The organism is Paenibacillus glufosinatiresistens (assembly GCF_031470375.1).
GTDB lineage: Bacteria > Bacillota > Bacilli > Paenibacillales > Paenibacillaceae > Paenibacillus_AQ > Paenibacillus_AQ glufosinatiresistens.
Map to the genome: position 1 here is coordinate 113452 of NZ_JAVFHT010000002.1, position 114188 is coordinate 227639.

At 57.7% G+C, this 114188-nt stretch carries 113 protein-coding genes and 1 riboswitch (2 of these 114 only partly in view); of the genes, 25 read left to right on the plus strand and 88 right to left on the minus strand.

The annotated features are described in order from the left end of the window. From RBI05_RS03550 to RBI05_RS03565, 4 genes are all read right to left on the minus strand, one after another. Positions 1 to 648, minus strand: the 5' portion of a protein-coding gene (locus RBI05_RS03550) for a DMT family transporter (protein ID WP_310550143.1). Its footprint begins 324 nt before the window's first position; the window shows 648 of its 972 coding nt (coding positions 1–648); the start codon lies at positions 646 to 648; the stop codon falls past the left edge of the window. 153 nt (positions 649 to 801) lie between these two features. Continuing rightward, positions 802 to 957: riboswitch (FMN riboswitch) on the minus strand. Between the two features lie 120 nt (positions 958 to 1077). Further along, positions 1078 to 2574 carry a carboxylesterase/lipase family protein gene (locus tag RBI05_RS03555; protein ID WP_310550144.1) on the minus strand — a complete coding sequence of 499 codons (1497 nt, stop codon included), beginning with the start codon at positions 2572 to 2574 and terminating at the stop codon, positions 1078 to 1080. A 25-nt stretch (positions 2575 to 2599) separates the two neighbouring features. Continuing rightward, positions 2600 to 3751 (minus strand): AI-2E family transporter, encoded by a 1152-nt coding sequence (locus RBI05_RS03560; RefSeq protein WP_150456712.1) that lies wholly within the window; start codon positions 3749 to 3751, stop codon positions 2600 to 2602. A 158-nt stretch (positions 3752 to 3909) separates the two neighbouring features. Further along, positions 3910 to 4311, minus strand: a complete 402-nt coding sequence (locus tag RBI05_RS03565) for a (2Fe-2S) ferredoxin domain-containing protein (RefSeq protein WP_310550145.1) — start codon at positions 4309 to 4311, stop codon at positions 3910 to 3912. 115 nt (positions 4312 to 4426) lie between these two features. Here RBI05_RS03565 and pyk point away from each other — a divergent pair, with 115 nt between their 5' ends. After that, a complete protein-coding gene (gene pyk / locus RBI05_RS03570; protein WP_310550297.1) occupies positions 4427 to 5866 on the plus strand; it encodes a pyruvate kinase in 1440 nt (479 codons plus the stop codon). A gap of 144 nt (positions 5867 to 6010) precedes the next feature. Continuing rightward, positions 6011 to 7126: an aspartate-semialdehyde dehydrogenase gene (asd, locus tag RBI05_RS03575; protein WP_310550146.1), complete on the plus strand. Its 1116-nt coding sequence runs from the start codon at positions 6011 to 6013 to the stop codon at positions 7124 to 7126. A gap of 157 nt (positions 7127 to 7283) precedes the next feature. On the opposite strand, the gene RBI05_RS03580 is transcribed toward asd, so the two are convergent. After that, positions 7284 to 13316 carry an alpha-amylase family glycosyl hydrolase gene (locus RBI05_RS03580; protein ID WP_310550147.1) on the minus strand — a complete coding sequence of 2011 codons (6033 nt, stop codon included), beginning with the start codon at positions 13314 to 13316 and terminating at the stop codon, positions 7284 to 7286. Positions 13317 to 13660: 344 nt separating this feature from the next. Here RBI05_RS03580 and RBI05_RS19280 point away from each other — a divergent pair, with 344 nt between their 5' ends. Beyond that, positions 13661 to 13756, plus strand: a complete 96-nt coding sequence (locus tag RBI05_RS19280) for an IS3 family transposase (protein WP_223879773.1) — start codon at positions 13661 to 13663, stop codon at positions 13754 to 13756. Between the two features lie 70 nt (positions 13757 to 13826). Here the strand turns inward: RBI05_RS19280 and RBI05_RS03585 are convergent, their stop codons facing one another. From RBI05_RS03585 to RBI05_RS03655, 15 genes are all read right to left on the minus strand, one after another. Beyond that, positions 13827 to 17507: a WD40 repeat domain-containing protein gene (locus RBI05_RS03585; RefSeq protein ID WP_150456718.1), complete on the minus strand. Its 3681-nt coding sequence runs from the start codon at positions 17505 to 17507 to the stop codon at positions 13827 to 13829. 293 nt (positions 17508 to 17800) lie between these two features. Beyond that, entirely contained in the window at positions 17801 to 18553 is a 753-nt protein-coding gene (sigF, locus tag RBI05_RS03590; protein WP_150456719.1) for an RNA polymerase sporulation sigma factor SigF, read from the minus strand. A 13-nt stretch (positions 18554 to 18566) separates the two neighbouring features. Further along, the gene (spoIIAB, locus tag RBI05_RS03595) at positions 18567 to 19022 is read right to left on the minus strand and encodes an anti-sigma F factor (protein WP_150456720.1); all 456 of its coding nucleotides are present in this window, start codon (positions 19020 to 19022) and stop codon (positions 18567 to 18569) included. Continuing rightward, a complete protein-coding gene (spoIIAA, locus tag RBI05_RS03600) occupies positions 19019 to 19372 on the minus strand; it encodes an anti-sigma F factor antagonist (RefSeq protein WP_150456721.1) in 354 nt (117 codons plus the stop codon). Before spoIIAA ends, spoIIAB begins: the two co-directional genes overlap by 4 nt. Positions 19373 to 19501: 129 nt before the next feature. Then, positions 19502 to 20683: a D-alanyl-D-alanine carboxypeptidase family protein gene (locus tag RBI05_RS03605; RefSeq protein WP_408638301.1), complete on the minus strand. Its 1182-nt coding sequence runs from the start codon at positions 20681 to 20683 to the stop codon at positions 19502 to 19504. Between the two features lie 212 nt (positions 20684 to 20895). Beyond that, positions 20896 to 22227, minus strand: coding sequence for a pyrimidine-nucleoside phosphorylase (locus RBI05_RS03610; RefSeq protein ID WP_310550149.1), 1332 nt, complete (start codon positions 22225 to 22227; stop codon positions 20896 to 20898). A gap of 4 nt (positions 22228 to 22231) precedes the next feature. Next, positions 22232 to 23110, minus strand: a complete 879-nt coding sequence (locus tag RBI05_RS03615) for a purine-nucleoside phosphorylase (protein WP_310550150.1) — start codon at positions 23108 to 23110, stop codon at positions 22232 to 22234. A gap of 33 nt (positions 23111 to 23143) precedes the next feature. After that, on the minus strand, positions 23144 to 23971 hold the full coding sequence (locus RBI05_RS03620; protein WP_310550151.1) for a purine-nucleoside phosphorylase: 828 nt from the start codon (positions 23969 to 23971) through the stop codon (positions 23144 to 23146). A gap of 71 nt (positions 23972 to 24042) precedes the next feature. Beyond that, a complete protein-coding gene (deoB, locus tag RBI05_RS03625) occupies positions 24043 to 25215 on the minus strand; it encodes a phosphopentomutase (protein WP_310550152.1) in 1173 nt (390 codons plus the stop codon). A gap of 433 nt (positions 25216 to 25648) precedes the next feature. Beyond that, positions 25649 to 26542 carry a site-specific tyrosine recombinase XerD gene (gene xerD, locus RBI05_RS03630; RefSeq protein ID WP_310550153.1) on the minus strand — a complete coding sequence of 298 codons (894 nt, stop codon included), beginning with the start codon at positions 26540 to 26542 and terminating at the stop codon, positions 25649 to 25651. Between the two features lie 103 nt (positions 26543 to 26645). Beyond that, complete coding sequence (locus RBI05_RS03635) at positions 26646 to 26879, minus strand: DUF4227 family protein (RefSeq protein ID WP_150456728.1); 234 nt, start codon at positions 26877 to 26879, stop codon at positions 26646 to 26648. Positions 26880 to 27021: 142 nt separating this feature from the next. Then, positions 27022 to 27492, minus strand: a complete 471-nt coding sequence (gene fur, locus RBI05_RS03640) for a ferric iron uptake transcriptional regulator (RefSeq protein ID WP_150456729.1) — start codon at positions 27490 to 27492, stop codon at positions 27022 to 27024. A gap of 102 nt (positions 27493 to 27594) precedes the next feature. Beyond that, a complete protein-coding gene (gene spoIIM / locus RBI05_RS03645) occupies positions 27595 to 28227 on the minus strand; it encodes a stage II sporulation protein M (RefSeq protein ID WP_310550154.1) in 633 nt (210 codons plus the stop codon). Positions 28228 to 28343: 116 nt separating this feature from the next. Further along, the gene (locus tag RBI05_RS03650; protein ID WP_310550155.1) at positions 28344 to 29567 is read right to left on the minus strand and encodes an endonuclease Q family protein; all 1224 of its coding nucleotides are present in this window, start codon (positions 29565 to 29567) and stop codon (positions 28344 to 28346) included. After that, complete coding sequence (locus RBI05_RS03655) at positions 29558 to 30148, minus strand: NUDIX hydrolase (RefSeq protein WP_310550156.1); 591 nt, start codon at positions 30146 to 30148, stop codon at positions 29558 to 29560. The genes RBI05_RS03650 and RBI05_RS03655 overlap by 10 nt, the downstream gene beginning before the upstream one ends. A gap of 108 nt (positions 30149 to 30256) precedes the next feature. Between RBI05_RS03655 and RBI05_RS03660 the strand changes: the two genes are divergently transcribed. Further along, positions 30257 to 30460, plus strand: a complete 204-nt coding sequence (locus tag RBI05_RS03660; RefSeq protein WP_310550157.1) for a hypothetical protein — start codon at positions 30257 to 30259, stop codon at positions 30458 to 30460. 3 nt (positions 30461 to 30463) lie between these two features. On the opposite strand, the gene RBI05_RS03665 is transcribed toward RBI05_RS03660, so the two are convergent. Beyond that, complete coding sequence (locus RBI05_RS03665; protein WP_310550158.1) at positions 30464 to 31624, minus strand: M20/M25/M40 family metallo-hydrolase; 1161 nt, start codon at positions 31622 to 31624, stop codon at positions 30464 to 30466. Positions 31625 to 31718: 94 nt separating this feature from the next. Between RBI05_RS03665 and prli42 the strand changes: the two genes are divergently transcribed. Then, positions 31719 to 31820: a stressosome-associated protein Prli42 gene (prli42, locus tag RBI05_RS03670; RefSeq protein WP_150456735.1), complete on the plus strand. Its 102-nt coding sequence runs from the start codon at positions 31719 to 31721 to the stop codon at positions 31818 to 31820. 139 nt (positions 31821 to 31959) lie between these two features. Here prli42 and lipB read toward each other — a convergent pair whose 3' ends face one another. The 9 genes from lipB to RBI05_RS03715 all read right to left on the minus strand — a co-directional run bounded on the left by lipB (position 31960) and on the right by RBI05_RS03715 (position 42849). After that, positions 31960 to 32676, minus strand: a complete 717-nt coding sequence (gene lipB / locus RBI05_RS03675; RefSeq protein ID WP_310550159.1) for a lipoyl(octanoyl) transferase LipB — start codon at positions 32674 to 32676, stop codon at positions 31960 to 31962. Positions 32677 to 32711: 35 nt separating this feature from the next. Continuing rightward, on the minus strand, positions 32712 to 34178 hold the full coding sequence (locus RBI05_RS03680; RefSeq protein WP_310550160.1) for a dihydrolipoamide acetyltransferase family protein: 1467 nt from the start codon (positions 34176 to 34178) through the stop codon (positions 32712 to 32714). Between the two features lie 662 nt (positions 34179 to 34840). After that, positions 34841 to 35827, minus strand: coding sequence for an alpha-ketoacid dehydrogenase subunit beta (locus RBI05_RS03685; protein WP_310550161.1), 987 nt, complete (start codon positions 35825 to 35827; stop codon positions 34841 to 34843). Positions 35828 to 35830: 3 nt separating this feature from the next. Continuing rightward, complete coding sequence (locus RBI05_RS03690) at positions 35831 to 36856, minus strand: thiamine pyrophosphate-dependent dehydrogenase E1 component subunit alpha (protein WP_310550162.1); 1026 nt, start codon at positions 36854 to 36856, stop codon at positions 35831 to 35833. A 147-nt stretch (positions 36857 to 37003) separates the two neighbouring features. Next, positions 37004 to 38425: a dihydrolipoyl dehydrogenase gene (gene lpdA / locus RBI05_RS03695; RefSeq protein WP_310550163.1), complete on the minus strand. Its 1422-nt coding sequence runs from the start codon at positions 38423 to 38425 to the stop codon at positions 37004 to 37006. A gap of 142 nt (positions 38426 to 38567) precedes the next feature. Further along, positions 38568 to 38975, minus strand: coding sequence for a DUF5071 domain-containing protein (locus RBI05_RS03700; protein WP_310550164.1), 408 nt, complete (start codon positions 38973 to 38975; stop codon positions 38568 to 38570). 16 nt (positions 38976 to 38991) lie between these two features. Next, positions 38992 to 40845, minus strand: a complete 1854-nt coding sequence (locus RBI05_RS03705; RefSeq protein ID WP_310550165.1) for an ABC transporter ATP-binding protein — start codon at positions 40843 to 40845, stop codon at positions 38992 to 38994. After that, entirely contained in the window at positions 40826 to 42625 is a 1800-nt protein-coding gene (locus RBI05_RS03710) for an ABC transporter ATP-binding protein (RefSeq protein WP_310550166.1), read from the minus strand. Before RBI05_RS03710 ends, RBI05_RS03705 begins: the two co-directional genes overlap by 20 nt. 17 nt (positions 42626 to 42642) lie before the next feature. Then, positions 42643 to 42849: a Ni2+-binding GTPase gene (locus RBI05_RS03715; protein ID WP_310550167.1), complete on the minus strand. Its 207-nt coding sequence runs from the start codon at positions 42847 to 42849 to the stop codon at positions 42643 to 42645. A 153-nt stretch (positions 42850 to 43002) separates the two neighbouring features. Here RBI05_RS03715 and RBI05_RS03720 point away from each other — a divergent pair, with 153 nt between their 5' ends. After that, the gene (locus RBI05_RS03720) at positions 43003 to 43572 is read left to right on the plus strand and encodes a thymidine kinase (protein WP_150456745.1); all 570 of its coding nucleotides are present in this window, start codon (positions 43003 to 43005) and stop codon (positions 43570 to 43572) included. Between the two features lie 9 nt (positions 43573 to 43581). Here RBI05_RS03720 and RBI05_RS03725 read toward each other — a convergent pair whose 3' ends face one another. Together RBI05_RS03725 and RBI05_RS03730 are read right to left on the minus strand one after the other, a co-directional pair. Continuing rightward, a complete protein-coding gene (locus RBI05_RS03725) occupies positions 43582 to 43848 on the minus strand; it encodes a hypothetical protein (RefSeq protein ID WP_150456746.1) in 267 nt (88 codons plus the stop codon). A gap of 18 nt (positions 43849 to 43866) precedes the next feature. After that, the gene (locus RBI05_RS03730; RefSeq protein WP_310550168.1) at positions 43867 to 44385 is read right to left on the minus strand and encodes a DinB family protein; all 519 of its coding nucleotides are present in this window, start codon (positions 44383 to 44385) and stop codon (positions 43867 to 43869) included. Positions 44386 to 44530: 145 nt separating this feature from the next. On the opposite strand from RBI05_RS03730, the gene RBI05_RS03735 reads away from it, so the two are divergent. The 9 genes from RBI05_RS03735 (at position 44531) to sda (ending at position 48397) form a co-directional block, all read left to right on the plus strand. Then, positions 44531 to 45199 carry a hypothetical protein gene (locus tag RBI05_RS03735; RefSeq protein WP_150456748.1) on the plus strand — a complete coding sequence of 223 codons (669 nt, stop codon included), beginning with the start codon at positions 44531 to 44533 and terminating at the stop codon, positions 45197 to 45199. After that, positions 45180 to 45704, plus strand: a complete 525-nt coding sequence (locus RBI05_RS03740) for an accessory gene regulator ArgB-like protein (protein WP_310550169.1) — start codon at positions 45180 to 45182, stop codon at positions 45702 to 45704. Before RBI05_RS03735 ends, RBI05_RS03740 begins: the two co-directional genes overlap by 20 nt. Then, the gene (locus RBI05_RS03745) at positions 45701 to 45820 is read left to right on the plus strand and encodes a cyclic lactone autoinducer peptide (protein ID WP_150456750.1); all 120 of its coding nucleotides are present in this window, start codon (positions 45701 to 45703) and stop codon (positions 45818 to 45820) included. The genes RBI05_RS03740 and RBI05_RS03745 overlap by 4 nt, the downstream gene beginning before the upstream one ends. A 21-nt stretch (positions 45821 to 45841) precedes the next feature. Beyond that, positions 45842 to 46192 (plus strand): LytTR family DNA-binding domain-containing protein, encoded by a 351-nt coding sequence (locus RBI05_RS03750; protein WP_150456751.1) that lies wholly within the window; start codon positions 45842 to 45844, stop codon positions 46190 to 46192. A 187-nt stretch (positions 46193 to 46379) separates the two neighbouring features. Then, the gene (locus RBI05_RS03755; RefSeq protein WP_310550170.1) at positions 46380 to 47048 is read left to right on the plus strand and encodes a hypothetical protein; all 669 of its coding nucleotides are present in this window, start codon (positions 46380 to 46382) and stop codon (positions 47046 to 47048) included. Then, positions 47029 to 47571, plus strand: coding sequence for an accessory gene regulator B family protein (locus tag RBI05_RS03760; protein WP_310550171.1), 543 nt, complete (start codon positions 47029 to 47031; stop codon positions 47569 to 47571). The genes RBI05_RS03755 and RBI05_RS03760 overlap by 20 nt, the downstream gene beginning before the upstream one ends. Beyond that, positions 47552 to 47671 carry a cyclic lactone autoinducer peptide gene (locus RBI05_RS03765; RefSeq protein WP_310550172.1) on the plus strand — a complete coding sequence of 40 codons (120 nt, stop codon included), beginning with the start codon at positions 47552 to 47554 and terminating at the stop codon, positions 47669 to 47671. Before RBI05_RS03760 ends, RBI05_RS03765 begins: the two co-directional genes overlap by 20 nt. Positions 47672 to 47693: 22 nt before the next feature. Then, positions 47694 to 48059, plus strand: coding sequence for a LytTR family DNA-binding domain-containing protein (locus RBI05_RS03770; RefSeq protein ID WP_310550173.1), 366 nt, complete (start codon positions 47694 to 47696; stop codon positions 48057 to 48059). 161 nt (positions 48060 to 48220) lie between these two features. Continuing rightward, complete coding sequence (sda, locus tag RBI05_RS03775) at positions 48221 to 48397, plus strand: sporulation histidine kinase inhibitor Sda (RefSeq protein WP_223879753.1); 177 nt, start codon at positions 48221 to 48223, stop codon at positions 48395 to 48397. 240 nt (positions 48398 to 48637) lie between these two features. On the opposite strand, the gene spo0A is transcribed toward sda, so the two are convergent. The 26 genes from spo0A to RBI05_RS03905 form a co-directional block, all read right to left on the minus strand. Then, complete coding sequence (gene spo0A, locus RBI05_RS03780; protein ID WP_150456756.1) at positions 48638 to 49462, minus strand: sporulation transcription factor Spo0A; 825 nt, start codon at positions 49460 to 49462, stop codon at positions 48638 to 48640. A gap of 248 nt (positions 49463 to 49710) precedes the next feature. Then, on the minus strand, positions 49711 to 50820 hold the full coding sequence (spoIVB, locus tag RBI05_RS03785) for a SpoIVB peptidase (protein ID WP_310550174.1): 1110 nt from the start codon (positions 50818 to 50820) through the stop codon (positions 49711 to 49713). Between the two features lie 125 nt (positions 50821 to 50945). Beyond that, on the minus strand, positions 50946 to 52685 hold the full coding sequence (gene recN / locus RBI05_RS03790) for a DNA repair protein RecN (protein WP_310550175.1): 1740 nt from the start codon (positions 52683 to 52685) through the stop codon (positions 50946 to 50948). Between the two features lie 35 nt (positions 52686 to 52720). Next, a complete protein-coding gene (gene ahrC, locus RBI05_RS03795; protein ID WP_150456759.1) occupies positions 52721 to 53167 on the minus strand; it encodes a transcriptional regulator AhrC/ArgR in 447 nt (148 codons plus the stop codon). Between the two features lie 22 nt (positions 53168 to 53189). Beyond that, positions 53190 to 53657: a hypothetical protein gene (locus RBI05_RS03800; protein ID WP_310550176.1), complete on the minus strand. Its 468-nt coding sequence runs from the start codon at positions 53655 to 53657 to the stop codon at positions 53190 to 53192. An 80-nt stretch (positions 53658 to 53737) separates the two neighbouring features. Then, entirely contained in the window at positions 53738 to 54601 is an 864-nt protein-coding gene (locus RBI05_RS03805) for a TlyA family RNA methyltransferase (protein ID WP_310550177.1), read from the minus strand. A gap of 108 nt (positions 54602 to 54709) precedes the next feature. Next, positions 54710 to 56617, minus strand: a complete 1908-nt coding sequence (gene dxs, locus RBI05_RS03810; protein ID WP_310550178.1) for a 1-deoxy-D-xylulose-5-phosphate synthase — start codon at positions 56615 to 56617, stop codon at positions 54710 to 54712. Between the two features lie 101 nt (positions 56618 to 56718). Next, on the minus strand, positions 56719 to 57621 hold the full coding sequence (locus RBI05_RS03815) for a polyprenyl synthetase family protein (protein WP_310550179.1): 903 nt from the start codon (positions 57619 to 57621) through the stop codon (positions 56719 to 56721). Continuing rightward, positions 57608 to 57862, minus strand: coding sequence for an exodeoxyribonuclease VII small subunit (xseB, locus tag RBI05_RS03820; RefSeq protein WP_150456764.1), 255 nt, complete (start codon positions 57860 to 57862; stop codon positions 57608 to 57610). Before xseB ends, RBI05_RS03815 begins: the two co-directional genes overlap by 14 nt. After that, entirely contained in the window at positions 57834 to 59216 is a 1383-nt protein-coding gene (gene xseA, locus RBI05_RS03825; RefSeq protein ID WP_310550180.1) for an exodeoxyribonuclease VII large subunit, read from the minus strand. The genes xseB and xseA overlap by 29 nt, the downstream gene beginning before the upstream one ends. A 9-nt stretch (positions 59217 to 59225) precedes the next feature. Next, positions 59226 to 60083 carry a bifunctional methylenetetrahydrofolate dehydrogenase/methenyltetrahydrofolate cyclohydrolase FolD gene (folD, locus tag RBI05_RS03830; protein WP_310550181.1) on the minus strand — a complete coding sequence of 286 codons (858 nt, stop codon included), beginning with the start codon at positions 60081 to 60083 and terminating at the stop codon, positions 59226 to 59228. 38 nt (positions 60084 to 60121) lie between these two features. Then, complete coding sequence (gene nusB, locus RBI05_RS03835; protein ID WP_310550182.1) at positions 60122 to 60583, minus strand: transcription antitermination factor NusB; 462 nt, start codon at positions 60581 to 60583, stop codon at positions 60122 to 60124. 175 nt (positions 60584 to 60758) lie between these two features. Next, positions 60759 to 60992, minus strand: a complete 234-nt coding sequence (locus RBI05_RS03840; RefSeq protein ID WP_150456768.1) for a DUF2273 domain-containing protein — start codon at positions 60990 to 60992, stop codon at positions 60759 to 60761. 15 nt (positions 60993 to 61007) lie between these two features. Then, complete coding sequence (amaP, locus tag RBI05_RS03845) at positions 61008 to 61547, minus strand: alkaline shock response membrane anchor protein AmaP (protein WP_310550183.1); 540 nt, start codon at positions 61545 to 61547, stop codon at positions 61008 to 61010. A 105-nt stretch (positions 61548 to 61652) separates the two neighbouring features. Then, on the minus strand, positions 61653 to 62060 hold the full coding sequence (locus tag RBI05_RS03850) for an Asp23/Gls24 family envelope stress response protein (protein ID WP_310550184.1): 408 nt from the start codon (positions 62058 to 62060) through the stop codon (positions 61653 to 61655). Between the two features lie 93 nt (positions 62061 to 62153). Then, positions 62154 to 63497, minus strand: coding sequence for an acetyl-CoA carboxylase biotin carboxylase subunit (gene accC, locus RBI05_RS03855; RefSeq protein WP_150456771.1), 1344 nt, complete (start codon positions 63495 to 63497; stop codon positions 62154 to 62156). A gap of 22 nt (positions 63498 to 63519) precedes the next feature. Further along, positions 63520 to 64029, minus strand: a complete 510-nt coding sequence (gene accB, locus RBI05_RS03860; protein ID WP_150456772.1) for an acetyl-CoA carboxylase biotin carboxyl carrier protein — start codon at positions 64027 to 64029, stop codon at positions 63520 to 63522. A gap of 217 nt (positions 64030 to 64246) precedes the next feature. After that, positions 64247 to 65131 carry a SpoIIIAH-like family protein gene (locus tag RBI05_RS03865; RefSeq protein ID WP_310550185.1) on the minus strand — a complete coding sequence of 295 codons (885 nt, stop codon included), beginning with the start codon at positions 65129 to 65131 and terminating at the stop codon, positions 64247 to 64249. 29 nt (positions 65132 to 65160) lie between these two features. After that, entirely contained in the window at positions 65161 to 65796 is a 636-nt protein-coding gene (gene spoIIIAG / locus RBI05_RS03870; RefSeq protein ID WP_150456774.1) for a stage III sporulation protein AG, read from the minus strand. Positions 65797 to 65827: 31 nt separating this feature from the next. After that, positions 65828 to 66586, minus strand: coding sequence for a stage III sporulation protein AF (gene spoIIIAF, locus RBI05_RS03875; protein WP_310550186.1), 759 nt, complete (start codon positions 66584 to 66586; stop codon positions 65828 to 65830). A gap of 59 nt (positions 66587 to 66645) precedes the next feature. Next, a complete protein-coding gene (spoIIIAE, locus tag RBI05_RS03880; RefSeq protein ID WP_310550187.1) occupies positions 66646 to 68124 on the minus strand; it encodes a stage III sporulation protein AE in 1479 nt (492 codons plus the stop codon). 59 nt (positions 68125 to 68183) lie between these two features. Continuing rightward, on the minus strand, positions 68184 to 68573 hold the full coding sequence (gene spoIIIAD / locus RBI05_RS03885; RefSeq protein ID WP_150456776.1) for a stage III sporulation protein AD: 390 nt from the start codon (positions 68571 to 68573) through the stop codon (positions 68184 to 68186). Positions 68574 to 68580: 7 nt separating this feature from the next. Then, a complete protein-coding gene (gene spoIIIAC, locus RBI05_RS03890; protein WP_150456777.1) occupies positions 68581 to 68784 on the minus strand; it encodes a stage III sporulation protein AC in 204 nt (67 codons plus the stop codon). A gap of 13 nt (positions 68785 to 68797) precedes the next feature. Further along, the gene (gene spoIIIAB / locus RBI05_RS03895; RefSeq protein ID WP_150456778.1) at positions 68798 to 69316 is read right to left on the minus strand and encodes a stage III sporulation protein SpoIIIAB; all 519 of its coding nucleotides are present in this window, start codon (positions 69314 to 69316) and stop codon (positions 68798 to 68800) included. Further along, on the minus strand, positions 69309 to 70313 hold the full coding sequence (gene spoIIIAA, locus RBI05_RS03900; RefSeq protein ID WP_310550188.1) for a stage III sporulation protein AA: 1005 nt from the start codon (positions 70311 to 70313) through the stop codon (positions 69309 to 69311). Before spoIIIAA ends, spoIIIAB begins: the two co-directional genes overlap by 8 nt. A gap of 83 nt (positions 70314 to 70396) precedes the next feature. After that, positions 70397 to 70711 (minus strand): YqhV family protein, encoded by a 315-nt coding sequence (locus RBI05_RS03905; RefSeq protein ID WP_408638290.1) that lies wholly within the window; start codon positions 70709 to 70711, stop codon positions 70397 to 70399. A gap of 159 nt (positions 70712 to 70870) precedes the next feature. Here RBI05_RS03905 and RBI05_RS03910 point away from each other — a divergent pair, with 159 nt between their 5' ends. After that, a complete protein-coding gene (locus tag RBI05_RS03910; protein WP_150456781.1) occupies positions 70871 to 71737 on the plus strand; it encodes a YitT family protein in 867 nt (288 codons plus the stop codon). Positions 71738 to 71823: 86 nt separating this feature from the next. On the opposite strand, the gene RBI05_RS03915 is transcribed toward RBI05_RS03910, so the two are convergent. From RBI05_RS03915 to RBI05_RS03930, 4 genes are all read right to left on the minus strand, one after another. Then, positions 71824 to 73077 carry an aspartate kinase gene (locus tag RBI05_RS03915; RefSeq protein WP_150456782.1) on the minus strand — a complete coding sequence of 418 codons (1254 nt, stop codon included), beginning with the start codon at positions 73075 to 73077 and terminating at the stop codon, positions 71824 to 71826. A gap of 174 nt (positions 73078 to 73251) precedes the next feature. Further along, on the minus strand, positions 73252 to 73809 hold the full coding sequence (gene efp, locus RBI05_RS03920) for an elongation factor P (RefSeq protein ID WP_150456783.1): 558 nt from the start codon (positions 73807 to 73809) through the stop codon (positions 73252 to 73254). 27 nt (positions 73810 to 73836) lie between these two features. After that, on the minus strand, positions 73837 to 74910 hold the full coding sequence (locus RBI05_RS03925; protein ID WP_310550189.1) for a M24 family metallopeptidase: 1074 nt from the start codon (positions 74908 to 74910) through the stop codon (positions 73837 to 73839). Between the two features lie 74 nt (positions 74911 to 74984). Continuing rightward, complete coding sequence (locus tag RBI05_RS03930) at positions 74985 to 75473, minus strand: YqhR family membrane protein (RefSeq protein WP_150456785.1); 489 nt, start codon at positions 75471 to 75473, stop codon at positions 74985 to 74987. A 216-nt stretch (positions 75474 to 75689) separates the two neighbouring features. Between RBI05_RS03930 and RBI05_RS03935 the strand changes: the two genes are divergently transcribed. Continuing rightward, positions 75690 to 76664 (plus strand): DUF1385 domain-containing protein, encoded by a 975-nt coding sequence (locus tag RBI05_RS03935; RefSeq protein ID WP_408638302.1) that lies wholly within the window; start codon positions 75690 to 75692, stop codon positions 76662 to 76664. Between the two features lie 7 nt (positions 76665 to 76671). Then, the gene (locus tag RBI05_RS03940) at positions 76672 to 77004 is read left to right on the plus strand and encodes an SA1362 family protein (RefSeq protein WP_150456787.1); all 333 of its coding nucleotides are present in this window, start codon (positions 76672 to 76674) and stop codon (positions 77002 to 77004) included. A 73-nt stretch (positions 77005 to 77077) separates the two neighbouring features. Here the strand turns inward: RBI05_RS03940 and RBI05_RS03945 are convergent, their stop codons facing one another. From RBI05_RS03945 to mntR, 5 genes are all read right to left on the minus strand, one after another. Continuing rightward, complete coding sequence (locus RBI05_RS03945; protein WP_310550190.1) at positions 77078 to 77998, minus strand: patatin-like phospholipase family protein; 921 nt, start codon at positions 77996 to 77998, stop codon at positions 77078 to 77080. Between the two features lie 86 nt (positions 77999 to 78084). After that, entirely contained in the window at positions 78085 to 79743 is a 1659-nt protein-coding gene (locus RBI05_RS03950; protein WP_310550191.1) for a family 10 glycosylhydrolase, read from the minus strand. Between the two features lie 90 nt (positions 79744 to 79833). Continuing rightward, positions 79834 to 81036 (minus strand): MFS transporter, encoded by a 1203-nt coding sequence (locus RBI05_RS03955; protein WP_310550192.1) that lies wholly within the window; start codon positions 81034 to 81036, stop codon positions 79834 to 79836. Between the two features lie 110 nt (positions 81037 to 81146). Further along, a complete protein-coding gene (locus RBI05_RS03960) occupies positions 81147 to 81611 on the minus strand; it encodes a MarR family transcriptional regulator (protein ID WP_310550193.1) in 465 nt (154 codons plus the stop codon). A gap of 76 nt (positions 81612 to 81687) precedes the next feature. Then, entirely contained in the window at positions 81688 to 82113 is a 426-nt protein-coding gene (gene mntR, locus RBI05_RS03965) for a transcriptional regulator MntR (protein ID WP_310550194.1), read from the minus strand. Between the two features lie 194 nt (positions 82114 to 82307). Here mntR and splB point away from each other — a divergent pair, with 194 nt between their 5' ends. After that, on the plus strand, positions 82308 to 83378 hold the full coding sequence (gene splB / locus RBI05_RS03970; RefSeq protein ID WP_408638303.1) for a spore photoproduct lyase: 1071 nt from the start codon (positions 82308 to 82310) through the stop codon (positions 83376 to 83378). 21 nt (positions 83379 to 83399) lie between these two features. Here the strand turns inward: splB and RBI05_RS03975 are convergent, their stop codons facing one another. The 11 genes from RBI05_RS03975 to adhE all read right to left on the minus strand — a co-directional run bounded on the left by RBI05_RS03975 (position 83400) and on the right by adhE (position 98762). Beyond that, positions 83400 to 84113, minus strand: a complete 714-nt coding sequence (locus RBI05_RS03975) for a cytochrome c biogenesis CcdA family protein (protein WP_310550195.1) — start codon at positions 84111 to 84113, stop codon at positions 83400 to 83402. A gap of 24 nt (positions 84114 to 84137) precedes the next feature. Beyond that, positions 84138 to 84938 (minus strand): metal ABC transporter permease, encoded by an 801-nt coding sequence (locus RBI05_RS03980; RefSeq protein ID WP_310550299.1) that lies wholly within the window; start codon positions 84936 to 84938, stop codon positions 84138 to 84140. A gap of 28 nt (positions 84939 to 84966) precedes the next feature. Then, entirely contained in the window at positions 84967 to 85716 is a 750-nt protein-coding gene (locus RBI05_RS03985; protein WP_150456796.1) for a metal ABC transporter ATP-binding protein, read from the minus strand. Positions 85717 to 85747: 31 nt separating this feature from the next. After that, positions 85748 to 86731 (minus strand): metal ABC transporter substrate-binding protein, encoded by a 984-nt coding sequence (locus RBI05_RS03990; protein ID WP_310550196.1) that lies wholly within the window; start codon positions 86729 to 86731, stop codon positions 85748 to 85750. A gap of 151 nt (positions 86732 to 86882) precedes the next feature. After that, positions 86883 to 88949: a methionine--tRNA ligase gene (metG, locus tag RBI05_RS03995; RefSeq protein WP_310550300.1), complete on the minus strand. Its 2067-nt coding sequence runs from the start codon at positions 88947 to 88949 to the stop codon at positions 86883 to 86885. Between the two features lie 334 nt (positions 88950 to 89283). Then, a complete protein-coding gene (yidD, locus tag RBI05_RS04000; protein WP_310550197.1) occupies positions 89284 to 89556 on the minus strand; it encodes a membrane protein insertion efficiency factor YidD in 273 nt (90 codons plus the stop codon). Then, positions 89553 to 90020 (minus strand): Fur family transcriptional regulator, encoded by a 468-nt coding sequence (locus RBI05_RS04005; protein ID WP_150457039.1) that lies wholly within the window; start codon positions 90018 to 90020, stop codon positions 89553 to 89555. Before RBI05_RS04005 ends, yidD begins: the two co-directional genes overlap by 4 nt. A gap of 183 nt (positions 90021 to 90203) precedes the next feature. Further along, complete coding sequence (locus RBI05_RS04010; RefSeq protein WP_310550198.1) at positions 90204 to 92429, minus strand: copper amine oxidase N-terminal domain-containing protein; 2226 nt, start codon at positions 92427 to 92429, stop codon at positions 90204 to 90206. Positions 92430 to 92756: 327 nt separating this feature from the next. Further along, positions 92757 to 93494, minus strand: coding sequence for a pyruvate formate-lyase-activating protein (gene pflA, locus RBI05_RS04015; protein ID WP_310550199.1), 738 nt, complete (start codon positions 93492 to 93494; stop codon positions 92757 to 92759). A gap of 131 nt (positions 93495 to 93625) precedes the next feature. Then, positions 93626 to 95887 (minus strand): formate C-acetyltransferase, encoded by a 2262-nt coding sequence (pflB, locus tag RBI05_RS04020; RefSeq protein ID WP_150456802.1) that lies wholly within the window; start codon positions 95885 to 95887, stop codon positions 93626 to 93628. A gap of 253 nt (positions 95888 to 96140) precedes the next feature. Further along, positions 96141 to 98762 carry a bifunctional acetaldehyde-CoA/alcohol dehydrogenase gene (gene adhE / locus RBI05_RS04025; RefSeq protein ID WP_150456803.1) on the minus strand — a complete coding sequence of 874 codons (2622 nt, stop codon included), beginning with the start codon at positions 98760 to 98762 and terminating at the stop codon, positions 96141 to 96143. Positions 98763 to 99278: 516 nt separating this feature from the next. On the opposite strand from adhE, the gene RBI05_RS04030 reads away from it, so the two are divergent. From RBI05_RS04030 to RBI05_RS04040, 3 genes are all read left to right on the plus strand, one after another. Further along, the gene (locus RBI05_RS04030; RefSeq protein WP_150456804.1) at positions 99279 to 99995 is read left to right on the plus strand and encodes a Crp/Fnr family transcriptional regulator; all 717 of its coding nucleotides are present in this window, start codon (positions 99279 to 99281) and stop codon (positions 99993 to 99995) included. A gap of 215 nt (positions 99996 to 100210) precedes the next feature. Next, entirely contained in the window at positions 100211 to 102151 is a 1941-nt protein-coding gene (locus tag RBI05_RS04035; protein ID WP_310550200.1) for an NAD(+) synthase, read from the plus strand. A 156-nt stretch (positions 102152 to 102307) separates the two neighbouring features. Beyond that, positions 102308 to 102721 carry a hypothetical protein gene (locus RBI05_RS04040; protein ID WP_310550201.1) on the plus strand — a complete coding sequence of 138 codons (414 nt, stop codon included), beginning with the start codon at positions 102308 to 102310 and terminating at the stop codon, positions 102719 to 102721. Here the strand turns inward: RBI05_RS04040 and RBI05_RS04045 are convergent. The 5 genes from RBI05_RS04045 to RBI05_RS04065 all read right to left on the minus strand — a co-directional run bounded on the left by RBI05_RS04045 (position 102718) and on the right by RBI05_RS04065 (position 106041). Further along, on the minus strand, positions 102718 to 103431 hold the full coding sequence (locus RBI05_RS04045; protein WP_310550202.1) for a hypothetical protein: 714 nt from the start codon (positions 103429 to 103431) through the stop codon (positions 102718 to 102720). The genes RBI05_RS04040 and RBI05_RS04045 overlap by 4 nt on opposite strands. Positions 103432 to 103437: 6 nt before the next feature. Continuing rightward, entirely contained in the window at positions 103438 to 104160 is a 723-nt protein-coding gene (locus RBI05_RS04050) for a hypothetical protein (protein WP_150456808.1), read from the minus strand. A 172-nt stretch (positions 104161 to 104332) separates the two neighbouring features. Beyond that, complete coding sequence (locus RBI05_RS04055; RefSeq protein WP_150456809.1) at positions 104333 to 104653, minus strand: winged helix-turn-helix transcriptional regulator; 321 nt, start codon at positions 104651 to 104653, stop codon at positions 104333 to 104335. A 111-nt stretch (positions 104654 to 104764) separates the two neighbouring features. Beyond that, positions 104765 to 105082, minus strand: a complete 318-nt coding sequence (locus RBI05_RS04060) for a hypothetical protein (protein ID WP_150456810.1) — start codon at positions 105080 to 105082, stop codon at positions 104765 to 104767. A 23-nt stretch (positions 105083 to 105105) separates the two neighbouring features. After that, complete coding sequence (locus RBI05_RS04065; RefSeq protein ID WP_310550203.1) at positions 105106 to 106041, minus strand: Gfo/Idh/MocA family protein; 936 nt, start codon at positions 106039 to 106041, stop codon at positions 105106 to 105108. Positions 106042 to 106180: 139 nt separating this feature from the next. Here RBI05_RS04065 and RBI05_RS04070 point away from each other — a divergent pair, with 139 nt between their 5' ends. Then, positions 106181 to 106777, plus strand: coding sequence for a TVP38/TMEM64 family protein (locus RBI05_RS04070; protein ID WP_191089457.1), 597 nt, complete (start codon positions 106181 to 106183; stop codon positions 106775 to 106777). Between the two features lie 87 nt (positions 106778 to 106864). Beyond that, positions 106865 to 107815 (plus strand): peptide-methionine (R)-S-oxide reductase MsrB, encoded by a 951-nt coding sequence (gene msrB / locus RBI05_RS04075; RefSeq protein ID WP_150456813.1) that lies wholly within the window; start codon positions 106865 to 106867, stop codon positions 107813 to 107815. Positions 107816 to 107967: 152 nt separating this feature from the next. On the opposite strand, the gene RBI05_RS04080 is transcribed toward msrB, so the two are convergent. Then, positions 107968 to 109068 carry a DUF4349 domain-containing protein gene (locus tag RBI05_RS04080; RefSeq protein ID WP_310550204.1) on the minus strand — a complete coding sequence of 367 codons (1101 nt, stop codon included), beginning with the start codon at positions 109066 to 109068 and terminating at the stop codon, positions 107968 to 107970. 323 nt (positions 109069 to 109391) lie between these two features. Here RBI05_RS04080 and RBI05_RS04085 point away from each other — a divergent pair, with 323 nt between their 5' ends. Continuing rightward, entirely contained in the window at positions 109392 to 109547 is a 156-nt protein-coding gene (locus RBI05_RS04085; protein WP_150456815.1) for a DUF1540 domain-containing protein, read from the plus strand. A gap of 66 nt (positions 109548 to 109613) precedes the next feature. Here the strand turns inward: RBI05_RS04085 and metE are convergent, their stop codons facing one another. The 4 genes from metE to RBI05_RS04105 form a co-directional block, all read right to left on the minus strand. After that, positions 109614 to 111935 carry a 5-methyltetrahydropteroyltriglutamate--homocysteine S-methyltransferase gene (metE, locus tag RBI05_RS04090; protein WP_310550205.1) on the minus strand — a complete coding sequence of 774 codons (2322 nt, stop codon included), beginning with the start codon at positions 111933 to 111935 and terminating at the stop codon, positions 109614 to 109616. A 229-nt stretch (positions 111936 to 112164) separates the two neighbouring features. After that, positions 112165 to 113025: an undecaprenyl-diphosphate phosphatase gene (locus RBI05_RS04095; protein WP_310550206.1), complete on the minus strand. Its 861-nt coding sequence runs from the start codon at positions 113023 to 113025 to the stop codon at positions 112165 to 112167. 57 nt (positions 113026 to 113082) lie between these two features. Beyond that, the gene (locus RBI05_RS04100) at positions 113083 to 113700 is read right to left on the minus strand and encodes a DedA family protein (RefSeq protein WP_310550207.1); all 618 of its coding nucleotides are present in this window, start codon (positions 113698 to 113700) and stop codon (positions 113083 to 113085) included. A gap of 158 nt (positions 113701 to 113858) precedes the next feature. Then, positions 113859 to 114188, minus strand: partial view of a YitT family protein gene (locus tag RBI05_RS04105; RefSeq protein ID WP_150456819.1) — the end only. Its footprint extends 357 nt past the window's final position; 330 of the gene's 687 nt are visible here — the last part of the coding sequence; its start codon lies off the right edge, out of view — the gene reads right to left on this strand; it ends in the stop codon at positions 113859 to 113861.

The following is a 114188-nucleotide window of genomic DNA, read 5'->3' on the forward strand; positions in this document are numbered from 1 at the left end:
CACCTGGGTGATGACGAACAGCAGCGGCAGCGCCATCATGAACCGGAGTGAAGTGACCGTCTCGTATTCCAGCGTGCCGAGCAGATAACGGCCCATGACGGTGGAGCCGCCCCACAGGGCAGCCGCTCCCAGCGCCAGCATGCTGCCGACGCCGATGAAGCTGCCCGCATGGCCGAACGGCAGCGTCCAGCCGAAGGTCAGCAGATAAGTTCCGATTAGCGCGATCAGCAGCAGCGGTCCGAAGTTGCGGGGAAGCCGTTCCTTCAGAATGAGGGCCGCCAGCCCAATCGCGAACAGCGGCTGCAGCTTCTGCAGCAGCAATACGGAGTTGAAATCGCCGGAGGACAGCGCCTTGGTGAACAGAATGGTCGCCGCAGCCGAGCCGCCCCAGGAGACGAACAGCAGCGCGCCGAGCTGGCGAAGCCGGATACGCTTCAATTCGAAGCGGTGCCGCCACAGCACCGGAGCGGCCGCCAGGAACAGGACCACATGCTCCAGAAGCACAATTTGCGAAGAGGTCATTGATTTCAGCAGAATAATCCGGAACAGGGGATCTACTCCCCACAGCGCCGCTCCCAGTACGACGAGCCAGAACCCTCCGTGGGAACGTCTGGCCGCTGCTGCCGGGTTAGCCGTTAAGTCACTCATATCTTTCTTCTCCTTCGTCATACAAAACCCCGCAAGAGATCAAAAAGCCCCCGATTTCACGCCTGAAGGCGGCAGTCGGGGGCAGGCAAGAATCGCGCAAAAAACAGGGGCTCCGTCCCAAAAGGAACGCGCCGCCCTGCGGCGTGGCTCTTCCATGATCCTCTCCCATCCGGACTTTACCGTCGGCCCTGGATTTCCACCAGATCAGTCCCGTTCATCCGCCAGGCGGACAACCGGGAGTCGCGGGCTGCGCTTCGCGTGCGAAGCTTCACCGCCGGTCAGGAATTTCACCTTACCCCGAGAATCTTGTATTCTGTTATTTTTTTCACAGCCTCAGATTACACCCGTTTTTATGAAACGTCCAGTGTTTTTTATGAAAAAGCTGCCGCTTTTCTTCGTTGTTTCATCTTTGTTCAACTTTATTCGCCTTTATTCGTCACCTTTCGCCGTTTGTTCCCGGTTCCCCTCCATTTCGGGCAGCACCATTCTCCGTCTTGCCGCATCCGGGTCCCGTTCCAGCCGGACCGGTGAACCAAAGATCAGGGTGGCGCGGTCTCCGGGTTCATACGCCGGCCATTCCAGACCGGCCGCAGAAGGATCGCCGGAATGCGCAAAGGCCGCCCAGGCCATCATCATCGCGGCGGAGACGGAACGGTGCTCCTCGCCGACCGTTCCTCCCAGCCGCTCAAGTTCGCCCAGCGTTCCGAAGACGAAAGAAATTTCGGCGCTGTGCACCGCTCGTTCAAAGTGGGGATGCCCCGGCACACCGGCGTCGAACCGGTACATCCACACCGGCGCGTGGCTGATGCTGCGTTCGCTTAATTCCAGCGCGCCGCGCCAGAAGATCATGTCGGTCAGAATTTCGGGAGCGCCTTCGCCGCGGGAACCGTAAAATTCCGCCTGCTCCGGAGAGTACGGCGTCCCCAGCATGGAGCCGACCAGCTTCAGCGCGTCCGGGACCGGCGGCTGCGGATCGCCCGGCCGGAAGAAGTAGCCGCCCTCCTCGCGGTTCGTGCCGACCATCAGCGGCACTCCCCGCGAGGAGCCGGCCGCCACTGCGGCCAGCGGTTCTTCCGGCAGAACCGACCCGTCCACGACGGGCTGGAACAGCATGCCGAACGGACCGCCGATCCGGCGGTTCAGCGCATGGGCGGCGGCCATGATGGCATCCGCCGGGAGTTCCCGCAGCCGCTCCGCTTCTTCGGGCGCAAGACCCAGTTCGGCAAGCATTTCCCGCGCGGCGGCTTCGCCCTGGCTTGCAGGCATCGTCTGGGCCGCCCCGCTCTGCAGAATCGCCCGGGCGAACAGCCCCTGGGCCGCCGGGCAGGCCAGAAGCGCGGCGATGCTCATGCCTCCGGCCGATTCGCCGAACAGGGTGACCCGGGCCGGATCACCGCCGAAGGCTTCAATGCTTCCCTGTACCCATTCCAGCGCTGCAATCATATCCAGGAGTCCCAGATTGGAATCGAATGAATCGCCGAGGGCCGCCCAGTGGAGAAATCCGAAGGGACCCAGCCGGTAGTTGAGGGTTACAACGACGGCTCTGCCCCGTTCCGCCAACAGCGCGCCGTCGAACTGGGGCTGGCTTCCCGATCCGGTGACGAAGGTGCCCCCGTGAATCCAGACCATGACCGGGAGGGGCTCCCGCTCTTCCTCCGGAGCCCATATATTGAGATACAGACAGTCTTCGGAATGTTCCGGCGATTCGCCGCCGAACCGGGTGCCCCGCCGGTCTGGCGGCTGATGCGAGACCGGGCCGAATCCCCCCGCATCCCGGATGCCCTCCCAAGGCTGCGGCGGCTGCGGAGCCCGCAGACGCCGTTCGCCGACCGGCGGCGACGCATAGGGAATTCCTTTCCAGACCCGAACCGGGCCCTCCTTCCGTCCCTCCAGCATCCCGTAACGGGTCTTGATGACAGTCGGCATGATCTTTCATCCTTCTTTCTGTAATTTAAGCTTGCGGCCCTTCAGGCGTCTCGGGCTCATAGAGGCCCGAACGGAACCGGAACCATTGATAGAGATGGGTAATGAACACTTTCAGGACGGCATACCCGGGAACGGCGAGAATAATGCCGAACACCCCGAACATTTTGCCTGCGAATACAATCACGAAGATAATGGTGACCGGATGAATCCGGAGCGTCTTGCCCATGATCTGCGGCGAAATGAACTTGCCCTCCACCAGCTGAACCACCGTCCAGACAATGACCATCTTGAGCAGCATGAACGGCGAGGTGACGGCGGCGACGATCAGGGCAGGCGTAATGGCGATGGCCGGGCCGAGATACGGCACGACGGCCGTGCAGGCCGCGATAATGGCAAGCACCAGCGAGTATTGCAAGCCGATGATCAGGTAGCCGATGTACAGAAGGGCTCCGATGCAGCAGCTGACGATAATCTGCCCCCGAATGTAGGAAGAGATCTGACTGTTCATTTCCGACATCACCATGCGGGTCTGCGGCTGAAGCGCCGTCGGCACAAAGCGGATCAGATAGTCCGGCAGCCGGTGTCCGTCGCGCAGCAGATAGAAGAGAATGAACGGGGTCGTGACAATCGCAAGCACCGCTTCCGTCAAAGCTCCGACAAAATTGCCGACGCCGTTCACCGCATTGTTAAGGAACGACGTTCCCCAAGCGGTCACACGGCCGGTCACTTCGTTGAGATCAATATTCTCCTGCATCGGCAAGGAATCGAGGAGATTCCCCCGCTTGAGCGCCGGGAATTTATCCTGTATATCCTGGCTGTACTTCGGGAAATTGTCGATCAGATCCAGAAGCTGCGCGCGGATGATCGGGATGACCGTCAGCAGAATGATGGAGATAATGCCGGCGATGAACAGGTACAGGACTACAATCCCGTACGCCCGCTTCACCCGGCTCTTCCGTTCCAGCCGATTCACCAGCGGGTTCAGCAGGTAATAGGCCACCCCCGAGAGAATCAGCGGTCCTGCCACCGTATGCAAGAGAACGCTCAGCGGCTTGAAGATAAAGGGCAGCTTGTGAAAGACCAGAATATTGAGGCCAATCAGCAGCAAAATAAGCAGAACGACCACAAACTTGTTGTTCAGAAATAACTTCCGGAATCGATCCGGCCTGTTGGGCATAAAGTCAGTCACACCGTCCTTTGGTCGCGATGATGTAGAATTCTCGCGTAGAGATTCACTTCCTCTAAGCATAGTAGCCGCAGCGGACACAAGTCAAATGGTCAAATGGCCAAGTCTTGTACCAAAGACAGCCCGTGAACCGGTCTCGAAATCCGGATTCACGGCACCGGAGGATATGAATCGGGTGAATCCTTCTTTCCGGGCTTGCGCTTGCCCCTGCCGCCCTTCTTGACCGCTGCCTTCATGCTTCCCGCTTCAAAATTATATACGGCATATTCCTCCAGACCGCCGCCCTCCAGCGTGCGGCGGACCAGCTCCTTCCCGGCCTTCGGCGTCAGGCCTCCATACCAGACCCCCTCGGGATACGCAATGGCTACCGGGGCGTCGGAGCAGCGGCCGTTGCAGCGCGTCTCGGTCACATGAATCCGCGCATCGGCACCCTGCTTGCCGATTTCTTTCTCGACCGCCTTCAGCACTTCCTCTCCCCTGCGCTTGCGGCAGCTGCTGCCGCCGCAGACGAGCAGATGGCAGACCGTGCCTTCCAGATTCCAAGTCGTCACAGGCTTCTCCTCCTTTCATACCAACGTTTATACCTGAATGACAGGGGTAAATCAATGAATAACGGCATGTGATTTTGCGGGATTCTATAAATAGTAAGAAAGAGGAGGATTTTAACTGATGAGAACCAAAATTATTTGCACGATCGGCCCGGCCTCGGAATCGGTCGGCACGCTGAAAGACATGATCGCCGCCGGCATGACGGTGGCACGGCTCAACATGGCGCACGGCGAACTGGAGGAGCATTCCGCCCGAATCCGCAATGTGCGCCAGGCAGCGGCCGAGATGGGCACCTTTATTCCGATCATGATGGACATCAAGGGGCCGGAAGTGCGAATCGGCAAGCTGAAGACAGACTATGTCGTTCTGAAGCCGGGGGACTCGCTGACGCTGACAACCGAAGAGCTGCTTGGGGATGAGACCCGCATTTCCGTCAACTATCCGGATATGCCCTCGGTGGTCAAGCCCGGCGACCGGATTCTGATCGACGACGGCCTGATTGACCTTACCGTGACCGACGTTCAGGGCGGTGATATGGTCTGCCGCATTGTCAGCGGCGGCACGCTCAAGCCGCGCAAGGGCGTCAACCTTCCCGGCATCCATACGACCCTGCCCGGCGTAACCGAGCGGGATATCCGGCATATACAATTCGGCCTCGGCGAGAAAATCGAGATGATCGCCGCCTCTTTTGTACGTCAGGGCGACGACATTCGGGAAATCCGGTCCATTCTGGAACGCAGCGGAGCCGGGCATGTCCAGATCATCTCCAAGATCGAGAATCATGAGGGCATGACGAACCTGGATGATATTATTGAAGCCTCCGACGGCATCATGGCCGCGCGCGGAGATCTCGGCGTCGAAGTTCCCGTCGAGAAGGTTCCGCGTCTCCAGAAGGAAATGATCGACAAGTGCAACCGGGCCGGCAAGCCCGTAATCGTCGCCACGCATATGCTGGAATCCATGCAGATGAATCCGAGACCGACCCGTTCGGAGGTCAGCGACGTGGCGAATGCCGTTCTCCAGGGCGCCGACGTAGTGATGCTGTCGGGGGAATCCGCCGCCGGGAAGTACCCGGTTCAGTCGGTCCGCACCATGGCGGCCGCCGCAGCCGAAGCCGAGACGATGATCAGCTACAAGGAACGGTTCATCGCGTCGTTCGACTGGAAGGAGAGCAGCACGACGGAAGTGATCAGCCGCAGTGCAGTCAGCTCGTCCCTTATGCTCGGCGCCAAGGCGATTATTGCCGCCACCGAGAGCGGCTATACGGCCCGGATGATCTCCAAGCATCGTCCGGAGGCGCCCATTATCGCCGTCACTCCGAACCGGGAGACGCTCGCCAAAATCTGTCTCTGCTCCGGCGTCGTCCCGGTGCTGGGCAATCCCGTCTCCTCGACCGATGAAATGTTCGAGTCCTCGGTCGCCAGCGCCGTCCGCACCGGCACCGTAGCCGAAGGCGACACGGTGGTCCTCTGCGCCGGCGTGCCGATCTGGAAAGCCGGCACGACGAACCTGATCAAGATCGAACAGGTCCGAACCCGGCAGAACGCGGAGGGCTAACCCCGGACCCAAGCCGACATGGCCTGCAATCTTTTTGCCGCCGGAGCCTATTCCTGTATTGAACGTTGCCTGCAATTCCTTTATAATTCAGTACAATCTAAGCGGCTGAACGTCAGCCTTCGCGAAAGGAATGGAAGACAAGTCATGACAGAGAAGCTCAGAGCCGGCATTGTCGGCGGCACCGGCATGGTGGGCCAGCGTTTTATCGCTCTACTCGAGAATCATCCGTGGTTTGAAGTGACGGCAATCGCCGCCAGCGCCAATTCGGCAGGCAAGCCGTATGAGGAGTCGGTCAAAGGCCGCTGGAAGCTGTCCACTCCGATTCCCGAAGCCGTGAAATCCATTCCGGTTCAGGACGCCTCCAAGGTGGAGGAATTCGCGCCGCAGGTCGATCTGATCTTCTGCGCCGTGGATATGAAGAAGAACGAAATCCAGGCATTGGAAGAAGCCTACGCCAAGGCGGGCGTGCCTGTCATCTCCAATAACTCCGCGCACCGCTGGACGCCCGACGTGCCGATGGTGGTGCCGGAGATCAACCCGGGGCATCTGGACGTTATCCGCCATCAGCGCGAGCGTCTCGGCACCGCTACGGGCTTCATCGCCGTCAAGCCGAACTGCTCCATTCAGAGCTATGTGCCGCTTCTGAACGCGCTCAAGGAATTCAAGCCGAAGGAAGTCGTGGCAAGCACGTATCAGGCCATTTCCGGCGCGGGCAAGAACTTCACCGACTGGCCGGACATGATCGACAACGTGATTCCGTATATCGGCGGCGAGGAAGAGAAGAGCGAGCAGGAACCGCTGCGCATCTGGGGAACCGTCGAGAACGGCGAGATCGTCAAGGCCTCCGAGCCGCAGATTACGACCCAGTGCATCCGCGTTCCGGTGACGGACGGCCATCTGGCGACGGTCTTCGTCTCCTTCGAGAACAAGCCTTCCAAGGAAGAAATTCTGAACTGCTGGAGCCGCTTTGCCGGCCGCCCGCAGGAGCTGGATCTCCCGAGCGCGCCGAAGCAGTTCATTACTTATTTCGAAGAAGACAACCGTCCGCAGACGAAGCTTGACCGCGAGATTGAGAACGGCATGGGCATCTCCGCCGGCCGTCTTCGCGAAGATTCGCTCTATGACTACAAGTTCGTCGGTCTCTCCCACAACACGCTGCGCGGCGCTGCCGGCGGCGCGGTGCTGATCGCCGAGCTGCTCAAGGCCGAAGGCTACATTCAGCCGCTCCGCAGCGGCGAAACGGCTGCGAAGCCGGTATAAAATCAGGCTTCAGCGTCCAGACAAATACGGCCTCCCTTGTCGGGGAGGCCGTATTTGTGCATTCCGGTTATTCCGGATTATCGCGGACGAGTTCCGCTGCAAAAACCAAGACCCCGGGAAAGTCCCGGGGTCTTGCTGCTTTCTGTCCGCCAAGCGGTTATTTCTTGCCCAGCAGGTTGTAGAGCACCTGCGCCGATTCGGCGCGGGTTGCATGGGCCTTCGGCGCGAAGACATTGCCGGACTGCCCTTGCAGGAGACCGAGCGAGGAGGCCGCAGCTACGTCGCTCTTGGCCCAAGCGCTGACCGAAGCCAGATCGCCATAGGCAGGGTTGCCGGATGCCGGCGCATTCTTGCCGGTCTTCAAGGCATAGGCGCGGACGATCATGGCCGCCATTTCCTCGCGGGTGATCATCTGCGACGGATGGAAGGTTCCCGTGCCGCTGCCTTTGACAAGGCCGCTCTCGTACGCGGCCGCTACCGAATCCGCATACCAGGCTGTGGAAGCCACATCGGAGAAGGAAGCTTTGTTCTTCGCCGTAAGCCCCAGTGTGCGGGTCAGCATGGCTGCAAATTCTGCACGGGTTACGTTCCGGGCAGGCGCAAAGCCTGTGCCGCTGCCTTCCACAATATGCTTCGCGCTCAATACCGACACGGCCTTATGGGCCCAGTGCGCGGCAGGCATATCGCTGTAATTCTTGTTAAACTCGAGTGCCGCATAGCGGCTGAAGTGGGTAACCTTGCCTTTCAGCACGCCGTTCTCTACGGAACCGCCGACATATTCGGCCTTTCCGGCGTCATTCAGATAGTAGACGCCGGTCAAGTCGCTGTCGGCCGAGGCCTTCAGCTTGAAGCTGAGTTCAATTGGTTCCGGGAAGGAAGACAGCGTGACCGCTTTGCCGTCCTTCGCTACGGCTTTCAGTCCGAAATCATACACATCGCCGGCAAGCTCATACACTTCGCTTGCCGATTGGTTCAGCTTCTGGGCGGCAGCCGTCTGGGCGGCCGTATCCAGCTTGCTCACGTTCAGCGAGATCTGGGCGCCTGCAGTCTGTGCAGCGCCAAGCTGCGCTTTCAGGGCGTTCAGCACGCTTATCGGAATGTTCAGCGATACCTGCTCGCCGCTGATGGCGATCCGGTTCAGTCCGGTTGCCGAAGCCAGCGCTTCAAGCGGGATCAGCACCTGTTGAGCCGAACCGCTGAGTGCAATCGTTGCCGTTCCGCCGGCCGCAGGCTTGAGCTGATCCGCGGTAACCGTTACGGTTGTCGCAGCGGCTGTCGGCTGTGGCGCAGCGGTTGCAGAACCCGGCGATGCCGGAGTCGGCGTAGCTGGTGCAGGCGATGCCGGAGTCGTGTCGCCGCCCGTCCGGGTTACCGTCAGGGTAATCGTCTTGGTTGCCTTGGCGGCACGGGCCTTGTCTTCATACCAAGGCAGATTCAGCGTCTCGGCAGTCGGTTCGATATGCAGCTTGAACGTATTCACACCGTAGGCAAGCGGAATATCATTGAGCTGCACATTGCCGTAAGCATCCATTGCCGAAGCCGGAATCGGCTGGCCGTTGATCGTGAAGCCGACGCCGAACGGCACGTTGGCTTTCAGATTCATTTTGCTGTCGTCCGTGGTGTAGGCAATATCCTCACCATAGGAAGTACGCGGCAGCGTAATGATCATCGGCATATCTACCCACCGGAGAACGTAATCGTTCACCATCATTTTGTTGCCGCCTTCGTTCTTGATCGTCAGCTGCATATTCGTATTCGTGGAGCTGTACGCCCAGTTACCGGCATCCGTCGTATCGTTGGAGGAACGAATATGGCTGGTAAAAGCCTCCTTGTCCCAGACACCACGGGTGTACTTATACTGAATGCTCTTGCCGGCCATCATTTTGAAGCTGTATTCCACAATGCTGCGGTCGGTCGCGCCGCTCGGCACCTTCAGTTCATTGCCCGAAGCGTTCCAGCCGTTGAAGTCGCCGGCAATATAGATGCCGTCGGTGCTCGGCGTGTAATTCGGCAGGTGCAGCCGAAGCGTGACATCGACCATGACGATCTTCGGCGTTACGGATTTCTCGCCGGATTCCGAGCGGTTGTACGCCGCGTCGAAGCTGACAATTTTATACGTATACTTCGTATCGTTGCTGACGGTGTAATCGATATACGTGCGCGCTGTCTTGATCAGCGTTGCGATCGGCTTGTATTTCCCGTCGCCTTCCTTGCGCATCACTTCAAATCCTTTGACATCGCTGGTATCCGTTATCGTCCAGGCCAGATTCACCATGTTGGATTCCTGGAGAATATCGGACAGTTCAGCCGCCGCCGGCGCCTGGGTATCCGTGGTATCGGCATTGACTACTACCTGCTTCGTAGCGGAGAACTTCTGCGTCTCTCCGTTATTCGTCGAGGCCGAAGCGGTATATTCATAGACGCCTGCCAGAGTCGGCTCAAAGGTTGCGCTGTAGATCTTGCCCAGCTTGTCGTCGCTGTCCGTCTTGTATTTCAGCTTGATCTCCTTGACCAGTTCTTCCGAACCGACCGGGTAGTATTTCAGTTTGACCTGAAGACCCGCCGGTTCCTTGTAGACCAGATCGGTAACGTCGGTCAGTTCCGGAACGCGGACATCGACCAGAATTTCATAGGTGGCCTTGCCGACGCCGACGGTCATTTCCTTCGCTTCCTGGACAATGCTGACCGACTGAACCGGGAGGAACGGAGTTGCCGAGACGTATTCGCTCGGAAGGCTTACGCCTCCATCCTTCACCGCAACCAGTGTGTAGTAATACTTCATTCCGTTCACGACGCTCTTATCCGTGTAGGTAGCCGTCGTTACGGTCGCCACCTCCGTCGTCGCCATGCCTTCAAGCGGTGTCCGGTATACCTTATACTCGCTTGCGTCAGCCGCAGGGCTCCAGTTCAGCGTGACGCTGCCCTTGCCTGCCTGTGCTGTCAGTCCGGTTACCTGCGGCACCGTCACCAGCGAGCCGTCCGACAGCATCATGACGCCGGTCATGGCCGGCAGCGTCAGGCTGATAACGCCGTTCGTTACGGTGCCGCTGATCTGGCCTCCAAGCTGGTCAACCAGCTTCATGCCTTCCGGCAGGAATCCGGCTACATCAGCGTCGATCTTGGTCTCGGCGGAGCCGCGGTTGACGGCCACAAGGCCGCCGGCATTCTCGTTCTTGCGGGCATAGGCAATTACATCGCCCTCTGCGTAAGCCACATGAAGATCGCCTGTGCTGAAGACGCTGTTGTCGTGGCGCACATCGGCGGCTTTCTGGTACGTACTGAACAGTTCACTGTAGCGTCCGGTGGCAGAGAAGCTGCCGTCACCATTGTCCTTTACACGTTCCCAAGGGAACGTACGCCGGGAATCCGGGTCCTTCGTTCCGGTTACTCCGACTTCGTCGCCGTAATAGATCGTCGGCGCGCCAGGGTAGCCCATCTGCATGATCGCCGTCAGCGCCTGAAGCTTGATCGCGTTATCCGTGGCCGGATCAGCGACCTTCAGGTTCTCTTCTTCCCAGTCGGGATGATCGTATTTCGTAATCGAACGGGTTGTATCATGCGAATCCACCAGGTTCAGCATCACCTTCCAGGCTTCTTCCGGATAATCCTCGCGGATCGATTCCAGTGCCTGATTCAGGTTCGCCGCATTGCCGGAGATCATGAAGCTCTGGACGGCCGAACGGAACCGGTAGTTCATGACCGAGTCGAACTGGTCTCCAAGCAGATATTTCGTCGCTACGCCCCATTCTTCGCCCAGAATAATGGGGTCTTCAATCGTTTTGCCGTTGACGTCCTTGCGGCCTTCTACAGATTTGACGGCTTCCCGGAATTTCTCCCAGGTTCCGTTCGATACGTCCGGCGCTACGTCGAGACGCCAGCCGCTGGAACCCATCCACAGCCAGCGCTGGGAGTTCGTAGACTGCATTTGGGCCGAGGCTTCCGTCTCGCTAAGTCCCGTCAGGTCATGGCCGATGACTTCATCCCGGTAAGCCACGTTGTTCCATTCATGCTTGCCGTCGAGCGCCTGGGTATCGGCCTTGTAGAATGGCGTATCTTCCGTCTGCGGTTCTTTCGCATCCATCACAGGCAGGGAATCATAGCCCCACCAGGCATCGTATTTATAATGCTCCATACCGTTGTCGGTTACTTTCGACTTCTCGATAGTGAACCAGGTGGTATATTCAAAGTCTTCTGGATAAGCGTAATTCTTGCCTGTCAGCGGATTGATCTGGCTTGTAAAAGATTTCCGCACTGCAAGTTCCGCATCCGCCTCGCTGATCTTCTTGGCATCCATCATGTCGTAGACTTTTGCCCAGTATTCATAGGCCCCGATTTCGGGGTATTTGGCATAGCGGTCAAAGTAAATGGAATCATCGCCGACGTGGTTGAACACGCCGTCGTTGATCAGGCGCAGACCCTTCTCACGCGCGGCTTTGGCGAAAGCCTGGTACACGCGGTCGGATTCTGCCCGAGATGCCGTATAGTCCAACCCCGACTTCGGATCGCCCGGCGTGTTGTACACCGGCTTGCCGAACATCGGATCCAGATGCTCGTAATCCGTCGCATCATACTTGTGGTTCGACGAAGCCCAGGATACCGGATTCAGGTACAAGGTCGTAACCCCGAGATTCTTCAGGTAATCCAGCTTCTCCTGAATCCCCTTGATATCGCCTCCGTAGAAGTCATTCGAGTAAACGCCGTCACTCTTCGCATCCGGGAAGTACGGCTTGTTCTCTTCCGTTACCCGGTTCGGGTTCTCGGGAACATCGCTCCACTCGCCCCATACCTGGTCAGGCGTCGGATCGTTATCTACACCGCCGTCATAATACTGCAGCTTGTATCCGCCCTTGCTGGTCGTATAGTAATCGTAGATCGTTCCCCGGGAGCCGTCCGCTGTCTTGGCGCGGTTATTGGTCGGATCGCCGTCATAGAAACGGTCCGGGAAGATCTGATAGACCACGGAGGTCTTCATCCAGTCCGGCGTTTTGAAATCCGGGTCATACACGGTCAGGTCAAAAGAAAGCGCTCCCGATTCGCTGACCGCGCCGCTCCCGCCGCGGCTGGAATCGTCGCCGTATTCGACCTTGGTCGTTCCGTCGAGCAGAATAAATTTGTAACCCCATACACCGATCTTATTGAAATCCTTCTTCGGAACGGTGGCTTCAAAATAATCCTTGCCGTCTACAGTAGTCGCCAAATGCATGGTATAGGCATTGGAGATGCCTTCCGGACTGCTCAATTCCACCTTGGCCAGCTCCACGTCGCCCTGTTTGGCGGCTACGCGGAGCGTCACATCCTCCTGGCCCATCTTGATCGCGCCGAAAGGCTTCTTGAAGGTCAGCGACCGGCTGTCGAACGCAATTGCGTTCTTGTTGATAATGCCGTCGAACTCCGAATCGCTCGGAGCGGCCGGCGCGATTGCGCTGGTGTAGCTCAGAACGCGGGAATTTTTGGGCTGGGAATAGTCAATACTGAAGGTAACATAAGATTTGTCCTCCAGATTGATGTTAAGGTCTCCTCCAGCGCCGCCGTAATCATCTCCCCAATCCTTGCCAAAAACAACCTTGGCTTTAAACTCGCCGGCAGGCAGCGTCCGCTGCAGCTTATAGACGGAGCCGTCGAAGTTGTAGTCGACGAAGAACTGTCCCGCTGTTGGCGGCGACCATTCGCTCTCCCCGAATACCGGCTGGACGCTTCCGACCAGTCTCGGCCATTGGTCCGAATTGAGCTTGGCCTCATACTGAGGCATTTCGTCAACCCCCGGCAGACTGATTCGGGCCTGGTTGCTCTTCTCGTTTATGTAGAAATTCACCTTGGTAGTCCGATCCAGGTCGAAAGAGAAATTGCCGTCTTTGCCCTTGGAGCTGGAGAAGCCCTCCCAGGTTCCTCCCTTAACGATTTTGAATTCATAATGACCTTGATTCAGAACCGTAGACAACTCATAGAATCCGTCGACCAGGTGCTTCATCCGCATACTCTGGTCCGCATTCTCCCAGTTCTTGATTCCGACGACAATCCAGCCCTCGGCCCGGCCGCCCGGCTGGTCAATCAGCGTATCCGCAACCGGAGCCGCTTCATCGGCCTTGGCTACCGAAGCCGGGAACAGCCCGGCAACGAGCTGAAGCACCATGATGACAGCGGTTGCAAGAGAAAGCCAGCGCCGCCGTTCCTTGTTGAACAATGTGGACATGTTCAGTTCATTCCCCCTCAGTGTTGTGTGCGAAGTTGCGCTAACGTTTGCACAAATCCCATGAAAAAAGGCTGTCCGCCCCAGCGGTCCATCAACCCATACCACTCTCTTGAGTCAACTTCCCCAACGACCAGCACCCCTGCAAACGTTTTCCCAACTTTCTGAGTTAGATGATAGCACGGCACCGAAATTTTGTAAACGCTTAACTTACGAATGGAAGAATTCGGCGTCAAGGGCAAACTCTCGCAAAGCTACCTGCCTAGATAACGCCTACATCAAATCCCTCTCAAACAGAGAAGTTATAGCTTAACCAGCTTGTGTCAGAAAGCGATATTCATAAATTGGTGGAGGAGTATATCTACTTCTACAACTATCAGCGATTTCAGGCCAAATTAAAACAACGCGCGCCTGTTGACTGCAGGCACGCGTTGGCTGCTTAGCTTTTTTACTTTTCTACTTGACAGGGATATGACCAAGTTTGCTTGTCTTTGTAGCCGAATCAATTAATAATTAGAATGAAGAAACTTTGGTGATTTTTTGGAGGTTCCCGTTATTGTCGTAGTTGTACTCATATTTTTCCCCTGAATCAAGTTCGATAAATTTTAAACGGCCTTTTTCATAGAAATATGTTGCTGAAGAGTTTTCTTTACCAAACTCCCAGACGAATCCTACGTTTCCTGCTTCGTCTGTAGCGTAAACGTATAGCTTTTTATTAGCGGGAAGCTCAACTGGGGTTTTATAATCCAGCCATAGCCCTGTAGTACTTCCAATTTGATATTTCATTGTAACCTTCTCTGCTTCATTTGAGTATGCCACACTCACATGGCGGGCTACATAATATTTAGGATTGTCCGCATTAAAAAGTATTGAGCCTGATGGTGGCGTTTTGTCAATATTGGTTACTGTATATGAAATAATATCTGAAGCAATTCCTGATTCTTTAACGGATCTAATTTCCAGCTTACCATTCTCCTCAAAATCGAAGTACTCAATATCGCCTTTGTTAGTCTTAGTTTTCCAAGATCCATTATTTATACGATATTGCTTTGAATAAGTATCCGCTGGGTAGGCCACGCTGATAATAACGTACTTGTTAGTAAGCTTGTTATCACTGATTGATATAATACTTGGCGTTTGCGGAGCTACCCGATCTATGTTATTGACTGTAAAGCTCGACACGGGTGAGTAATTGCCTGCAGCATCCTTCGCCCTCGCTTCTACTGTCCCATTATCGGAGAAAATTATATTATTTGTATAAGTAGTCCATCTCCCTGAATTTTTTCTATATTCTTTAGTCTCTGCATCCTGCGGATAATCTATTGAGACTACAACATTATTAATTGTGGGAACATGAGGGGAAGCTGAAATTACAGGCTTGATTGGAGGGACTTTATCAATATTATCTATTCTATAGCTGGACACCGACCAGTACCCCATATTGTCCGTTGAACGAGCTTCTATTGTCCCATTGAAGGTAAGTTCTATAGAACCGGTATATATATTCCAATCTTCTTTGTTGATACGGTACTCTTTCTTTACACTAGACTCAGCATATCTGACTGTTATTAAGATATTTTGATTGGTTTGTTGCATATTATTTGAATTAATAATAGCTTTATCAGGACCTACCGCCACATCTATAGAAGAAGGAGATGAAATATTACCAAGTGTGTCAACAGCTCGGGCTTCCAAAGTTCCATTCTCAGAAAAAATAACTGCTGAATTATAGTTAAGCCAATCTCCACCATTTACGCGGTACTCTTTCTTCTCACTATCATTCGAGTAATTAATGACGACCATTTTTTTATTCTCGCTGATTTTGGAGAGGTCAATACTGAAAGTTGGTAAAGTTGGTGGTGTTTTATCAATATTGGTTATTTGAACTGACTTTATTTCAGAGTAGTTTCCAGCTGCATCCCTACTTCGCGCATACACCTCAGTATTCGAATCAACTATCACTGGATTTGTATATGACTTCCAATCATAATTAAGTTTAGTGGTAGTATATTCTCGTATAATTGAATCTTCCGAATATTCGATAGTCGCTTTCACATCCTTGTTGGTAGGCATCATATAGTCTAGACTTATTGTTGGCGTAGTTGGAGGAATTTTATCGATATAATTAATCTCAAAGTTGGACTCCGAAGTATTACCTGCTTGATCTCTTGTTCTCGCATAAATAATAGTATTTGAATCCAGTTCGATATGGGTGTAGAAATCATAAGTATGCCAATCTCCCGAACCTATTTTATATTCGTTAAAGCTCCCCCCGTCTTCCGGATAAATCACACTTAATTTAACTGAGTTGTTTGTAGTAATGGTAGTATTAGGGACAAAAACTGGTCTTTCAGGAGCGATCCGATCAATGTTTTCTACATCCATTCTTTCTGTACTTGAGTTCCCTACTTTATCGGTCGCTTTCGCCTCGAGCTTTACGTTGTTTGTTAAAACAACTGGCCCCATGTAAGTAATCCAAGCTCCTCCGTCAATTCTATATTCTTTTTTAGTATCTCTTGGATAGCTTATCGTTACCGTAACGTTTCCATTTGTCGGAGCTGTAATATCTGCTATTATAGTTGGAATAGAAGGCGGAATTTTATCAATATTATTGATATCGAAACTATACTCTTTGGATTGTACACCCTTAGAATTCATAAATCGTGCCCATAGTAATGTATTTTCACTAATGCGTACAGACGTTAAATAGGTCTGCCATACCCCATCGGATCCTAATTTGTACTGTTTAACATTTGCTTCAAGAGGATATTTTATTGTTACTTCAACGTCTTTATTCGTCAGTTCGGGATTGTCTACACTGAACTCCGGGATGGCCTCACTTCGAGCGTTTAAATCATAAACCTGAATCACAGCGTCTGTTTTCTTTTTTAGGTAAGTTCCATCCAAACGGTACTGTGTATCTCCCACAGCAATATATTTTGTACCTGAGAATAGTAAGGCTCCTGCATAAAAATAATCGTGACCTTGGCTCCCAATAAGATCGAGTCTCAATAACTGCCCCTGAGCATCAAACTCAGCCATCATTCCATCGTTATTTCCTTTATTCAACCCCAGAAAAGGTCCCTCGTTCGAATCACTGCGTCCGGCAGTAGCGTATTTGCCATCAGGAGTTTGTACAATAGAATAAAACTCATCACTATGTCCTACGCCTCCTAATAAGCGGACCCACTCTCTATTCCCATAAATATTATACTTCACCAAAAGTGCTCCATTAAATGAATTTAAAGGATAACCCGATAAATCACCATCAGATGAAGAAGATCTTCCGGCAGCTATAAATCCTCCATCCATTGTTCCAGATATAGTATTAAATGTCTCATAACTTGTTCCGCCAAATGTATTTTTACTTAATAAAATACCACTTTTACTGTATTTAACAGCAATTGCATTGGAATGACCGGTGTCATGAACAAGACCGACAGGCAGATCTCCGTTAACAGAGAAGGAATTTCCAACAACCATTATGTTTCCATCTCTAAGAAATGTAACATCTAAAAAAGAATCCTGAACGGAGCCACCAAAAGTTCGAGCCCACATCAGATTCCCGCTGCTAGAAATCTGGACAATCCAAGCATCGGCCTCACCTTTGTTCATCCCTGCTAGATCATTATCTTTTGATGAAGAATTACCTACGGCAATAATACTTCCATCTTCACCTAAAGCGACTGCGTTAAGGGAGTCGCTCATTGTTCCTCCCATTTCTTTTTTCCATTGTATTTCTCCGCTGCTGTTTAATTTTAAAATAACTCCGTCTTGTTTTAGATAATTATCTCCAACTGCTATAAATCCATCAGGTAAGACAGCAAGATCTCTTATGTAGTAAGTATCATATAGCTTTCTCCATAAGACCTTGTTAGAGCTGTCATATTTAATCACTACACTTCCAACAGATGACAAGGTCCCCAGGCCACCAGCATCTCCATCAATAGAAGTAGTTAGCGCCGAAACTAAAAACCCGCCATCTGAAGTTCCTACGACGGCTCTAGCAGAATCTTCTCCAGACCCCGCAAATCGAATTTGTTCAGATTGTAAAGTATCATTCAAAGCTGAAGCGTTTGTACTCAATAAAAATAGTCCGGCCCAAAGCAAACAGACAGGAAGAATCACACTTCTTTTTTTTTCAGAGTTAATAATAAACCTAGTACCAGGCCATCTTTGTTTACGAAACATCATTTATTTCGACTCCTCGTTTTTACTTTATTTAATAAACCACAAATGGGTTACATAGGTTTTTTCACTCTATTCTAAATTTACACCTCCCTTTTCTACTTAAATTATTAAAACAACATCTATTGTTAAATCCCCTCTTCCATTAAAGTGTTTTATTAGTTTAAATACTAATTATTTTTATCATGAATAGAAAGATTTGTAACGTGAAAGAAATGTGAAAAGACATGCGTCCTTAGAATCACCTCTAAGACCACATGTCTTTATTGTTAAGCGAAATATGAAATCTATACACTTCACTACTGCGCAATCTGTTCCCGAATATTCGCCAGAATCTTCTTCTCCAGCCGCGATACCTGCACCTGGGAGATTCCCAGCCGGCTGGCGACCTCCGATTGGGTCTGGTCCCGGTAATAGCGGAGGTAGACGATCAGCCGCTCCCGCTCGCTGAGCGATTCGATCGCTTCGCTTAGAGCCAGCTTGTCGAACCAGCGTTCCTGGCTCTCGTCAGCGATCTGGTCGATCAGCGTAATGGGATCGCCGTCATTCTCGAATACGGTCTCGTGGATCGACGTCGGCGGCTTGTTCGCCTCCTGGGCGAAGACGATGTCTTCCGGCGTCACCCCGAGCACCTCCGCGACCTCGCCGATGGTCGGGAGGCGGTCCAGCGTTTTGGACAGCTCGTCCCGGGTCTTGCGCACCTTGTTCGCCATTTCCTTCAGCGACCGGCTGACCTTCAGCGTCCCGTCGTCCCGCAGGAACCGCTGAATTTCGCCGATAATCATCGGCACCGCATAGGTGGAGAACTTGACGTCATAGCTGAGGTCGAATTTATCGACGGATTTGAGGAGGCCGATGCAGCCGATCTGGAACAGATCGTCGGGCTCGTACCCCCGGTTCATAAAGCGCTGGACCACCGACCATACCAGCCGGATATTGCAGCCCACCAGCGTATCGCGGGCGGTCGTGTCTCCGGCCTGGCTGAGCGCGATCAGCCGCTTGACCTCCGCATCGTCCAAATAGGTCGGCGGAGCTTTCTTCTCGGCATCCATATGGCTCCATCCCCTAATTGTATAACGCTTTTTTGGATACAATCGTCTTCTTCATACGGACCTGCGTCCCCTGATCCGGAACGGAGACCACCTCGAATTCATCCATGAAGTTCTCCATAATCGTGAAGCCCATCCCCGAACGTTCCAGCTCCGGCTTCGACGTGTAGAGCGGCTGCTGCGCCAGTTCCAGATCCTCAATGCCCCGGCCTTTGTCTTCGATGACGAGCGACACGGTCTCGCCTTCAATCGCAGCGTGGATATGCACCACTCCCGACGGATCGCTGTCATAGCCGTGAATGATGCAGTTCGTGACCGCTTCGGATACAACCGTCTTCAGATCGTTCAGCTCGTCGAGCGTCGGGTCCAGCCGGGAGACAAAGGCGGCCACGGCGACCCGGGCGAACGATTCGTTCTCGGACAAGGCCGCGAACCGGATATCCATGAAATTGCCGGATTGATCGTTTGTCATAACGCAACCTCCAAATCCGAGAGCGCGGCATCCTCATCTTCGTAGACCGGCATAATCTTCAGCAGGCCCGACATATCCATCAGCCGGTGTACGGCCGGGTTCACGCCGGATACCACCATTTTGCCGCCCTTGCCCCGAACCAGCTTGTAACGGCCCAGCAGAACCCCGAGCCCCGAACTGTCCATGAACTGCAACTCCTTGAGATCCAAAACCACGTGCTCGACCTGCCCCCGCAGAATCGCTTCGTCCAGATCCATCCGGACCGCATCGGCCGCATGGTGATCCAGCTCCCCGTACAGGCGGACGACCAGTACACTGCGGCGATGCTCCAATTTGACATGAGAATTCAATCCCGTCACTCCTCTCGCTGCTCTGGAATTACCAACTTCCTACAGCAACGATTCTACGCCTCCGAACGGGAATCCTGCCCTCCGACAAAACTAGAAGAAAACCCCCAATCCTCTACAAAGTACGAGGCCTCAGTCTCTGGAGAACAGCGAGCCCGTCGTCCGTTTGAACAGCTTCCACCAGCCCGCCTTGGCCACCGGTTCGCTGGCCTTCAGCTCGTACTCCTTCACCTTGGAGTCCCCCTGGTAGACCACCAGCTTGCCGACCGTCTGCCCTTTGGCCACCGGCGCTTTTACATTGTCCAACAGCACTTCTTCATGGCGAACGCCGTTCTGGGCAATGCCCTTGCGCAGCAGCAGACTGTAATTCTCCTGCGCGACGAGCGGAATTTCCTTCTTCTCGCCTTTGCGGATCTTGAGCGTAGCCAGAGTATCGCCTTTCTCATGAATCGTGTGGACCTTGTACTGGGCGAACATGTAGTCGAACATACTGGCCACCTCGCTGTTGCGGGTCTTCGTATTCGGTTCCCCGAGCACCACTGCCACTGTGCGCAGACCGTCCCGGGAAGCGGTTGCCGAGAGGCAGAACTTGGCTTCGGAGGTATAGCCGGTCTTCAGGCCGTCGGCGCCGGTGTAGAAGCGCACCAGCTTGTTCGTATTGACCAGCCAGAACGGCTTCTGGCTGTCCTTGCGCAGGTAGTCCTGATAAGAGCCGGTGTATTTGATAATGCGCTCATGCTTCAGCAGCTCCCGGCTCATGACGGCGATGTCGTGGGCCGAGGAATAATGATTGGCGGCCGGCAGCCCGTTGCAGTTGGCAAAGTGCGTATCCTTCATCCCCAGCTCTTCCGCCCGCTTGTTCATCATCTCGACAAAAGCGCTCTCCGAGCCCGCCAGCTTCTCGGCCATCGCCACCGAGGCATCGTTGCCGGAGGCCATTGCGATGCCTTTGAGCATCTCATCGACGCTCATCTCTTCGCCCGGCTCGAGGAAAATCTGCGATCCGCCCATCGAAGCGGCATACTCGCTCGCCCGGACCTTGTCCGTAAGCTGCAGCCGTCCTTCGTCCAGCGCTTCCACCGTCAGCAGCATCGTCATAATCTTGGTAATGCTGGCCGGTGGCAGCTTGTCATGGCTGTTCTTCTCATAGACGACCGTTCCGGTGGCTGCATCCATCAGAATGGCGGAACGGGCCTGAGGAGCCAGGTCCGGAGCCGCCTGCCCTGCGCTGGAGCCGCTGCGGCTCTCCTTCCCGGCCGGCGCCGGACTCTTCTCGTCGGCGTACGCTGCCGGGATGCAGACGGTTGCCAGCATCGCACCGAGCACCAGCACAGCGAATGGTTTGCGAATATTGATCATTGAAGTTCCCCTCCTGAACGTTGGCCTGCGGACGCATACGGCGCAGGTTCTTTGTTCCAGTTTCGTCCAGGAAGGGAAGATTTATTCGCTCCGAGCCGTCATTAACGGTACAAAAAAAGACGGCGCATCTCCCGGTTGGAAGATGCGTCGTCTCTTCTTCTGCTTCCTTAGAACCGCGTTACGCCGTCCTTCGTTACAATCGCATACACGAGCGGAGGAGCGGCCACCGGTTCGGCGGCCAGGCGATAGGCTTCCAGCACCTTCGCTTCGGCTTCCTCCACCTGGCTTGCGGAAGCGTCATTGATATGCAGCACCGCGAGCGTATCGCCGGCTTCGACCCGGTCGCCTACCTTGCGGGCCAATACGATGCCGACGCCGAGGTCGATCACCGACTCCTTCGTCTCCCGGCCCGCGCCAAGCAGCATCGCGGCCACGCCGATCTCTTCGGCTTGAATCGCTTCGATGTAACCCCCGGCAGCAGCCTTCACTTCCCGGTGGAGACGCGCGGACGGCAGAAGAGCGGGCTCGTCGATCATCGAGGCGTCGCCGCCCTGGGCCGCGACCATCTCCCGGAACTTCGCCAGCGCGCTGCCGTCCCCGATATGGCCCGACAGGATGGAGCGGGCTTCCGCTTCATCCTTCGCCTTACCGCCGAGCAGCAGCATCTGGCTGCCGAGAATCAGGCAGACCTCTTCCAGATCCTTCGGGCCCCGGCCGTTCAACGTCTCGATGCCTTCTTTGATCTCAAGCGCGTTGCCGATTCCATAGCCGAGCGGCTGGTCCATGTCGCTGATAACCGCCACGGTATGGCGGCCAAGCTGCGTACCGATGTCCACCATTGCCTGCGCAAGCGCAATGGAGTCTTCCAGCGTCTTCATGAATGCGCCGCTGCCCGTCTTCACGTCGAGCACGATGGCATCCGCACCCGCCGCGATCTTCTTGCTCATCACGGAGCTGGCGATCAGCGGGATGGAATCCACGGTTGCGGTTACGTCGCGCAGCGCGTACAGCTTCTTGTCCGCCGGCGTGATGTTGCCGGACTGGCCGATGACGGCAGCGCCGAGGCGTCCCACCTGCGCGAAGAAGTCCTCCCGGTCCATCTCGACCGAGAAGCCGGCGATGGATTCCAGCTTGTCCAGCGTCCCCCCGGTATGGCCGAGGCCGCGCCCGGACATCTTGGCTACCGGGACGCCGGCAGCCGCCACCAGCGGAGCCAGAACAACAGTGGTTTTGTCTCCAACGCCGCCGGTCGAATGCTTGTCCACCTTGATGCCGGCGATCGGGCTCAGGTCGATCTGGTCGCCCGATTTAGCCATCTCCAGGGTCAGATCGCCGGTCTCCCGGGCATTCATCCCCTGGAAATAGACGGCCATCGCCCAGGCCGACATCTGGTAATCCGGGATTTCTCCCCGGGTGTATCCCTGGATCAGATAGGCGATCTCGGCCGAAGACAGCTCGCCGCCGTCTCTTTTCTTCTGAATGATATCGACCGCTCTCATGCCTTTATACCTGCACTTCGCGAACGAATGCCCGAACCAGACCGATGAACTTCGGCTTGGTCTCGTTGGCAACCTTCACGACCTGCTCATGGGTCAGCGGCTCCAACTCGTCGCCGATGGCCATATCGGTAATGCAGGTCATGCCGAGCACGCGCAGACGGCTGTGGCTGGCGGCAATGACTTCCGGCACCGTGGACATGCCGACGGCATCTCCGCCGAGGAGCGCGAGCATCTTCAGCTCAGCCGGAGTCTCATAGGTCGGACCCGTGATACCGGCGTATACGCCCTGCTTGAGCACCAGGGATTCCCCGGCGTTGCCCTTGATTTCGGGAGCCAGCTTCTGGGCGAGCTGGATATACTCGGCGTCATAGGCCTGCGACATGTCCGGGAAGCGGACGCCCAGCTCGGGATCATTCGGTCCGATCAGCGGGTTGTCGCCGGTCATGTTGAGATGATCCGTAATCAGCATCAGATCGCCGGCCTTAAACGCACGGTTCATGCCGCCGCCCGCATTCGTAATGACCAGCGTACCTACGCCGAGCTTGGCCATTACGTAGACCGGAAGCACAACCTTCTTCATCTCATAGCCTTCGTAGTAGTGAAAACGGCCCTGCATAATGATAACGTCCTTGCCCTCCAGCTTGCCGATGACGAACCGGCCGGCATGGCCTTCGACGGTCGAACGCGGAAAATGCGGAATCTCTTCGTAGGGCAGATAGACGGCATTCTCAATCTGGTCGCCGAGATCGCCAAGGCCCGAACCCAGAATAAGGCCGATAACCGGCGAATAGCCGCCGAGACGGGACTGAATGTATTCGGCGGCTTCCTTGACCTGTGCGCCGTAGACGGCGGTTGCCGCCGGAGTATTTCCTGTTGGTGTCATATGAAATGTTCCTCCGTTCTAAATAGTGGGATGCTACATCTTCGGAATCAGCGCCAGCACCAGACCGAGGAAGCGCTCCCGCACCCGCTCGGCCGTCTCCATGACCTCGCCGTGGCTGAGCGGCTGGTCGAGAATGCCTGCGGCCATATTCGTAATGCACGAAATGCCGAGCACTTCAATGCCTGCATGACGGGCGACAATCGTCTCCGAGACGGTGGACATGCCAACGGCGTCGGCGCCCAGCGTGCGCAGCATCCGCACTTCCGCAGGCGTCTCGTAGCAAGGGCCCAGCAGGCCGGCATAGACGCCCTCCCGGAAGCTGAAGTCCTGCTCGGCCGCCGTTTCGCGCGCTGCCTGCAGCAGACGGCGGCTGTACGGCTCGGACATATCCGGGAACCGCACGCCGAGCGCGGCATCATTCGGCCCGATCAGCGGATTGCGGCCGGTCAGATTGAGATGGTCGGTCAGCAGCATCAGATCGCCGGCGGAGAAGCCGGTATTCACGCCTCCGGCCGCATTGGTGACGAGCAGGCTGGCTACGCCGAGCTCCTTCATTACCCGGACCGGGAACGCAGTCGTCTCGGGACCGTAGCCTTCGTACATATGGAACCGGCCCTTCATCATGACGACGCGGCGGCCGCGGATCGTTCCGATCAGCAGCTCTCCTTCGTGTCCCTCTACGGTCGATACCGGAAAATGGGGAATCTCCTGATACGGAATGCTGACCTCGTTCTCGATCAGGTCGGCCAGAATGCCGAGACCCGATCCGAGAATCAGGCCGATCTCCGGCGCTACCGTACAGCGGTCCTTGATAAAGACCGCCGCTTCCTGGATGGCGCCTTGGCTGATGATTTCTGTCATGGAAGAATACCTCCGTAAATATGGAATAGGACTTGCAGATACCGGGAATCCGGCCCAGGGCCGGCCGCCTTTTACTTCAGCTCGGACAGGAAGCTCGTTCCGTACTTCGGCGCCCGGGCTCCGAAATTATCGGCGATGGTCGCCGCCAAATCCGAGAACGTGGCACGAACCCCAAGGTCCGACGGCGTCCGGAAGGCCGGGCTGTAGACCAGCAGCGGCACGTATTCGCGCGTATGATCGGTTCCGGCGTGGATCGGGTCATTCCCGTGGTCCGCCGAAATAATCAGCAGGTCTTCCCCGGTCAGCGTGCCCACCAGCTCCGGCAGCGCCCGGTCGAACACTTCCAGCGCCCGTCCGTAGCCTTCCGGGTCCCGGCGGTGGCCGTAGAGCGAATCGAAATCGACCAGGTTCGTGAAGAGCAGTCCGTTGAACGGCTTGCGCATCTCTTGGATCGTCAGCTCGATTCCGTGTTCATTGCTCTTCGTCGGATAGGCGGCCGTTACACCTTCGCCGGTAAAGATATCATTGATTTTGCCGACGGCAATCACATCCTTGCCGATATCCGCCAGCGCGTTCATGACGGTCGGCTCCGGCGGCTTCACCGCATAGTCATGGCGGTTCGGCGTGCGGGTGAAATTCCCCGGCTGGCCGACATAAGGGCGGGCAATGACGCGGCCGACCGAGAATTCGGGCGCCATCGTCAGCTCGCGGGCAATATGGCAAGCCCGGTACAGCTCGTCCAGCGGGATGATGTCTTCATGGGCGGCGAGCTGGAAGACGCTGTCGGCCGACGTGTAGACGATCCAGGCTCCGGTCTTCATCTGTTCTTCCCCGTATTCCACCAGAATCTCCGTACCCGATGCGGGCTTGTTGCCGATTACCTTGCGCCCGGTCAGCTCTTCGAACTTCGAGATCAGCTCCTGCGGAAAGCCGTCCGGGTAGACGTTAAAAGGAGTCTCGATCTTCAGGCCCATCAGCTCCCAATGTCCGGTCATCGTATCCTTGCCGACGGACACTTCCTGCATCTTGCCGTAATACGCGGTTGGCTTCGCCACCGGCTGCAGCGGAGGCAGCGGCGCAATATTCGCCAGTCCCATCGCCTGCAGGTTCGGCAGCTTGAGCTGCGGACTGCGCTCCAGAATATGGCCGAGCGTATGCGAGCCGGCGTCCCCGAACTGAGCCGCATCCGGCGCTTCGCCGATCCCAACGCTGTCAAGCACAATAAAACAAACCCGTTTGAACATGATCGTCAACTCCTAAAAGTTTACTAGCATCATCTGCTGTGAGAATCTTCGGTAAACTGGCTTCGGAAGCATTCGCTTAGTTTACTAGCATCATCTGCTGTGAGAATCTTCGGTAAACTGGCTTCGAAAGCATTCGCTTAGTTTACTAGCATCATCTGCTGTGAGAATCTTCGGTAAACTGGCTTCGGAAGCATTCGCTTAGTTTACTAGCATCATCTGCTGTGAGAATCTTCGGTAAACTGGCTTCGAAAGCATTCGCTTAGTTTACTAGCATCATCTGCTGTGAGAATCTTCGGTAAACTGGCTTCGGAAGCATTCGCTTAGTTTACTAGCATCATCTGCTGTGAGAATCTTCGGTAAACTGGCTTCGAAAGCCTATGCTTAGTTTACTAGCATTATCTGCCGTGAGCGTCTGCCCCCACCCCGGCTTCGCCTATCTGGCGCGGGGATGATGGTTCTCGTAATCTTCCTTCATGCTCCGCCGGGCGATGCCGCTGTACATCTGCGTCGTCGAGATGTCGGCATGGCCCAGCATCTGCTGGACGGAACGAAGATCGGCACCGTGCTCCAGCAGATGCGCCGCGAAGGAATGGCGAAGGGTGTGGGGGGTGATCTCCTCCCGAATCCCCGCTTCCCTGGCATACTTCTTGATGATCTTCCAAAAGCCCTGCCGGGTCAGCCTCCCTCCGAGGCTGTTCAGAAACAGCGCCGGCTCGTCCTCCCGGGCGCGGAGCAGACGCTCCCGCGCTTCCTCCAGGTAAGCTTCGGCCCATCTGGCGGCGACGCCGCCGAGCGGAAGCACGCGCTCCCGGCCCGAGGCGCCGGCGCAGCGCACGAATTTCAGCTTCGTATCGACGTCGCCGACATTCAGCATGATCAGCTCCGAGACCCGGATTCCGGCGCCGTAGATCAGCTCGAGCATGGCTTTGTCCCGAAGGCCCTGCGGCGACAACGGGTCGGGCGCCTCCAGCAGCCGCTCGACCTCCGCTTCCGACAGGATCACCGGCGGCTTCTTCACCGGCTTGACCGACTCCATCTCCAGCGTCGGGTCCTGAATGATGATTCCTTGACGGATCAGAAAATGAAAAAAAGCGCGGAGCGATACCAAATTCCGGTTCACTGTCGCCGCCGCCCTGCCGGACTGCTTCAGTCCGGATAGATAAAGCAGAATATGCGATTTGCGTATTTCACGGGCCTCCGCCGCTTCCCTTGCGGCGGCAAAGTCAAGAAATTGCGACACGTCACGGCCGTAGGAGTCCAGCGTATTCGCGGACAGTCCTTTCTCCTGCGACAAATAATCCAGAAAGGGCTGCAACTCTTTCTCCATTCCACCACGCTCCTGTCCCGGAAAGCGCCGCCAGGGCGCTCCGTACGTTGACGGTCCTGCATTAATTCGACACGGTTTGTTCAAATTCCTGCCTTTGATCCGGCTATTCCCCGCTGCGATAGAACAGCAGCAGCCGATCCGCCGGACGCATGGCGTCTTCCCGGCTCCCCAGCTCGCGGAACGCCTTCACCGCGTTGGTCTCGGACGGTTCCGGCCGCCCGGGTCCCGGAAGCCAGCCGCCCATCAGGCCAAGCAGCTCGTGGAACACGCCGCACAGCACCATGAACAGAGCGATGAGCAGAAGCCGTCGTACACTTTTGGACACTACAATCACCATGGACAGTCCCTCCCGTACCACTGTATGATTCCAAGTCTCTCTCTATGTATACAGCGAACCGGAAGCAAGTTCTCCTAAGAGCTTAAAAAGCTCCCCCCGGCATGCCGGTGAGAGCTTGTGCAGCTTGCTTGCGCAATCATCGCTATTCGTTGGACGGAGCATCTCCGGGCGTGTTCTTGTCGCGGCAGCGGTGACAGATGCCGTGAAAATCCAGCCGATGGTCCAGAACCGTAAAGTTGTATTCCAGGTCCAGCTTCTCTTCCAGCGGAAGGAGCCAGTCCTCGCGAATCTCGTCCATGCTTCCGCACTGTACGCAGATCAGATGATGGTGATGATGCTTCGCCGTATCCGTACGCAGATCGTACCGGGCGACGCCGTCGCCGAAATTGATCTTCTCCACGACGTGAAGCTCGCTGAGCAGTTCCAGCGTGCGGTATACCGTCGCAAGGCCAATCTCGGGGGCTTTCTCCTTGACCAGCATGAAGACATCCTCCGCGCTGAGGTGATCCTCTTCATTCTCCAGCAGAACGCGTACGGTGGCTTCCCGTTGGGGGGTCAGCTTGTAACCCTGGGATTGAAGCTGCTGCTTGATTTTGTCGATCCGGGCCTCCATAGTCTACCTCCCCTTGAACGAAAACGCACAACCGATCTTCAGGCCGCTCCTATTATTATATGAGGAGATCATTTGAGAAGTCAAACGTTATTAGGCCGCCTCTCAGGCGCCCGGGATCAGCGAAGGGGCGACCCAGCCCATCATGACGGGCGTGACCCAAGTCTCCAGCAGAGCGGCTCCGAGAATCGCTGCCGCAAGGGTCAGCGTAAGCGCCGAATACAGCACGAACGGCCGTTTGACCGCGAGTCCCGAACGTCCCGTCACCCGGCTTCGGATCATCAGCAGCGAGAACGCGATAGCCGATGCACTGGCCACCAGCAGCACCGGAATCAGAATCAGGTTATGCGGAGCAACCGAGACCAGAGCGAAGAGCAAGCCATGCCAGGAGTACTGGCTGATCAGGCAGCCGACCGTGAAGCCGACCAGGACGCCCTTCAGGAAGTCCAGAATCAGAATGCCCGGCAAGCCGATAACGGACAGGCCGAGAATCCAGATCAGACCGATCCATTTCAGCTGAAGGCCCGCAATGCTCCAGAAGGCTTCCGGCGAGGTGTCCAGGCCATGCTGATCGACCATAATAAAAAAATTGCCCAGATAGTCGGACAGCTCCTGGACCTGGTCCAGCGTCAGCGCGCCGACAATCAGCGCGCCGAATACGACTCCCACCAGAAAGAGTACGGCTACAAATAGATACAGCGGCGTCTGTTCCCGGATCATTCCCCGGAGGCTGTGCATAGAACCTTGCTCCCTTCTCTTCATCTTCTACAGCCTATGAGAGAAAAGAGAAAGGTATACCCTGTCCATCACGGGGTACAGCCAGGCGGCCGCCGGGAACGCGGGGCGATTCCCGATCAATTCAAGGGATTCTCTCCGAATGGCGCCCCGACTTCGGGCGAGACAACCTTCCCGTAGGTGCCGCCGCCTCCGGCGGACAGCTGCAGCGTGCCGCTTCGCGCCGCGGCAATCGCGGATGCGAGCTTGGGACCGACCACGGCGGCAAGCTCCTCCCCGGAAGCCCGGTGGAGGATATTCATCTCCGTACCGAAAGCGTCCAGCAGAAGCTGCATCTTCGCCCGGCCCAGTCCCGGTATGAATTCCATCGGCACCTGATAGTGATAGGGAGGCCGGTATGCCGGGATGCGTGGCTGCTCCCGGTCCGCAATCGCCAGAATGCGGTCCAGCACGCCCTGGACCAGCTTCAGGCTGCCGCAGTACGGACACCGCTGCCCGGCAGCCGTGAAGCCGGCTTCGTCCAGAATGCTGCCGCAGCCGCCGCAGTAGGTCCGGTGGTATTTGCCCAGACGCGGATTGAGGCCGTAATTGGCCGAGATCCGCCGGCCGTCCCTGCGCGCGAGTGCGAGCGCGAATTCTTCGAAGCTGGAAGCTGCGAGTTCCAGGCGGTTGTACTCGCGGCCGATTTTGCCGAGGGAATGCGCGTCGGAGTTGGTCAGGAACGTGTACCGGTCCAGCTCGGACAAATAACCCGCCATCTCCGAATCGGCGCTTAAGCCCAGCTCCACCGCCGCAATTCCTTCAGGATCGAACAGATCGTCCATATGCTCGGCCGAGGCTCCGTAGAGGCCTTTGTGCGGCGTGAAGATATGGGCCGGGATCAGCAGCCCGCCCCGGTCCAGCACCTCGCGCTGAAGCTCCCGGGACGGGACATACAGCCGCTGCGAACTGAGATTGACATTCTTCATGTGCCGGGACAGCCAGGAACTGAAACTCTTCATGGCTTCAAGGTTCGGCATATAGGCCAGCACATGGCATTCCTTCCGCCCCGGCTCGCGGAGTTCAATCTCCGCGCCGAGCAGAATGGTGGTATCCCGGTAACCGATGCCGCCTCCCGCAACCTCGGCCATCTCGCCCTCTTCCAGACATTGGTCAATGTCCCGAAGCACCGCCGGCGAATGGCAGTCGATAATGCCGATCAGCCCGATTCCTTTGCGCTGCGCCGCTTCCCGGGCAATTCCGGCGAAGGTCAGATCACGGCTTCCGCTGATCTTGACCGCTTGTCCCCCGTTCGTTCTCCCGATGTGGATGTGCAGATCGCCGTATACGCTGTTCAGTTCCATTGGCCTGTCAGCGTGAACAGATGCCAGGCGTATACCGCCATAATGGTCTTGGCGTCGGCGATTCGGCCGTCCCGGATGCAGGCGTAAGCTTCCTCCAGCGTCAGCTCCGATACCTGGAGGAACTCATCCTCGTCCAGCTTCATCGTTCCGGGCTTCGCATCCGTCGTAACGTAGAGATGAATGACTTCGTCCGCGAACCCCGGAGAGGTATAGAACGAATGGAGCCGGATCAATTCGCCGCCGTGGAAGCCCGTCTCCTCCTCCAGCTCGCGCTTCGCCGCTTCCAGCGGGTCTTCTCCCGGATCCAGCTTGCCCGCCGGAATCTCGATCTCCGTCCGGCCCATCGGCTGACGGTACTGCTCGACGGCGAGCATCTTGCCCGCGTTCAGCGCAAGCACCGCGACCGCTCCCGGATGGCGCACGACCTCCCGCAGCGCTTCCTTGCCGTCGGGCAGCGTTACGGTGTCCACCTGAACCTTAATGATTTTGCCGTCAAAAATCGGTTTCGTCGAAACCGTCTTCTCATCCAACTGCGGGTTGGCCGGCCATGCCCGGCCCGGTCCTTCGTTAAAAGCATTCATAATTCCGGTTCTCCTTTGAGTGGGATAAGCATACGTTGAATTACCGGCGGAAGTTCGTTCCGGCCGGTCTTGTCCGCTGTGCCAATAACCTGGGAAAGAAGGAATTCCATGAACCGCTCCCATCCGCACGCCGCCGATTCGCTCATTCTCCGGCTGTCCGGCTCGCCGGAACAGATCCGGGAGCGTCTGGCCGGCATGATCCGCCGCTTCGGAGGCGATATGCCGCTGGCCTATGTGCTGTCTCTGCCTCCCGGTCTGCCGGGAGCGGATGCGCCGGGCAGCGCAGAATCTACGGAGCCCGGCCCGAAATAACGGTCACTGAGAAAGTCGGCCATCCCCCTTCAGGACCTGGCCTCTGGCCGCTTCCTGAACGAGCGCGACCACCAGTTCTGCCGTCTTGACAATATCGGCTGCCCGGACCCGTTCCTTCGTCGTATGGATGTTCTCATAGCCGACGGCAAGGTTCAGCGTGGGAACGCCCAGCCCGTTGAAGATATTGGCGTCGCTGCCGCCCCCTGAATGGAAGGTCCGCGGCGTCAGGCCAAGCGACCTGATGGCCCGGGAAGCCAGCTGAACGATGTCGTCCCGGTCATTGAAGCAGAACGCCGGATACAGCAATTCTCCCCGGAACTTGCCTTCCGCCCCGTATTCGCGCGCCGTCGTCTCCAGCGCCTCGCGCATCGATGCGACCTGCGCATCCACCTTCTCCTGCACAATGCTGCGCGCCTCTGCCACCAGTTCGACATGGTCGCAGACGATGTTCGTCGGCCCGCCGCCCGCGAAGCTGCCGATGTTGGCCGTCGTCTCCTTGTCGATCCGGCCGAGCTTCATCCGGGCAATCGCCTTGCCCGCCACCTGGATAGCGCTGATCCCGTCTTCCGGATTGACCCCTGCATGGGCCGAACGGCCGGTAATCTCCATATGAATCTTCACCTGCGTCGGGGCCGCTACGGCAATGGCGCCGAGCTCGCCGTTGGAATCGAGCGCAAAGCCGAAGTCGGCATCCAGCAGATCGCCGCTGAGCGCCCGCGCCCCCATCAGTCCCGATTCCTCTCCCGCCGTAATCACGAACTGAATCTGACCGTGCGGAATGCCGTTCTCCCGGATCACACGGATGCCTTCGAACAGCGCGGCCAATCCGGCCTTGTCGTCGGCGCCCAGTATCGTCGTGCCGTCGCTCGTAATCCAGCCGTCCTCATGAAGCGTCGGCTGAATGCCCCGGCCCGGAACGACGGTATCCATGTGCGAAGTGAACAGCAGCTTCGGCGCATTCTCCGCGCCCTCGGCCGCCCAGGTCACAATCAGATTGCCTGCGCCGTGTCCTGTGCGTTCCGCCGAATCGTCCTCCTTCGCCGTCAGTCCCAACTCTGCGAATTTCGCTGCCAGCGTATCGGCAATCTGCCGTTCATATCGGGTCTCGCTGTCGATCCGGACAAGCTCCATGAACTCGCGGATGACTCTCTCTTCTTGAATCACCGGACTTCCCTCTCTTTCTCGTATGCGCTACAATAATAAATCATATGTACCCATTGTACACCCAATTCAATAATTCATCCCTAAGGAGTCTCATATGCAGAACAAAAAGTGGTTTCGCATCTTCATCTATGTCATGCTGATCGCCATGGTGGCTTCCATGCTGCTGGTGGTGATTGAACCGTTCCTCGCGGGCTAGGCACCCGTCCCGGCCGGACGGAATCGGAAGACTTCCCGCCACAAAAGCAAAAGGCGGGCTCTTCGCCCGCCTTGCCGGATTCCCGCAAGCCCTTGAAGCGGCTCCCTTCCCGGAGCCGCTTGTTTGGCGTGCCCCGGATTCACGCCGACGGAATCTTCTCCAGATCCCAGGCGGCCAGGTTCCCCTGATACGGGAACCGTTCCAGGAAGTACGGCACGAGCTCCCTCGCCACGTCTTCCACTTCCGGCCGCCGGCCGAGCACTTCCTCCAGCGACGTAACGCCGTATTCGGCGATGCCGCAGGGCACGATGCCGCCGAACCCCTGCTCGGAGACGCCGGCATGGATGTTGAACGCGAAGCCGTGGCTGGTAATGAACCCGCGGCGATGCTTGCTGCGGTTGAACTTCACGCCGATTGCGCAGATCTTCACATCCCCGACCCAGACTCCGGTATACTCCGGCTTCCGTCCGCCTTCAATGCCGCAGCCGGCCAGATAGTCGATGATGACCTGCTCCAGCGTCCGCAGGTAGCCGTGCAGATCGACTCTGCCCGCCTCGCCGATGGCGAGCAGCGGGTAGCCGACAAGCTGACCGGGACCGTGGTAGGTAATGTCTCCGCCGCGGTCGATCTGGAACAGCGCGATTCCGCGCTCCCGAAGCTGATCTTCGTTCAGCAGCAGATGCTCGGGATGATTCTGCGAGCCGATTGTGTAGGTCGGCGGATGCTCCAGCAGCAGCAGCCGCTCCGGCCGCAGTCCGGCGTCGATGGCGGCCACCGACTCTTTTTGCAGGTCCCAGGCTGCGCCGTACTCGATTCGGGGAATGTATGAAATATCAAGCTGCCGCAAATCCGTCATGCTTCATCTTCTCCCTTCATGCCGACCTTCTTCGGTCAGTAGAGCTTCGTATCCGGCGTGTAGCCTTCGATATTGTCTTTGACGCGCTGCAGGAAACGGCCGCAGATGACGCCGTCAAGAATGCGGTGATCCAGCGACAGGCACAGGTTCGCCATCGAACGGACGGCGATCATGTCATTGATGACGACCGGTTTCTTGACGATGGATTCAAAGGTCAGGATCGCCGCCTGCGGATAGTTGATAATCGGATAGGACAGGATGGAGCCGAAGGAACCGGTATTGTTGACGGTGAAGGTGCCGCCCGTCATATCGTCGGGACGCAGCTTGCCTTCGCGCGTCTTGCGCGCCAGCTCGTCGATCTCGCGGGCGAGACCGGCAATGTTCTTCTGGTCCGCCTTCTTGATAACCGGCGTCAGCACGGAATCCTCGGTACCTACCGCAAGCGAAATGTTAATGTCGCGTTTGACGATGATTTTGTCCACCGCCCAGACCGAATTCATAATCGGATAGTCCTTGATCGCGCTGACAACCGCCTTCATCAGAAAAGCAAGATAGGTCAGGTTGATGCCTTCCTTGCTCTTGAATTCGTCCTTCAGCTTGTTGCGGAGCAGAACCAGGTTGGTCACATCCACCTCGATCATGGTCCAGGCGTGCGGAATTTCCGACACGCTCTGGCGCATCCGGGTGGCAATTGTATTGCGGATCGGCGTAACGTCGATCAGATACTCGGAACGTCCGATTTCCACTTCAATCTCCGGAATCTTCGGCGACTCCGACAGGTGCAGTCCGGAGTGCCGGACCGGCGGCAGCGGCGGCTGGGCGCCGGAAGGCGCCGCCGTGTCAGCCGCATATCCGGCGGACGCAAGCTGGCCCTGCGCCGCCGGAACCGCAGCCGGCGCCATGGTATGTACCGCCGGTGCGGCCTGCGGCTGCGCCGGAGAGGCGGCCTGCGGCTGCCCCGCCGCAGGCGACGGGCCTTCCGCAAGGTACGCCAGGACGTCCTTGCGGGTCACCCGGCCGCCCAGCCCGGTGCCCGGCACGGCGGCCAGGTCGATGCCGTGCTGCGCCGCAAGGCTCTGCACGGCCGGGGAGTAGCGCGCCCGCATCGGCGCGCTCGGGTCCGGGGCCGGGGCATACGCGGCCCCGGCCGGACGTCCCGCCGGGCGCGCAGCGCCGGCGGGGGCGTTCTGCGCCGGGGTCACCGGCGCAGAGGCGGCACCGGCGGGCGCAGCCGCCGGGCCGGACGCTGCCGGAACCGGGACGGCGATCCGGCAGATGATGTCGCCGACGGCTACCGTCTGGCCCTCGGCGGCGAGGATCTCGCCCATCACGCCGTCCACGGTGGACGGCAGTTCGGCGTTCACCTTGTCCGTCAGCACCTCGCACAGAGGCTCGTACTGTTCCACCGGGTCGCCCGGCTGCTTCAGCCATTTGGCGATGGTGGCGGAGACGAGCGATTCCGCAAGCTGCGGCATCGCCACATCGGTCATTGGGTTGGACATGATTTTTCAACTCCTAAACGTTATCCTGACAGTTAAGTCCGAAGCAGGTTCCATCCGGGTCAGGCACACGGCAGCTTCGGCCAATCTGATTTCCGGTTTCTCCGCTGTTGCCGCCGCCTCGGGCAAGAAGGCAGCAGCCGATAGGCGCGGCTTAGCCGTCTCCCTCTTGTGAGGCGGATCGGACCCAGGAGACCTTATTTGACGATTAACCTGCCCTTTTGCGCCTAAGCGGACATCAGAGACCTTATTGGTTCCGGCAGCTGTATAATACGAGCCTTATAGGACCCATAAGGTCATTCAGGTCCGGTAAATCCCAAAAAAGCGGCGAATTTCACATCATAGCGTCTGTACGGTCCGCTTCCGCCAACCGGGCGGGGTGCCGGTGTGGCAACAACTGCGGTTATCGCTGAGGAACGGCTGTATCTGCAACCGCAGCGGCAGCCGCAGCCACATAGGGCATCACGAAACAACAGCCCGCCGGGCGGGCTGTTGTCCGCTCCGTCCTTAGTCCGTGTGTTGTCCTGCCTTAGCCCGCGCTTAGCGCCTTAGTTCTTCCTTAGCCCGTCCTTAGCGTCTTAACTCGTCCCTAAACCTTAGCCGGTCCTTAGCACATTGGCTCATCCTAGCCCGTCCTCAGCCCGCCTCAGCGCCTTGCTTCGTCCTTAGAACTGCGCCAGCCGCAGCATTTCCGCCTTGAGCTTATCCTTGCTCAGCATGAAGAACTTCTCCATCGGCGGGCTGATCGGCATTGCCGGCACGTCCGGGCCGCACAGGCGGGCAATCGGCGCGTCCAGCTCGAAGAGGCACTCCTCGGCGATGATTGCCGCCACCTCGGCGCCCACGCCGCCGGTCTTGTTGTCCTCATGAACGATCAGCACCTTGCCGGTCCGGCGGACTGCGGCAAGAATCGCTTCCTTATCGAGCGGCTGAAGGGTGCGCAGATCAAGAATATGGGCCGTGATGCCCTGCTCTCGCTCCAGCTCCTCCGCGGCGGCCATCGCAAAATGCAGCGGCAGGCTGTACCCGATTACCGTGATGTCGTCGCCTTCGCGCAGCACATTCGCTTTGCCGATCTCGGTCACATAATCGCCTTCCGGCACGTCTTCCTTGATCAGCTTGTAGCATTTCTTGTTCTCGAAGAACAGCACCGGATCGGGATCGCGGACCGCGGCTTTCAGCAGCCCTTTGGCGTCCGCCGCCGAATACGGGGCGACAATCTTGAGCCCCGGCGTTCCGAAGAAGATCGACTCCGGGCACTGGGAGTGGTATAGCCCGCCGAAGATGCCGCCGCCGATCGGGGCGCGGATGACGACCGGACAGCTCCAGTCGTTGTTGGAGCGGTAGCGGATTTTGGCCGCCTCGCTGATAATCTGGTTCGTCGCCGGCAGCATGAAGTCGGAGTACTGCATCTCCGCAATCGGCCTCATGCCGTACATGGCCGCGCCGATCGCCACCCCGGCAATCGCGGATTCCGCAAGCGGGGTATCCAGCACGCGCTCTGCGCCGAACTGTTCCTGCAGCCCCTTGGTCGTTGTGAACACGCCGCCTTTGACGCCGACGTCCTCGCCGAGCACGAACACCGAATCGTCGCGCTCCATCTCTTCCTTCATCGCCAGCCGGATGGCATCAATATATTCCATAACCGCCATGACTTACGCCCCTCCTTCGGTATCCGCATAGACGTGCAGCAGCGTATCCTCGGGCTTCGGGAACGGCGCGCGGTCCGCATATTCCGTCGCTTCCTTGATCTCCAGATTGCACTGGGCGACCAGATCGCGCTCCTTGTCTTCATCCCACAGGCCCAGATCGGTCAGGTACTTGCGGTAATGCGCGAGTCCGTCCTTCTCCCAATTCGCGTCCACTTCCTCCTTCGTGCGGTAAGCCAGATCATTGTCGGAGGTGGAGTGCGGCGACAAACGGTACATCATCGCCTCAATCAGCGTCGGCCCTTCGCCGGCCAGGGCGCGCTCGCGCGCTTCCTTCACCACGCGGTAGACCTCCAGCACATCGTTGCCGTCCACACGGACGCCCGGAAAGCCGTAGCCGAGCGCGCGGTCGCTGACTTTGCCGCCGAGCTGGCGGTGCGCCGGAATCGAGATGGCGTATTGGTTGTTCTCGCACATGATGATGACGGGCAGCTTGTTGACCCCTGCGAAATTGCACGCTTCGTGAAAATCGCCCTGATTGCTCGAGCCCTCGCCGAACGTGACGAACGAGACCGCCTTCTCCCGCCGCATCTTGGCGGCGAGCGCAAAACCTACCGCATGCGGCACCTGCGTCGTTACCGGGCTGGACCCGGTCACAATGCGCAGCCGCTTGCAGCCGAAGTGGCCCGGCATCTGCCGGCCGCCGCTGTTCGGGTCCTCCGCCTTGGCGAATACGGACAGCATCAGCTCCCGGGGCGTCATTCCAACGGACAGCACAAAGGCATAATCGCGGTAATACGGCAGAAAATAATCGGTCTCGCGGTCCAGCGCGAATGCCGCTCCCACCTGCGCCGCCTCCTGGCCGATGCCCGAGACGTGAAAATTGATCTTGCCCGCGCGCTGCAGCAGCAGACTGCGCTCATCGTACTTGCGCGCAAGCGTCATATATCGATACATGTCAAGCGCCTGGCCGTCGCTGAGGCCAAGCGGCGCATGCCGGTTGACCGTCTGAACCGTACTCTGACTTTCCATAGCGGAGAACCTCCCAAGTCCTGATCTGATCTTAAAACCAGGTACTAAAACCTGATCAGCTCCATTATACCGCCATTGCCCGAGAAAAGAAACGAGAACGAAGGCTCCTATCTTTCCTTGGAGACCCTGGTTCCCGTCGCTGCTCTCTTATATGCCGATAGCCCGGCCGTCCACGGCCAGCATCGCCTCGCCCAGAATCTCCGACAGGGTCGGATGGGCATGTACCATCTCTCCGACCTCCCACGGCGTCGCGTCCAGGAACTGGGCCAGCGCCGCCTCTCCGATGAGGTCCGTCACATGGGGACCGATCATCTGAACGCCGAGAATATCGCCGCTGGCCTTGTCGGCGACCACTTTGACGAAGCCTTCCTTGGCCCCGTGCACCAGCGCTTTCCCGATCGCCGAGAACGGGAATTTGCCGACCGCCGTCTCCCGGCCCTGCGCCTTCGCTTCCTCTTCGGTAATGCCGACGCTCGCCACCTCCGGCCGGGTATAGACGCAGCGCGGCACCAGATGCGCCTTATACGGATGCGCCGGCTCTCCGGCCAGGTGATTGGCGGCGATGATCCCCTCATGGCTCGCCGCATGGGCCAGCTGAAGGCCGCCGATGCAGTCGCCGATGGCGTAGATATGCGGCTCCGCTGTCTGCATCATTTCGTTCACTTCAATGACTCCGCTCCCGAAGCGGACATCTGTATTCTCCAGTCCGATGCCCTCGACATTCGCCGTCCGGCCGACCGACACCAGCACCATCTCTGCGGCGAGCATCTCGGTCTTTCCGCCCCGCCGCACCTCAAGCTCAATGCCGGTACCGACCTTGCGGCAAGCATCCGCTCCGACTTCTACTCCCGTAAGCACCCGGACGCCGCGCTTCTTGAGAAGCCGCTCCAGCTCCTTCGCCACCTCGGCATCCTCCCGGGGCAGGAGCTGCGGCCCGGCTTCCGCGATTATGACCTCAACGCCAAAATCGGCCAGCATCGACGCCCACTCGGCGCCGATCACCCCGCCGCCGACGATGAGCATCGACGCGGGAAGCTCGTCCAGCAGCAGCGCTTCCTCGCTGCTCAGAATCCGCTCGCCGTCCGGCTCCAGGCCCGGCAGCACCCGGGGCTTCGAGCCGGTCGCCAGGATGAGATGGGACGGGACAACCGTCTCCATCTCTCCGTCTTCCAGCTCGACCGCCACCGCTCCGCTGCGGGGCGAGAAGATGGACGGCCCGATCACGCGGCCCTGCCCGCGCAGGACCTGAATTTTATTTTTGCGCATCAAGTACTGCACGCCCTGATGAAGCTGCTCCACAATCGTCTCCTTGCGCCGCTGAACGCCGGGAAAGACGAGCCGCACGCCGGACGTTTCGATGCCGTACTGTTCGCTCTCCTTCATCTCCGCATACAGCTCCGCGCTGCGCAGCAGCGCCTTGCTCGGAATGCAGCCCCGGTGCAGACAGGTGCCGCCGAGCTTGTCCCGTTCGATCACAACGACCGATTTGCCGAGCTGGGCGGCGCGGATCGCCGCCACATACCCGCCGGTTCCCCCGCCGAGCACGGCCACATCGCATGTAATGGTCATAGCTTGATTATCCTCCAATCCTATGTATCCAGACTCTATCCTCTTTCGCTCTATTATTGTACTCGGTTTTGACGGCGCCACCAAGCGGCGGGTATTCCGGTTTCTTCGGACATGCAAAAGGGCGCCTCCGGCGCCCTTCCTTCTAAAGTTCAAACTTGTCGTACTTCTCCATATGCGCCAGAATTTCTGCCGCCTCTTCCGCCGCCAATTCATCCCTTTCGCCCCGGGTAGGATGGAAAGCCAGCCTTCTTAAATCCGGCTCCATCTCCGCCAACACTGCCATCGGTAATTTCTTGACCAGTTCGACAAGGATGGCATATTTCCAACAGTCATCATCAGAGGCAAAGATTTCTCTAAGATAAGGGATTAGTTCATGGCCTAAAGGCAGCAATAATTCTCCGATGTCCCGAGCTACCGGCCAATTGCAATCCTGGGTCCATTCCAACAAATCGGGTACAAGGTCACGAAGCAGACGAACATCCAGGTTCTTCAACTTGTTCACCGAGTCAGTATCCATCTTATCCTTCGGAATAAGTTCTCTTACATCCACTAACGTTCCCACTTTCTTAATGGTGGTCTTCTCCCTGCTCTTCCTCTTCTCCCCCGCTCACCAGCTCCGCATACAGTCCGGGCACTCCCGCCAGCTCTTCATGGGTGCCCTGCTGGACAATCCGGCCGCCCTGCATGACCAGAATCCGGTCCGCGCGGCGGATCGTGCCGAGCCGGTGGGCAATGACGAAGCTCGTCCGTCCCTTCATAAGCGCCAGCAGCCCTTCCTGGATCTTCACTTCCGTTACGGTGTCAATGCTGCTCGTCGCCTCGTCCAGCACGAGAATCGCCGGGTCCGCCAGAATGGCGCGCGCGATGGCCAGCAGCTGACGCTGGCCCTGGCTGATGCCGCTTCCGCCCGTCTCGAGCAGGTGGGCATAGCCGCCCGGCAGCCTCATGATGAAGGAGTGGGCGTTGGCCGCCATCGCGGCGCGCTCCACCTCTTCATCCGAAGCGTCCAGCCGGCCGTAGCGGATATTGTCCCGGATCGTTCCTTTGAACAGGAACGTATCCTGCAGCACGAACGCCATCTGGCTCCGCAGGCTCTCCCGCGTCACTCCCGACAGGTCCCTGCCGTCTACGGCAATTTGTCCTTTAGCCGGTTCATAGAACCGGCAGAGCAGGCCGATCAGCGTTGTTTTGCCGGCTCCGGTCGGACCGACCAGCGCCACCGTCTCGCCCGGCTTGGCCTTGAACGTAATGTCCGACAGGTTCTCCCGCTCTCCGTCGTACGAGAACGATACCCCCTGGAAGGAGACCGCTCCCTGAACAGCCGGCAGAGCCGACGCTCCCTTCTCCCAAGCGGCCTCCGTCTCCTCGGCCAGCACTTCAAAGACCCGCTCGGCCCCGGCTATCGCCGACAGCAGCGTGTTCCATTGGTTGGCCAGGTCATTGAGCGGCCGGGTGAACTGGCGGGTGTACTCCACAAAGACGAGAATCGTTCCCACCGTCACCGAGCCGTGAACCGCCAGGATGCCGCCGACGCCGGCAACGATGGCGAAGCTGAGGTTGTTCAGACTGTTCATCAGCTTCGGAATAAAGCCCGAAATCACCTGCGCCCAGTAGCCCGACAGCATGATCCGCCGGTTGCGCTCTGCGAAATCCTCAATCACCCGTTCCTCCTGGGAAAAAGCCTTGATGAGCCGCTGCCCCGACAGCGTCTCCTCAATAAATCCGTTCAGCTCGCCCATGCTGCGCTGGCGCTCCTTGAAGAGCGGCCCGGTGCGGCGGGTGATCCACCGCATCCCGAGCGCCATCAGCGGGACCACGATGAACGTCAGCAGCGTCAGAAGCGGGCTTAACCACAGCATGACCGAGACCGTGCCTACCAGCGTTAAGACGCTGGAGAAAATCTGGATGGCCGAGCTGTTCAGCGTCGAGCTGACGCTCTCGATATCATTCGTCAGCCGGCTCATAATTTCGCCCTGCTGCCGCCGGTTGAAGAACGGAATCGGCAACCGGTGCAGATGGCGGAACAGGTCTGTCCGCATCCGGTAGACCGTCTCCTGGGCGATGTCGATCATCCAGATGTTCTGGAGCCAGGAACTGACGGCATACCCGACGTAGACCGCCGTCAGCGCTCCGAGGAACCGGGGCCAATGCTCCCCGCCGCCCCCGAGATAGGTATCCACCGCCCGCCCGATCATATACGGGGCCAGCAGAGAGAGGCCCGAGCTTAGAACGACCATGAACAGAACCAGCCCCAGCTTCGCTCTGCGCTTCGCCAGATAGCTCCATATGCGGGCCAGCGTGCCGTTATAGTCCTTGGCCTTGGCTGCCTTCGGTCCTCTCCCCGAAGACAGCCCCCGGCTTTCGCCAAGCGTGAAGGCCGGCCTCGGATGCCTGAACGGTTCAATCAGTTCCTTGAGCATGGCGCGCCTCCTCTCCCGCCGCTGGTGCCGGAGCTTGGGATTCCCAGATGGTCCGGTACAGGGCGGACTGCTTCATCAAGTCGTCATGCGTGCCTTCGGCTTCAAGCCTGCCGTCCTCCAGCAGAAGAATCCGGTCGCAGGAACGGGTGGAGCTGATTTTCTGGGTAATCAAAAAAGTCGTGCAGGACAGGCTCTCCAGCGCCTTCAGCAGCCTTCCTTCCGTCACCGCGTCGAGCGCGCTCGTGCTGTCGTCCAGAATCAGAATCGCCGGACGGCGCACCAGCGCCCGGGCAATGCCAAGACGCTGCTTCTGCCCGCCCGAGAGGTTCACTCCGCGCTGGCCAAGCCGCGTCTCACAGCCTTCGGGCAGGCCCCGGATCGTCTCCGCGATCTGGGCCGCTTCCGCGGCGCGCCCGATCTCCTCCTGCGAAGCGTCCGGCTTGCCCCAGGCGATATTGTCCCGGATCGTGCCGGAAAACAGCAGCGCCTCCTGCGGCGCATAGCCGATCATGCCCCGCAGCCGGGACTCATCCATGCTCCGAACATCCTCGCCGTCCACGAGCACCCGCCCGGCGGACGGCTCATAAAGCCTCGGGATGAGGGCGACAAGCGACGATTTGCCCGAGCCGGTCGCCCCCATGACTGCAACCCGTTCGCCGGGACGCACCCGGAACGAAATGTCGCTAAGGATTGGAATGTCGCTCCCGGGGTAGTGAAAATCGACATGCTCAAACACAACGGCGCCCCGCCCCGCTCCCGCCTCGGACAGACGCTGTCCTGCGGTGAGCAAGGAAGCCGCAGACAGGCCGGAGAGATCAGCACGGTTCTCGCCGCTTCCCTCTTCGGCTTCCATGACCTCGCGGATGCGCTGCACGGAAGCCCGGGCCTTGGAATAGGTCACCACAATGCCCGACAGCGCCGACAAGGCGCCGATGGTCCGCAGGCAGTAGTTCACGACCGCCACGGTCTCGCCGAGCGTTGCGCTTCCGACCTCAATCTGCACCCGTCCGAACCAGAGGACGAGAATGACAGCTCCGTTCATCATCAGCATCAGAATCGGCGCGCTTGTCTCCGTCAGCTTCAGCGCCCGGACACTGCTGCGCATCAGCCCGAGGCTGGCTTCGCCGAAACGGGCGATCTCATGCCCGGTGCGGACAAAAGCGCGGATCAGTGCGATGCCGGTCAGGTTCTCCTGAATCACGCCGTTCACGCTGTCCAGCCGCTCCTGCACCGCCTTGAAGCGGCGCGCGGCCATCCGCATGGAGAGATAGAGAAATCCAAGCAGCAGCGGCACCGTCAGGGCCAGCCAGACGCCGAGTCCCGCGTGGACCACCAGCGCCATGACCACGCTTCCGATTACGACCAGCGGAATCCGGGTCATGAACCGGAGACTCATGAAGAGGGTATCCTGAAGCTGGCCGACATCCCCCGTCAGCCGTGTTATCAGCGAGGAGGCCGCGAACCGGCTGAACGTCTCGTAGCTGAACCGCTGAATCCGCGAGTAGAGCTTGTCCCGAAGATCGAACGCGAACCCCTGGCTTGTGTGCGCAGCGAAGAAGGAGCTCAGAATGCCCGCGGCAAAAGCGACCGCAGCGCTTGCCAGCAGCACTCCGCCCCACATCCAGACCGTTCCGGCGTCCCGCTGCCGGATGCCTTCATCTATAATCTTTGAAATCAGCAGCGGCTGGGACAATTCCACCGCCAGCTCAATCAGCATCATGGCCAGCGAGGCGGCCGCCGCGACTTTATATTTTCGGATAAAAGGAATGATGACCGACATAGATGCATCTCCCGCAGTTATTCGTACAGCGCGTCCTTCAGACGGGTGGACATGCCGCCCGTCCCCGCCGCCTTCAGCGCGGCCCGCCGCAGCGCCCGGTTGCTTCGTTCGCTCTCGGCTAGGGCCTCCAGCAGCTCGTCCAGCAATTCTTGCGTCTCTTGGCCGAGTGTTTCTCTTTCCTTGATGGAAGCCGCTTTGTTTCTCAAACCTTCCGTTTTGTCCATGGTTCTGTCCTGTCCTTCTTTCTTACCTCTGGAATACCCATAATCTTAGCAGATTGCGGAAGCCGGAACCAACTGCCGCTTATGGGCTGGCCTCCTTGCCGCCAAATATGGTAGGCTGGATTGACTGCATTTTTCTGAAGGGACCGATGTACAGTGGCTCAGTTGTTTTTTAAATACGGATCGATGAACAGCGGTAAATCCATCGAGATTTTGAAGGTGGCGCACAACTACGAGGAACAGGGCAAGTCCGTGCTGATCTTCACCTCTTCCATCGACAACCGCGATGAAGTCGGTTATGTCTCCTCCCGGATCGGCCTGCGCCGGCAGGCCATCGCCGTTGACGAGAAGACGAATATGTATGAACTTGTGGCCGCCCACCAGCCGAAGCCGCATTGCGTGCTCGTGGACGAGTGCCAATTCTTAAGCAAGCACAGCATTCTGGAGCTGGTCCGGATCGTGGACGAGCTGAATATACCCGTCATGGCCTTCGGCCTGAAGAATGACTTCCAGAACAACCTGTTCGAGGGCAGCCAATATATGCTCATCTACGCGGACAAAATCGAGGAAATGAAGACCATCTGCTGGTTCTGCGAACGCAAAGCCATCATGACGCTCCGCGTCGAGAACGGCAAGCCCGTCTACAGCGGCCGGCAGATCCAGATCGGCGGCAATGAAGCCTACTATCCGGTCTGCCGCAAATGCCATAAGAATCCGCCGCTGTAAGGCGCGCTTCTAATCGTTCCTTCCCCGGCTCGAGCGAAGAGCAGCAAGCGCCCGCTCTTCGTCTTCGGGCCGGACCCGGATCTCGTATTTCTGCTTGATTCCGCTGCCGCCTGTACCGGCGCGCTGGCCGAGCTCGCGCGCAGAAGCTTTCATCAGGGAACGGTGGCCGATGCCGGAAGCAGCCAGCGTATTTTTGGCAGACATATATTGGTCGAGGCTGAATGTGATCAGGACAGTACATCTCTCGGGCGGGATAATGAGGCCAGCCAGCTTCATGAAGAGATTCTTCACCGCTTACACCCCGTAGCGTTCTTCCAGAATACGGATATGATGACGTTCATGTCCGATCAGCATCAGCCACTGCGCTCTTGCCGACAGCGGATTGCCGTTGACAATGCCTTTGTGCATCATCGCTTCTTCCGGCAGACTCTCCGCCAACGCCAGCGCCGCATCCCGCATCGCGCGGTAGCGGGCCAGAAGCGTATCCAGTCCGGCTGCGTCGAAACGGCCTTCCCGTACATAAAGGTTCTCCTCGAACCCCGGAAGCGGCTGCGATTCTCCCCGGGCCAGGCACAGGAGCCGGTAACTGAAGATCTGGACGCTGTCCGTCAGATGCCCCAGCACTTCCTTCACGCTCCATTTGCCTTCGGCATACCGGTATCCGGCCTGCTCTTCGGTCAGTCTCCCGAAACGAGCTATTAAATCGTCTGATTGGCTTCGGTAGATATCCGATAATTCTCCTTCTTCGGTTATTTGTTCCAGATAATGAGCGACAAAAATAGAATATTCATCTTTATCCAGCGCATCTCTCATTCTGCACTTTCCTTTCCGGCCGTTTCCGCCTATGATCTAATGAGAACACCTGATTTCTTGCCTGTTTGTATTGTTGAATTATATGAGATTCTGTATAATGGTGGCAAGATTTCAATTGTTTAATCGGTTCGCGGGAGTGTATCCATTGACTCAGTTTGTCCTGTTCATCCTGTTCTCGATCATTGAAGCATTCGCCCTGTTCTATCTGGCGTTCAAAATCTTCAAGATAGATTTGTACCCGAAGGAAATGGTCTTCGCCACCTTTATCATGGGATTCTTTTCGTATTTTTTGCGTCACGATTACAATTTGATCTATGTAGATATTACGCTTCAGTACACGCTTGCATTCTGTTTTCTCTGGATGCTCTTCCGGATTCATCCGTTCTTCGCCTCCATCATGGTCAGCATGGCTTACCTGGCTTACATGTTCCTTCAGTCGCTGCTGTATCTGGTCATGACTTGGGTAGGCGCTTTCTCGATTGAAGGTCTGGACCCGATGATTCCTTCGTATGTTCTTCAGGTGCTGTCGGCAATTACGGGTGTAGCCTTGGGATTGTTTATCGAGAAGAAGCGCAAGGGCTTCGACTTCGTGCCCGACAAGCCGGATGTTAGGGTTCAGTTTAGCCGGAGGGATCGTATCCTCTTCGCTCTAAGCCTGCCCTCGCTGCTGTTTGTTCTGGCCATTCAATATTTCGCTTCAGATTTGGCCGAGTTCTTCTTCCTGATGCCTTTCTCTTATGCCGCTTTATTGTACGGATATATGTATTTATCTTACAAGAAGGATCGTGGGGACGATGAATACTTTGGCGCATAAGATTGCACTGTCCATCAAACGCTCGAATGCGGAACAGACCGCTTCGGTAGAGGTCATGCAATACGCCCTGGGCATCATCCTGAATACGCTTTTGGTCATAGCCGGCTCCGCCCTTCTGGGCTGGATGTTCGGCTTCATGGCTCAGTCTCTGCTCTGTCTGGCAGCCTTCGTACTGCTCCGCTTCTTCTCGGGAGGCTTCCACCTGCGAACTGCGGCAGCCTGCAATGTCTCTTCGATCTTCATCTGCGTGGGTCTTCCACTGCTTGTCCCATACGCAGAATCCGTACTCTTCATTCTGAACGCGGCGGCGCTTATCCTCATGCTGGTCTTTTCACCGAATCCGGATATCAACACCCAGATCCCGGCCCGCCTCTACCCGGCAATGAAGGGAATATCGGTGGTATTGGTGCTCATCAACTTCTTCGTCCAGTCGTCTGTGATCGGGCTCGCTTTTCTGGCGCAGTCCTTAACAGTAATCCCCTGGGAAAGGAGGAACACCCGATGATGAAATTAATCGCCAGACAGGCTTCCAGCGTACTCGCCGGCTCGGCGCGTCTGTTCGCTTCGGTCTGCAAGCTGACGCTGCACAGTCCGGAAATTCCGCAAGAACTCCGTAAGTAACCGTATAAGGATGGGGAAAGCATGCGTGTTCTGCTAAACGATGGTTCTTCCCGGGAGATCCGGGAGGAGGAAATATTGTATTTCTCTAACTACAAAAATACAATATTCGTTCATACCAAGGATGGCGAATATGTACTGCCCACGACCCTGTCCGATTTGTATGCCGCATACGGAGGCCATGGTTTTGAACGCCTGGATCGCAGCAACGTCGTTAACCTTGGCAACGTCGAGAATTATGACGCCGAACGCAAGGTCGTGAACTTCCGGAATGCTCCGAAGTTCGCCGTTGTCTCCGAATCCAACGAATCCCGACTGAAAAAATACCTGCTTGCCAGAAGGAAGCCCGATGAACCCCATACCGACACCGACTAGGCATGCCGCCGCCGGCATGTCTTTTGTTTTGCCCTTCCGCTCTCTTTCCCGGTTCTGCTTCCTTTTTATTAAAATTTTCTTTCATATTGTTCCAATTTTTCAATTTGGTTATTGTTGAATTATATGGATTTATGTATAATGATGGCAGGATTTCAATTGTTTACTCGGCTCTTGGGAGTGTGTGGAAGTGACGGAGTTTGTTCTGTTCATGGTGTTCTCGATTTTAGAGATTTACGCAATGTTCGCTTTAGCCTTCAGTGTTTTTAAAATTGATCTTTACCCGTTTGAAATGATATTTGCCGGATTTATTATGGGGTTCTTTTCTTATATTCTTCGATACGATCATGGTTGGGTTCAAGTTGATATTATAGTTCAGTATGTTCTGGTTTTTGCTTTTTTATGGATGCTTTTTAAGATTCATATTTTCTACGCGGCAGTTATGACAGGCTTTGCTTATCAGGCTTATACCTCAATACAAACCGTCTTTTACTTTCTCATGAGCAAATTAGGCTTGCTTTCTGTTAAATTCCCTTCTGTCTCCGATCTTAATACTTATATCCTGCAAGTTTCCACTGCCACCGTAGCTCTTCTTATTGCTTGGTATATCCGAAAGAAACGAATTGGTTTTGATTTTATCCCAGATAAACAAACCGGAAAAGTTGAGATGGAAACCAGAGAAGTATTATTAGTCTCTCTGAATATTCCTTCCTTTGCGATCATTTTATTAACCGTTTATATAGCGAACTTTATAAACACCATTCTTGTCATTTTACCCATGGTTTATGTATTAATTTTCTACATATATGTTCATTTCTCTTACAAAAAGGATAGATTACATGAGAACGATAGCTTTTAAAATAGCTACTGCTATCAAATCTGCCAATCCTGAAGAGACTGCTTCTATAGCCGTTTTACAATATGCTCTCTCAATAATTATTAATTCCTCTGTTATCCTCATCGTTTCTTTAGTTTTTGGTTATATATCCAAAGCTTTTATGGATACCTTCATCACTTTGTGTGCAGTTTTTCTTATCCGCTTTTTTTCTGGAGGAGCTCATTTTAAAAGCACTACTGTATGTAATCTTTTTTCTATCCTACTTTGTATTACCATCCCTCATATTTCCCACTTTTTCTATGTTCCTGTTTTTTGGCTTAATTTTATATTTTTAATGATTGTTCTTTTATTCGCGCCCCGTATGGATAAAAACACTTTATTATCAAAAAACCTTCACCCTTACTGGAAGGCTACTTCAGTTATTTTGGTATTAACTAATTTTGATTTCAACTCTCCCTCAATTGGGCTTGTGTTTTTGGTTCAATCGCTATTTCTAATTCCATGGAAAGGAGGGCATGCTAAATATGAAAAAAACACTGGCTAAATATACGTCTAAGGCTCTGGCTGCAACTGCCAAATCTTTTGCAACCGTACTAAAACCTTTCTATCACAGCCCGGAAATTCCGCAAGAACTCCGTAAGTAACTGGACAAGGATGGGGAAAACAATGCGTGTTCTGCAAAAAAACGGGGCTTCTCATGAAATCCATGAGAACGAAATTTTGTATTTTTCTAATTTTAAAAATACAATAATCGTCCATACCCAAGAAGGCGAATATGTTCTCCCCACCACTCTTTCGGATCTGCATGCCGCTTATGGGAGTAAGGGCTTTGAACGTCTGGATCGAAGCAATGTGGTCAATCTGGACAATGTAGGGGATTATGATTCGGTTCGCAAAGTCGTTAATTTCCGTACCGCCCCTTCTTTTGCCTCTGTCTCCGAATCCAATGAGTCGAGGCTCAAGAAGTATTTGGCGTCCAGAAAATCCCCCCAGAGCTCGAGCTCCCTATCAACGGTACTTCCTGATCTTTAAGATATTTGAGCAACAATAAAACGAGTATTATTACATAATACCCATCATTTGTAAAGGGGAATTTAGCGGTTGAATCAGGGAAGACAGAAGGCGCTTCAGATGGTACCATTTGGTAAAAGGCACACCCCAGATTGCCTACATCTGATACAGGAGGAAGCCCTATGAACTATTTCTTCACCCCTTCGCCGCGTCCTTCTTCCCTGGAGATTCTGTCGGACGAGCAGTTAATGGACATCTATGAAATGGCTTTACAAGCGAAGGTCTCACCTGATTTTATAGCTTTGGTTGAACTTGAACTCACTCAGCGGCAATTCGGAGAACTCTCGGAATCTTGTTAGATTACGCTTCAGCCGAGCCGTCTTCTCCAAGCCAAAATCCCGCCAGGACATGTGCTGGCGGGATTTCTCTGTTCAGCCATATCATCCACATCGTATAAGCGGCATTTGCGGTTATTGTTGTACTTTGCGCATACTAATCAATTTTAATCGTAGCCAATTCAGCTAAACGAAAAAGGACTCCCTTGTAGGCGAGTCCTTGTCTTATACCCTCAACAGGCACGTTTATTGATCCTTACCCCTTCACGACACCTTATGCTCAATCCGCAGCTTGTCGGCTACCATGGCGATAAATTCGGAGTTGGTCGGCTTGGATTTGGAGATATTAATGGTATAGCCGAACAGGTGGCTGATGGAATCAATATTCCCCCGGGTCCAGGCGACTTCAATGGCATGGCGGATCGCCCGCTCGACGCGGGACGGCGTCGTCTTGAACTTCTCGGCAATGGCCGGATAGAGCGTCTTCGTTATGGCTCCGAGAATTTCGATGTTGTTGTAGACCATCGTAATGGCCTCGCGAAGGTACTGATACCCCTTAATATGCGCAGGAACGCCGATTTCATGTATGATCGAGGTAATGTTGGCGTCCAGATTCTTTCCTTTGGAGAGAGGAACTACATTCGATTTGGCATGGCTGTAGAGGGTACTGCTCCCCGAACCGCCGCCGGTCAGACTGCCTACCGACGGGCCTCCAACGAGCTGCCGCACCCGGTTGGCCAGCACTTCCATATCGAACGGCTTCAGAATATAATACGCTGCGCCGAGCTGCACCGCACGCTGCGTAATATTCTCCTGTCCAAACGCCGTGAGCATAATAATCTTGGGCTGAGACTGCAGGTTCATCTCCCGAATCCGTTCCAGTACACCGAGACCGTCAAGGTGCGGCATGATAATATCCAGAATCAGCACGTCGGGGAGCTTGCGGGCATCCCGCAGCAGTTGGAGCACCTCTTCACCGTTATAGGCAATGCCCGTCACAGTCATGTCTTCCTGCTCAGAGATATACTCGGCAAGCAGATTCGTAAATTCGCGGTTATCGTCGGCCAACAACACTTCAATATTATGCACTCGTTCAGTTCCTCCTTATGGTTGGTTGATGAATTTCGGTTCCTCTGGCGAATGTCGTTTTTGTCTTTGATACATTTTCGACAGATGGGATGAATTTCCTTCTGTCGAAAATTATTTTTCTTTATTTTTTTTCCAGCCTGATTTATAATGAAATATTTTATTCTAAGGTTCGATTCCATTCTTGCCCATTCGACATTTCAGCCAAAAAAATAATCTTAAGGCGCTTTGGCCTTAAGATTAGGAATCGGTTAGGCGGCGGCTGCAGCGCCGGAATCATGCAGCATCCACTCGATGAAACAGCCATACCCGGACTTCGGATCATTGACGAACACATGGGTCACCGCTCCGACCAGCTTGCCGTTCTGCAGGATCGGGCTGCCGCTCATCCCCTGAACGATTCCGCCCGTCTTATCAATCAGCCGGGAATCGGTAATGCGCAGTACCATGCCTTTGGTCGCCGGTTCTGACTGCTTGGCTACATGGATAATCTCCACGTCGAACCGTTCGACCTGCTGCCCTTCCACGACAGTGAGAATCTGCGCCGGTCCTTCCTTCACTTCGCTGCTCAGGGCTACCGGGACCGGCTCCTGATACAGACTGTGCCCGGGTGAACGATCCATCCGGCCGAAGATGCCGAAATCGGTATTGCTTCGCACATTGCCGAGCACCCGGCTCTCCTTGAGGAAATGAGCCCGCTTCTCTCCGGGGTCGCCATCCTGGCTTTTGGAAATTGAGGTTACGCTGGACTCGACAATATGGCCGCTGCCGACGACAATGGGCGTTCCGGTGTTGATATCCGTTATCACATGTCCCAGCGCCCCGTAGACGCCCTGCCGGGGATCGTAGAAGGTCAGCGTACCGACCCCTGCGGCCGAATCGCGGATATACAGCCCAAGCCTCCACACGCGGTCGGTTCGGTCATAGGCCGGCTTGAGATCCACATTCCTTACCCTGCCCGAGCGGTTGAACGTAATTCGGAGCGGGCGGTTCTGTTCGCCGGCTTGCTTGACCAAGTCGGCAACCCGGGCCACTCCTCCCAGGCGCACGCCGTCCATAGCAGTCAGCAGATCGCCCGGCAGCAGTCCGACTGCTTCGCCGGGCGATATTTTGGATTCATCGGATACTTCGACCCGATGGTGTCCGACAACGAGTACGCCGTCGGATTTAACCTTGACGCCGATGGTCTGTCCGCCGGGAATAACCCGAGGGGCTGAACCCGGGGCCCTGTCTGCGAACGACCGGACGGTATCGGCCTGTCCGGACGCAGCTGGTGCCGGAGCGTCCGTCGAAGCATAGCTTCGCCCCTCATGGACGGCGGCGGTTGCAGTCAGAAAGAAGACAAGAAAAAGGCCTGGCATGGCTTTCCTGAGGTTAGGCTTCAATGGCTGTCACGCTCCCTTTTGCTTCTTTCGCTTGACGAAAAGGTGGTCGCCAATTGCGTACCTATAAGATAACCCTGCCCCCAGGCTTTTATTACTGTCAATCATTGCGCCGCTTGGGCTTCAGCCGCTTTGCTGGCCTCCGCCAGATCCAGCATTTCCTGTGCGTGATGCAGGGTCTTCTCCGTAATTTCGACCCCGCCGAGCATGCGGGCCAGCTCCATAATGCGCCCTTCAGCCTCAAGCGGTTCCACTTCGGTCATGGTGCGGCCGTCCTCGACGATTTTGCGGATCAGGTATTGATGATCGGCCATACAGGCCACCTGCGGCAGATGGGTAATGGAGAACACCTGGCAGGAGGAGGCGAGCCGGTACAGCTTGTTCGCAATCGACTGGGCCGCCCGCCCGCTGACCCCGGTATCCACTTCGTCGAAGATGAGAACGGGAATCTGGTCATGCCGGGCAAAAATGCTCTTCATCGCCAGCATGATTCGCGACAGCTCGCCGCCGGAGGCGATCCGGCCCAGAGGACGCAACGGCTCGCCGGGATTCGGCGAGATCATGAACTCGGCGCTGTCGATTCCCTGGCGGGTCAGCCGGATGCGCCGGCCGTCCACTTCAACGCCCCGCGGGTCCTCCAGCAGCTCCAGCTTGACCTCCAGCTTCGTCCGTTCCATTTGAAGGTCCTTCAGTTCACCTTCGACTTGTGCCGCCAAATCCCGCGCGCACTGTCTGCGCGCTTCGCTCAGCTTCTCGGCTGCTTCCATCAGCCCGGTCAGAAGAAGATTGCGCTTGGCCGTCAGCTTCTCCACATACTCATCCTTATTCTCCAGCAGCTCGCTTTCCCGGGAGATTTGATCATAGTATGCCAGAATCTGTTCCACCGTATCCCCATACTTGCGCCGCAGTCCGGTGATCAGATCCAGCCGGTTCTCGACTTCCTCCAGACGCTCGGGATTGAATTCAATGTCTTCCCGGTAATCGCGAAGCTGAAAAGCGGCGTCCTCCAGCTGGTAGTAGGAGGATTGCAGCTGCTCCAGCACAGGACGCAAACCTTTCTCGTCGTAACGCACCGCATCTTCCAGCCTGGAAATGACGTTGCCGATCGTCTCCAGCCCTTGTCTGCCGTACAGCAGCTCATAGGCCCCTGATACCGACTCCATCATTTTCTCGCTGTGGGATAGTTTGACCCTTTCTTCCGCGAGCCATTCGTCTTCTCCGGGCTTCAGGGCCGCGGAGGAGATTTCCTCCAGCTGGAACCGGTACAGGTCGAGCATCTGATAGCTCTTCTGGCTCGATTCCTGAAGCTCCCGCAGCTCTTTCTCGGCTTGGGCGAATTCGCTGTACCGCGACTGGTATTCGGTCTTCAGCGGGCCGATGACGGCGTCGCCGTAAGTGTCAAGCAGGCCCAGATGACGTTCCGCCCTAAGCAGATTCTGATGCTCGTGCTGACCGTGGATATTGACGAGCTGATCTCCGATTTCCCGCAGCATGGTCAGATTGACCATCTGTCCGTTGACCCGGGAGATGCTCTTGCCCTGCGCATTGAGTTCCCGCCGGATAATCAGATGCTCCTCGGGATTGCTGCGGATACCAAGCCGGTCCAGCGTCTCCCAGACCGGGTGTCTCTCCGGCAGATTGAACAGCGCTTCCATTTCCGCTTTGTCGCAGCCGTAGCGGATGGAATCCGCCGATCCCCGGCCGCCGGCAATCAGGGCAAGCGCATCAATGATGATGGACTTGCCTGCGCCGGTCTCGCCGGTCAGCACATGAAAGCCGGAATGGAAATGCACATCCACACTCTCCACAACCGCCAGATTCCGGATGGATAAAGTCTCCAGCATACGTATTAGCCACCTCCGATGACCCGATTCGATTCTTAAATATACCCCATAATCTGGGACACGACCGAGCTGCTGTCTTCCGGCCTTCGGCAAATAATCAGAATCGTGTCGTCGCCCGAAATGGTCCCCATGATCTCCGGCCACTCGATGCTGTCGATCAGTGCGGCGACGGAGTTGGCCGTTCCGGGAAGACACTTCATAACGACAAGATTGCCCGAATAGTCCATATTCAGAAAATTGTCTACCAGCACCCGCTTCAGCTTCTGCGTCGGATTAAAGCGCTGATCGGTCGGAAGCGAGTATTTATAACGGCCGTCATCGGTCGGCACCTTGATGAGCAGCAGTTCTTTAATATCGCGGGATACCGTCGCCTGGGTGACCTGGAATCCGGCGCTTCGCAGCGCCTCTACCAGCTCGTCCTGGGTCTCAATTTCCCGCTGGGTAATAATTTCGCGGATTTTGATATGTCTTTGCCCTTTCATTCAAGTCCTCCTGTTCCGTCGCCTAATCGCTCTCGCCGTCGTCCCGGCCAAAAGCGATGGCGCGCACGGTCTCTTCGGCCGTGTTCACATACAGAATTCCCGCCGAGTCGGGATAAAGCAGCATATAGGGGAGAAGCGCGTCCCGAAGGCCGCTGCCCGTCCACTCCACGGCCTTGCGGGGCCGGGCCAGAATTACCGGATACCAACCGCCGTCCTCGGCGGCGGCGATGTAATCAATGAACAGGCGGCTGTACAGCGCCTCCCGTCCGTCTATCCGAAACGACAGCGGAATCTTCAGCCTGCCTCCGATTACCTCGTAACCGGCGTCTTCCAGCAGCTTCAGGGCCGGATGGGGCGCAATTTCCCGGTTCAACGGGATCGTCCCGGCGGTCTCGGTCCGCTGAATCCACACATACAGCCGATAGACGAGCCACACTGCAACTCCTACGGCTATCACAGCCATGACGGCCTTGTCCGGGCTCCCCGTCATTGATTACCACCTCGGTAGTGTTATTCGCTCCGGCTTCGCCTAAACCCTGCAACCCCTTGAACCTAAAGAAACTCACCGGTTTAACGATGAGTTTCAGGATGGGAAGAGGCCCCGAAGGTACTCCCGGCTTCCCGGACGACGTTCTCGGCCAACCGGGCGATTTCGGCTTCCCGTTCCGGAGTAACGGGCGGCGCTTCCCCGGATTCCAGCCGCCAGTGTGCGAGAAATTCAATGTTCCCTTCGCCGCCGGTAATCGGCGAGAAGGTCAGTCCCTTGAGTACAAAGCCCAGCTCCTCCGCCATCGTCAGCACCTCCCGCAGCACTTCGCGGTGGACAGCGGGTTCGCGGACCACGCCGGATTTGCCGACCTTCTCCCGTCCGGCCTCGAACTGCGGCTTGATGAGCGCCGCGATATCGGCCGGGCGCTCCAGCAGCGCAAGCAGCGGCGGCAGAATGAGACGCAGCGAGATGAAGGAGACATCAATACTGGCAAAATCCGGCCGTGGTCCTTCCAGATCGGACGGTGCCATATAGCGGAAGTTGGTCTTCTCCATGACGCAGACCCGCTCGTCCTTCCGCAGCGACCAGTCGAGCTGGTTGGAGCCGACGTCAATTGCATACACATAGGAAGCTCCGTTCTGCAGAGCGCAGTCGGTAAACCCTCCGGTGGAGGACCCGATGTCCAGCATCGTCCGGCCCGTCATAGCTATGCCGAACGTCCGAAGCGCCTTCTCCAGCTTCAATCCGCCGCGGCTGACATAGGGGTGAACCGCGCCCTTGACCCGGATCGCCGCTGTGCGCAGCACCTTCATCCCGGGCTTCTCGATCCGTTCCTCGTCAGCCAGCACGAGGCCGGCCATAATGGCGGCCTTGGCTTTCTCCCGGCTCTCGTAATATCCCTGCTCCACGAGCAGGACGTCAATCCGTTCTTTGCGCTGCTCCATATTCATCTCCAGGTTGTCCAAAATAAGAAGCCGGCCCAAGGTCCGGCAAAGACAGAGCATGCCGCCCCAAAACGGGACGGCAGCTCGCTTGCCTTCAGCCGGCTCCGTTTACGACGACGAAGTCGTTTTGCCGAACCGGTACGACCGGACGGCAAGCATGCTTTTGATGCGGGTGCAGAGCGCTTCGGCCGTAAGTCCCGTCTGCTGGCGCTGCTGCTTGATGGAGCCGTGCTCGACAAAGACATCGGGTACCCCCATCAGCCCAACGCTGACCTCATGCATCTCGTGCTCGGCATAGAATTCCAGCACTGCGCTGCCCAGGCTTCCCGCCTGGCTCGCTTCCTCGATCACGATCATCTGGGTACCAGACCGTCCCAGCTCCAGAAGAATCGAATGATCGAGCGGCTTGAGGAAGCGGGCGTTGACCACGCTCAACTTCAGCCCTTCCCGGCGCAGCGTCTCCGCCGCTTCCTCGGCGACCTGAACCATCGGTCCGCAGGCGAGGACGGCGAAATCGTCGCCGGTGCGCAGCCGTTCCCAGCTGCCGATCGGCAGACTCTTCAGCTCCGCGTCCAGCGGAACGCCCGTGCCGCTGACCCGGGGATAGCGGTAGGCAATCGGGCCGTCATTGTAATCGAGCGCCGTCTTCATCATATGGCGCAGTTCATTCTCATCTTTTGGCATCATCAGCACGAGGTTCGGAATATGGCGCATGAAGGCAATGTCGTACACTCCCTGATGCGTCTCGCCGTCGGCGCCGACGAAGCCCGCACGGTCGATTGCGAACATGACGTTGGCATTATGCCGGCAGATGTCGTGGACAATCTGGTCATAGGCGCGCTGCATGAAGGTGGAATAGACCGCAAAGACCGGCTTCATGCCCTCCATGGCCAGCGCCGCGCAGAGCGTAGCCGCATGCTGTTCGGCGATGCCGACGTCAATCATCCGGCCCGGAAAAGCTTGGGCGAACGGGAATAATCCCGAACCGCCCGGCATCGCGGGCGTCACGGCGACGATTCGTTCGTCCTGCTGTCCCAGTTCAATTAGCGTCTGTCCGAAGACATCCGTGTACATCGGTTCGCCCACGGCTTTCAGGAGCTGGCCGGATTCAATCTTGTACGGCGTAATGCCGTGCCACTTGTAGGAGTCCGCTTCCGCCGGCTTGTACCCTTTGCCCTTCGTCGTCAGCACATGCACGAGCACGGGCCCGGCCACATTGTCGGCCTGATGGAACGCGTCAATCAGCTTGTCGAGGTCATGGCCGTCTACCGGTCCCAGGTAGGTGAAGCCCAGTTCTTCGAACAGAACGCCCGGAACCATCATGTACTTCAGACTGTCCTTCATCTTCTCGGCCGTCTTGGCGAGCTTGCCGCCGATGGCCGGAATTTTGCGCAGCAGCCCTTCAACTTCATCCTTCGCCCGCAAGTAATGGCGGTCCGAACGGATTTTGCTGAGGTAATTGTGCATCGCTCCGACATTCGGCGCGATCGACATTTCGTTGTCGTTGAGAATCACCATCAGCTTGCGGCGTTCATGCCCGATATGGTTCAGAGCCTCGAACGCCATTCCTCCGGTCAGTGCGCCGTCGCCGATTACAGCGATGACTTTGTTGTCCTCGCCCTTGAAGTCCCGGGCCATGGCCATTCCCATCGCTGCCGACAGCGATGTACTACTGTGGCCTGCTTCCCAGACGTCATGCCGGCTCTCCGAGCGCTTGACAAAGCCGCAGAGACCATCCTGCATGCGCAGCGTGTCAAAGCGGTCTTTGCGGCCGGTCAATATTTTATGAACATAGGCCTGGTGGCCGACATCGAAGATCATCTTATCCTGCGGGCTCTCATAGCAGTAATGCAGGGCCAGCGTGAGTTCCACCACTCCCAGATTGGAGGCCAGATGCCCGCCGGTTACAGACAGCTTCTCAATCAGGAACCGGCGGATTTCCTCGGCCAGCTCGACCAATTGCGGCACAGCCAGCGATTTCAAATCTTGCGGATCATTTATTTGTGGAAGCAGCACGTGTTCTCCCCGCTTTCCTAGATGTGTGTGTTGGATAATAAAACCCATTATAACATAAAAGAAACGGCTGTCGAAATCCAGCCGTTCATGCGGACGCTCCGCTAATGATCCCGATTCATCAGATAATCGGCGATTCCAAGCAGACGGCAGTCTGCGGAGAACCCGGCGTCCAGCAGGGCGTCCCGCGCCTCCGCGGTCAGACGCGCCGCCTCCCGCCGCGATTCCTCCAGCCCCAGCAGATACGGATACGTCACCTTCTGCTGCTGAATATCGCTGCCGACCGGCTTGCCGAGCTTGCTCTCGTCGCCGACAATGTCGAGAATGTCATCCTGAATCTGAAAAGCAAGGCCCAGCGCCGTCCCGAACCGGCGCAGCGCCGCAAGCTTCTCTTCGTCCGCTCCGGCGACCCGGCCTCCCGCAAGCAGCGAGAAGACGATCAGATCCCCCGTCTTGTGGAGATGAATATAGCGCAGCCGTTCAAGGTCCGTCTCGCCCTGTTCGCCTTCCATGTCGGCCACCTGGCCGCCGACCATGCCCCGCGGTCCCGCCATTGCCGAGAGGTCCTCGACGATGGACAGCACGCTCTCCGCCGGGACGCCGTGGCGGCGCGCCGCCTGAACCACGCTGTAGAACGCATGGGTCAGCAGCCCGTCGCCGGCCAGAATGGCCATGGCCTCTCCGAATACTTTATGGTTCGTCAGACGGCCGCGCCGGTAATCGTCATTGTCCATGGCCGGAAGGTCGTCGTGGATCAGCGAATACGTATGCACCATCTCCACCGCAGCCGCTACGGGCAGCGCGGCTTCCCGGCTGCCGCCGAGATCCTCGCAGGCCGCCACGACAAGAAGGGGCCGCAGTCTTTTGCCGCCGGCCTGCAGCGAATACGTCATCGCTTCAACCAGTGTCTGCGGCACCTGCCAGGTCTCCGGCAGCAGACGGCTCCACGCTTCGTCCAGCGTTCGGGCAATCTCTCCGATATAGCCCGTCAGCTCAGAAGGACTCATCGCCTTCCCCCTCCAGCGAACCGAAAGGCTTCTTGCGAAGCTCGCCGTCCTCTTCGACGATCATTTCGATCTTGCGTTCCACCTGCTCCAGCTTGGCGCCGCACAGCTGCGAGAGCTGCATGCCCTGCTGGAACAGATCAATGGCCTTCTCCAGCGGCACATCGCCGTGCTCCAGCTCGCGGACGATCAGCTCCAGCTTGTCCATTGCTTCTTCAAATCCCAGTTCCGCTTCCTTCGCCATGTTGGCTACCCTCCTCTTTCAATCCCCAGACCTGACAATTCAGCTCGCCGTCCTGAAGCTTCACATTCACCATATCGCCGGGCTGCACGGCGGCCACCGACTGGATGAGCCGATCACCCTCCTCGTCGTAGACAAGGCCGTATCCGCGCGCCATAACCTTGAGCGGACTGAGCGCGTCCAGCTGGCGCAGCTCGGCGCCAAGCCGGTGGCGCCGCCGCTCCACCTGCGCGTCCATCGCGCGCAGCAGATCCCGGCGCGCCCCTTCGGCGCGCCGCTTCGCCAGCGTCACCGCGCCGTGCGGGTGACGCCGCTCCAGGCGGCCGGTCAGCGCCGCCTGAAGCGAATGCGCCCGGGCGGCGCGCGCCTTGGCCGCGCCGCCGAGGCGGCCACGCAGATGGTCCAGCCTCTGCGCGTGCTGGAGCAGGTACCGGCGCGGGTTCACCAGCACCGGGGACCGCTGCAGCGCGGCCAGCCGCTCGCGGCCGCGCTGGGACCGCCGCTGCAGGCCAAGCCGCAGCCGGCGCTCCAGCGTGCCGAGCTGTGAGCGCAGCTCGGCTGCGCTTGGCACGGCCAGCTCCGCAGCGGCCGTCGGCGTCGCGGCCCGAAGGTCGGCCGCGAAATCGGCGATCGTAAAGTCCGTCTCGTGGCCGACCGCCGAGATGACGGGAATCCGCGACGCCGCGATGGCCCGGGCGACCGGCTCCTCATTGAACGCCCACAGCTCCTCCAGGGAGCCGCCGCCGCGGCCGACAATCAGCACGTCGGCTTCGCCTTCGGCGTTCAGGGCCTGAAGGGCCCGCACCACCGAAGCGGCGGCTCCCTTGCCTTGAACCAGCACAGGATACAGTACAACCGCGGCCGCCGGATAGCGGCGGCGCAGCGTCGTCAGGATGTCCCGCACGGCCGCTCCCGTCGGCGAAGTTACCACGCCGACCGTACGCGGATAGCGCGGGAGCGGGCGTTTGCGGCCGCTGTCGAACAGCCCTTCCTTCTCCAGCTTGACCTTCAACTGCTCATAGGCCAGATACAGGCTGCCGATTCCGTCGGGCTGCATCTGGGTCGCGTAGAATTGATACTGGCCGTCCCGCTCGTAGACGGTGACATTGCCTCTGGCAATGACGCGGGAGCCTTCTTTCGGAACGAACGGCAGCCGCTGATTGTGCGAGGCGAACATGATCGCCTTGATCCGGCTGGTCTCGTCCTTCAACGTGAAGTACATATGTCCGCTGCCGTGATGCGTGAAGTTGGAGATTTCCCCGCGGATCCACACATCGGACAGGACGAGATCGGAGTCCAGCTTCATCCGGATGTACCGGTTCAGGTCCTTGATCGAGAAAATCTTCCGCTCCGCCATAAGCTTGTCCTACTCCAGCCCGCGGCGGCGCTTGGCCGCCGTCAGCGTGTTCACCATCAGCATCGTAATTGTCATCGGACCGACGCCTCCGGGAACCGGCGTGATATATCCGGCGGCTTCCTTGACGCTCTCGTAGTCCACGTCTCCCGCCAGCTTGCCGTTCTCGAGCCGGTTCATGCCGACATCGATGACGACGGCGCCCGGCTTCACGTACGAAGCGTCCACGAAGTTGGCGCGGCCAATGGCCACCACGAGCACATCGGCCTGACGGCACAGCTCCGGCATATTCTGCGTGCGGGAATGGCACATGGTGACCGTCGCGTTCTCACGCTGGAGCAGCAGGGATACCGGCTTGCCGACGATGTTGCTGCGGCCGATGACAACGGCGTGTTTGCCGGCAAGATCAAGCCCGGTGCGCTTGATCAGCTCGATCACGCCGGCAGGCGTGCACGGCAGCAGGCTGTCGTCGCCGATCACCAGATTGCCGACGTTGACGGGGTGGAAGCCGTCGACGTCTTTTTCCACCGCAATGGCGTCAATCACGGCCTTCTCGTTGATATGCTTCGGAAGCGGAAGCTGGACCAGAATGCCGTCGATCTCGTCGGCGCGGTTCAGTTCCTCCACCAGCGCCAGCAGCTCCTCCTGGGAGGTGGAAGCCGGAAGCCGGTGGACTACCGAATGGAAGCCGAGGCTGAGACAGGTCTTCTCCTTGCTGTTCACATATACCTGGGAACCCGGATCTTCCCCGACCAGCACGACGGCCAGACCCGGCTTGACGCCGCGGACCGCAAGCCCTTCAACCTGTTTGGCAATATCTACACGAATTTCTTCGGACACAAGTTTACCGCTGATAATGGCTGCTGTCATGACGTTTCTCTCTCCCCTGTATTCAATAATGGTTATATTCAGGCACGCTCGCTCTTCAGCTTGTCCAGATCCTGGATCATTTTGCCCAGAACGCCGTTGACGAACTTGCCGGAGTCTTCGGTGCCGAAGTGCTTCGCCAGCTCGATGGCTTCATTGACGGATACCTTGGCGGGAACATCCTCTTGGGCGGCAAAAATCATCTCATACGCGGCCAGACGCAGCACCTGGCGGTCCACCCGGGACAGCCGGCTCATCTGCCAGTTCTTCAGATAGTGCTCCAGTATCTCGTCGATGGCGGGCTTGTTGGTCCAGATGCCGTTGACCTGCGACAGCACGTAATCCTTCATCTCCGGTTCGTTCGGAATGACACGCTCCGTCTCATTCTCCTCCGAGGCTTCGGCCAGCAGCATTTCCACCGCTTCTCCGCTCTCCACCTCATTCATCTCCATCTGATACAGCGTCTGCACGATGATCTCGCGCGCGGTTCTCCGTTTTAACATATACTCATTCCTTCCGCTTCAATAGCTGATGGCCGTATGGGCTTTGCCCCTTAGGCCGCTTTGTCTTATCATGCCTGTTTCGGTCTGAAATAAAAAACCGCGACCGCTTTCTTCCGTAGAATCAGCGTATCGTCAAGGTCTGCCAATGCCGCTCTCGGAAAAAAGCTATCGCGGTTCACTTAAACGGACGCCAGCCGGCGGATAGCCGGTCCAGAAGCTCCCGCCAGCCCGGCGAGCCGCTTCGGCCCTCATCCTTTCTCCGGCCCAGCGTATATCCGATGAACACTACCAGTGCAAAGAACAGCATATCCCAGAACCCGCTGATTAAATAAATCAGACCCAAAATGAAACCGAATGCCACACCGGCGATCCGGCCTCCGTGACTTTCCCATACTTCCTTCCAGAACATTCGGGAAACCCACCTCTATTCCACTCGACTTTTGAAGCTTGGCGCCTGTGTGAGATTGGCAATATAGACCGATACGTCCGCCACCGGAATGCCGGTGGTTTCCTGTACGAATTCATGCACCTGGCGCTGGACTTCTCCGGTCAGCAGCGGCAGCGAATGTTCGCCGTCCACAACGCCCCGGATCATGATCTCCAGTCCTGCCTGGGACACCCGGATGCGGGACTTCAGGTCCCGGATGCCCTTGACACGCCCGGCCGCCTTCAGACTCAGATTCTCAATCGTCTCCATCGAAATCTGGATGTCGCCGTATTCCGTCCGCTGGTCCACCGACAGACTGGAGGTGCGGTCGCGGCGCAGCGAGATATAGAAGAACCGCAGGCTGAGCAGAAGAAGCACGGCTGCCGCCGCGATCAGGAACGGAACGGCGGCATCCCAGTCCGGCACCAGATCGTCTTTCGCCAGGACGCCGGTCAGCAGGAGGATGGCGGCTGCCGAAAGAACTCCGATCGAAATGCTGTAAATAAACAGAAGAAGCCTGTCCACAATTTTAGCCAAAAGCCTCTTGCCTCCTTATCGGACGGTCCTGCCGTCCATGGGAATATCCGCACCCGCGAAGGCCCCCTGAGCACGCGGCTCGGGGGGCCGGGAAAGATGCGGATATTATTTGACGCGGACGCCCGAATCGGGGTCATCGATCTTGTCGGCGTTCTTGAACTGGACGTCGTGGATATGCACATTGACCTCCACTACCGTCAGTCCCGTCATCGTCTCGATGGACCGTTTGACGTTGCGCTGGATCTCGCCTGCGACTTCTGGAAGCCGATTGCCGTATTCGATAATGACCGATACGTCCACCGCGGCTTCGCGCTGGCCGACCTCGACCTTGACGCCCTTGGAGAGATTCTTGCGGCCGAGCAGCTCGACGATTCCGCCGGCAAAGCCGCCGCTCATTCCCGCCACTCCCTTGACCTCGACCGTCGCCAGGCCGGCGATGACCTCGATCACTTCAGGCGCGATCTGGATCTCGCCGATCTCCGTCCGTTCAAATTCTGTCGGCATTGTACTCATGTATGCCCCACACCTTTCAAAGTTGGATCACGTCTCTTAATTCATATACTATACCATTTGGCGTACTTTATGACAAACCTTCCGAAGCCCTGGTCAGACCTCGTAATCCTCGAGAAATTTGATGTCGAAATTGCCGTCGAGGAATACCGGATGCTCCAGAAGCCGCTGATGGAAAGGAATCGTCGTGTGGATGCCTTCAATCGCAAATTCGGACAGGGCCCGTCTCATCTTCTGGACGGCTTCTTGCCGCGTGGGGGCCCAGACAATGAGCTTGGCGATCATAGAATCATAGAACGGCGAGATCATGCAGCCGGGATAGGCCGCGCTGTCCACGCGGACGCCGAGTCCGCCGGGAGGCAGATAGAAGCCGATCTTGCCCGGAGAGGGCATGAACCCGCGCGCCGGATCCTCGGCATTGACGCGGCATTCGATCGCCCAGCCCTTGATCTCGATGTCTTCTTGGGTAAAAGAGAGCGGATGGCCTTCGGCGATAGAGATCATCTCCTTGATGAGATCGACGCCGGTCACCATCTCCGTCACCGGATGCTCAACCTGTATCCGGGTGTTCATCTCCATGAAATAGAAGCGGCCGTCGGGTCCCAGCAGGAACTCCAGCGTGCCTGCTCCCGAGTAGTTCACGGCCTGCGCGGCGCGCACGGCCGCCTCTCCCATCGCCGCGCGAATTTCGGGCGTCAGCACCGGGCAAGGCGCTTCCTCGACGAGCTTCTGGCGGCGGCGCTGTACGGAACAGTCCCGCTCACCGAGATGGACGACGTTGCCGTGGTTGTCGGCGATAATCTGAATTTCGACATGCTTCATGCCGGTCAGGAACTTCTCCAGGTACACCCCGGCGTTGCCGAAGGCCTTCTGGGCCTCCTGCTGGGCGGCGGTAATCTGCTTCACCAGCGCCTCTTCATCCTCGGCGATGCGGATGCCCTTGCCGCCGCCGCCTGCGGTTGCCTTCACGATGATCGGATAGCCGATCTCACGGCCAAGCTCCACCGCCTCCGCGATGTCGCCCACCAGTCCGTCGGAGCCGGGAATAACCGGCACGCCCGCCAGCTTCATCGTCTCCTTGGCAACCGCCTTGTCCCCCATCCGCGTAATCGCATCCGGGGAAGGACCGATAAAGGTAATGTTGCAGGATTCGCAGATCTCGGCGAAATCGGCGTTCTCGGCCAGAAAGCCGTAGCCGGGATGCACGGCGTCGCAGTCGGTCAGCGTAGCGACGCTCATAATATTGGTAAAGTTCAGGTAACTGTCCTTGGAAGGCATCGGTCCGATGCAGTAGGCCTCGTCCGCCAGGCGGACATGCAGCGAATCGCGGTCGGGTTCCGAATAGACCGCCACGGTCGAAATGCCCAGTTCGCGGCAGGCCCGGATAATCCGGACAGCGATTTCACCGCGGTTGGCGATCAGCACTTTTTGGATATTCATCTCGTTCCTCCTAAGCGATCTATTATTCCGGTCTCACCAGGAAGAGGGGCTGACCGTATTCCACAAGCTGTCCGTTCTCGGCAAGCACGGACACGATTTCGCCGCGCACCTCCGCCTCCAGCTCATTCATCAGCTTCATCGCTTCGATAATGCATACCGTCGTCTTCTCCGTGACCCGGTCGCCTGCGCTGACGAACGGCGGCTTGTCGGGAGAAGCGGCGGAATAGAACGTTCCTACCATCGGAGATACAATCTTATGTAGCCCGCTGTCCTGCGCCTCTGCCGGCGCTTCCGCAGCGGCGGGAGCCGGCGAAGCCGCAGTGCCTGCGGTCAAAACCGCAGCCTGCGGCGCCGGGGCCGGTGGGTACGGATACGGGTACAGCGGTGCCGCCGGACCGGGAGAAGCGGATTCCTGATGATCGGGCTTGCGGATGGCCAGCTTCATGCCTTCGCTCTCGACCACCAGCTCGTGCACGGATGAGGTCTGATCCAGCAATTTGATGAGTTCTTTGATTTCACTCAGTTTGAACATATCTATCAGTTCACTCCTTCAGCTTCATTCGGTCCGATATTTATGTATTACCAAGTCCCTATTATGCTTCATTTCCCGGCATTTTAAAAGCCCCTTAATTCCCTTCCGGCCCATTCGACGCCATCCGATCTCTCCCGACAAGCCGGGAGAAACTTCCCGGAACGCCCAAAAACCCCGGACCGGCCGGGGCTTTGGAAGGGAGGATTTGGCGTTTGGCTTACTGCTCGGAGACGTGCTGGACACTGATTTTGTCCTGGGTCACATTCAGCTCTTTGATGACCAGATCAATAATCCCGGCCGCCTGCTTGGCGTCAAGCTTGTCGCTCAGCACGACGACCTTGTACGCGTCGCCGCCGTCCTCTTTCACGACGGCCTCGCCGAACTGCTTTTGCAGCTTGGACTCAATGCTCTCGATAACCGCCTCGCGGTCTTCCAGCTTGCTCAGCTTCTCGGAGGCGGCCGCGCTCTCGGCCGGCGATTTGTCCATGTCGTTCATGATGGCCATCAGATCGTCGTGCTGCTTGATATTCTGCTGTTCCCGCTCAAGCATGTAGCTCTCGATCATCGCCGAAGCCGAAGCGTTTTGTGAGGCGACCTGGTTCAGCACCTCGGCGTCGCTCTTGCCGCCGCTCTTGGCGGTTGTGTCCGCTGCGCTCTTGGAAGCGTCGTCGCTCTTCGCCGTCTGATCCGCCGCAGGGTCAGCCGCCTTCTGCTCTCCGGCAGCCGCGGCATCCTTCGCGGCGGCCTTGTCGCTGCTTCCTGCGGCTGCCGTATCGCCCGCTGTCTGCTCCTCCTGGACAGCCGGGCTGTCTGCGGTGGCCGGGTCCTTGACCGCTGCCGGATCGGCGGCGGGATCGGCAGCAGTGCCGTCCGTGACGCCGGCATCGGCGGCGTCGGTCACTTCCGTGGCCACGGCGCCGTCTCCGGCTGCGACCTGGGGCAGCGCATCGGGCGCATTTTTGACGGAATCGACCTGAATGGTGCCTGCCGTCTCCTTGGGCGCGGTAGAGCCCGAATCCTCCGTGAACAGGTAATACGCCGACAGCACGACCATCAGACTGAGCATGGACACCAACCAGATTGTTTGTCTTTTGCCGTTCATTTGATTTCCTCCTTAATTATAGATCGCTATTATTCCTGCTTGCGCGGGACAACGGAAATCCGGTAGCCCGGCACGTTGAGCCCTTTCTCGACGGCGTCGATGATCAGGCTTCGCACCGTCCTGTTCTCTGCTCCCTTGGCGACGATCAGCACCCCGCGCACCTGCGGCTTGATCTTCTTGGTGACGATAGGAGTCTCCTCGCCGGACTGGCTGTAGGTCACGATGCTGCCGTCCCGGGTGTACTGCGTCGTATGCCGCTTGCCGCCGTTCGCATCCGTCTCGTCGCTGAGCTGCTGCGAGTCGTTCATGTTGCGCTGCACCACAATCTCTTCCGTAGAGTCCACCGTCACCATGATATCCACGGTTCCGACACCCACGATCTTCTCCAGAATCTCCTTCGTCCGGTCCTCCAGCACCTGCTCGATCGATCCGAAGCTGTCGGGGCTTCCGCCTTGTGCAATCGTTGTCCGGGCTTCCGCCGCAGGCGGCTCCCGCCCCGTATTCTCGCTGTCCAGCTTCTTGACATGCACGAAGGAATTGAACAGCATAATTGCCACGCCGAGCAGTCCGATAATAATGAGCCAGCGGAAGACCGAAGAGCGCTTCGGATTGCCGTCTCCGCCGCCGCCCGCCCATTGCTCGATCCGTTTCAGCCAGTTCCCCATGCCCCGCCCTCCTTCATCTGCTCCTTCTCTCCTACAAACGCCGGGAAGCCGCTTCCTCTTCTCCGGCGCCGACCACCTTCACCACGCCAGGCCCAAGCTCCCAGTCTTTCTCCAGCAGAGAGGCGACTTCCCGGGCTTCGCCGTCCCCCTCAGCTGCGCTTCCCGCCGGTCCGGCGGCCGGGACCGATTTCTCGTCCTCTCCGATCCGCACCGTTTCTATGGGAGCCACTTCAATCGGCGTCCCGTAGGAGCCCGCCTCCCCGTTGTCTGCGCCGCCGGAACCCGGCTCTCCCTCTCCGCTTCCGGACGGGCTTCCGGCCGCCGGGGCCAGTACGACCCGAACGGAAGAAATGACCGGGACCTCCGTTCCCGAAGCCCCCTCCTTCTGCACCGACAGCGCCACCGTGACGGTTACGCGGCGGCGGTCGGTTCCGGCGGCAACAATGTCTTCCTTCATCCGGACCGCCACTTCGGATGCAGCGAGCTTCAGACTCTCCCGCTGGCGTCCGGCCGACAGCTTCTGTCCTTCCGCCAGAATGGCTGCCAGATCGCTGCCGTCTTCCCGGCGGGCCGCCGCCGTCTCCTGTCTGGAGATGGCCTCCCCGAGCTCGGCGGCGGCGTTTCCCTTCAGCAGATCGACGATCGGACTGAGCATGGTCAGCAGCACCAGCAGGCTCAGGACCAGCCGGGCATACCGCTGCATGGCTTTGCCGGGCAGCAGCATTTCGACAAAGGAAGCCATCAGGACGATCAGCACCAGTTCCCGCAGCCAGCCTCCGAGCCAGCTCATATCCGTTCCCCCTTCTGCATGGGCGGGTCAGGTTAGGCCGAAGGACGGCTCCGCTCCCGCTATCTCATCATTACCGTGACATTGCCGGCGGCCAGCAGAATCGTTACCGCCAGGAAGAACATCAGCGATACGGCGGCCAGCGCCGCAAAGACGTACATCATGCTTTTGCCGATGGTCTGCAGGCAGCTCACGATCGGCGTGCCGCCCAGAGGCTGCATTACCGCTCCGGCTACGTTGTAAATGAGCGCCAGCACCAGAATCTTGATTGCCGGGAAGGCGCAGAGAAAGATGATGATGACGACGCCGGAGAGACCGATGGCGTTCTTGACCAGCACCGAGGCGGAGACGACGGTATCGGTGGCGTCCGCGAACATTTTGCCGATAACCGGGACGAAGTTGCCGCTGATGTATTTGGCCGCCCGCAGCGTCACGCCGTCGGTGACCGAGCTGGTGATGCCCCGCACCGAAATGACGCCGAGAAAGACGGTCAGCAGCACGCCGAGCGTACCCGATCCGAGACTGCGCAGCAGATTGGCCAGCTGGGTCAGCTTGTACTTGTCGGACATTGAGCTGACCAGATGCAGAATGGCCGAGAAGAACAGCAGCGGGAACACCAGCGTGTGGATCAGCGTCCCGACCGTATGGATCATGAAGACGATCAGCGGATGCGTCACCGAGACGGTAACCACGTTGCCCATGGAGGCCAGCAGGGCGAACAGCAGCGGGATCATCGCCAGCATAAAGTCGATCATTCGGTCAATGGCGTCCTTGGCGTATCCGATTGCAATGCTCACACTGTTGACCGCGATCACCAGCACGACCATATAACAGAGCCAGTAGGCGACCTGGCTGACCGTCTTGCGTTCAAAGGCGCTCTGCAGCGTCTCCAGAATCATGCTGAGCACGCTGATCATGACGATGGTTACCAGCAGCTTGCCGTTGTACATGACTTCATGCCAGGCGAAGTTCAGCAGTCCCGAGACCATCCGGCGGAAGCTGAGGCCGTCGCCCCCCGGGAGCAGCATATCCATCAGCGAAGGCGTGGCTCCATCCGGAAAAAATCCCCCGTAGTCCTTCATCAGCCGGTCCCAGTACTGCTCCACCTTGTCCTTGGGCAAATCGTCGATCTGCCCCTTCACCCATTCGTTGACGACCGATCCGCTGCCGCCCGCTCCCCCGGAAGGCTCCGGCGCGTCCGAGGAGCCGCCGGTTGCTCCGGCAGCAGCGCCGCCTTCGCTATCGGTCCCGTAGACCGAGTCGCCGGCGGCTCCGTCTTCGCTGACGGCGCCGGAACCGTCGGCGCTGCCCGTCCAGTCCGCCGCGTAGACCGCCCGCAAGGCGGCATGTTCCGCGGCATAAGCGCCGGCGAAGAAGGGCTCCGGCGGGCCGGTATCCGAAGGGACGGCGCCGGCCCGGGCACTGGCCGTTCCCGCTCCCAGGAGGAGCATCTGGGCCAGCGCCAGTGCCGCGAAGAGAGCGAGGGCTGCGCCGCGCACGGGAGGAAGACGGAATCTGTTCCGGCGGGAACCCCTCCGCATGTTCAACTCCTCCTCTCCTGGTTGGCCGCGCCCGGCGGCGGTCTGTCGCCGCCGGTCCTTCAGGCCGGCAGCAGCTTCATCACGGTTTCGATAATGATGCTGATAATCGGCACCGCCAGCGTCATAATCAGCACTTTGCCCGCGAGCTCGATTTTGGAAGCGATGGATTCCTGTCCGGCGTCCCTTACAATCTGGGCGCCGAATTCTGCGATGTAGGCGATCCCGATAATCTTGAACACCGTCTTCAGATAGATCAGGTTCATGCCCGAAGATTCCGCCACCCGCCGAAGCGTATCGAGAATGACCTCGATCCGCCCGATCAGGAACAGGAAGATCAAGAGGCCTGCCGTTACGGCCAGCAGAAAGGCGAAGATCGGCTTCTGTTCCTTCAGGACCAGAATCAGCACAGTGGCGAGCAGCCCGATTCCCACAATTTGAATGATCTCCATGGGCGCCCTATTGGAACAGGAAGATGGACTTGATTTCGGTCAGCAGGCCATCCAGCATGCGGATAACCATGAACAGCACGACTACGAAGCCGATAAGCGTTACCCAGTGGGCGATATCTTCCTTGCCCATCTGCTTCAGAACGGTATGAATCATGGCAATGATGATGCCGATCCCGGCGATCTGGAAGATGGCGTTGACATCTATGTTCATGTGCGGCACCTCGCTAAAAAATCAGGATGACGATCAGCGCTCCGAGCAGGAGCCCCAGGCTTCTGCACATCTTCTCGTATTTGCTCTGGTCCTCGCGGGCCGATATCTCTTCCTGGCCGAGCTGCCGGAGAGCCATGGCGATATGGCTCGTCTGATCGGCGCGGTCGCTGGTGCCGAGCGTGCAGCCGAGCTGGCGCAGCACCTCCCGCTCCGGCGCCTTCATCGCCGTCGTCTTCCAGAGCGCCTCCATCGCCAGCTCCAGTCCTTCCTGGGCCGATGCGCTTCGCGGCGGATTCATCTCCGACGCCGCCCGGCTGAAGAAGCCGCGCAGCGGTTCCCGGCACTGCTGGGCAATCCGCCGCATCGCTTCGGGCAGCGGCGTGTATCCGTAGCGGATCTCGGTCTCCAGCCGCTGCAGGGCCGCGATCAGGCCGCGGATCTGGCGGGGACGGTCCGCATACTGCCTCGCCTGGGCGAAGCCGGCCAGCGTCGCCGCCAGCAGCACAAGCGATGCGCCCAGCAGCTTAAGCATCGGGCCGACCTCCTCCGGAGCCCGCCGCCCGCGGCTGGAGAAGCGGGCGCCTCCGGCCGTCCAGCACCTGCCAGGCCAGTCCACGCGCCGTCCGGTTCAGAATGATGTAGCGCTCGAACAGCCCCTGTTCGATGATCCGGCCGAGCGCGGGACGGCGGGCCAGCTCCGCGATCTCCCGGCCGTGGGCCGTCGCCAGAACGGAGATGCCGGCGTGAAGCGCCTCGGTGATCGCCTCCGCATCCTCGTGCCGCCCGATCTCGTCGGCAATCAGCACTTCCGGGGACAGCGAGCGAATCATCATCATCATGCCTTCCGCCTTCGGGCATCCGTCGAGCACATCGGTTCGCGGCCCCAGATCGAAGGCGGGAACGCCCCGGCGGCTGCCGGCGATTTCGGAGCGCTCGTCCACGATGCCGACCTTGAATCCCGGCCTCCCGCCGGCGGCAGCCGGTCCGCGCTCCCCGGCCGAAATCTGCCGGGCCAGGTCGCGGAGCAAGGTGGTCTTCCCGTGCTGCGGAGGCGACAGAATGAGCGTATGCAGAATTCTCGCGCCCCCCCGTTCTACCAGATGGGGGAGCACTCCGCTTCCCAGGCCCCGTACCTCGCGGGCAATCCGGACGTTGAAGCCGGTAATGTCGCGGAGATAGGCGACGCTTCCCCCTTCCAGAACCGCCCGGCCCGCCAGCCCGATCCGGTGTCCGCCCGGAATGGTAATGAAGCCGCGGCGCAGTTCCTCCTCCATCGTGTACAGCGAGTGGTTGCTGATGAGATCCAGCATCCGCCGGCTGTCCTCGCGGTCCGGCCGGAACGCCTCCTCCGGCACATCGGTCAGGCTTCCGGCGGGAGTGACAAAATGATAGGCTCCGGAGAGATTAATCTCCAGCGGCCTGCCTTCCCGGAGGCGGACCTCCTCGGTGCGGGCCGACAGTTCCCGGGGAAGCCGGGCAAGAATCGCCCGCACTTGCTCCGGCAGCAGTTCCATCCATTCTTCGGCCATATTCGGTACCCCCAAACTCTCCTCTGTGACAAGCTGTAATTCATTTCTATGCTTGTACGCCGCCGATCATGACTACCAATCTATCATTTCTTCAGAATTCCGTATAAAAGACAGGCGACCCCGGCGCCGATCCAGCCGAGCTTCCCCCAGGATAGCTCCTGGGCCATTCCGGTCAGACCGACGGCCGTTGTCAGGATCAGCACGGTCGGACCGACCAGCGCCAGACCCGAGTTGACCGCCAGCGCCTTGTCGACCTGGTTCAGCCTCAGCATGATCAGCGCCGCTGCAATCTCGATGCTTCCCGAGATCATGCGGAGCGCTGCCATCCAGCTCACATACTTGTCCACTTTCACCCCTCCTTGCCTCGAAGGCCCCTTATCCTTGCCACTCTCAACCATATGCCGGTCCCTGCGACTTTAGACGGCGGAATTCGGGACATACTAGTGTGAAAGAAATCATAGTCCAGGACTATATAAAAAAATATCATCGGTATGATAAAATAATTTTGGCCTTATCGCGCCGGATTCAAGTCAAAAGAAGGAAAGGGTTAAAATCAGATGAATATGCGTCAGCTGGAAAGCCGGGTAGCGGCCAATGCCGCAGCCAGAACCGCCATGGAAATGTGCGTCGTCGTCTTCTCGGCTTTTCTGGTCGCGGCGGGGCTGCGGCTGTTCCTGATCCCGCATCAGCTCCTGAGCGGAGGAGTAGCAGGCACCGCTTCCGTCATCGGGTATCTCACCAATCCAAAGTACATTTCGCTCTTCTATTTCGGAATCAATTTGCCGATTCTGCTGTGGGGACTGGTCGCGGTCGGCAAGAAGTACATTTTCTTCAGCATGCTGTCCGTCGCCTCGACGACCTGGTTCCTGAACGTCATCCCGCTCGTGAAGCTGACCCAGGACCCGATCCTGGCCAGCATCTTCGGCGGCGTAATCATGGCCGGGGGCATCGGCCTCAGTCTGCGCGCGGGCGGCTCCACCGGAGGCTTCGACATTCTGGGCTCGATCATTACCCGCAAGCACGACGTGCCCATGGGCACCGTACTGTTCGTGATGGACGGACTGGTGATTCTGACGCTCGGCTTTATGAAGAGCTGGGATTCTGCCCTGTACGCCATGCTGTGCACCTTCGTCAAGACGCGGGTAGTGAACATGATTTATATCCGTCATGTGAAGCTCACCTGCTTCATCGTGACGAAGCACAGAGAGGAAATGCTGGAGCGGCTGAACCGGCTGCCGCACGGCGTCACCGTCGTCAATGCCGAGGGCGGATACAGTCATGAGGGAAATACGATGCTGATGACCGTTACAACGCGCTATGAGCTTGCGGAGCTTCGTAAGGCGATCCGGGAGATCGACTCGTCGGCCTTTGTGAACGTGCTGGAGACGGTCGAGATTATGGGGAGATTCCGGAGGCTGGCCTGAATCAAGTCCGGGGCTGTTGGGAAAAAGGGCACACATAGAGAAAAGGCCGACTCTCTCGAGTCGGCCTTTTCTCTATGAATGACCGCTTAGCGCCGGTCCTGCGGTCCGCCCACAAAGGCCTTCTCGCTGGTATCAAGACCGTAGGCGGTATGCAGCGCCTGAATAATCTCGTTCAGACGGCCCGCTTCCACGACGCAGGATACTTTGATTTCGGAGGTGCTGACCATCTTGATGCTGATGCCGAGTCTGGAGATGACATCGAACATTTCGGCGGCGACGCCCGGATGACTGACCATGCCGGCGCCGACGATGGAGATTTTCACCAAATGGTCTTCGGAAGTAACTTCCCGGTACGGCAGCTCCGCGCGGATCTCGCGGATTACATCCATGGAACGCTGCATCTCATCCAGCGCTACGGTGAAGGAGAAATCGGCTTCGCCGTCCTGTACCCCGCTCTGTACAATAATATCGACGTTGATTCCCTCTTCGGCCAGCTTCCCGAATACCTTGGCCAGTACCCCCGGCGTATCGGCTGCTCCGAGAATGCTGATCCGGGCCACGTTCTTGTCGTAGGCGATGCCGCTCACGGCCACACCCTGTTCCATGCTTGCTTCCTCCTTCACCACTGTGCCTTCCGTTTCATTGAAGCTTGACCGCACGACCAGCTTGACCTGATAGCGCTTGGCATATTCCACCGCGCGCGGATGCAGCACGGCGGCCCCCAGATTGGCCAGCTCCAGCATTTCATCATAGGAAATTTCATTCAACTTGCGGGCGGTCTTCACGATCCGGGGATCGGTGGAATACACGCCGTTCACATCGGTATAGATCTCGCACACATCCGCCCGGATGGCCGCCGCCAGCGCAACCGCCGTCGTATCGGAGCCGCCGCGTCCGAGCGTCGTAATCTCGCCTTCCTCCGTCATGCCCTGGAATCCGGCCACAATTACGATCCGGTCCTTTTCCAGCGCTTCCAGCACGCGGCGGGGTTCAATTTCTTGGATCCGGGCCTTGCCGTGGGTGCCGTCCGTGCGGAACCCGGCCTGCCAGCCCGTATAGGAGACGGCGGAGCGTCCCAGACCGTGCAGCGCAATCGACAAGAGAGCGACCGAAATCTGCTCCCCGGTCGTCATCAGCATGTCCATCTCGCGCGCGGGCGGCTGCGAATGAAGCAGCTTCGCCTGGTCGATCAGATCGTCCGTCGTATCGCCCATCGCCGAAACCACGACCACGCACCGGTGGCCCTCATCCTGTTTCGCCGCGATGCGCCGTGCGACGCGCAGCATCCGTTCGGTGTCCCCGACGGAGCTCCCCCCGAATTTCATGACATAAAGTGACAAGCCTCTCTCACTCCCAACTTCATTCTGTACAGCGGTGGCCATGCGGTTTCCCGCTTTAAACCAGTATAATACGAAAGTGACCGAATGCGTTAACCTTTTCCGAATATTCTCCACACAAAAAACCGCCCGGAGCTGTATGCTCCGGGCGGTTCGCCATCCGTATACGCAGCAGAACTACGCGCGCGAGACGTATTTGCCTTCGCGGGTGTCGATCAGCAGCACGTCGCCTTCGTTGATGAAGAGCGGAACCTGAACGCTGTGGCCGGTCTCCAGCTTGGCGTTCTTGGTAGCGCCCTGGGCGGTATTGCCCTTCACGCCCGGCTCGGTCTCCACGACCTTCAGCTCAACGCTTGTCGGCAGGTTGATGCCCAGAATTTCGCCCTGGTAGCTGACGATATTCACAGTCATGTTCTCCTTCAGGAAGTTCAGCTCCCACTCCAGCTGCTGGGCATCCAGCGTGAACTGATCGTAGGTCTGGTTATCCATGAAGACATGTTCCTGGCCGCTGGCATACAGATACTGCACGCCGCGGTTCTCGATGATGGCGCGGCCGATCGTTTCGCCCGCACGGAATGTGCGCTCTACGGTGTTGCCGTTGCGCAGGTTCTTCAGCTTGGAGCGGACGAACGCCGCGCCCTTGCCCGGTTTGACGTGCTGGAAATCCAGTACGGTGAAGATATCGCCGTCGACCTCGACGGTCAGGCCTGTTTTGAAATCGTTAACTGAAATCACGAATAAATCCCTCCTGAAATAAGTGGTCTACAGCACGGTGTATTCTTTGGAAGAGCGGGTCAATCTTCGCACGCCGGTATCGGTGACCACCACATCGTCCTCGATACGGACGCCGCCGATCCCTGGTAAATAAATACCCGGTTCTACGGTTACCACCATACCCGGCTGCAAAATATCGTCGCTCATCTTGGACAGGCGCGGCCATTCATGCACTTCCATGCCCAGTCCGTGTCCCGTACTGTGGCCGAAATACTCGCCGTAGCCGTACCGCGTGATGATATCGCGCGTCAGCGCGTCGCATTCGCGCCCGGTCATGCCCGGCTTGATCTGCTCCAGCGCGTGAAGCTGGGCCTCCAGCACAATATCGTAAATCTCCTTGAGCTTCGGAGCCGCTTCGCCCACCGCCACCGTCCGGGTCAGATCGGAGCAGTAGCCGTCCAGGAGCGCGCCGAAATCGAAGGTGACCAGATCGCCGGATTCGATCACCTTGCCGCTGGCTACGCCGTGCGGCATCGCCGAACGGACGCCGGAGGCGACAATCGTATCGAACGAGGACGAAGTCGCTCCGCGGCTGCGCATGTAGAATTCCATTTCCAGGTCCACATCGCGCTCGGTCATGCCCGGCTTCACAATCCCCAGGATATGACGGAAGGTGTCGTCGGCCAGGTCCGCCGCCCGCTGCATAATCTCCAGTTCCGAATCGTCCTTGATCATGCGCAGATCTTCGACCAGCTTGGACGAAGGAACCAGCTTCGCCGCTCCTTCCAGCGCCTCGGCATAAGCGGCGTAAGCCGCATAGGTCACGTCGTCCTGCTCGAAGCCGAGCAAGGCGGATCCGCCGCCGGGCAGCAGGGAACGAACCGTGTCGATGAACCGGGGAGCGTGCTCCACGATTTTGAAGCCGTCCGTCTGATCCGCCGCCTGGGTCATATAGCGGAAGTCGGTCAGAAAATAGCTGTTGTCAGGCGTAATCAGCACATAGCCCGACGAGCCGGTGAACCCGGTCAAATAGCGGCGGTTCACGCCGCTTGTAATCAGCATTGCTTCCAGCCCGCGGTCCTGAAGGGCCTGGCGAAGCTTGGAGACACGATTGTTGCCCATCTACAATTCTCCTCTCGCAAATAGCCACATTGTATTTTAACATAGGGCTATGTCCTTGAGAAGTTTTTTGTCGGTCATGCGATGCTCGTCCGGGTCTCCCGCTTGCGCTCATCGGTGAACTCAATCGCAGCCGTGTATCCGATGAACAATCCCCACAGCAGATAGAGGCAGAATTCGCAGATGACCGAGTTCCAGGGCAGGCGCATCGGCGGCTGCAGAAGAAAGATCCGGGAACCTGCGAGAAAGAGAATCGCCCACCACAGAATTCCGTAGCACATCCCCGGCCAAGGCCCTTTCAGCTTGCGGAACACAAGCACATACAGAAAGGTGGCGGCGACCGAGAAGAGAATGAATAACAGATACCCGGCGAGCTGGCCCGCGGTTGTCTTCAGAAAGTCATGCCGCAGGAACGGTTCTCCCAAGTATCCCGGCACCACGCGAGTGAACTTCAGCGCCGCCATCAACCAGTGCACCCCGCCCCAAATGAAGCCTGCAAAAAAACCCACTTCCAGAGAGAATGCCGCAATGCCGGTCTTCTCCCGTCTCTGGCTCCTACTGGACATTATGGAACCCCGCTTTCGCATCATAAGTATCGTCTCTCCGGAGAACCGGAAAGACCGGATAAATACAGTATGTGCAGGAAGCCCCCGATCCAACTAGAAAAAGGCACAAAAATTAGATACAATGGTTCCTGTAAGCATTCATTAATCTGCGGGAAGGTGAACCGGTTGTCCCAAGAAACTCCGAGTTACGGCGGTCAAGCCGTCATTGAAGGCGTTATGTTCGGCGGCAAGCACGTTAATGTGACGGCTGTGCGTCGGAAGAGCCAGGAAATTACGTTCTTGGAGGTGCCAAGAAGCGACCAGCGCTGGGTGACCAAGCTGCGCCGGATTCCGCTGCTTCGCGGCATTGTCAGTATTATAGATTCCAGCGCCAAGGGCTCCAAGCACCTCAACTATTCGGCCGAAGCCTATGCCGAGGACGAAGTAACCCCCGAAGAGAGGGCGCAACGCGAGCTCGAGAAGGCGAACGAAGCGAAGAAGAAGGAAGCCAAGGAGAAGGAAGAAGGCTTCAGCATCGGCATGATGCTGGGCGTGGCGGTAATGGGCATACTTTCCTTTGTAATGGGCAAGCTTATTTTTACACTCGTTCCGGTATTCGTAGAGAACTTTCTGTTCAAAGACGCTTTCGACGGTTATATTCTTCATAATCTGGTCGAAGGCGCCATCAAGCTGATCCTGCTGCTGGTCTACCTGTGGATCATCTCCCAGACTCCGGTCGTCAAGCGCCTCTTCCAGTACCACGGAGCGGAGCACAAGGTCATCAGCGCCTTTGAAGCCGGCGATGAGCTGACCGTGGAGAACGTGCAGAAGCATAGCCGGCTGCATTACCGCTGCGGAAGCAGCTTCATGATGCTGACGATTGTGCTGGGCGTCGTTATCTATTCGTTCGTTCCCTGGGATAACCTTTGGGATCGGATCATTCAGCGCCTCGTGCTTCTCCCGGTCGTGATCGGGGTGTCTTTTGAAGTGCTGAAGGGAACCAACGCTCTGCGCGATGTCCCGGTGCTGCGCTATCTGGGTTACCCGGGACTGTGGCTGCAGCTTCTGACCACGAAAGAGCCCAAAGACGATCAGGTCGAGGTCTCGATTGCCTCGTTCAACCGGATGAGAGAGCTGGATGCGGCTTACGAGCAGGGATTAATCAAGAACGAAACCGTAACTGGAGGCATTTTGGACCCCGTGAAAGGATGAGTCTCCGATGAAAAAGCATGCTGCGGTTTTTTGGACCACCATAACGCTGGCGGCAATCGGTCTGATCGCTGGACTCGTGAACAATCCGTACGATTTGCTGCGCGCGCTGCTTATCCCCGCCGTTCTGACGGCGGTGCTGTTCCTGCTCTATAAATATCCGCCCCGGCGGTATGCCGGAGGACGTTCGTCCAAGATCAAGGTCAAGCCTTCTCAGAAGACGATGGCCAAGATGGCCGGCATCCGCAAGACATCCGCTCCGACGAAGCGGAAGAGCTATCCGTTCCAGGTGATTGAGGGCAGCAAGGGCAAGAACGACGAGCAGCTTCCCAAATACCATTAAAAGACGCCGCGGCCGATGAATTCCGCCAGGCGCACCGATCCCCTCCCGCTGCCCGGGAGGGTTTTTTTTGAGGTCAGCACGGATAACGCCATTCCCGGAAGAATGCCGCCCCGGCCTCGTACCCGGCAGCATACAGGGCGCTGCTCTCTTCGGAAGTCAGCTCGAATTGGACCGTGCGGATGCCCAGGGTCGGCACCTTGACGGTGTGCATCCGCTTCTCCTGTTCGATATAGCGCTCGTCGTGGGCGGACAGCATCGTTCCGACCATCGCCTGAAGCATGCTGAACGGGCCCCGAATCCGGTGTGCGGCCGGTTCGGGACGACCGACCATCTGGAAGCCGACCGGCGGAATGCTGCCACCGTCCTCCTCCACCCCCTCGAACAGCCAGATTGGGAAATTGCTGAGGAGACCGCCGTCCACCATATAGACGAGCTGATCGGAAAAAGATCGCCCCTGGGCGGCATCGCCGCTGCGCCGAAGGACGACCGGATCAAAGAAATACGGAATGCTGCAGCTGATCCGCACAGCTTTGGCTACCTCGAAGGCATCGGGATCGATGCCGTACGGCCGCAGCCCGTCCGGGAGAACCACCAGGCGGCCGTCGCTGATATCCGAAGCAATAATTCGCAGTCGGTCCTTCGGAAGATCACGGAACGTCACCACCCCTTTTTTCCGGAGAATGCCTCGAATCCAAGCCTCCAGAGCTTCGCCTGAATACAATCCTTTCTTCAGCATGACCCGGAGCGCCGGGCCTAATAGAGCGGTATTGAAGATCGGGGCCCGGCGCAGGAAGGAGCGAAACGACGTCTGCCGGATAATCGTTCCCATCTCCTCTCCCGTGTACCCCGCAGCGAGCAGCGAAGCCACAATGGAACCGGAAGAGGTTCCCGCGACGCGGTGAAAGACGCAGCCGGCCTCTTCGCAGGCCTGCACCGCTCCCGCCAGGGCAATCCCCTTGACCCCGCCCCCCTCGAACACCCCATTGATCCTCATAAATAAGCCCAACCTCCCGTTCCATAGACACTACTGCTTATCTATGACGCGGGAGGCGGGCTTTATGCTTGATTTATTGCCGCCGATCAGGACTGAAAGTAGGCTTTTAGCAGATCGGAGATGCCGTACGGATTGCGGGTGACCAAATCCCCGGCCCGGAACAGAATGCTTCCGGCTACCCCTTCCTTGGAGGCGTTGTACTGCAGCTGGCGGATCAGTTCATCCGGGTTCAGCCAGGCTTTGTCCGAGTCGGCCCCTACCTTGTAGGCAGCCATCCCGATATACAGTTTGACCCCGGTTCCGGCCACTTCTTGGGTCCACCAATCGACCAGCTTGTCGTACCGGACCGCACTGTTGGTCAGACTCCAGTACACCTGCGGAGCCACATAGTCGATCCATCCCTGTCTGATCCAGGTCCGGACATCGGCGTACATGCTGTCGTAGGCCGTCACGCCGGCCGTTGTATCCGAGCCGGTGCTGTCGGTCTTGGCATTGCGCCAGACTCCGAAGGGACTGATGCCGTAAGCGACGGCCGGCTTCAGTTCATGGATCTGCCGGCCGAGGTCCCGGACGAAGCGGTTGATATTATCCCGCCGCCAATCGGCTTTGAGCGCGATTCCGTCCGGATTGTAGGCGGCGAAGGCCGCGTCGTCCGCGAAGGCGGCGCCCGACGGATAGAAATAGTCGTCGAGATGGACGCCGTCGATGTCATAGCCCCGCACCGTCTCCAGGATAGTATCGATAATATGCTGGCGGGCAGCCGGGATGCCCGGATTGATATACATCTTGTCGTTGGCCTTCACGATCCATTCGGGATGGGCATTCACGACATGAAGACTGGACAGGGCCGACAGCGTAGCCGCCTTCGTGTCGGTCGTCGCCCGGAACGGGTTGAACCAGGCATGGAACTGCATGCCCCGTTCATGCGCCGCCGCCACCATGAAGGCCAGAGGATCATACCCGGGCTCAACGCCCTGCTTGCCGCTCAGCGCTTTGGACCACGGCACGATGGTGGACGGATACAGCGCGTCGCCAGACGGGCGAAGCTGAACGAAGACGGCGTTGAAGCCGACGGCCTTCAGCTTGTCCAGCATGGCGGTGAATTCCTGCTTCTGCCGGTCCGGATTGCCGGCCGCCCCTGCGGACGGCCAGTCCAGATTGAAGACGGTCGATATCCAGACGCCTCTCAGCCCGTCTGCTGCCCCTCCGGCGCTTCCCGTCGTCGGACGGGAAGGCGAGGGGATGACCGGCGCGCTTGGCGCGTTCGGCACCGGAACGGTCGGTGCAGACGGCTGCGCCGTCTCGGCGCCGGAGTAGAGCCGGACGGTCCGCGCCGCCTTGTCCCACACCACCTGCATGCCCAGCTGCTCGGAGACGAAGCGAATCGGCACCATGATCCGGCCCTGCCGGATCACCACCGAGGTGTCGAGGGCAATCCGGTCTCCATCCACGAGAGCGGTCTTTTGGCCGCTTGTCAGACTCATCGCCGTGCCGTTCTTCGAGATTGACACCGTCTTGGTCTGCTGATTCCACTGGACCCCGGCTCCCAGCCCGCGGCTGATGACAGCCAGCGGCACCATCGTGACGTTGGACGAAGTCAGATAAGGCGGAACATCGCTCTCCAGCCGGCTTCCGTCCAGTTCAAGACCGATAACGGCCGAAGCCGCCCGCGCCCCTCCGGCAGACAGCGCCGGCAGCACCAGCGCCAGCAGCAGAAGCGGCAGCAACCATTTTCGTATACGCAAGATACAGTCCCTCCATTTGGTATAAACTACATGTTTGGACGTCCCGGAGGCCAAAAGGTTGCGATACGAGGCCAACTTGGGCAGCATGGATCAGATGCCGTTCCGCCGCATGGGAACAAGTGCCCCCCGATACAGAACGGCAGCAGCCGCTGCAATCAGGACCACACCCATGAGGGCGGGAGTCGCATGGCCCAGCGCCGCATACAGCTGCCCGCCGGCGAGCGGCCCGGCAATCCGGGCCAAAGCTTGTATCGACTGGCTGCCGCCGAGCACGCTTCCCTGTTCTCCGGGACCGGCGGTTTTGGAGATCATGCCGTTGCAGGAAGGTCCGTAGATCGAATCGCCGAAGCCGTAGACGAAGATCCCGAGGATAACCAGCCCGTACGAGGAGAACCAGGCGGACGCGGCAATGAAGGCGTATCCGGCGATTTCGGCCCCCATGCCCAGCACCGCAATCGGCGCATCGCCGAGCTTCTTCAGCAGCTTCGGCATCACAAGGCTCTGGGAGAGAATATCCTGTATTCCGATAATCGAGAGAATCAGTCCGATTCGGGCAGGCGGCCAGTGAAACGTATCGAGGGTAAATTGCGGGAAGATGGCCTGCAGAGATCCGCTCGGCACCCAGACGAGGAAGGCAGAGAGCAGCAGCAGATTGAGGGGTCTTACGGACAGGACTTTGCCAAGCCGGTTCAGCGGATTCAGCTGAGAAATCGCCAGACGCGGGCGCCGGTTCGTCCGGTCCAGGCTCTCCGGCATGAAGAAGAAACCGACGGTTACATTCACCAGGGTAAGTGCTGCCCCCGCGAACATCGGCGCCGGATAACCGAGACCGGCGATCAGGCCGCCGGCAACCGGACCGATGGCAGAGCCTGCGCCCGCAGCCGCACTCACCCACCCGAACGTTCGGGTGCGCTGCTCGCCGGGCGTGATATCGGCAAAATAGGCGAAGAGCATGCTGATGCTCCCGCCGGCCAATCCTTCAATGATCCGTCCGGCGAACAGGACCCACAGCGCTCCCCCGATGCCGATCATCAGATAGCCGATTGCGGAGCCGGTCAGACAGAGGAGCAGAACGGGACGGCGGCCATACCGGTCGCTCAGCGCTCCGAGTCCGGGAGCGGCCATAAATACGCAGAGCGCATAGACGGAGGTCAGCAGCGTCACCGCGATGGCCTGGTCCCCCGGACGGGTGACATAAGGCTCTACCAGGAACGGAACGACAGGCATTACGATGCTGAAGCCCATCCCGCACAAGAACACAGAGACGAGACCGAACAACCAAGCCTTGGACATATTTATTCCCCTTTGTTTGACAATATTGTTTCCTTGGAAGCAATATAATCCTATCATCATTTTGCTTCCTCGGCAACAATAATTTCATCATAAAAAAACAGCCCTCTCATTCAAGTGGGCTGTCCCTGCTTCTTGATCTCCGCATCCAAGTGGCTGCTGTACTTCTCGATGAACCGCAGCATGCCGTCGAACTGTTCTTCCGTCACCTCTTCAAATACCGCCTGATCCCGCTCCCGGAACTCGCGGTGAAGCTCCTCGTGTATCCGGTAGACTTCCTCTCCCTGCCGGGTCAGCCTGAAGTAGATCTCCTTCTTGTTGTCGGGCTTGCGGTAGCTTTCGATCAGCCCCTTCTGCAGAAGCTTCTTCGTAATCTTGCTTATTGCGCCGCTGGTCATATAGAGAGATTCCGCCAGCCGGGTCACGTTGGAGTCGGCCTGTCTTCCAATGAACTCGATGCAGTGAACCTCGGAAGGCTTGTGTCCCTCCAACTGGATTTCCATCTTCGTCTTGTTCAGCCACACCATCTTGTTGAACAAATCCCGGAAGCCCGTCATCACCTGTTCTTTCTTGTCCACTGCCTTTCCCCCTGTCAAAAAGGCGGCCCTTCGGCCGCCGCTGTCGATCGTTATCCGTTTAAGCGGGCAGGCCCGCTCAGTTCTCGCTGCCGATCTCTCCGTGAAGATTCCGAAGCGCTTGCACCCTCGCTTCGTCCTGGCGGAAATACTCCACCAGCGTCTCGATCCGGGTGATGGAATCCCAACTTAAGTGATGCTCGATCCCCTCCACATCCCGGTAAATATTCTCCTCATGCACGCCGATCATGGTCAGGAATTCTTCAAGAAGCTGGTGGCGGTCCACCAGACGCTTCCCTACTTTCTTGCCTTTGCTCGTCAGAATAAGCCCGCGGTATTTCTCATAGATCAAATACTCGTCCTTATCCAGTTTTTGGATCATCTTGGTGACGGAAGAGGGATGCACCTCCAGCCCCTCGGCGATATCCGAAACCCGCGCATAGCCCTTCTCGTCGATGAGCTTGTAGATGCGCTCCAAATAATCCTCCATGCTGGGTGTTGGCATGCCCTTAACCTCTTTTCTCATAGTTGCCGCAGCGCCCCGGCGCGGCTTGACTCTATTCATGATACATGTTTCTGACGGCCCTTGGCAAGTCGGCGCCTGTCCTGCAGCCTCTGGCGGGCATTGCCATGACTGCTTGCCGGAAGGCTGCGGGACACTATAGCCATCTTCTCGCGAAGGAGCTGATCCCCTTGTCCATTCTTACGCCAAGCCGGCCTCCGGCTCGCAAGCCCCGGCCCACCGCGCCTTTTGTTCCGGAGCTGGTGTACTTCGAGCCGGATGCGCTCCAGTACCCCAAAGGCGAGCGAATTCTGAACTGGGTCCGTGAGCAGGGCATCCCTTACCGGATGACCACCTCGCATAACCGGATTACCAATCTGCCGGGGGAGACCGAGAGCGAGCAGTACAAAATCGCCAAACGGACCCTGGTGGTCGGCCTCCGCAAAACGCTGGAATTCGACCAGTCCAAACCGTCCGCCGATTATGCCATCCCGATCGCCACGGGCTGTATGGGCCACTGTCATTACTGCTACCTGCAGACAACGCTTGGGGCGAAGCCTTATATCCGCGTCTACGTCAACACGGACGACGTCATAGCAGCCGCGAAGCGCTACATCGAGCAGGGCGCACCGAAGATCACCACCTTCGAGGCAGCCTGCACCTCGGACCCGGTCGGGCTGGAGCATATTACCGGGTCCCTGGCGGAGCTGATCACCTTTATGGCGGACGAGCCGCTCGGCCGGCTGCGTTTTGTCACGAAATTCCCGCATGTCGATTCGCTGCTCGGCCTCAAGCACAACGGCCATACCCGCATCCGGTTCAGCATCAATGCCGATTATGTCATCCGCAATTTCGAGCCCGCCACCTCGCGGTTCGAGGAACGGCTCGAAGCCGCAGGCAAAGTCGCCCGCGCCGGTTATCCGCTCGGGTTCATTATCGCCCCGATTATTTGGCACGACGGCTGGGAAGAAGGCTACGGCGAGCTGCTGTCCCGTCTGGCACTCGCGATGCCGCCCGGAACGACCGGCAAGGGACTGACCTTCGAACTGATCCAGCACCGGTTCACCAAGACGGCCAAATCCGTGATCGAGAAACGATATCCGAAGACCAAACTCGAGATGGACATCGAGAAACGCAAAAAAAAATGGGGACGCTGGGGGCAGAACAAGTACGTCTATCCCGACGAGCAGCAAAACGCCCTGCGAGAGTTCCTCACAGAGCGGATTTTTGAACATTTTCCCGAGGCGGGCATCGACTACTTCACCTGACGTCCGCTTAGCAGCCGGGCTTCAGAATTTCAGCCATCCCGGAGTCATGCTCTGCAGCCAGACCGTTATGCGGAACAGCCGGTCCGTCAGCAGCAGAGCGCCGATGGCAACCATCAGCCCTCCTCCGGTTCGCATCAGCGGGACCGAATACTTCAGCAGCCGCCGGGCGCCGCCGATGAAGAACGACAACAGCAGAAAAGGCAAGGCGAATCCGAGGCAATAGCCGGTCATCAGCGCCGCCCAGGAGGCCGGCTCCTGCACGGACAGGGCCAGAATGCCGGACAGAATCGGACCGACGCACGGCGACCAGCCGGCGGAGAAGCCGACGCCCAGCAGGAAGGAACCCGCATAACCCGCCGGCCGCCTGGCTATGGCCAGCTTGCGTTCCTTCATCAATGCCCGGGGGCGAATCAGTCCGAGCAGCACCAGCCCCATCACGATCATCAGGATCGCCGAGAGCTGGCGGATCAGCTCGCGCTGGTCTCCCCACAGCCGGCCGAACAGACTGGCCCCGAGACCAAGGGCATAGAAGACCGCCGACAGACCCAGCGCAAAAGCCCCTGTATGCAGCAGTATTCTCAACCGGACCCTCGCGGTCCGGTGTTCCGTGCGGAGTTCGCGGACCGACAGACCGGTGATATAGGAGAAATAGGAAGGGTACAGCGGCAGGCAGCAGGGCGAGACGAAGGAAGCCGCGCCGGCCGCCACGGCCAGCCCCAGATTCACTTCGCTCACAGGCAGACCTCCAGTCGGTTAGGTCTAGCTTACCCCTTTTTTGCCGATCAGAGTCACGATGAGCAGCGCGATCAGCAGCAGCACAATCGTAGCCCCGGGCGCAAGGTTCCAGACGCCGGCCACGACCAGACCGCCGATGACGGCGATCTCCGCCACCACGACCGCCAGGACGACGGTCTTCTTGAAGCTGCGCGCCAGCAGCAGACTGGTGGCGACCGGAATGGTGAGCAGCGCCGACACGAGCAGCGAACCGACGATTTTGATCGCGGTGCTGATGACAAGGGCGGTCATGACGGTCAGCAGCAGATTCAGCATACGAACCGGAAGGCCGCTGACGCTGGCTGCATCCTCCTCGAAGCTCAGCAGGAAGAATTCCTTGAAGAAGAGAATAATGACGGCAACCACCAGAACCGTGACGATGCCGACCACGATCAAGTCCGCCGAATTCAGCGTATAAATGCTGCCGAACAAATACCCCATGACATCTGCATTATAGCCTTTTCCCAATGTAAAAAAGAGCGAGGCGAGCGCAACGCCGCCCGACATTATAATCGCAATCGACAGCTCGGCGTAGCTCTTGTACGCCTTGCGCAGCTTCTCGATGGCGAACGAAGCCGCCACCGCGAACACCAGCCCGGCTCCCAGCGGATAGAAGCCGGTCAAAAATCCGAGCGCCACCCCGGCAATGGTAACGTGCGCCAGCGTGTCTCCGATCATCGACAGCCGCCGCAGCACAAGGAAGACGCCGATCAACGGCGCCGTAATCCCGATCAGCAGGCCGCCCGCGAGCGCCCGCCGGAAAAAATCGCTTGTTAGGATATCCAGCAACTTAAATAATCTCCTCCCGTTAGGCCTAGATCAGCGTATGCCGCAGATTATCCTCGGCGCAATCCTGGGCTTCGTGCGAATGGCGGGAATAAAAATGAACGCCGCCGCATTTCTGAACCGGCTCCGGACCGAGGTAATCATGGATCATATCCAGGTCATGGGATACCATCAGCAAAGTCATATGATGATGGGCGTGCATATGCGTGATCAGCTCGAAGAAGCCTTTCTGCGTCTCTGCGTCGATGCCGACGGTCGGCTCATCGAGAATGAGCAGATCCGGATGGTTGATCAGCGCCCGGGCCAGGAAGACCCGCTGCTGCTGTCCGCCGGAGAGCTCGCCGACCCGTGAATTCGCAATGGACGTAATGCGCATCACTTCCATCGCATCCTCGCATTTGCGCTGCTCGGCCCGCCCGACGCGGCGAAGCAGACTCTTGTTGTTGTACAGACCGGACTGGACCACTTCGCGGACCGTTGCCGGAAAGAGCGGATTCAGCGCATTCTTCTGCGGAACATACCCGATCCGTTCCCAGTCCTTGAACCGGCGGACCGGCTGGCCGAACAGCCGGATCTCGCCGGCGGTCGGCGTCAGCAGACCGACAATCATCCGCAGCAGCGTCGTCTTCCCTGCCCCGTTCGCTCCGATCACACCGACAAAATCGCGTTCCCGCACCTGATAATTCAGATCGCGGATAACGTCTCGTCCTCCGTAGTTGAAGGACAGATTGTCCATTTCAATAATATGCTGATGACAATCCGCAGATGTCGGGAGCATTTGCCCGCCTCCTTTCACTGGCGCTTTTCTCTTATTGTAAGGCGAGCACCAGATTTTGCAAATTGGACGACATCAGCGTGAAGTACGTATCCCCGTTCTTCTTCTGCTTGTCTGTCAGGCCCTCCACCGGATTCAGAACCAGCGTCTTCACCCCGGCTTCGCCCGCCAGCGTCTTGGCCAGCCGGTCCGATACCAGCTCCTCGAAGAAGATGTACCGGATCTTCTCTGCCTTGACCTTCTTCGCCAGCTTGACCAGATCCTGAGCCCGCGGCTCGGCATCCGGCGACAGCCCCATGATCGCATGCTGGGTCAGACCGTAATCCCGGCACAGATAGCCGAACGCCTGATGGGAGACGACAATCTCCTTCTTCGGCAGCCCGGACAGCGTGCTCGCGAACTCGGCATCCAGCGCCTTCAGCTTGCTCTCCAGAACCTGGTACCGCTGCTCATAGCCGCCGCGGTGAGCCGGATCGGCCTTAATCAGACTGTCTTTGATGTTGGCCGCCATAATCAATGCGGATTTTGGACTTACCCAGGTGTGGGGGTCGGTATGAAGCGTGTCCGTACCGGTATGCGCATCTTCCGCTTCCCCGTTCTCGTGGTCATGCCCGTCGTCTTCGCCGGACGTAATCAGCTCGATGCCCCGGCTGACCTCAACCGCCTGCACCCCGCTGTCTCCGCTCAGCCCTTTAAGAAAGTTCGGCACCCAGCCTTCCAGGCCCGCCCCGTTGTACAGGAAGAGCTGCGCCTTGGACGTATTGGCGATGTCCTGGCTGCGCGGTGTCCAGTCATGCGGTTCTACGCCCGTCGGCAGCAGATTGATAATATGGGCATCGTCTCCGCCGATCTCCTTGGCGAATTCATAGATCGGATAGAACGTCGTGACAACATTGACCTTGCCTTCCACAATAGCGCTCTGACTGCCCGCTCCGCAGCCTGGCAGAACCAACGCCAGCAGCAGCAGAACCGGCAGCGCGCCGTACTTCCACCCTTTACCCTTAAATAGTTGTTTCATTATTCTTCTCCCGTAATCGTAAAATTTACTATTTGAATTATAATAGTAATAATTACGATAAGTCAACCGCAAGATGCGCCAGACGGCCAATCCTGCCCGGATTGGCCGTCTCTTATTCTGCGGCAGTCAGCCGCTGGCGCCTGACCGTCTGCTATTTAACAATGGCGCCGTTCGGCATGCTGTCCGGCACGCTGACCAGACTGAGCTGATCGCCCTTCGAAGCGGCGAGAATCATACCCTGCGACAGTTCGCCGCGCAGCTTCACCGGCTTCAGATTCACGATGCAAATGACCTTGCGGCCCACCAGCTCTTCCGGCGTGTAGAACTTGGCGATGCCCGATACCACCTGGCGCTGTTCGTATCCGAGGTCAAGCTGCAGCTTCAGCAATTTGTCGGCCTTCTTGACCGGCTCAGCCGCAATAACCTGGGCCACGCGAAGTTCCGTCTTGGCAAAATCGTCGATGCCGATCTCGTCCTTGTGCTCTTCGGCCGGCTCCGACACAGCCGCTTCGGCCTTCGGCGCATCCGCCGCTTCCTCCGCCTTCTTGCCGCCGCCCATCGCCCCCGCGATGTAGGCGACTTCCTGCTCCACATCCAGCCGCGGGAAGATCGGATCGCCCTTGACGAGCCGGGTGCCGGCCGGAATCAGGCCGAACGTTCTGCCGCTGTCCCAGGCGGTCAGCTCTCCGGCTTCGATGCCGAGCTGCGCCCAGATCTTGGCCGGCGCCTGCGTCAGGAACGGCTGGAGCAGAATCGAGGCCGTGCGCAGCCCTTCGGCCAGATGCCGCATTACCGAGGCCAACTCGCCTCTTTGGCTCTCATCCTTGGCGAGCACCCAAGGCTGGGTCTCGTCGATGTATTTGTTCGTGCGGCTTACCAGAGCGCCGATGGCGGTCAAGGCGACGGAGAACTCCATCTTTTCCATGGCTTCTTCCACCTTGGCATAAGTGTCGGCGACCGCTTCCTCCAGACTGCCGTCAAACGCCGTGACCTGACCCTCATAAGCGGGAAGCACACCGTCAAAATATTTCTCAATCATCGCTACCGTCCGGTTCAGCAGATTGCCGAGGTCATTCGCCAGATCATAGTTGATCCGGTCCACGAAGCTCTCCGGCGTGAAGGTGCCGTCGGAACCGAAAGGAACCTCCCGCAGCAGATAGTAACGCAGCGCATCCAGACCGTAGCGGTCGATCAGCGTTACCGGGTCCACCACGTTGCCCTTCGACTTGGACATCTTGCCGTCCTTCATCAGCAGCCACCCGTGGGCGAACACCTTCTTCGGCAGAGGCTCGCCGAGCGCCATCAGAATAATCGGCCAATAGATCGTATGGAACCGGACAATCTCTTTGCCGACAATATGCACATCGGCCGGCCAGAACTTGTCGTACAGGCTGGTGTTCTCGCTGCCGTAGCCAAGCGCCGTAATGTAATTGGTCAGCGCGTCGATCCAGACGTAGACCACGTGCTTCGGATCACCCTTGACCTTCACCCCCCAGTCGAAGGTCGTCCGCGATACGGCGAGATCCTCCAGCCCCGGCTTGATAAAGTTGTTGATCATCTCGTTCTTGCGCGATTCCGGCAGAATGAATTCCGGGTTCTCCTCATAGAACTTCAGCAGCCGGTCCGCATACTTGCTCATCCGGAAGAAATAGCTTTCTTCCCGCACCAGTTCGACGGGATGGCCGCTGTCCGGGCTCTTGGCCGCAATGATTTTGCCGGAAGCATCCCGCTCGATATCGACGAGCTGCGTCTCCGTATAGAACGTCTCATCGGGGATGCAGTACCAGCCTTCGTACTCGCCCTTGTAGATATCCCCCTGCTGAAGCAGCCGGTCGAAAATATCGGCCACCACTTTCTTGTGGCGCTCCTCCGTGGTCCGGATGAAGTCGTCATTGGAGATCTCCAGCTTCTTCCACAGTTCCTGAATGCCGGCCACAATATCATCCACGAACTGCTGCGGGGTCTTGCCCGCCTGCTCCGCCTTCTGCTCAATCTTCTGGCCGTGTTCATCCGTTCCCGTCAGATACCGGACCTCATAGCCGCGCAGCCGCTTGTAACGGGCCATCGCATCGCCGGCCACCGTCGAATAGGCGTGCCCGATGTGCAGCTTGTCGCTCGGATAATAAATGGGGGTTGTCAGGTAAAACGTCTTCTTCTCGCTCATGTCTCCATCCCTTTCCTGGTTAAAAGAAAAACAAAAAAAGCTCCGCCCCGATATGGGGCGAGAGCTTCTGCTCACGCGATACCACCCAACTTCCCGTCCTCTTTGCAAAGGCCGGCTCAGCCGGTCCCTCTCCGGGACCGTTCCCTTAACGCGGGTCGACGCCTCCGGCTTGCCGAGTCACCCGCTTATCATGCAGGGTCCTCGCCGCTCACCGGCGGTTCCTCCCGGACCATCTTCGGCCGCCAGCGCCCAGACCGGCTTGCACCTGACCCGGCTCTCTGCTGCTGGTGCTGCGGCGTACTCATCCGTTCCTCGGATTATATACTGCAATTCCAATATTCTGCGCATGGCGCTTCGTATTAATCATAGCGAATCCGGCGGGTCGAAGTCAAGCCTGCCCCTGTCCGCCCGGGCTGCCTTCCTGCCGGCGCTTCGGCTTGACCGGAGGCACCGGGTCCAGGCCGCCGGGATGGAACGGATGGCAGCGGGCGATTCGCCGGGCTGCCAGCCAGGCTCCTTTCAGCGGGCCATGGACCCCAATTGCCTCCATCGCATAAGCCGAGCAGGTCGGGTAGAACCGGCACGTAGCCGGCTTCAGCGGGGAAATCACACGGCGGTAAAAGACGATGGGCGCCTGCAGCGCCCGGGTTCCAAGCTTCATCTCGGCCGGTCCCCTTCCCGGTTCGACGCCGGGGCCGCCTCTTCTTCCCGCGCTTCTTCACACTCCCGGCAGTAGCCGAACACTTCGAATTTGTGCTTCACAACGCGAAATTGATCCGGCGTATCCGTCAGGTTCATCGGACAGAATTGGATCGGATACGTCTTCTCGCACTGCAGGCAGATCATATGATGGTGGTGATGCTCCGGATTGCAGCTCCCCTTGAACTTCACGCCGTCCTCAAAAACAATCTGTTCCAGCACCCCGAGCTCTTCCATTACTCTCAGGTTGCGGTATACCGTATCGAAACTGAGACCGCTGTACTTGCGGCCCATATGTTCATACACGTCCTTGGCCGATAAATAGCCGGAGCTCTCTCCGAACAGCTTGGCCAGCGTCCGGCGCTGGTCGGTGATCCGAAGTCCCTGCTTCGACATAATGTGCAGAATCTGATCGGTCGACAGCATAGGCTCATCTCCCCTGATTAAATGCTTCATGAATGCCATCTCCCTAATAATGACGCAAAAGACGGGGACCGTCAATTGCCGGTCCGCCCTCTCCCTTGCCGCCGCTCTCTCCGCAGCGCCGGAACTCGAAAAAAACCGGAGGCCGCAGCCCCCGGTTCTATTATGGGATTATTTCGGGTTCCTCTACTTCTTCGGCGGAAGCGGCTGGAACAGGATGTTGACCGGCAGGTTGCTGCCGGAAGCCGCCGTGAACTGAATTTCAACCGACTGCTCCACATCTCCCGTGCGCCAGAGCACGCTGTTCTGGTTCGGGGCGTCTACAGCGCCGGCATTCGGCGCTTGCACAAGAGTTCCATTGACCAGAAGCGGTCCCTGGTACTTGCCGCCGCGCGGATTCAGGGTAATGAGCGTGTTCGGAGCAACGCGGTTCAGCGTAATTTTGTATATGACCCCGAAGTTCCCCGAGTTGGAGGCATCGGTGCCCGAAAGAGCGTCGGTGCCGGTCAGGTTCGGGTCATCGGCGTTGTAGCCCAGCACCAGACGGGAAGGACTGAGGCCCAGCAGATCGTTGACTACGAGATTCCGGTTCGCGTCCGGGTACGTGCCGCGGTTATGCACACCGTCCCGGTCAAGCAGCGGAAGCGTCGGCAGAACGGCCAGCGGGTCCTTGTTCGAATCTACCATAATAACCGAATACTGCAGCGGATAATCGCTGAATACGTCGGCCAGCATCGAGATGACCTGACCCGGCTTCATGGTCACGTTGTTGATGGTCGTCAGAACGGCCTTGCTCTCGCCTGGCTGCAGGACGATATTGTTCGCCGCGCTGCCGGTCTGCTTGCTCTGGAAATACGTCTCGATTGACTTCTTGCCGGTAGCCGTCGGAATATCAATCGGACCGCCGAAGCCGAGCGCCTGGGTATTCAGCGAAGCGGTATACAGATTATTGTTGGTGGCAATCACGTACATCTTCATATTCGTACTCATCGAATTCTTGTGGTGAACCATGATCCGGGTGTTGCCCATAGCCGTCTCCCGGTACACGATGCCTTCCGAGTATACCGTCTCGGGACTGTTGCTCCGGATCAGGGTTACCGGCTCCGACGAAGACGTATAAGTGACCTTCGGCCAGTTCGGAACAGCTGCGCCGTTAATGACATAGAGATCGCCCAGCGGAACGAACAGCTTATTGAAATCTTCCTGATTATACATAACTTCGCTCGTAATATTGATAATCTTCTCATAAGTGCTGCTGAGCCCGTGGCTGTCGGTAACCGTCAGCTGAATCGGCACCTGGCCCGGGTTGAAGAAAGCGAGCGCCCGGTTAGACCAGCTCTCGGTCAGCGTATCGCCGTCCGGATCGGAGCTGGTATTGGTAATGGTAATCGGCTCCCCGATTTTGTATTCGTCCTTGTCTGTCGTGAACATAGCTACAGGCGGCCGGTTCGGAGTCTGAACCTGAATCGTTAACGTGTACGGATCGCTCCACTCTCCATTGGAATCCTGCACCCAATAGCTGACCGTGTAAGCGCCGGGCTGAGCGAAGACATCCTGTCTTCCTTCCCAGCGTTCATTTGCAATAACGGCGCCGTTCGAGGCCGAAGAGGACGTTGTGTAAGTCACCGTCGTTTCGCCGGCGAAGATTTCACCCGGCTGCACTGTGAATGAGGCCTTCGGCTTGCTGGAGAGCGTCAGAATAACGCACTTCTGCACATTGTCTACCGTGTAAGGAATGCCCAGCGCCTGGGTAATCGAAGTCAGCGGCACCATGAAAGTATTCTTGTATTGGTAAGCCGGGCCCTTCATCGCGGTCGGCTTGCCGTTCACCGTGTACATTTTGCTGTTGGTCTTGAACCGCAGCTCGTTGCCGTCCTTCTTGATAATCGTTTCCTTGGTCTTGTAATCATAGGTGAATTGCAGATTCAAGCGCTCGACCAGGGCGCGAATCGCTATGTACGAGACGCCGTTCTTCACGGCCATCGGCTGGCCGGCCAGATACAGAGAGCCGTTCAGGTACATTTTGTTGCTGTTCATCATCAGCACAAGCTGGCCGCTCGCTGCCGAAGCCGCCGGCGTCACCGCATAAGGCGCTGCAGCGGGAGATGGCGAAGCCCCGGGAGAGGCGGACGGAGTGGCAGTAGCATTGACCGGCGCCGACGCGGATGGCGAGGCCGTGGCGGACGGCTCGGCGGACAAAGTGGCAGCCGGGCCTTCTGTTGCAGTTGGCGTTGGAGACGGAGAGACCGAGGCTTGCGGAGATGGACTGGCTTCCGTTCCCGTGACAGCAGCGGTCTGGAGACGGTCCGATGTGGACGAGGCTCCGGGTTCGGCCGCTGCGACCGCCGTAAGCGACACTGCGGTTTGTGAGACAACTAGTGCGGCAATGAGGGCAAGATTCTTCAGTTTCATGGTATGACTCCTTCTGCTCCTAAAATATATAGGAACGATGAGGCCGGCGCTTATTGGCGCGTTGTTCGTTCTGGCCTTTATCGTTCCCTCAAAAACGCTGCCGCCCCGTTACAGGGCGGCAGGCCTTTTTTGACATCAGATTTCCAGACCATGCAAAATCATAGTATTAGACGCTGGAAACAGGAAAAAGTTTCAGTCTCCCGGAAAATTGTCCCTACGCAAAAAAGGATGGCTCCCATCCTGGCAGATGGTTACCATCCTATAGCATTGTCGGTGAAGCAGCAAATCTGCGGTTCGGAGAGCAGCATGACTCCGGCTGCCGCCCGCTTAGACCAAGGCCGTCTGTCTGCGGCCCTCTTCAATCAGCCGGTATGCCCGCTGGACTTCCTCTTCGGAAGGAGACGGCACGCCTTCCAGTTCATAGGTGCGGCCAAGCATTTCCCACTTATAGATGCCCATTTGATGGTAGGGCAGAATTTCAAACTTCTCTACCCCGTTCAGGGTACCGATGAACCGGCCAAGGTTAAGGAGATCTTCCTCTTTGTTATGAATGCCGGGAACATAGACGTGGCGAATCCACATTTTGCGGCCGTGGTCGGACAACCACCGGGCCAGACGCAGCGTCCGCTCATTCGACTTCCCGGTCAGCTTGATATGGGCTTCATCATTGATATGCTTCAGATCCAGCAGCACAAGGTCCGTAACATCCAGCAGGTCCGTAATCTTGTCCCCTTCATTGTACCCGTTGCTGTCCAGGGTGGTATGCAGGTTCCAGCGCTTCTTGACTTCGCGGAAGAGCTGCTCGACGAACTTCGCCTGCAGCGTCGGTTCGCCCCCGGATACGGTCAGACCGCCGCCGGAAGATTTGTAATAGTGAATATATGGTTCAATTTCCTTGACCATCTCATCGAGGGTTACTTCTCTTCCTTCATCCAGACCCCAGGTATCCGGGTTGTGGCAGTATTGGCATTTCAGGAGACAACCCTGCATGAACAGGACAAAACGGATTCCGGGTCCGTCAACGGTACCAAAGGTTTCAAGCGAATGAATACGGCCTTTAATCATCGGAGGTCATCCTTTCTGGACAATTCGCTGCTGATATCTAAAATTTTAACCAAATCACAACAAGACTTTACCGCCCTTGCCTGCAAGGGCGGTATCCTCTTGGTTCATTCTATGAATGGCCGAACGTCTTCTTACATCTGGCCGTGGAAAGTACGGTTGATAACATCCAGCTGTTGTTCGCGGGTCAGCTTGATGAAGTTAACTGCATAACCCGATACACGGACAGTCAGCTGCGGGTAGTTCTCCGGATGGTCCATGGCGTCCATCAGCTGTTCGCGGTTGAACACGTTGACGTTCAGGTGATGTCCTTTGCTGTGGAAGTATCCGTCCATCATCGCTACCAGGTTGGCCTTGCAGGATTCGTCATCCTTGCCCAGCGCCTTCGGAACGATCGAGAAGGTGTTGGAGATGCCGTCCAGGCTGTCTTCATACGGCAGCTTGGCAACGGAGCTCAGCGAGGCAAGAGCACCCTTCTTGTCGCGGCCGTGCATCGGGTTCGCGCCCGGTGCGAATGGTTCGCCCTTCTTGCGTCCGTCAGGAGTCGTACCGGTCTTCTTGCCATATACGACGTTGGAAGTGATTGTCAGCACCGATTGAGTCGGCAGGGAATCACGGTAAGTCTGGTGCTTGCGGATCATGCCCATGAAGGACTCAACCAGTTCAACGGCGATGCTGTCAACGGCATCGTCATTGTTGCCGTAGCAAGGGAACTCGCCTTCGGTTTCGAAGTCGATGGCAATGCCTTCTTCGTTGCGGATCGGTCTCACCTTCGCGTACTTGATTGCGCTCAGGGAGTCGGTAGCAACCGACAGACCGGCGATACCGCAAGCCATTGTACGAAGGATATCGCGGTCATGCAGCGCCATCTCGATGCGTTCGTAGGAATACTTGTCATGCATGTAGTGGATCACGTTGAGTGTATTGACGTAAGTCTTAGCCAGCCATTCCATCATCGGCTTGAAGCGTTTCATGACTTCTTCGTAATCCAGCACGTCGGAAGTGATGCGCGGATATTCAGGACCTACCTGAGCGCCGGACTTCTCATCCACACCGCCGTTGATTGCGTACAGCAGCGCTTTGGCCAGGTTGGCGCGTGCGCCGAAGAACTGCATCTGCTTGCCGATCCGCATTGCGGATACACAGCAGGCGATACCATAGTCGTCGCCGTAGATCGGACGCATCAGATCATCGTTCTCATACTGAATAGCGCTTGTTTCGATGGATACCTTGGCGCAATATTTCTTGAACGCTTCAGGCAGCTGTTCGGACCAGAGGACTGTCAGGTTCGGTTCCGGAGCCGGGCCCAGGTTGTACAGCGTGTGCAGGAAGCGGAAGCTGTTCTTCGTTACGCGAGTTGTACCGTCAACCGACATCCCGCCGATCGATTCCGTAACCCAAGTCGGGTCGCCGCTGAACAGATCGTTGTAATCAGGAGTACGAAGGAACTTGACGATCCGAAGCTTCATTACGAAATGGTCAACCAGTTCCTGAGCCTGTTCTTCTGTCAGTGTGCCTTCTTCTACATCACGTTGTACATAAATGTCCAGGAAGGAAGATACGCGGCCCAGAGACATAGCGGCGCCGTTCTGTTCCTTGATGGCTGCCAGATAGCCGAAGTATACCCATTGGAAGGCTTCCTTGGCGTTAGTAGCCGGCTTGGAGATATCGAAGCCGTGCATAGCCGCCATTTCTTTCAGTTCGCCCAGAGCGCGAATCTGCTCGGACAGTTCTTCGCGGAGACGAATAACGCTCTCCGTCATGGAATCCACTTCAAGGTTAAGCAGTTCCTGCTTCTTGTCTTTAATAAGGAAATCAATTCCGTACAGAGCCACGCGGCGATAGTCGCCGATAATGCGGCCGCGGCCGTAAGCATCCGGAAGACCGGTAATGATGCCGGCTTTGCGGACGGCTCTCATCTCGCTTGTATATGCATCAAATACGCCTTGGTTATGCGTTTTGCGGATATTCGTGAACATGTCGACAATGCTGCTCGGAAGTTCAAAGCCATAGGCCTTGGTAGCGTCGATCATCATCTTGATGCCGCCGAACGGCTGGATGGAACGTCTGAACGGAGCGTCCGTCTGAACGCCTACGATCTGTTCCTTGTCCTTGTCGATGTAGCCCGGCTTGTGGGAAGTAATCGTGGATACCGTGTTGAGGTCCACATCCCATACGCCGCCTCTTTCTCTTTCTTCCTTGCTCAGCTGGGAAATAATCTTCCACAGTTCCTTTGTATTCTCAGTCGCGCCTGCGAGGAAAGCTTCGTCGCCATGGTACGGCTTGATGTTCGCTGCGATGAAATCGTTAACGTTAACTTTCTTGGACCATTTTCCTTTGACAAAACCGCGCCAGCCCGGTTTGACATCCTGTACTTCTTTTTCAATCACCGACATGCTAAATCCCTCCATATATTTATATGATTTGTAGAGTACGCGGGCTTGAAGGAAAATCCCGTGTCTCGCGATCCCACGTTGTAACAAATTTCACAATAACTTTTCCAATCGGGACCTTATATAAACATTTTAGTTTACTTTCCCAGTGAAGACTGTGATAAATATCACTATTATGCGATTTTTAGTGATATTTATCACGCCTTTTTGGGTCCCAATGGAATTGGCGCCCGAAGGCGCCAATCAGTGTGTCAGTTTAGTTCTCGAATCTTCCGTAGAAGGCATTGCGGTATACGTCAGCCAGTTCGCTAACAAGCGGCAGCTTCGGATTTGCAGTCGTGCATTGGTCTTCAAATGCGCGGTCAGCCAGGTAATCTACACGCGATTCAAAGTCTGCTGCATCAAAGCCCAGAGCCTGGAACGACTCTTCAATGCCGAGCTTCTTGTTCATTTCGCGGATGGCGTTGATCAGGCTTGTTACGCCTTCTTCCGTTGTACGGGCCGGCAGTCCCAGGATACGGGCGATTTCGGCATACCGTTCGTCGGCCACGAAGTGGTTGTATTTCGGGAACGAAGCGAACTTCGTCGGTTTCTTCGCATTGTAGCGGATAACATGCGGCATCAGGATGGCATTGGTACGGCCGTGAGCGGTGTGGTACTGGCCGCCCCACTTATGAGCCAAGCTGTGGTTGATGCCCAGGAATGCGTTCGCGAATGCCATACCGGCCAGGGTCGAAGCGTTGTGCATCTTCTCGCGGGCTACGCGGTCACCGGTCAGAGCCGATTTCTCCAGATTGGCGAATACGAGCTGGATGGCTTTGATAGCCAGACCGTCCGTGTAGTCGCTGGCCATTACGGATACGTAAGCTTCGATGGCGTGTGTCAGAACGTCCATACCGGTATCGGCAACGGCGTTCTTCGGCAGGCTGTATACGAACTCCGGATCAATGATGGCTACGTCTGGTGTAAGCTCATAGTCAGCCAGCGGATACTTGGTGTTGCCTCCGCCAGTCTTGTCGGTAATAACTGCGAAGGAAGTTACTTCCGAACCTGTACCCGAAGTCGTCGGAATAGCTACGAATTTCGCCTTAACGCCGAGCTTAGGATACTTGTAGACGCGTTTGCGGATATCCATGAACTTCTGCTTCAGGTTGTTGAAATCTTCGTTCGGGTATTCGTAGAACAGCCACATGCCCTTGGCAGCGTCCATCGGCGAACCTCCGCCCAGTGCGATGATGCAGTCCGGCTGGAACCGGTTCATCATGGCAGTTCCCTTCTCAACCGTTGTCGTCGAAGGATCCGGTTCAACTTCGGAGAACACTTCGATGGCAACCGGAGTCTGCCGCTGACGGAGATAATGTTCTACTCTTTCTACATAGCCCAGTTTAACCATCATCGGGTCAGTGATGATTGCTACACGGGTAATGTCAGGCATTTTGGCGAGATATTGAGTGGCGCCTTTTTCAAAGTAGATTTTGTCCGGTACTTTAAACCATTGCATATTCACGGTACGACGATTCACCCTTTTCACGTTGATCAGGTTGATGGCAGTAACGTTCTGCGATACGGAGTTGCGTCCGTAAGATCCGCAGCCCAGGGTCAGCGAAGCGATGTTCGTGTTATAGATGTCGCCGATGGCACCGTGTGTCGATGGCGAGTTCACGAGAATACGTCCGGTCTGCAGACGGTGGGAGAACTTCATGATTACTTCTTCGTTGTTGGAGTGGATCGCGGAGCTGTGGCCCATGCCTCCGAATTCAACGATCTGTGCCGCACGCTCAATACCCTGATCGGCATTCTTGACTTTGTAGCAAGCCAGTACCGGGCTCAGCTTCTCGGCGGACAGCGGGAATTTCGGTCCTACGCCTTCCAGTTCGGCTACGAGAATCTTCGTTCCGGCCGGAACCTGGATGCCGCACATTTCGGCGATCTTGACAGCGGATTGACCGACGATAGCCGGGTTAACGGCACATTTCTCGGCGATCATTGCGCCGCTTGTCAGCTTGGCAGCTTCTTCCTTGTTCACGAAGTAGCAGCCGTTCGCAATCATCTTCTTCTTCACTTGGTCGAAAATAGCTTCTTCAATAATAACAGCCTGCTCGGATGCGCAGATCATGCCGTTGTCGAATGTCTTGGACAGGATAATGTCGGTAACCGCCTGGTCGATGTCGGCGCTCTTCTCAATGAAGGCCGGAACGTTGCCGGGGCCTACGCCGAGAGCCGGTTTGCCGCAGCTGTAAGCGGCCTTGACCATTGCCGAACCGCCAGTTGCCAGAATCAGCGCAACGTCCTTGTTGTTCATCAGGGCGTTGGTCTTATCCATGGTCGGCATTTCGATCCATTGGATACAGTTCTCAGGGGCGCCGGCCGCTACTGCTGCGTCATGCAGGATCTTCGCTGCTGCCGCGCTGCACTCTTGCGCCGACGGGTGGAAACCGAATATAATAGGATTACGTGTCTTAGCTGCAATCAACGCCTTGAACATCGTGGTGGATGTAGGGTTGGTTACCGGTGTGATACCCATTACAATGCCGACCGGCTCGGCAATCTTCTGGAAGCTGTCGTAAGGGTTATCTTCAATAACGCCTACTGTCTTGTCGTACTTGATGCCGTGCCAGATATATTCCGTTGCAAAGATGTTCTTTGTGATTTTGTCTTCGTATACGCCGCGTCCCGTTTCTTCAACCGCCAGTTTCGCCAGATACATGTGCTTGTCGAGCCCGGCCAGTGCCATAGCATGTACGATCTTGTCGACTTGCTCTTGATCCAGGTTCATGTAGGCTTCCTGCGCCACCAACGCTTTATCTACCAAAGTCTGAATATACTCTTCAGCGGTAGGCTGCTTTACTTGGGCGGCCACTTCATTCTTAACTGCCATGTCTCTCGTCCTCCTGTAAATTTGTGGTTGTTTCTCTCTACACATTGATCATAACACAGCTTCTCCGTCTTGTATAGTGAAATCTTTCACAAAGTATAAAATTTTTTTGCTTTCTTTTCAAAGCGCTTACATTTTAGTTTCCGATACGTTTACTTCTTCCTCTGCAACGGCAACGTATGATAACTCTTCCGGCTCGGCCCTTCTCCAGCGTACCTTATCGGGGTGTTCCATAGTACGCTCCCGGTTCCCAGGCATTCCTCTCATCCGTGGCTGCATCGTCTTTCGGCCACCTTGATTTTGCACCCTTATATAGAAGACAAAATCCTGTTCATGCGTTGGCGGGGGAGATTCAACTCGACAGAATGGCCGGTCACCGCGCCCTGCATTAGTGAAAATAATCACAATGTTGAAAAATCGACACTTTTTCCGTGTCTTTTGTCACCCATTATGAGGAATTTCATGTATAATTAATTTAAAATTTACTGAAAAACTGAGGGAATAAAGGGGATGTCGATTATGAACGACCATTATAATGTTATCGAAGCCCACGGAAACACCAACTGTTTCTCCGAACAGAACTTCAATCGGCTGCTGGTTACCATGAAAGAACGCGTTGTACCGGAAGGCTCTCACCTGTTCTGGGAAGGCGATTATTCCGATAAGCTATTCTATATCAAGCGGGGGCGCGTCAAGCTGACCAAGTCAACCGACGAAGGCAAGGAACTTATTCTGTATATGTACCAGACCGGCGATATGGTAGGCCAGGCCGATCCCTTCTTCAGCACCAAGCACAGCTTCACGGCCGAAGTGATTGAAGAAAGCGAAGTCGGGGTGATTGAGCATAAGGATCTGGAAATTCTGATCTGCCAGCATTGCGATTTTGCCATCGACTTTATGAAGTGGATGGGCATTCATCACCGGTTGACGCAGACCAAGTTCCGCGATCTGATGATGTACGGCAAACCGGGAGCGCTCTGCTCCACGCTTATTCGCCTCGGCAACACTTACGGCGAGAAGAACGGCGACTCCATTCTGATCAACAAAAAGATCACGCATACGGATCTCTCCAACATGATCGGAGCCACGCGCGAAAGTGTGAACCGGATGCTCAGCGACCTCCGCAAGAAGGACGCCGTCGAGTATGAGAACGGCATGATTGTCATCAAAGACCTTGGGATGCTCCAGGATATCTGCCACTGTGAACTTTGTCCCAACGAAATTTGCCGCATCTAGTTCTTTCGGTTATTACCCCCTACTCACCTCAGTGAAACGGACCGTTTCAAAAAATCCGGCGCCCTTATCGGGCGCCCTTTTTTTGTCCGGTTATTTCCCCTCCTTAACGGGGTACTAAGAATAGAAAAGAGCCTTTGATTTATGCTAAATTGGATAAAGCGTCAAAAGACCGACCATCTTAATCTGCGGACTATGAAGAAGAGGACTGGTGAACCATGCATAATTACGATTTCTCCCGAGTCGCCGCCGCATCGCCTGAAATGCGGGTCGCCGACTGCGAGTTCAACACCGCACACATTCTGGAAGTCATAGACCAGGCCGAAGCCCGCCAGGTCGAATACCTGGTCTTTCCGGAGCTCTGCATCACCGGCTATTCCTGCGGGGATCTGTTCATGCAGCGGAGACTGCTTGACTCCGCCAAGGATTCGCTGGTGCGGATTGCCGAGGCAACCGCAGGCAAGTCCATGATCGTGGTTGTCGGACTCCCGCTTGAAATCCGCGGCCGCCTGTTCAACAGCGCTGCCGTGCTCCAGAACGGCTCAATCCTCGGGGTCGTGCCGAAGACCTGCATACCCGGCTACAGCGAATTCTACGAGCCACGCTGGTTCGCCGGTGCGGAAGAGCTGGAAGCCTCCGAGCTGCTGATCGGCGGCCGCCGGATTCCGATCGGCGCGGATCTGCTGTTCGTCTGCGAGAATGAGGCCAATCTGGTCTTCGGCGTGGAAATCTGCGAAGACCTCTGGGTGCCGATTCCGCCGAGCAGCCGGTTGGCCCAGGCCGGCGCCGTCATGGTCTTCAACCCGTCCGCCAGCAATGAGCTGGTCGGGAAGGCGGACTACCGGCGGCAGCTGGTGGCCAGCCAGTCCGCTTCCTGCGTGGCGGGCTATGTCTATGCCGCCAGCAACACGGGCGAATCGACCACCGACGTCGTCTTCGGCGGTCATTCCCTGATTGCCGAGAACGGCCAGATGCTGGCCGAATCGGACCGTTTTACCCATGAGAGCCGTCTGACCGTAGCCGATCTGGATATTTCGCGCATCCACTTCTCCCGGATCATCATGGGGACCTTCCGCGGCGGGTACGGCAGCGGAGATTACCGCGAGATCGGGTTCGCCGATCCGTCCGTCCGGAATGCCGAGCCCCGCAAGCTGGAGCGCCGCGTGGTGCCGAATCCTTTTGTGCCGGGCAATCCGGAACTGCGGAATGAACGCTGCCAAGAGATTCTCGCCATTCAGACCTCGGGCCTCATGAAGCGCATCCGCCATATCGGAACGAAGCAGGCCGTCATCGGCATTTCCGGCGGTCTCGATTCCACGCTTGCCCTGCTCGTAGCCGTCCGGGCAATGGAACAGCTGGGCCGCCCGGCAAGCGATGTCCTTGCGGTTACCATGCCGGGCTTCGGCACCACGAACCGGACCTACGATAACGCGGTCGGCTTGATCCACGCGCTCGGCGCGTCGATGAAGGTGGTCGACATCAAGGCAGCCTGCCTCCAGCATTTTGCCGATATCGGCCATGATCCCGATGTGCATGACCTGACCTACGAGAATGTCCAAGCCCGCGAACGCACACAGATTCTGATGGATCTCGCCAACAAGAACGGCGGCATCGTAGTGGGAACGGGCGACCTCTCCGAGCTCGCGCTCGGCTGGTGCACGTACAATGGCGACCACATGTCGATGTACAGCGTGAACTCCGGCATTCCGAAGACGCTGATTAAATTCGTCGTTCAGTGGTACGCCGACTACGAGGCCGACGAGACGGCTCGCAAGTATCTGCATGATATTATCGCGACCGGCATCAGTCCCGAACTTCTGCCGCCGTCCGCGACGGGAGAAATCGTTCAGCTGACCGAGAACATCCTCGGGTCCTACGATGTGCACGATTTCTACCTGTACTACATGCTGAGAACAGGCGCTCCGCCGGCCAAAATTCTCTATCTGGCCGAGCATGCCTTCGAGGGGACGTTCCCGCGCGAGCAGCTGCTGGAATGGATGAAGGTGTTCTACAGCCGCTTCTTCTCCCAGCAGTTCAAGCGCTCTTGTCTGCCGGACGGGCCGAAGGTCGGTACGGTCAGCCTCTCTCCACGCGGCGACTGGCGCATGCCAAGCGACGCTTCGGCTGCGCTGTGGCTGAAAGAAGTCGAGGCGCTCTAGAGGTAAGGGTACTCTAGAGATAGAGATGCCGGCATTTCCGCCCGCAACCTCAAAGTCCAAAAAAGATCCGCATCTTCCCTCGGGAAGGTGCGGATCTTTTGCATGCAGAGCCGTAAAGCTCAGGTATACTGGCAGTGGAAAGGAGAATGGATGGCAATGAAAATATTTCTGAAGCTGAATGGCTTAGCCCTTCTCTACGGAATCGGGTGCTGGATTCCCGCCGAATTGTTCGTCAATGTGTACCGTATCCAGCGGATTTGGAAGCTCCAGCATACTTATCTATTCATCTGGTTCCTGGTGATTTCGGCTGGTCTCGCAGGAACGCGGCTGGTCTATGCGCTAACCGAGCGCTGGCTCGGCCACACCCGGCTTAAATATCTGCTGATGCTGCTCTGGATTCCCTATTTCATCCTCCTGATTCTGGGCTTCGCCGAGCTGTATCCCATTCATGATCCCGCCGAGGTTCCCCTTCCGGCCATCGGCCTTGTCCTTATCGCCTGGTGCATGGTTTACCCGTTCTGCATTGCAGCAGTCAACGCGGCTGTCGATATCCGCCGAAGCCAGGCTTAACGCTCCAACAGAGCAATCTCCACTCCCACTTCATCCTGCGGCCTCAGCTTCATGTCGATGCCTCCTGCCAGCAGCAGCTTGCCGTTGACCTTCAGCTTCCAGGCCCACTCCCCGGACGGCATATAGCCCTCGACTTCACCGATGCCCCGGCCGTTCTCGTCCAGGTTCACGGCACCGCTATGAAGGAGCAGGCTGCGAACCGTCATCTCTTCCGCATACGGGTACACGTAGCTGTGGCTAAGCTCCTGACGCTCCCTGCCGCCGCTGACGGAGAGCAGCACGTACTGCCCGGTAGAACCGGAGTTCTCCGGTTCGGCAGACAGCGTCAGGTGATCGCCCGGCGCCAGCTTGCGGTCCCAATCGTCCGCTTTCAGCGGGTCGCCGTTCAGCTTGAGGCGCCAGGAGAGGCCGGGAACCAGAGTGATTTTGCTGACCCCCGCAATGCTTCGGCCGTCATTCGAGAAATGGGCAACCCCGCTCTCGGACAGCAGGTCGCGAACCGTCATGCCTTCCCGGTACAAGTCGCCCGGCCGCAGGCTCCCGCTCTCTTTCAGTGTGCTTCCGTTCACTTCGTAAGAGAGGGTCGGGCGGATATTTCCCGCCGAGCCCGTCCCTTCGTTCTTGTTCGTATCGTTCAACGAGCAGCCGGCTGCCCCCAGCAGCAGAAGCACCAAAAGGCAGAGGCCGGCAGTCTTCCGTATCGGGTTCATCTCTGGTCACCTTCCTACAAAGACCGGATCCAGATAAATCCGCTCTCCTCCCGAAGGCTTCAGGTAGGCGCCAAGAGCGATGAAATCCAGTCTGCGCACGTATACTCCCGTCATCCATCTGACCTGCACGCTCCCTCCCTCCGATTCATAGCGAACCGTAGGCGCCGGGAGCCATTGCTGAAAAATCCCAATTCCGCGCGTACTCCGCGGACGGCACTCATAGGGACGGTCATGGAGTCCGCTTCTACTCCAATAAGTCGGAACCAAATAAGCGGCGATATCGGCCAGTTCCTCCCCGTTCCAGAACAATTCGTCCCGCAGGAGCGGGTGAAGCAGCATCGTCTTCTCGAACTGCGACCACACGGAAGCCTGAAGCGCCAGGCTGCACAGCTCTACCGGGCTGGAGAGCGGGTCTCTCTCAGGAACGCCGGCTCCGTCAGGGCCGATGGGCGGTGCGGCGATCCCGCAGCCGATGCATTTCCAGCCCAGGCTGCTCTTGATCCACTTCTGAAGCAGTGTTCCGGGTTCTTCACTCCCCGCTCCGTACAGACGCCGGATGTCTTCGAGCCCAAGACCGGTAGAGGCCTGCCACCAGCCGTCGGGGTAATACCCGCTCAGAAGCGCGAACGCTTTGCTGTATATGCGCTGCACCCGAACGGAGGCAGTCCGAAGCTCTAAGATGTCCTTCTCGGCATAGCGGATATCGGCTGCTGTCAACAGGGTATTCATACGGCATCGCCTCCCAGTGTCGTTGTTACGGCAGGGACCAATTTTTGGTAAGCGCTTCCACGTTTAGTTGTACTTTTAACTATCTCATGATTTGAACACGGGCGCAACTGCCCGGCTGAAGAAACGACGCAACTCCGCAATCTTCATTCTCCAACCGAGCACACCCCCGCCCCTATTTAATCCACTCTTCCGCCCAAAGCTGAATCTGACTCATGACCGGCTTCAGAGCACGGCCCTTGTCCGTCAATTCGTATTCGATCCTTACCGGCGTCTCGGGATAGACGTGCCGAACCAGAATGCCCTCGCACTCCAGGTCCTTCATCCGCTCGGAGAGCATCTTGTCGCTCATCGAGGGAATCAGACCGGATATATCCTTGAACCGTTTCGGGCCATCCATCAGCGACTGAATAATCAGCCCGTTCCAACGTTTGCCCAGAAAGGAAAAAGCCGTCTCGAACCGGGGACACATCTTCGTCATATGCGGTTCTGCCATTCCATTTCACTCCTCTTGTCCATCCAAAACTTACGTTTAGTTAGTATATATAATTTTAACATATTTTGGCCCTGCTGAAAACGGCTTGCGCAAAAAAAGGCGATTCCAGATTCAGGCCTGCTTCCCGGGGCCGGCTGCGATGGCTTCGCTGACGACAAACGCCAGATCGTCATTTCCGAACAGCGACAGCACGCCCAGCACGGTATCGTTGGAAATATCCCCCGCCTCGTCCGCCGGAACCGTCAGCGCCAGAGCCCTGTCCAAAGCGGGATTCTCCCCTTGATTGGGATAGGCGCGCAAGTAGAGCTCCTTCGGGTCCAATCCCCGATTGACGCACCACTGGGCAAAAACCAGAATCATCATCTCTTCTTCCTGCCGGTACGTCTCAATGATCCGCTCTTCTACAGCTTTGCGGGTCTCGTCTTCCATCTGCCGATTCCTCCTGAAGTTCATTATCCGCGGGACAGCCGGTCCGCCAGCTTATGCGCTGTCAGCACACGGCCCGCCCCGATGCTGCAGCCCGAGGGCTGCCCGATGTGATCCAGAAAATGCGCAACCGCACCGCTGAAGCCCCGTCGGTCCAAAAGGGTATCCCAGCTGCCGCAGCCCAGCGTGCGGGCCGGACGGCTCTTCTCCTGAAGAATAGCCTGTTCCATATCCTGAACGATCGCCGAACGGCCCTCTCCGTGCAGCTCCAGCCGCTCGGCATCGGCTCCGCTGTCGCGGGCCATCCCGAATTGTCCAAGCGCTCCCTGCCATTCCAGCGAACCCGAAACCCGGAGCAGCCGTCCTTCCCCGTCGCGGAGCAGCCGGGCGCCTTCCAGCGCCGCCTCGTCGCCGCCCAGCCACAGCAGCAGATCCAGCATGTGGATCAGGTCGTCATGTACCGTCTCTCTGGCCGTGAGCGGCTGCAATCCCGTGCGGTGCTTGTAAGCGGTCAGGAAGCCGGGACGGCCCGCCTGTTCCACCCACTCTCGGGCCTGGAGGTACAGAGGGGCGAATCTGCGGTTGAAGCCGACGGCAAGCAGCAGGCCCTTCTCTTCGGCGCTCTGCGCCATTTCGGCTGACTCTTCGAGCCGGTAGGACAGCGGCTTGTCCACATACACGGCTTTGCCCCGTTCCAGACATTTCATAACCATATCATAATGGACAGGCGTCGGGCTGTGAATAAATACGGCGTCAATCTCCCAATCCAGCATTTCTTCCAGCGATACGGTTCCCCGGGGAAGCCGGTACTGCTGCACCGTCCGCTCCACGGTGGCCGGCGAAGAACTGAGCACGCCCGCGATCTCGACACGGCGAAGCTGCGACAGGAGCGGCAGGTATACTTTGCGGGCGATATCGCCCAGGCCTGCGATTGCAATGCGTATAGGTTGATCCGGTACCATTCTTATCGACCTCCGGCTGATGCGCCTCTTTCTTACCAGCATAGTATAAGAAAGCCCCTTCTGTACACCTGAACCGCTTCAAAAAGCAGGCGGCGTCCGGTATGATGAGGGAATGAGAACCCTTAAGAACGAGTCTTCGATGAGACCATGGCTCGCTGTCCTTGTTTATGTTATGGTGCTGGGCGCGGCGTTTATGTACAGACATCCGATTTTGGACTGGCTGGAGCGGGGGCATCCTCCGCTGCTCGGGCTGGCCGCGGCGATTGCCCTGGCGCTGTTTCCGATAATGCCCTATAAAGCGGTTATCGCCCTGTTCGGCTATGCGTACGGCAGTCTCGTCGGCGGACTGCTCTGCTGGCTGGCGACCACCGTATCGTCGACCGCGTTCTACGCCTTTGCCCGCTGGCTGCTACGCAGCCGGGCGGAGGCGTGGCTGGAGAAGCGGCCGCGGGTGCAGCGGTGGTCGGACGCGGCGCGCCGGCGTCCCTTTGCCTCCCTGGTTGCTGCCAGGCTATTGCCTTTTATTCCCCAAATTGCCGTCAATGTCAGCGCCGGGGCGGCGGGCATCCCGTTCGTTACTTTTCTCGTCGCCTCCGGCATCGGCAAGCTTCCGGCCATTGCCGCATTCGCCCTGCTCGGCGGAACTGCCCGCCAGCATCCCGGCACGGCGGCTGCGGTGCTGGCCTTGTATGCGGCTGCGGCAGGAGCGGTGATTCTGTCACTCCGGCGGCAATGAGAGTTGGAAATTCGCAATTTAATGGTCTACAATTAATTCTGACAATGTGATACACTTCATTGACTACAGAGCTTGGAGGGATTAGCAATGAGCGAGAAAGCGACATTCGCGGGCGGCTGCTTCTGGTGCATGGTGTCTCCGTTCGAGGAGCTGCCGGGTATTCTGGACGTGGTGTCCGGCTATACCGGCGGGCATACATCCAACCCGACCTATGAAGAGGTCTGCTCGGAGACCACAGGACATGTAGAAGCGGTTCAGATTACGTTTGATCCTGCGATTTTCCCATACCGGAAGCTGCTCGAGCTGTTCTGGCAGCAGATTGATCCGACCGACGCCGGCGGGCAGTTCCATGACCGCGGTTCTTCTTATCAGACGGCTATCTTCGTCCACAGCGACGAGCAGCGGCGGGAAGCCGAGGCATCGAAGGCGGAGCTGGAGAAGAGCGGGCGGTTCGACAAGCCGATCGTAACGCCGATTCTTGAGGCGGCGCCTTTCTATCCGGCCGAGGACTACCATCAGGGCTATCACCGCAAAAATGCCGGCCACTATAAGCGCTACCGCAAGGCCTCCGGCCGCGAAGCCTTCATTGAGACCCACTGGGGGCACAAGGAAGATCCGGAGAGCCTCCGGAACCGGCTGACGCCGCTCCAGTATGAAGTCACGCAGAACAGCGCGACCGAATCCCCGTTCCGCAATGAATTCTGGGACCACCACGGCGAAGGAATTTATGTGGATATTGTATCGGGCGAACCGCTGTTCAGCTCCCGGGACAAATACGACTCGGGCTGCGGATGGCCAAGCTTCACCCGGCCGATCCGCGATTACTCCGTCAAGGAGAAGACCGATCTCAGCCATATGATGATCCGGACCGAGGTGCGCAGCCGGGAAGCCGACTCTCATCTGGGGCATGTCTTCCCCGACGGGCCGGGACCGGAAGGCCTGCGGTACTGCATCAACTCCGCCGCCCTCCGCTTCATTCCGAAGGAAGAACTGGAGAAGGAAGGCTACGGCGAGTACAGCGTGTTGTTCCAGGACTAAGCTGTTCCAGAACTATGGCGTTCCACGCCTACCTTCCGTCAAAATCAACGGCAGTCCCCGATCCGCCTCAGGCGAACCGGGGACTGCCGTTTTGCCGTGAACGAGCCGCGCACCGGCAGCAGCCGGCCAATTCGCGTCCGCCCGGCCCCTGCCTAGCGCTGACCGTCCTCTTCGGAGCTTCCTTCCGGAAGATCGTCTTCTCCGGAAGGAAGAGGCGGATTGGACAGCGGAATAGCTGCTGCGCCGTTATCCGGGTCCGGGCGCCGGGACCGCTGTTGACCCCGCCGTCTTAGAAGCAGGAAGACCGCCAGAGCCGCTCCGGCAAGAAGAAGAACCGGCAGCGCTGCTGCGAAGAAGACGAACAGCCACTGGGCGAATGCCGACAGTCCGCTCAGTGTTCCGGACAGAGCATCTCCGGCCCGGCCGACCAGTGACGGGCTCTCCTTCTTCTCCAAGCCGCCGGCCCCGCCGCTCTGATAAAGATGCATTTCAATCGTGGAATACCGGACGTTCTGATCAATATAGCGCATCCGTCCCTTGATCCGTTCGATCTCTTCCTGAACTTTGTTCAATTCATTGGCGAACGCCACCAGATCGGAAGCCTTGGTCGCCTTCTTCATGAAAGCCGCGTACTGCGTCTCCAGCAGTTCTTTGGCCCCGAGTCTCGCTTCCAGATCGACGTATTCCTCCGTGACATCGAAGCCTTTCAGGCTGCGCTCCATGGAGGCATGCGGAATCTTCTCCAGCTTGGCGAGCAGGGAGGAGAACCCTTGGGCCGGCACCTTGAAGGTGAAGGTTCCGCCTCTGGCTTCTTTCGAAGCGCTCTCCGAGAACTGGACGATGTAGCCTCCGGCCGCGCGGACCGTGTCCTCCACCTTAGAGGAGGCCGACTCATAATCCTCCACTTCCATCTCGAAGGAAGCATGATAGACCAGCTTCTTGCTAACTGCATCCGCTTCCCCCGGACCTGCTGCCATCTCTTGGGCCCCCGTGTTCCCGCCCTCCGCTCCAAGTCCGGCTTCGTCCACATCCATCTTGCTTGCCGAATTTCCTACTTCTGCGCTTGCGGCTTTCGCTTCAGGGGCCGCTTCTGTAACCGCCGCCTGGTTGTTGACACCGCCTCCCGCTCCGTCGCCCGAAGCAGCCGAATGGGACCGGGTGTCCGCATCATTGCCCGAGCCGCAGCCCCCGAGCGCCAGGACCAGCATCAGCAATCCTGCCTGTAATCCGTTCCTTAGACCCCGCTTTGTCATTGTAACGCCTCCGCCTCATCCGCGGTCTGTCCGCGTTTAGTCGAACCGGCGATCTCCCGTCGTTCCGTTCTTTGTCTGCAGGCGGAAGAAGAGCTCCGGTTGATCCCTAGACGTTTCCAGCGTCTGGAAGGTTGCGGACCGTCCTCTGATTTTTGCGCCTGGCCGCGGACCTTTCTTCTTGATATAATGGAAGCGTTACCGCGAGGTCAACAAGAAAAAGCCCTTGCATGCTCGGCATGAGGGCGTCCGGGTCTCCCGGGAGTCAAGCTCCACCTTGCTCCCGCAGGGACCGCTGCTATGAATAAGAACAGGAGGTGAAAGACATGGCACAAGGCGTCGTGTGCGAGGTGAACACTTGCACTCACTGGGCAGAAGAGAACAAGTGCAGCGCAGAATCCATCTTCGTTGCGTTCAACGCTCACAAGGAAGCGGCCAACCGCGCGGAGGAGACAGACTGCAAAACCTTTGAAAGCAAATAAGCTATACCTAAGCCATACTTCCGGCCAAGAAGGGACCCTCCACGGTTCCTTCTTTTCATTTTTATTTTAGCAGCAATGAGAATGATTATCAAGATCATTTTGTTGCCGGACCAGCTCGGCCCGGGCCCTGCGGGCAGCCTCCACCATGTGCCGGAGCGAGGCCTCGGTCTCGGCCCAGCCGCGCGTTTTGAGACCGCAGTCGGGATTGATCCAGAACTGTCCGGGGGCCAGCACCCGAAGGGCCCGTTCGATGCCGGACAGCATGCTCTCCGTATCCGGCACTTGGGGACTGTGGATATCATAGACGCCCAGGCCGATACCCTTGCGGTAGCGGTTGCCTTCAAAGGCCGAGACCAGTTCTCCGTGGCTCCGCGAGGATTCGATCGAGATAACGTCGGCATCCAGAGCGTCGATCGCATCGATCATGTCGCTGAACTCGCAGTAGCACATATGGGTATGAATCTGGGTAGCCGGCCGGACCGGGCTTGTGGCGATGCGGAAAGCCCGGACCGCCCAACGGAGATAATCCTCCCGCTTATCCGGCTTCAGCGGCATTCCTTCCCGCAGAGCGGGCTCATCCACCTGAATCAGGCCGATCCCCGCTTCCTCCAGCGCGAGCACTTCCTGCCGCAGCGCCAGCGCAATCTGGCCGGCGATCCGCTCGCGGCTGATGTCGTCGCGAAGGAAGGACCAGGCCAGTATCGTAACCGGACCGGTGAGCATCCCTTTGACGGGAGAGGACGTCAGCGACTGGGCATAAGCGGTCTCCTCCACAGTCATCGGGCCTCCCCAGGCCACGTCCCCGTAGATAATCGGCGGCTTCACGCAGCGGGAGCCGTAGGACTGTACCCATCCCCCGCGGGTGAAGAGGAACCCGTCCAGCTTCTCCCCGAAGAATTCCACCATATCGGTTCGTTCAAACTCCCCGTGGACCAGGACATCCAGGCCGATATCCTCCTGTCTGCCGATCGCTTCCCGGATCTGTCCGCGGATGAACGATTGATAGCGTTCGTTCTCCCAATCGCCTCGCCGCCACTTGAGGCGGGCCTGCCGGACGTCCGCCGTCTGCGGGAAGCTGCCGATCGTCGTGGTCGGCAGAACCGGGAGCTTCCAGCGAAGACGCTGCAGCTCGGCCCGCCGCTCGAAGGATTCGCTTCGGCGCTCCGAGGCTTCGGTCAGCCCCGCTTCGAGAGCCGCCACATCGGCCCGGTTCCGTTCAGGCAGCGCCCGCAGAACCGCCAGCGCCGCCCGGCTCTTCCCCTGTTCCGCCGCCTCCCCTCCCCCGGCCGCTTCGCCCAGCTGCCGGAGCTCCTCCAGCTTCTCGTCGGCAAAAGCCAGCGCAGCCCTTACCTCCGGCTTCAGCTCCGTCTCGGTCCGGACGGTGACCGGCACATGCAGCAGGCTGCACGACGGCTGCAGGAGCAGCCTTTCGGCAGGAACCGCCGCCAGCAGCCGCTCCGCGATTGCCGACAGCGCCTCCGGGTCGGCGCGCCAAATTCCTCTCCCGTCAATCACCCCTGCAGCCAATGTTTTGTCTTCCGGCCAGCCGCTGCGCTCTATGAAGCGGAGAGTCGCCCCGCCGTCATGGACCAAGTCCAGGCCCAGACCGGCTACAGGCAGCTTCAGAAGCTCCTCCAGCGGCTCTGCCGCCTCAAAATAGGTCTGAATCAGCAGCTTCAGACCCGGGGCCTCAGCCGCAAGACTGCCGTATATCCTCTGCAGAAGGCGGAGGTCGCCGGGTGCCAGTCCGGTTACAATCGCCGGCTCGTCGATCTGCACCCATTCCGCTCCTTCTGCCTCCAGTTCCTTCAGTATCCGGGCATACACCGGGAGGAATCGTTCCGCTTGGCTCCCGATTCCTTCCGGCCCGCAGCCCTTGGAGAGCTTCAGGAAGGTATAGAGCCCGACCAATACCGGACGGCCGTGGATGCCGGCCCGCTCCCGGGCGGCGCGGAACGCTTCCAGCGGCTTGTTCCAGAGCAGTTCCGGCTGCGCGTCTCCGAGCTCCGGAACGATGTAATGATAATTCGTGTTGAACCATTTCGTCATTTCGCAGGCAGCCGCTCCTTCGCGTCCGCGGGCCATGGCATAATACAGTTCCCGGCTGACCGGTCTCCCGGGAACAGCGCCGAAGCGCTTGGGGATAACGCCCATCATGACGGCCATATCAAGCATGTGGTCGTAATAAGTGAACTCGCCGACCGGGATCACATCCAGACCTGCCGCCTTCTGCTTCAGCCAATTCTCCGTCTCTCTGGCCTGAAGCCGCTTGTCCAGTTCCGCCTCCCCTATGTCTCCGCGCCAATAGGCTTCCAGCGCCGTCTTCCACTCGCGGTTCTCTCCAATCCGCGGATATCCCAGATTGCCTGTCCTGATCCGGCTTCCCATCTCTCCCACACTCCTCTTGAGAATTGATACAGTACCTGTTGATTGACTCACAAACTCGTTGTTATAAGAATCGGACTCTTCATACTTCGAGCCTCGCCTTCCTTCCTATCCGAAAACCGGAAGCGCCCGGGCAGCTCCGCAGCAGGCTTGCTTCCAAGCTTAACGCCGAAGAAGGCCTCCGCGCAAGAGCGCAGAGGCCTTCCAGGTTATACCCGTTCCTTATAGTCGGTTATAGGAAAAAGATATAGACCACGCCCGCCAGCACGATCCGGTAGACCGCGAAGGGGACCAGCTTGATGCGGTTAATGAGCTTCAGGAAGAACCGGATGGACAGCAGCGCGAACACGAAGGCGCTGATGAAGCCGGCGATGAAGAACGGCAGCGAATCGGCTGTGACGTACTGCCAGTTCTTGGCGATGGACAGCGCGCTCGCGCCAAGCATGATCGGCACCGCCATGATGAACGTGAAGTCCGAAGCGGCCCTGTGGCTCATCCCGAGCAGCACGCCGCCCGAGATCGTGGAGCCGGACCGCGAGAAGCCGGGCCACAGCGAGAAACACTGCACGAGGCCGATCAGCAGCGCCCGGCCGTAGGTCATTTGGTCCACGCTCTCGATCCGGGGCTTCTTCGGAGCGAACCGGTCGGCGGCAATCATCAGCAGCGCGCCCAGAACCAGTCCGACCAGCACGGTGCGGGTCGAGAACAGGTGCTCGTCTATGTAGTCTTCCAGCAGCAGTCCCAGCACACCGGCCGGCAGCAGACCGACAATGACCTGGGACAGCCGCAGCCGCCCCCCGGCCTCGACCCGGGAAGCCGCAGTCAGCGCAGCCTCTCCGGTCGGACGGCTCAAGCGTCCCAGACCGAGAAGGTCCAGGAAGCGGTTCTTGAAGATGATTACCACCGCCAGTATAGAACCGAGCTGGATCACTACTTTGAATGTATTTGCCGGATATTTGCCGAGAAATTCCTGCGAACGCAGCCACATGTCGTCCACGAGAATCATATGTCCCGTGGACGAGACCGGTGCAAATTCGGTCAGACCCTCCACAAGGCCGAGAATGATCGCTTTTAGAATATCAAGAATCGCCATGGTCAGCCTCCCAGGTAGGTAATGGATAAATAAAGTGTGATCGATTGCAAGAAGTTATCAACGCGTCTGTCCGGCACGGCGTCTGCGCAGGAACCAATATCCGACCAGCAGGATCGCGCCGGCAATGGCGGCATAGACGATTCCGGAGTAGATTTCCATGAAACCCGACACATGATGCCAGGATTCTCCAAGCGCGGCGCCGATCAGAACCAGAATCAAGTTCCAGATCAGGCTTCCCGCCGCCGTTAACAGCATGAATGGTGCGAACTTCATCCCCGACATTCCCGCAGGCACCGAAATCAGGCTCCGAACCAGCGGAATTACCCGGCAGAACAGGACGGTCCAGTAGCCGTAGCGGTCAAACCACGCCTGGGCCTTGCCGATGTCTTCCTTCCGGATGCGGAGCACCCGTCCGTATTTCTCCACCAGCCGTTCCAGCCGATGGCGGTCGAGCAGCCGTCCGACGCCATACAGAATGGCCGCGCCCAGCAGAGATCCCGCCGTTGCGGCAGCCGTAACTCCCGCGATGCTGAGTCCCGATTCGATCGTCATGAAGCCGCCGAACGGCAGAATGACTTCCGACGGAATGGGCGGAAACACATTTTCAAGCGCCAGCATCAGGAAGATGCCGAGATAGCCGAACTGTTCCATGAAGTCCGTAATCCATGACCTCATCCGATCCCTCCCAGTCAAGTTTTTTTCAATTATACCTAGCATAAACCGCTGCCGCAAATTCCTGAAACAAGCAAGCGCTTTCTTGAAAACACAAAAAACAGCCGCTCTTAGAGCGGCTGTCTCATAAGGTCTCCCGCTAATGCGCCGGCAGGGAACGTTCAAGCTTCTCCCGCCGCCGTCTCCGGCAGACCGGGCAAATTGCCCTGCGGCTGTGAAGACGCCCGCTTGGACTGCGGCTTGCGCCGGACACCGAGCGAGGTGATCCATGTAATCATCTGGCCGGCGACAACGACCGCCATGGCCGTGTACAGCGTTTCTCTCAGCGGCATGTACAGCAGGGAGAGAAGAAGAACGCAGACATCCATCAGGATAAATACCGTTCCCACCTTCAGTCCTTTCCATTCGCTGATCAGCACGGCAAAGATATCGTCGCCTCCGCTGGCTCCGCCCGCACGCAGCACCATACCCGCTCCGAGACCCGTGAGCAG

Bases quoted from the DNA above. Each gene is read 5' to 3' on its own strand.
- RBI05_RS03555 (WP_310550144.1), bottom strand. From the start codon at position 2,574: ATGCCGACTGTCATCAAGACCCGTTACGGGATGCTGGAGGGACGGAAG.
- RBI05_RS03560 (WP_150456712.1), bottom strand. From the start codon at position 3,751: ATGCCCAACAGGCCGGATCGATTCCGGAAGTTATTTCTGAACAACAAG.
- asd (WP_310550146.1), top strand. From the start codon at position 6,011: ATGACAGAGAAGCTCAGAGCCGGCATTGTCGGCGGCACCGGCATGGTG.
- RBI05_RS03580 (WP_310550147.1), bottom strand. From the start codon at position 13,316: ATGTCCACATTGTTCAACAAGGAACGGCGGCGCTGGCTTTCTCTTGCA.
- RBI05_RS03585 (WP_150456718.1), bottom strand. From the start codon at position 17,507: ATGATGTTTCGTAAACAAAGATGGCCTGGTACTAGGTTTATTATTAAC.
- sigF (WP_150456719.1), bottom strand. From the start codon at position 18,553: ATGGATGCCGAGAAGAAAGCTCCGCCGACCTATTTGGACGATGCGGAG.
- spoIIAB (WP_150456720.1), bottom strand. From the start codon at position 19,022: ATGACAAACGATCAATCCGGCAATTTCATGGATATCCGGTTCGCGGCC.
- RBI05_RS03605 (WP_408638301.1), bottom strand. From the start codon at position 20,683: ATGCTGGCAACCGTCTGCATCCCGGCAGCGTACGCCGACGAGAAGAGT.
- RBI05_RS03610 (WP_310550149.1), bottom strand. From the start codon at position 22,227: ATGAGAGCGGTCGATATCATTCAGAAGAAAAGAGACGGCGGCGAGCTG.
- RBI05_RS03615 (WP_310550150.1), bottom strand. From the start codon at position 23,110: ATGACACCAACAGGAAATACTCCGGCGGCAACCGCCGTCTACGGCGCA.
- RBI05_RS03620 (WP_310550151.1), bottom strand. From the start codon at position 23,971: ATGACAGAAATCATCAGCCAAGGCGCCATCCAGGAAGCGGCGGTCTTT.
- deoB (WP_310550152.1), bottom strand. From the start codon at position 25,215: ATGTTCAAACGGGTTTGTTTTATTGTGCTTGACAGCGTTGGGATCGGC.
- xerD (WP_310550153.1), bottom strand. From the start codon at position 26,542: ATGGAGAAAGAGTTGCAGCCCTTTCTGGATTATTTGTCGCAGGAGAAA.
- RBI05_RS03635 (WP_150456728.1), bottom strand. From the start codon at position 26,879: ATGGTGATTGTAGTGTCCAAAAGTGTACGACGGCTTCTGCTCATCGCT.
- fur (WP_150456729.1), bottom strand. From the start codon at position 27,492: ATGGAGGCCCGGATCGACAAAATCAAGCAGCAGCTTCAATCCCAGGGT.
- spoIIM (WP_310550154.1), bottom strand. From the start codon at position 28,227: ATGCACAGCCTCCGGGGAATGATCCGGGAACAGACGCCGCTGTATCTA.
- RBI05_RS03650 (WP_310550155.1), bottom strand. From the start codon at position 29,567: ATGGAACTGAACAGCGTATACGGCGATCTGCACATCCACATCGGGAGA.
- RBI05_RS03655 (WP_310550156.1), bottom strand. From the start codon at position 30,148: ATGAATGCTTTTAACGAAGGACCGGGCCGGGCATGGCCGGCCAACCCG.
- RBI05_RS03660 (WP_310550157.1), top strand. From the start codon at position 30,257: ATGAACCGCTCCCATCCGCACGCCGCCGATTCGCTCATTCTCCGGCTG.
- prli42 (WP_150456735.1), top strand. From the start codon at position 31,719: ATGCAGAACAAAAAGTGGTTTCGCATCTTCATCTATGTCATGCTGATC.
- lipB (WP_310550159.1), bottom strand. From the start codon at position 32,676: ATGACGGATTTGCGGCAGCTTGATATTTCATACATTCCCCGAATCGAG.
- RBI05_RS03680 (WP_310550160.1), bottom strand. From the start codon at position 34,178: ATGTCCAACCCAATGACCGATGTGGCGATGCCGCAGCTTGCGGAATCG.
- RBI05_RS03685 (WP_310550161.1), bottom strand. From the start codon at position 35,827: ATGGCGGTTATGGAATATATTGATGCCATCCGGCTGGCGATGAAGGAA.
- RBI05_RS03690 (WP_310550162.1), bottom strand. From the start codon at position 36,856: ATGGAAAGTCAGAGTACGGTTCAGACGGTCAACCGGCATGCGCCGCTT.
- lpdA (WP_310550163.1), bottom strand. From the start codon at position 38,425: ATGACCATTACATGCGATGTGGCCGTGCTCGGCGGGGGAACCGGCGGG.
- RBI05_RS03705 (WP_310550165.1), bottom strand. From the start codon at position 40,845: ATGCTCAAGGAACTGATTGAACCGTTCAGGCATCCGAGGCCGGCCTTC.
- RBI05_RS03710 (WP_310550166.1), bottom strand. From the start codon at position 42,625: ATGTCGGTCATCATTCCTTTTATCCGAAAATATAAAGTCGCGGCGGCC.
- RBI05_RS03715 (WP_310550167.1), bottom strand. From the start codon at position 42,849: ATGGACAAAACGGAAGGTTTGAGAAACAAAGCGGCTTCCATCAAGGAA.
- RBI05_RS03725 (WP_150456746.1), bottom strand. From the start codon at position 43,848: ATGAAGCTGGCTGGCCTCATTATCCCGCCCGAGAGATGTACTGTCCTG.
- RBI05_RS03730 (WP_310550168.1), bottom strand. From the start codon at position 44,385: ATGAGAGATGCGCTGGATAAAGATGAATATTCTATTTTTGTCGCTCAT.
- RBI05_RS03740 (WP_310550169.1), top strand. From the start codon at position 45,180: ATGAATACTTTGGCGCATAAGATTGCACTGTCCATCAAACGCTCGAAT.
- RBI05_RS03745 (WP_150456750.1), top strand. From the start codon at position 45,701: ATGATGAAATTAATCGCCAGACAGGCTTCCAGCGTACTCGCCGGCTCG.
- RBI05_RS03750 (WP_150456751.1), top strand. From the start codon at position 45,842: ATGCGTGTTCTGCTAAACGATGGTTCTTCCCGGGAGATCCGGGAGGAG.
- RBI05_RS03760 (WP_310550171.1), top strand. From the start codon at position 47,029: ATGAGAACGATAGCTTTTAAAATAGCTACTGCTATCAAATCTGCCAAT.
- RBI05_RS03765 (WP_310550172.1), top strand. From the start codon at position 47,552: ATGAAAAAAACACTGGCTAAATATACGTCTAAGGCTCTGGCTGCAACT.
- RBI05_RS03770 (WP_310550173.1), top strand. From the start codon at position 47,694: ATGCGTGTTCTGCAAAAAAACGGGGCTTCTCATGAAATCCATGAGAAC.
- sda (WP_223879753.1), top strand. From the start codon at position 48,221: ATGAACTATTTCTTCACCCCTTCGCCGCGTCCTTCTTCCCTGGAGATT.
- spoIVB (WP_310550174.1), bottom strand. From the start codon at position 50,820: ATGCCAGGCCTTTTTCTTGTCTTCTTTCTGACTGCAACCGCCGCCGTC.
- recN (WP_310550175.1), bottom strand. From the start codon at position 52,685: ATGCTGGAGACTTTATCCATCCGGAATCTGGCGGTTGTGGAGAGTGTG.
- ahrC (WP_150456759.1), bottom strand. From the start codon at position 53,167: ATGAAAGGGCAAAGACATATCAAAATCCGCGAAATTATTACCCAGCGG.
- RBI05_RS03800 (WP_310550176.1), bottom strand. From the start codon at position 53,657: ATGACGGGGAGCCCGGACAAGGCCGTCATGGCTGTGATAGCCGTAGGA.
- RBI05_RS03805 (WP_310550177.1), bottom strand. From the start codon at position 54,601: ATGGAGCAGCGCAAAGAACGGATTGACGTCCTGCTCGTGGAGCAGGGA.
- RBI05_RS03815 (WP_310550179.1), bottom strand. From the start codon at position 57,621: ATGAGTCCTTCTGAGCTGACGGGCTATATCGGAGAGATTGCCCGAACG.
- xseB (WP_150456764.1), bottom strand. From the start codon at position 57,862: ATGGCGAAGGAAGCGGAACTGGGATTTGAAGAAGCAATGGACAAGCTG.
- xseA (WP_310550180.1), bottom strand. From the start codon at position 59,216: ATGGCGGAGCGGAAGATTTTCTCGATCAAGGACCTGAACCGGTACATC.
- folD (WP_310550181.1), bottom strand. From the start codon at position 60,083: ATGACAGCAGCCATTATCAGCGGTAAACTTGTGTCCGAAGAAATTCGT.
- nusB (WP_310550182.1), bottom strand. From the start codon at position 60,583: ATGTTAAAACGGAGAACCGCGCGCGAGATCATCGTGCAGACGCTGTAT.
- RBI05_RS03840 (WP_150456768.1), bottom strand. From the start codon at position 60,992: ATGTTCTGGAAGGAAGTATGGGAAAGTCACGGAGGCCGGATCGCCGGT.
- RBI05_RS03850 (WP_310550184.1), bottom strand. From the start codon at position 62,060: ATGAGTACAATGCCGACAGAATTTGAACGGACGGAGATCGGCGAGATC.
- accC (WP_150456771.1), bottom strand. From the start codon at position 63,497: ATGAATATCCAAAAAGTGCTGATCGCCAACCGCGGTGAAATCGCTGTC.
- accB (WP_150456772.1), bottom strand. From the start codon at position 64,029: ATGTTCAAACTGAGTGAAATCAAAGAACTCATCAAATTGCTGGATCAG.
- RBI05_RS03865 (WP_310550185.1), bottom strand. From the start codon at position 65,131: ATGAACGGCAAAAGACAAACAATCTGGTTGGTGTCCATGCTCAGTCTG.
- spoIIIAG (WP_150456774.1), bottom strand. From the start codon at position 65,796: ATGGGGAACTGGCTGAAACGGATCGAGCAATGGGCGGGCGGCGGCGGA.
- spoIIIAF (WP_310550186.1), bottom strand. From the start codon at position 66,586: ATGAGCTGGCTCGGAGGCTGGCTGCGGGAACTGGTGCTGATCGTCCTG.
- spoIIIAE (WP_310550187.1), bottom strand. From the start codon at position 68,124: ATGCGGAGGGGTTCCCGCCGGAACAGATTCCGTCTTCCTCCCGTGCGC.
- spoIIIAD (WP_150456776.1), bottom strand. From the start codon at position 68,573: ATGGAGATCATTCAAATTGTGGGAATCGGGCTGCTCGCCACTGTGCTG.
- spoIIIAC (WP_150456777.1), bottom strand. From the start codon at position 68,784: ATGAACATAGATGTCAACGCCATCTTCCAGATCGCCGGGATCGGCATC.
- spoIIIAB (WP_150456778.1), bottom strand. From the start codon at position 69,316: ATGCTTAAGCTGCTGGGCGCATCGCTTGTGCTGCTGGCGGCGACGCTG.
- spoIIIAA (WP_310550188.1), bottom strand. From the start codon at position 70,313: ATGGCCGAAGAATGGATGGAACTGCTGCCGGAGCAAGTGCGGGCGATT.
- RBI05_RS03905 (WP_408638290.1), bottom strand. From the start codon at position 70,711: ATGGTTGAGAGTGGCAAGGATAAGGGGCCTTCGAGGCAAGGAGGGGTG.
- RBI05_RS03910 (WP_150456781.1), top strand. From the start codon at position 70,871: ATGAATATGCGTCAGCTGGAAAGCCGGGTAGCGGCCAATGCCGCAGCC.
- RBI05_RS03925 (WP_310550189.1), bottom strand. From the start codon at position 74,910: ATGGGCAACAATCGTGTCTCCAAGCTTCGCCAGGCCCTTCAGGACCGC.
- RBI05_RS03930 (WP_150456785.1), bottom strand. From the start codon at position 75,473: ATGTCCAGTAGGAGCCAGAGACGGGAGAAGACCGGCATTGCGGCATTC.
- RBI05_RS03935 (WP_408638302.1), top strand. From the start codon at position 75,690: ATGTTCGGCGGCAAGCACGTTAATGTGACGGCTGTGCGTCGGAAGAGC.
- RBI05_RS03940 (WP_150456787.1), top strand. From the start codon at position 76,672: ATGAAAAAGCATGCTGCGGTTTTTTGGACCACCATAACGCTGGCGGCA.
- RBI05_RS03945 (WP_310550190.1), bottom strand. From the start codon at position 77,998: ATGAGGATCAATGGGGTGTTCGAGGGGGGCGGGGTCAAGGGGATTGCC.
- RBI05_RS03955 (WP_310550192.1), bottom strand. From the start codon at position 81,036: ATGTCCAAGGCTTGGTTGTTCGGTCTCGTCTCTGTGTTCTTGTGCGGG.
- mntR (WP_310550194.1), bottom strand. From the start codon at position 82,113: ATGCCAACACCCAGCATGGAGGATTATTTGGAGCGCATCTACAAGCTC.
- RBI05_RS03985 (WP_150456796.1), bottom strand. From the start codon at position 85,716: ATGCTCCCGACATCTGCGGATTGTCATCAGCATATTATTGAAATGGAC.
- RBI05_RS03990 (WP_310550196.1), bottom strand. From the start codon at position 86,731: ATGAAACAACTATTTAAGGGTAAAGGGTGGAAGTACGGCGCGCTGCCG.
- yidD (WP_310550197.1), bottom strand. From the start codon at position 89,556: ATGAAGCTTGGAACCCGGGCGCTGCAGGCGCCCATCGTCTTTTACCGC.
- RBI05_RS04005 (WP_150457039.1), bottom strand. From the start codon at position 90,020: ATGCTGTCGACCGATCAGATTCTGCACATTATGTCGAAGCAGGGACTT.
- RBI05_RS04010 (WP_310550198.1), bottom strand. From the start codon at position 92,429: ATGAAACTGAAGAATCTTGCCCTCATTGCCGCACTAGTTGTCTCACAA.
- pflA (WP_310550199.1), bottom strand. From the start codon at position 93,494: ATGATTAAAGGCCGTATTCATTCGCTTGAAACCTTTGGTACCGTTGAC.
- pflB (WP_150456802.1), bottom strand. From the start codon at position 95,887: ATGTCGGTGATTGAAAAAGAAGTACAGGATGTCAAACCGGGCTGGCGC.
- adhE (WP_150456803.1), bottom strand. From the start codon at position 98,762: ATGGCAGTTAAGAATGAAGTGGCCGCCCAAGTAAAGCAGCCTACCGCT.
- RBI05_RS04030 (WP_150456804.1), top strand. From the start codon at position 99,279: ATGAACGACCATTATAATGTTATCGAAGCCCACGGAAACACCAACTGT.
- RBI05_RS04035 (WP_310550200.1), top strand. From the start codon at position 100,211: ATGCATAATTACGATTTCTCCCGAGTCGCCGCCGCATCGCCTGAAATG.
- RBI05_RS04040 (WP_310550201.1), top strand. From the start codon at position 102,308: ATGAAAATATTTCTGAAGCTGAATGGCTTAGCCCTTCTCTACGGAATC.
- RBI05_RS04045 (WP_310550202.1), bottom strand. From the start codon at position 103,431: ATGAACCCGATACGGAAGACTGCCGGCCTCTGCCTTTTGGTGCTTCTG.
- RBI05_RS04050 (WP_150456808.1), bottom strand. From the start codon at position 104,160: ATGAATACCCTGTTGACAGCAGCCGATATCCGCTATGCCGAGAAGGAC.
- RBI05_RS04055 (WP_150456809.1), bottom strand. From the start codon at position 104,653: ATGGCAGAACCGCATATGACGAAGATGTGTCCCCGGTTCGAGACGGCT.
- RBI05_RS04060 (WP_150456810.1), bottom strand. From the start codon at position 105,082: ATGGAAGACGAGACCCGCAAAGCTGTAGAAGAGCGGATCATTGAGACG.
- RBI05_RS04065 (WP_310550203.1), bottom strand. From the start codon at position 106,041: ATGGTACCGGATCAACCTATACGCATTGCAATCGCAGGCCTGGGCGAT.
- RBI05_RS04070 (WP_191089457.1), top strand. From the start codon at position 106,181: ATGAGACCATGGCTCGCTGTCCTTGTTTATGTTATGGTGCTGGGCGCG.
- msrB (WP_150456813.1), top strand. From the start codon at position 106,865: ATGAGCGAGAAAGCGACATTCGCGGGCGGCTGCTTCTGGTGCATGGTG.
- RBI05_RS04080 (WP_310550204.1), bottom strand. From the start codon at position 109,068: ATGACAAAGCGGGGTCTAAGGAACGGATTACAGGCAGGATTGCTGATG.
- RBI05_RS04085 (WP_150456815.1), top strand. From the start codon at position 109,392: ATGGCACAAGGCGTCGTGTGCGAGGTGAACACTTGCACTCACTGGGCA.
- metE (WP_310550205.1), bottom strand. From the start codon at position 111,935: ATGGGAAGCCGGATCAGGACAGGCAATCTGGGATATCCGCGGATTGGA.
- RBI05_RS04095 (WP_310550206.1), bottom strand. From the start codon at position 113,025: ATGGCGATTCTTGATATTCTAAAAGCGATCATTCTCGGCCTTGTGGAG.
- RBI05_RS04100 (WP_310550207.1), bottom strand. From the start codon at position 113,700: ATGAGGTCATGGATTACGGACTTCATGGAACAGTTCGGCTATCTCGGC.